The organism is Mesorhizobium yinganensis, assembly GCF_040081985.1.
Classification (GTDB): Bacteria; Pseudomonadota; Alphaproteobacteria; order Rhizobiales; family Rhizobiaceae; genus Kumtagia; species Kumtagia yinganensis.
Genome location: NZ_JBEBMH010000001.1, coordinates 168634 through 276866 on the forward strand (window position 1 = coordinate 168634; position 108233 = coordinate 276866).

Genomic DNA, 108233 nt, shown 5'->3' on the forward strand with positions numbered 1-108233 from the left:
GCGATGCCCGCGCGCTCGGCGACCTGTCCGACGGTGAGTTCGCGTGCCATGGGTTGTCTCTTGACCTCAATGTTAGTTGAGGTTTTATCAAGAAGTCCGTGCGGTGGCAAACCGGAGGATGGAGTATGGTCGCACCCCAAGAGCGTGCGGAAGAAAGTGCCAGGCGTCCGGCCGCGAACACCGAGTACAGTCTGCTGCGCGGAGGCGTCGCAGCGCTTCTAGGCTGGAGCAAAGAAGCAAACTATCCAACGCGCTTATCCCATCTGCCGCATCGCTTCCCCCGCCGCCATGGCGGCGGCGAGCGCCAGGTTGAGGCTGCGGCCGCCGCCGGGCATAGGGATCAGCAGCCTCGTGTCCGCAGCTTCGTGCACGTCGTCGGGAACACCGGCAGATTCGCGCCCGAACAACAGGATGTCGGAAGGTGCGAAGGCGAAACCGGTGTAGGGCAGGGCAGCTTTCGTCGAGAACAGGATGAGGCGGCGCTGTTCGGTGCGCCGCCAGGCGTCGAAGGCCGAAAAATCGAGGTGACGGGTGAGCGCGGCCATTTCGAGATAATCCATGCCGGCGCGCTTCAAGGCGCGGTCGGAGAGGTCGAAACCGGCCGGCTCGACGATGTCGACGGCGATGCCGAGGCAGGCGGCGAGGCGCAGGATCGTGCCGGTGTTGCCGGCGATGTCGGGCTGGTAGAGCGCGATGCGGAAAGTGGCCAAGGGCTTGCCGGGAGTACACGTTGCAGATGTGCCACAGCGTCGGCGCAAGCAAAGGTGCTTGAACTTAAGGGGTGGCTTTCCCTGCGGAATGCGGCTATAGCGCTCCCATTGTCAACTCGAACCAGCGGAGGCGGATATGGATTTCATGATGACCGTAGACATTCACCGCCCCATCCGACGGGCTTTCGCCTGACGGCGGAATCGGTTCGACGCTTTAGACATATTCTCCAAAAGCTGATCGCGATCTCCGCCGAAGACCATTCCTGGTTCTCGAAGGATTTTTGCGATGTTTTCCAAACCTGAACGCGGGCAGCGTCGCCCGCACGTACTGCTGATCCCTGTCCCTGAAGATCCGATCCGGCTGAATGAAGCGCGGATGGCGGCCTGGGCGCTGGCGCTCGGACAGGAGTCCGTTCACGGGCACCCGTCCCGTCGGCCGCACCGCGGCATGCTGCCTGACGTGGACTTTGCGCGCGCCGTGCCGGCTCCGCGCCGGCCCGGCCTGTTGAAGCGGCTGTTCCGGCTGATCGTCAGGCGCAAGCCCGATGCCGGCCCGAGCGCGAGCGCAGCTGAGTCAGGAGCCGACGACGGGGCTCTCGGCGAGGCCGAGCGAAAGCCCTATCTTAACCTCGCCGCCGGGGATTCGGACGCCGGCACGCCGCAGAAGCGGCCGAGTGTCAAATCCTGGAGCCGCGCCGCCTAGAGGGCGGTGCGGCCTCCATCGCTGATTTTGAAAGAGCATGCGCATGTTTGCCTGGTTCGAAAAAAGGCTCGATCCGTTCCCGGTGGCCGAACCGACGGAGCCGCCCAAGACGCTGGTTGCCTTCTGTCTGCACTACAGCAAGGGCGCATGGCCCTATATCATCGTATCGACGCTGCTGTCGGCGATCCTGGCCATCATCGAAGTGTGGCTGTTCGGCTTCATGGGCAGCATCGTCGACTGGTTGTCAAACGCCAATCGCGAAACCTTCCTCCAGACCGAGGGCTGGAAGCTGGCCGGCATGGCCCTGCTGATCCTGCTGATCTCGCCGGCACTCGATCTTGTCCGCCAGATGCTGACCCAACAGACGGTGATGGGAAACTATCCCATGCGCATCCGCTGGCAGGTGCACCGCTATCTGCTCAAACAATCCATGACCTTCTACCAGGACGAGTTCGCCGGGCGCATCGCCACGAAACTGATGCAGACGGCGCTGGCGGTGCGCGACTGCATCATAAAGCTGTTCGAGGTGCTGAACTATGTCAGCATCTATTTCGTCAGCGTGCTGGTGCTGGTGGGTTCGGCCGACTGGCGGCTGACGCTGCCGATGCTGGTCTGGCTGGTCGGCTATATCTTCCTGCTGCGCTATTTTATCCCGCGCCTCGGCAAGGTCGGGCAGGAGCAGGCCGACGCGCGCTCGACCATGACCGGCCGCATTGCCGACAGCTATTCCAATATCCAGACGGTGAAACTGTTTTCGCATGCCCGGCGCGAGGCGAGTTATGCGCGCGACGCGATGAGCGGCTTCATCGACACCGTCTATCGCTCGATGCGGCTCGTCACCGTGCTGTTCGTGCTGCTCGGCATGCTCAACGCCGCGCTGCTGGTGGCCGTGAGCGCGCTGTCGATCTGGCTCTGGGTGGGCGGCCTGGTCTCGGTCGGCGCGGTGGCCGTGGTCATCGGTCTCGTGCTCAGAATGTGGGGCATGTCGCACTGGGTGATGTGGGAAATGTCCGGCCTGTTCGAGAACATCGGCACGGTGCAGGACGGCATCGGCTCGATCTCGCTGCCGCGCCTTGTCGAGGACAAGCCCGGCGCCAGGGACATCGTCGTCACCAAGGGCGACATCGTCTTCGACCAGATCGGCTTCCACTATGGCAAGGGCAAGGGCGTCATCGACCATCTGTCGATCCATGTGCAGCCTGGCGAAAAGGTCGGCATCGTCGGTCGCTCGGGCGCCGGCAAGTCGACGCTGGTCAATCTGCTGCTGCGTTTCTACGACCTCGAAAGCGGCCGCATCCTGGTCGACGGGCAGGATATTTCGGAGGTGACGCAGGACACGTTGCGCGCGCAGATCGGCATGGTCACGCAGGACACGTCGCTGTTGCACCGCTCGGTACGCGACAACATCCTCTACGGCCGTCCGGACTCGGGCGAGGCGATGATGCTGGAGGCGGCGCGGCGGGCCGAAGCACTCGACTTCATCGCCGCGCTGAGCGATCCGAAGGGCCGAAAGGGTTTTGACGCGCATGTCGGCGAGCGCGGGGTGAAACTGTCCGGCGGCCAGCGTCAGCGCATCGCGATTGCCCGCGTCATGCTGAAGGACGCGCCGATCCTAATTCTTGACGAGGCGACATCTGCGCTGGATTCGGAAGTTGAGGCGGCGATCCAGGAGAACCTCTACCGGCTGATGGAAGGCAAGACGGTGATCGCCATCGCCCACCGGCTGTCGACCATCGCGGCCATGGACCGGCTGATCGTCATGGATAAGGGCGCTGTGATCGAACAGGGCAGCCACGACGAATTGCTGGCCCTCGACGGACTCTACGCGCAGCTCTGGCAGCGCCAGTCCGGCGGGTTCCTGCCGGACGACGAGGCGGGAGAGGTGGAGAGGGTAGCGGCGGAGTGACGCCGTTCTCGCGAGGAAGACAGACCAGGACACAGCCGGGGCGATGCCTGACGAAGGCAGAAGGCCCGCTTGCGCAATGAGATAACGATGTTCGACCGCATCTTCGCATGGTTCGAAAGCCGGTATTCGCCGGTGGCTCTTGCCGACAACCGACAGCCGCCGATGGGGCTGCTGAAGTTCTATGGCTATTTCATGGGCCAGTTTCGCTTCGGCTTCGCCCTGCGCATGGTCTTTGTGGCGGCGGGAGCGGTCGTTGACGCGATGCTGCCGATCTTCGTCGGCATGATCGTCGGCATGCTTGCCAGCGCCGACCCGGCCGGCTTCTTCGCCGAACATGGAACCACGCTTCTCGTCATGGCTTTCGTCGTGTTCCTGCGGCCGCTCACCATCCTTCTGGACGCGCTCGTTCGCAACCACGCCATCGCCCCAAACCTGATCGACCTTATCCGCTGGCAGAGCCACTGGCACGTGACGCGCCAGGACTGGACGTTTTTCCAGAACGACTTCGCCGGCCGTATCGGTACGAAAGTTCTGCAGGCCGGCGATTCGATGGAGCTCAGCATCAACCTCATCATCGATACGGTCTGGTATGCGGTGGTCTTCATCGTGGTCATGATCGTCGTCCTGGCCGGGCTCGATCCGATCCTGGTGGGCGTGATCCTGACTTGGGTCGTGCTCTATTGCCTGCTGCTGCGCCACTGCCTGCCGCTGATCACCCGTCGCTCGACGGAACTTTCGGAAGAATGGTCGGCGATGAGCGGCCGTATTGTCGACAGCTACACCAACATCCTGACGCTCAAGACGTTTTCTACAGGCGGGCATGAAGACGGATACATATCCCAGGCCGTGGTCCGCCACGCCAATGTCTTCTATCGCCTGATGCGGGTGTTCACCGGCATGTGGTCGACCGTCTTTTTCCTGAACGCCTGCCTGTTGGTCACGGTGAGTTGGCTGGCCCTCGCCGGCTGGAGCGCGGGCGAGATGAGCGCCGGGGCAGTCGCGACCGCCATACCCTTCGCTCTGCAGATTGCCGGCATCTCGTACCGGCTACTGGACGCAGGCGGAAACATCTTTCGGCAGATCGGCACCGCTGCGAATTCGATGGTCACAATCGCGCAGCCTATCAGGATGCACGACAGGCCCGATGCGCCGCCGCTCAGGATCGAGGCGGGCGCCATCGAGTTCGATCGCGTCAATTTCAATTATTGGCGCAAGGACGGCAAAGGCGGTGTGATCGAGAACCTTTCGCTGAAGATCGCCCCCGGCGAGAGGGTCGGTCTGGTCGGCCGCTCGGGTGCCGGCAAGTCGACCCTGGTGAACCTTCTGCTGCGCCTCTTCGATGTCCAGGACGGTCGCGTGATGATCGACGGGCAGGACGTCCGCGATGTCAGCCAGGAGAGCGTTCGCGCCGCGATCGGCTTTGTCAGCCAGGATACGTCGCTGCTGCACCGCTCGGTGCGGGAGAACCTGAAATGCGGGCGGCAGGATGCCGGCGAGGCGGAGATGCGGAGCGCCGCTGAGGCCGCCCACGTCGATCAGGTGATCGCCGGCCTGGTGGATCGCGAAGGCAGGTCGGGCTACGACGCGCATGTCGGCGAGCGTGGCGCAAAACTCTCCGGCGGTCAGCGGCAGCGCGTCGCCATTGCCCGCGTCATGCTGAAGGACGCGCCGATCCTGATTCTCGACGAGGCGACCTCGGCGCTGGACTCCGAGGTCGAGGCGGCGATCCAGGAAAACCTCTACCGGCTGATGGAAGGCAAGACCGTGATCGCCATTGCCCATCGGCTCTCGACAATCGCGGCGATGGACCGGCTGATCGTCATGGACAAGGGCGTGGTGATCGAAGAGGGCAGCCACGACGAACTGCTGGCGCGGGGCGGGGTCTATGCGCGGCTCTGGCAGCGCCAGTCGGGCGGATTCCTGTCCGACGACACGGCCGGCGACCCGGAAAAGGCGGCGGCCGAGTGAGGGCGGCATTGCGCTTCGGACAAGGCGTGCGAAGGCACGCCGCTCCGCGCACTGGCGGGGCGCGACTATCCGACCGGTCAGCGAGCGTTCTTGCGCTGACCGCGGATCGATCCCAAATGGTGCCGCATGGCTGAAACAGGCTCTCGCGAAAAACTCTGGCAGCGGGTCGAGAATTCGATCGACGCCTTCCAGGACACCGATCGCGAGGTGCTGCCGAAGGATGCGTGGCGCTTCATCCTCTATTTTGCCAACCAGGCGCGCTGGCCATTTGCGCTGCTGCTTGTCACGGGCTTCTGTGTCGGGGGTGTCGACGCCGCGCTGTACTGGGCGGTCGGCTGGCTGATCGATCTGCTCGACCATGCCAATCCAGCCACTTTGTTTGCCGACCACTGGCCCCAGCTCACGGGCTTGCTGGCGCTGCTGCTGGTTGTGCGCACGGCGGTGATGATTGCCTCGGCGGTGGTCGAGCAGCAGGTGGTGGTGCCGGGCTTCTTCTCGATGGTGCGATGGCAGGCGTTCCGGCGCGTGATCGAGCAGCCCTACGATTTCTACCAGAATGATTTCGCCGGACGCATCGCCACGAAAATCATGCAGGGCGGCGAGGCCGTCGGCGACTTCATCGTAAACGTGCTGCAGACCATGTGGTCGTTCGTGACTTTCGTCGTGCTGGCGATCACCATTCTTGTGTCGCTCGATCCGCTGATGGGGCTGGTGGTGGCGATCTGGTTCGTCGGTTATGGCGGGATCGTCTGGTTCCTGCTGCCGGAAATGCGCAGCGCCGGACGGGCGACCGCCGACGAACGCTCGATCTTCAACGGGCGTATGGTCGACGCGTTCACCAACATCATGGCAGTGAAACTGTTCGACAGCGGGCGGCGCGAACACGCCTATATGCGTGACGGTCTGGAGCGTTTCCTGCTGGCGGTGAAACGCCTGACACGGGCGGTGACCACCGTGCGCTCCTCCGTGGCGCTGCTCAACGGACTGATGATGAGCGCTATAGCCGCGCTGTGCATGGTCAGTTTTTCGCAGGGCGAAATCACCACCGGCGCGGTTGCGGCGGCGATGGGGCTGGTTTTCCGGCTCAATCAGATGTCGGGCTGGATGATGTTCAACATCAACGGGCTGATCCGCAACTACGCCACTGTGCAGGACGCGACCCGCACCATCTCCGTCGAACCGGCGATCCGTGACGCGGCCGATGCCGCCGTGCTGCCGCGCGCAAAGGGCGATATCCGCTTCGAGAACGTCTCCTTCCACTACGGCAAGGGGGCAGGGGTGATCGAAAACCTCAACCTGCACATCAGGCCAGGCGAGCGCGTCGCATTGGTCGGGCCTTCGGGAGCCGGCAAGACGACGATCGTCAATCTGGCGCTGCGCCTTTTCGACGTCGAGAAGGGTCGCGTGCTGATCGACGGACAGGACGTCCGCGATGTCACGCAGGCGTCGCTGCGCGCTCAGTTCGGTGTGGTCAGCCAGGAGGCGATGTTGATGCACCGCTCGATCCACGACAACATCGGCTATGCCAAAGCCGGTGCCAGCCAGTCCGAAATCGAGGACGCGGCGCGGCGGGCGGCGGCGCACGAGTTCATCGCCGGTGTCGCCGATCCGCGCGGGCGCAAGGGTTACGAGGCACATGTCGGCGAGCGTGGCGTGAAGCTTTCCGGCGGCCAGCGGCAGCGTATCGCCATTGCCCGCATGATGCTGAAGGATGCGCCGATCCTCATCCTCGACGAGGCGACCTCTGCGCTGGATTCGGAGGTCGAGGCGGCGATCCAGGACAATCTCTACCGGCTGATGGAAGGCAAGACGGTTATCGCCATCGCCCATCGGCTGTCGACCATCGCGGCGCTCGACCGGCTGATCGTGCTCGACCACGGCCGGATCGTGGAAGAGGGCACGCATGAGGCGCTGATCGCCAGGGGCGGGCTCTACGCACAGCTCTGGAAACGGCAATCCGGCGGCTTTTTGCCAGACCGGCTGGCGGCGGAATAGGCCGACCGAATTTCATCTGAATGGGACCTCGGCGGGTGGTTTTCCGTGCCCGCGATGCCCATCTACCTGCATGCTAATTTCATGGAGCGAAGCCATGCTGGCCCGCACGCCGCGCTATCAAATCAGGCGCCTGGATCCTAATCATGAGGCCTTCGCAGCGTTGGCGGAGGAGAGTCGCAAAGAAGGGTTCTGGATGCTTGTCACCCTCGCCAACAATTGGGAGGACGGCCGCAACCGATTCAACAAGCGGGGCGAGGCCCTGTTCGGGGCGTGGCTCGACGATGAACTCGCCGGCGTCTGCGGGCTCAATATCGACCCCTATGTCACGGGCCGCCGCGAGGGCCGCGTGCGGCATCTCTATGTCGGGGCGACGCACCGTTTGAATGGTGTCGGACGGCAACTCGTCTGGAGCGCCATCGACAAGGCGCGAAAGCATTTTCCAGTGCTCAACACGCGCTCGCCGGAGACCGCGTTCGGATTTTACGAGACGCTTGGCTTCGAACGTCTGGACGGAGATGAAGGCGCGACGCACAGGATGAAGCTGGCGCGGCCCACGGCATCGGCGCGTCCCAAGGAGTAGCTCGGCAAATGTCGCTTAAACTACCGGGAAGCAGCGACCTTGCCACACGCGGCAGGACCGGGCTCGACGTGCTCGACTACGAGATCGTCGCCGAGATGGCGACGTCGCTGGGCACGGCAGGGCGCAAGGTCGAGGCGATCATGGCGCGGCTGCGGGCGTATGAGGGCGACGCCGCCGACCGCGGCGCGCTTCTGAAGACCGCGGCCGAGGCGGTCTATGCCTATTTCGTGCAGCGGGAACTCTGCGGGCTGAAGCGCCATGACGACGTCATTCGCGAATATGGAATCCCGCGCGAGGTGTTGGTCAGGCTGGGCGCGAAGTAGGTCCATTGGGACGACCAGAGGCGTGCGGCACGGCGCTGAAATGATCTGCCGGAAAACACACCGAAATGCTGAGTCTATTCAAGCCATTCGGTGACGAAGCAGCCATTCTGGTGGATGTCGATTGTTTCCAGCGGACCGGGGCCGCGATTCTCGAATTTGTGCGGCCTGCCGGTCGGCGCGACCAGGATCGAGCCTTCCGCGGCCTCTATGGTCTTGTCGCCGATCGTGAACAGCGCAGTGCCGCGGCGGATGACGAAAATCTCCGGATAGGGATGTCTGTGCAGCTTCGGCCCGCCGCCAGGATATTCGATGAGGTTGGCGATGACGCAGATGCCGGCGCCGTGTGCCGCGCCCTGCCACTCGCCGTGGAAGCCCGCGAGATCGGCCAGCCAGTCCTCGGCTTTCGTGATCATGCTCACGCCTCCCACGGATTGAAGAGCTTTGCGCCCGTACCCTCGAAGTCGCGCGTGTTGCGGGTGACGATGGTGAGATCGTGGACGAGCCCGGTTGCAGCAATAAGGGCGTCAAGTTCAGGCCTGGGGTCTGGCACATGAAGAGCGGCGCAACAGAGTGCGATGGCTGGCGCTATGTCCAGAACGCGGCCGGAGAACCGTGCAATGAGGGTCTGGTGGAGCCAGCCTTGCAGTGCCTCGCCTTGGCGTCGATCACGGCGAGCAATGTGCAAGATGCCCCGCTCTATCTCCAGGATCGTCACGACTGAGATGAACATTTCATGGAGCGAAACCGATTCGGCCCAAGCCGCCACCCCGGGCTGGGCAGTTGAGGCTTTTCGCAACTCGGAAACGACGTTGGTATCGAGCAGGAACATCAGTCGAGGTCGATCCGTCGTGACGACTCCAGACGTCTTTCGGGGATAACGAGTTCTATCTCGTCGCCGTGAACGGGATCCACCAGCGCGTCACGAAGGCTTTTCGGTTCTACAGTCGAGTTTTGGTTCTCCAGCCTGTCGAATTCTTCCTTGGTGATCAGAACATGTGTGGCCTCGCCCCGGGTTGTGATGAAAACCGGTCCGTCCTTGGCCGCGCGTTTGGCGCGTGCGGTGTCCTGGTTGAATTCGCGACTCGTGAAGGTTGTGGATGTCTTTGCCCGGATGTTCATCGGAAGCCTCCGCACATCGATGTAGCAATATTGCTACTTTCGTTTCGCGGCGTCAAATTCAGCGCTTCCCGGCTATCCCCGCGACAATCTGCCGTCCCGCCTCGGCCCGTCTGGACAAGCGGTGGCTTCGCGCATAAACCAACCCCAAATGCCGGAGGATGTCGCCAGCCCGTTTCGCTACGCGAGGAGGGGCCGGTGTTATGAGCGGGACCAAGGCTCGCCGCCGGCAAGGGGTAAGGCGAAAGGATGCCAGTTCCGTGAGCGCTAACGAAACCATCGATCCCTCACGCCGTGATTTTCTCTATATTGCAACCGGCATGGCGGGCGTCGTCGGCGTTGGCGCTGCGGTATGGCCGTTCATCGACCAGATGCGGCCGGACGCTTCCACGCTGGCGCTCTCCAGCGTTGAGGTCGACGTCTCGTCGCTGACGCCGGGCATGTCGCTGACCGTCAAGTGGCGCGGCAAGCCGGTGTTCATCCGCAACCGCACGCCGGAAGAGATCGAATCTTCGCAGAAAGTCCCGCTCGACGAGCTCAAGGATCCGTTGGCGCGCAATGCCAACCTTGCCTCCGACGCGGCGGCGACCGACATCGACCGCTCGGCTGGCGCCGGCAAGGAAAACTGGCTGGTGATGGTCGGCGTCTGCACGCATCTCGGCTGCATCCCACTTGGCCAGCAGGGCGAGTATGGCGGCTGGTTCTGCCCATGCCACGGCTCGGTCTACGATACTTCAGGCCGAATCCGTAAAGGCCCGGCGCCGGAGAACATGGCCGTGCCGGTCTTCTCGTTCATTTCCGATACCAAGATCCGCGTCGGCTGACGGTCCAGGGGAAAACATCATGAGCGGTGGACACTCGACCTATACGCCGAAGTCAGGCATCGAAAAGTGGATCGATTCGCGCATGCCGCTGCCGCGGCTGATCTACGATTCCTTCGTCGCCTATCCGGTGCCGCGTAACCTGAACTACGCTTACACGTTCGGCGGCATCCTTTCGATCATGCTGGTGGCGCAGATTGTCACCGGCATTGTGCTGGCGATGCACTACGCCAACGACACCTCGCTTGCCTTTGATTCTGTCGAAAAGATCATGCGCGACGTGAATTCCGGCTGGCTGCTGCGCTACCTGCATTCCAACGGCGCTTCGTTCTTCTTCATCGCAGTCTATCTCCACATTGCGCGCGGCCTCTATTACGGCTCCTACAAGCAGCCTCGCGAACTGCTGTGGATTCTCGGCTGCATCATCTACCTGCTGATGATGGCGACCGGCTTCATGGGTTATGTGCTCCCCTGGGGCCAGATGAGCTTCTGGGGCGCCACCGTCATCACCGGCTTCTTCACCGCCATTCCGCTGGTCGGCAACTGGGTGCAGGAGCTGCTTCTCGGCGGCTTCGCGGTCGATAACCCGACGCTCAACCGCTTCTTCGCGCTGCATTACCTGCTGCCGTTCATGATCGCCGGCGTTGTCGTGCTGCATGTCTGGGCGCTGCATGTCGTCGGCCAGACCAACCCGACAGGCATCGAGGTCAAGTCGAAGACCGACACCGTGGCGTTCACGCCCTACGCGACCATCAAGGACGCGTTCGCGATGATCGTGTTCCTCGCGGTGTTTGCCTATTTCGTCTTCTACATCCCGAACTATCTCGGCCATCCCGACAACTACATCGAAGCCAACCCGCTGAAGACGCCGGCCCACATCGTGCCTGAATGGTATTACCTGCCGTTCTACGCGATCCTGCGCGCCATCACCTTCAACATCGGGCCGATCAACTCCAAGCTGGGCGGTGTGCTTGCCATGTTCGGCGCGATCGCGGTGCTGTTCGTCGTGCCGTGGCTGGATACGTCCAAGGTGCGCTCGGCTGTCTACCGGCCCTGGTACAAGCTGTTCTTCTGGCTGTTCGTCGCCAACGCCATCTTCCTCGGCTGGCTGGGCTCGCGGCCGGCGGAAGGCTCGTATGTGGCGATGGCCCAAGTGTCGACGCTCTACTACTTCGCTTTCTTCATCGTCATCATGCCGGTGCTCGGCCTGATCGAGACGCCGCGCCGCATGCCGAATTCGATCACCGAGGCGGTGCTGGCGAAGAACAAGGGCGGGTCGGGGCATCCGGCGGGCGCAACCGCTGCGCCGGATGCCAAGGGCTGAGCCAGAGAATCGCGAGAGGGATTTTTATGAAAACGATTCTCAAAGGCGTTGCCGCGCTCTCCTTCGCGATTGCCTGTTCGCTCGGCGCTGCCTATGCGCAGGAGGAAGGCCACAACGCGGCCGAGCCGACCCACTTCCCGATCCACAAGCCGGAGCAGATGGACTGGTCGTTCGCCGGGCCGTTCGGCAAATACGACAAGGCACAGTTGCAGCGCGGCTTCAAGGTCTACAAGGAAGTCTGCTCGGCCTGCCATTCGTTGAAGCTGGTCGCCTTCCGCACACTGCAAGAACTCGGCTATTCGGAGGCGCAAGTGAAGGCGCTCGCCGCCGAATACACGATCCAGGACGGGCCCAACGACGCCGGCGACATGTTCGAGCGGCCGGGCATCCCGTCCGATTACTTCCCGTCGCCGTTCCCCAACGAGCAGGCCGCGGCCGCCGCCAATGGGGGTGCTGCGCCGCCTGACATGTCGCTGCTCGCCAAGGCGCGCGGCGTCGAGCGCGGTTTTCCGACCTTCATCTTCGACATATTCACGCAGTACGCCCAGGGCGGCCCGGACTATATCCATGCGCTGATCACCGGCTACGGCCATGAGCCGCCGGCCGGCATGACCATCCCGGAAGGCACGCACTACAACCCCTTTTTCATCGCCGGTAAGTCGCTGGCCATGGCGCAGCCGATCACCGACGGTCAGGTGACCTACGACGACGGCGCGCCGCAGACGATCGACCAGTATTCGCGCGATGTCGCGGCGTTCCTGATGTGGGCGGCCGAGCCGCATCTGGCGGAGCGCAAGCAGACCGGCTTCGGCGTCATGGCGTTCCTCATCCTGTTCGCCGGGCTGATGTATCTGACAAAGCGCAAGGTGTGGGGCGCGGTTCCGCACTGAGCGTCAACACGACGAATCATGAAACCCGGCCAAACAACTGTTTGGCCGGGTTTTTCGTGCGCTGCGGGTCGAGGTCCTGCCTCGGCTGTGAAGGACCTTGAAACCGCCGGCGAACAGCGAGCCCTCCATGTTGATGCGCCTCAGGGACTGCCACAATTTCCACGATTTCCGCCGCATGGCGCAGCAGCGCCTGCCAGGCCCGATCTTCAACTATATCGACGGCGCCGCCGACGACGAGGTCACCTACCGGCGCAATACGGCGAGCTTCGAGGACTGCGACCTGGTGCCCAATGTGCTGCGCGGCATGGCCGAGGTCGACATGTCGGTCACGGTGATGGGCCAGAAGCTGGCGATGCCGGTCTACTGCTCGCCGACCGCCTTGCAACGGCTGTTCCATCACCAGGGCGAGCGCGCCGTCGCCGCGGCGGCCTCGAAATACGGAACGATGTTCGGTGTGTCCTCGCTCGGCACGGTCAGCCTGGAGGAGGTGCGCAAGATCAGCGGCAGCCCCCAGGTGTATCAGTTCTATTTCCACAAGGACCGCGGCCTCAACCGGGCAATGATGCAGCGCGCCAAGGGGGCCGGCGTCGAGGTGATGATGCTGACCGTCGACAGCATCGTGGGCGGGAACCGCGAACGCGACAAGCGCACCGGCTTTGCCATCCCCTTCAAGCTCAACCTCGCCGGCATGCTGCAGTTTGCCATAAAGCCGGCGTGGGCGCTGAACTATTTCAGCCACGAAAGCTTCAAGCTGCCGCAACTGGACGAGCATGTCGACATGGGTGGCGGCACCATGTCGATCAGCCGGTATTTCAACGAAATGCTCGACCCGTCGATGAACTGGGACGACGTCGCCGAGATGGTGCGGCTTTGGTCGGGACAGTTTTGTCTGAAGGGCATCATGTCGGTCGAGGATGCAAGGCGCGCCGTCGACATCGGCTGCACGGGCATCGTGCTCTCGAACCATGGCGGACGGCAGCTCGACGGTTCGCGCAGCGGTTTCGACCAACTGGCGGAAATCGTCGACGCCGTGGGCGACCGGATCGACGTCATGATGGATGGAGGCGTGCACCGCGGCAGCCATGTGCTTAAGGCGTTGTCGCTGGGCGCCAAGGCGGTCGGTGTCGGCCGCTACTATCTCTTCCCGCTGGCCGCCGCCGGGGAGCCTGGGGTGGAGCGCGCGCTTGGGCTGATGCGGATGGAGATCGAGCGCTGCATGAAGCTGATGGGGGCGAAGTCCATCAGCGAGCTTTCGCGCGCCAATCTGCGCTTCAGGTAAGATCGGCCGCCGCTATTTCCTTTTTCACGCCAACGGGCCACAAAAGCCGGGCATGGAGTGCAGATCATGAAACCTTCCCTGGAAGAAGCGCTGATCGCCTCGATCCGCACCATTCCCGACTATCCGAAGCCGGGCATCCTGTTTCGCGACATCACCACCCTGCTCGGCAATGCGCGCGCCTTCCGCCGCGCCATCGACGAGTTGGTGCATCCGTATGCCGGGACCAAGATCGAGAAGATCGCCGGCATCGAGGCGCGCGGCTTCATCCTCGGCGGTGCCATCGCCCACCAGCTCTCGGCAGGCTTCGTGCCGATCCGCAAGAAGGGCAAGCTGCCGCACGAAACGGTGCGCGTCGCCTACAGCCTCGAATACGGCATCGACGAGATGGAGATGCACAAGGACGGCGTGGCGGCGGGCGAGAAGGTCATCCTCGTCGACGACCTCATCGCCACCGGCGGCACGGCGGAGGGGGCGGTGAAGCTGCTGCGGCAGATCGGCGCCGACATCGTCGCCGCCTGCTTCGTCATCGACCTGCCCGACCTTGGCGGCCGCGTCAAACTGGAGGCGCTGGGCGTGCCGGTGAGGACGCTGATTGCGTTCGAGGGGCATTGAGGGTCGCGTCCGCGGCCTCTCGCGCATCTTCGCTCAGGGTGAATCATCTGGACCGCTTTCCCGCCGGGGAATTGCAACTGTCAAGCTGCTGCCATCTGCTAAGAAGTCGGGCGATCGACAGCTCCGCCATCAGGCATTGAGCGCTCTCTTGACCTCTAGTGCCCAAGCCGTCGTGTCGAAGCCCGGATCTCAACTGCTGCGCCCGCTTCGGTGTCCGTGCCGGACAAAGGAATGTGGGTGACCGTTTCAACCGTCAGATTGCCCGGCGCATCGGCGCTCATTATCTGAAGGTTCTCGCCAACGTGGGGAACCGTGGGAAACGTCACCGCATGGCCTTGCGAACTTCCGTCTACATAGACAATGCATTGCACGCTCATCGTGACATCCTTTTCGTCAGGTCCGTCTGCGGATGGGCAACGGCCCTGGTTCGAATTCAGTTCCCTCGCATTTTCAGTTCGCGATCGTCGACCGGGGCGGCGCGGGGCTTTGGCTACCGCTTTCGCAATGCAAAGCCCGTGCCCCACCGTTCGATGATGGCTTGACGATTGGTCCTCAAGGCAGGCCAACGATCTGCTTCGGACTGGCGCCCGGGCGGTGGCCAATATGACGCGCAGAACCTCGCTCGGCGGAGACGACATCCCGAAGACGGGACGTTCGCACCGGGCCACCAGATAACGGCCAGCGCTCCGATGGGAACCGAGCCGCCAAGATTACCTTTCGTTCTTTTGGTTCACGTCAAAGGTTTTCTCAAGCATACGTATTAAATTTGACACAGACATCTCGGGCAACCGTCTGCCATATTGAAGGTGGAATCGGCCAAAGGGGTTTTGGCAACGGCCGATCGGTTTGAAAAGGAAGGGGGGTCATCATGCCCATTGTTACGCAACGTGTTTCTGCCCGGAGCGAAAATCTTTCGGGAAGTCCTTACGCCCAGTTGACGCAGTCGATCATCGAATCGGACGATGCCGGAGGCGATTTCTCGTTTCAGTCGAGCAACGGCTTCATATTCGGGGACAGCACTCAGACCTCGCCCGGCGTCTTTTCGCTCAGTCCCCATTCCATCGTGGTTCAGGGCAGTAACATTGGATACGACCCGTTCATCGGCTTCTATCCCTATTCCGGGATCATCACCTCGCTCAGCGTCGTGCGCGCCGGCGCGACGTTCAACGGCACTTATCCGCCGCGCGGCAACACCGTGTTCGACGTGACGGGTCTCAATCTGAATCTCAACGATTCACAGGTGCGCAACGCTTTCCTGGATGTCTTCAACAACAACGACACGACTGCGCTCGAGAACCTCATCGCCAGTCTTCCGTACACCTATTTCGGGAGCACGGGTGCCGACGTGTTCGATGGCGGCAGCGCGATTGATGACATCCGCGGCGCCGCCGACAATGATCGTCTGTTCGGTTGGGGCGGAAACGACAAGATTTATGGACAGGACGGTGACGACACACTGTTTGGCGGTGTTGGAGCGGATTACCTGAGCGGTGGAACGGGCGTCGACACCGCCTCATACGCAGGGGGCGGGGGTGTGAAGGTGAACCTCGCGGACGCCACGCAGAACACCGGCGATGCGGCGGGCGACACCTTCAACTCCATCGAAAACCTGACCGGCAGCAGTTCGACCGACAGCCTGATCGGCAATGGCGGGTCGAACGTCCTGAACGGAGGTTCCGGCAACGATTCACTCTATGGCCAGGACGGCGCTGACACTCTCATCGGCGGCAAGGGCGCCGACCGGCTAAGCGGGGGGCTGGGCAGCGATACGGCGTCCTACGCCGGCGCTTCAGCGGGCGTGACCGTGAGCTTCGCAAATCCCGCGGTTAACAAGGGAGACGCGGCCGGTGACACCTTCACCTCGGTCGAGAACATCTTCGGCTCCGGCCATGCGGATGCGCTGAACGGCGACAACGGCGCGAACAGGATCGACGGCAGCGCCGGCAACGACACCATCAAGGGTTACGGCGGCAACGATCTTCTGACAGGTGGCTTGGGCGACGATCGCTTCGTCTTCAGTTCCGCGCTCAACGGCACAACCAATGTCGACCGCATCACGGACATGAACAAAAGCGGCAATGACACGATCTGGCTCGAAAACGCCATTTTCACCCAGCTCACCGGGGCGGAGATGACGACGCTGAGCGCTGCGCAGTTCACCGCCAACACCACCGGTTTGGCGACCGGCACAAGCCAGCGCATCATCTACGAGACCGATACGGGAGAACTCTATTACGACAGCAACGGCAGCGCGAGCGGCGGCACCTATGTGCTTTTCGCCAGGCTGGACGGCAATCCGACGCTAACCAACGCCGACTTCCTGATCATCTGAAACTTTGCCTGAAAGGCACGCCTGGCCGCGGAGACGTGGCCAGGCTGGCTCCCTCCCGTGGTTCGAACCACGTTCACCGCGTCAAAGGCCGATGTCCTGCCGTTAGACGAAGAGGGATCAGGATTGCTTCCGAAAACGAGGCAGGCCCTTGCGTTTTCAATCCACCTTAACCAGCACCGCGCTGTCGAACGCGATCACCTTGTCGCCAGCCGTGTCAAATCCTTCCGATCGCAGTGACACCAGGCGCCAGCCGGGGCGGCTCGCCATCGGGCGGTGGCTGAGCACGGTCCGGGTGTAGGAGACCGTTTCGCCGGCATAGACCGGCTTCAGCCACTTCATGTTGGAAAAGCCGGGGGAGGGGCCGAACTCCGGCGCGGGGCCTTCACCCTGCCACGGCCGGCCATTATTGACTGGCGTGGCGAGGTTGCATTTCATCCAGGCGGCGGCCGTCTGCCAGCCGGAGGCGCACAGGCGTCCGAACACCGAATGCTCGGCCTCGTTCTCGTCCATATGGAAGCGCTGCGGGTCGTATTTGGCGGCGAAGGCCTTTATCCGCTCGGCGGTGAAGCTGTAGCTGCCGATCGGCACGGTGACCCCGATCTGAAGATAGTCGTCGAGGGTCATGACGGCTCACTGCGCAGGAACATCGCGGTGTTCTGCAATTCGAACACGGCTTCGCCGTCCTGGTTGAACAATTCGTATCTGAAAGTGACGAAGCCGAGTTTCGGGCGCGACTGGGAGAGCCGCTTGGTGGTTATGGTGCTGTTGCCGCTCAGCGTGTCGCCCGCCAGCACCGGGCGGCGCCATTTCGCAAAGTCCACGCCGGGTGATCCTTGGCAGGTCGAATCCAGCAGGTAGGCGTCGCAGATCATGCGCATCAGCATCGCACAGCTATGCCAGCCGGACGCCGACAGACCGCCGAGGATGCTCGCCCTGCCGGCCTCTTCGTCGAGATGCATGGGTTGCGGGTCGAATTCGCTTGCGAACTCGACGATCTCATCGGCTGTCACCAGCTTGCTGCCGAGCGGAATCGAGGCGCCCACCTCGAAATCCTCATAGGCCCAACGCTTGTCCGTCATGCGGCGCCCTCTCGCGAACTGCGTGGCCGCACAGGGCCTGTTGAGATTCTGGTCAGGGCGAGGCGAAAATGGGGGGTTTCGAGAACCGGAGCGGAGCGTACTTAAAGTACGTGAGCACCGGAAGCGCAGAAAAACACCATTTGCAGCCCGCTCTGGCCTGAATCTCAACAGGCCCTAGCAGAGGAAGGCCGCGCTGGCCAGTGTCATAGCCAGCCGCGCCGCTTGAACCACCAGAAGGGCAGCACGGCTGCGAGCACCATGACGCCGACGGCGAGCGGATAGCCGTATTCCCATTTCAGTTCGGGCATGAGATCGAAATTCATGCCGTAGATGGAGGCGACCAGCGTCGGCGGCAGGAACACGACGGCGGCGACCGAGACGATCTTGATGATGGCGTTCTGCTCGATGTTGATCATGCCGAGCGTCGCGTCGAGCAGGAAGATGATCTTCTGGGACAGCGACTCGGCATGCGCCGTCAGTGAAAGGATGTCGCGCGATAGTGTCTTCACCCGCGCCCGCAGTTCCTTCTCATGGGGATCGGCAATGGTGATGTTGCCGAGGAAGCCGGTGACGCGCTGCAGGCTGACGAGGCTGTCCTGGATGTTGGAGATGAACAGTTCCTCCCGGCCGATCTGGCGCAGGATGATCTGGAAACCCTGATCGCGCTTCGACGCCTTCTTCTCGGTGGGATGGAAGATGCGGTGCGAAATGTCGATGACGTCGCTGCTGGCACGCTCCAAAAGGTCGGCCAGCCGGTCGACGATCGCCTCCAGAAGGGCAATCAGGATCGACTGGCCGTCCATGCAGTTCAGGTTTGCATTCTCGGCGCGCATCGGAAAGGTCTTGAAGGCGCGGGGCTCGTGGTAGCGCACGGTGATCAGCTTGCCCTTGGCCAGCACGAAAGTCACCGGGCCCATGACGTGGGTCTCGCCATCGGCATGGGCAGGCAGCGTCGCGGTCATGAAATAGGCGCCATCCTCGGAATAGAGGCGCGACGAGATCTCGATCTCTTCCATCTCCTCGCGCGTCGGCACGTCGACGCCGATCCATTTCTCGATCGCCGCCTCTTCTTCCTTGGTGGGCTGCATGAGATCGGCCCACACAATTTTCTCATGCATGTCGAACAGGTCGGGCACCTGACGCAGCCGGTCCTTGTCCGTGACGAAGGCTCTGATCATCGCCGGATTCCCTGATTTGAGCCGAGAGGATGCGCGACGCCGGGCCTGGCCGGGCGCACGGGCCGGATAAACCCGGGAACCTACGCCGTCAAGCCGGCCGTCATCCGTCCGGTCGATCAGCTGGACCGCCGGCAATCCGACCGAAAGTACGATTGCACAAAGATCAGGCATCGCAAAAAATGAGATTGCTTCGAGGGCACCGAATACCGAGTCGGCCTGCAACCTGGCATTGCCAACTTGCCGCCGGCTTCAAATACTTCGGGAGGAAGCGCATGCCACTACTGACTGCACTTGCAATAAGCATTGGTGTGCTGGGTGGGATCGCCACCTGGCTGTATGTGGGGCCGCTGGGGATGGCGGGCCTGCAGATATGGGCGGGCTTTATCGCCTGGGCCGCCTATTATCATTCGGGCGGCACGCAGGCCGCGCTCAGGACTAACATTCCGGCGCATATTTTTGGCGCCGTCGTCGCGTGGGTCGTGCTGATCCTGCTCGGTTCGCTGGCGCCGTCGCTCGGCGTCCCTATCGCCGCCGGCATACTGGTCGGGATCGGCGCAGCGGTCCTGGTGATCGGCGCGAATGTGCAGGCATTGGGTAGCATACCGTCTTCCGTCTACGGCTTCGCCTGCGTCGCCGGCTACACCCTGCTTGCCGGCAAGCTGGGAACGCTGCTGACGGTCTCGGTCGTCGACAACGCACTGATCAACATCGTCGTGTCGATGGTGATCGGGGCGCTGTTCGGCTTCGTCTCCGAAAAGGTCGGCGGCGCGCTCGCCGGCACGGCGAGCAAGGCGACCGCTTGACGTCATTTCTCCCGCGCCGACGGCATATCGCCGGCGCGGGAGAGGCTTGACTTGAATGGCAGGACACCGTCCTGAGCTGGGTTTGTTACGCCTCTTGCGCCGCCCGAAGCGCGGCCATCACATTGTTGCGATGGACGTCCTCATACGGAGCGAAATAGCGGATCCAGCCCGCTTCGAGTTGCGGCGCGACGAATTCCTTGAGCGCGAGCTTTCGCATGTCCGGCTCGCGCGCGGCGCGTTGTAGTGCCCTGATATACTGCTCGGTCGCCGCGATCAGCGTGTTGGCATAGCCGCCGCCCGCGATGATGTCGGAATCCCCATGGTTCGGCAGGATCGAAGCCGGGTCGAGCGCCGCCAGCCTTTGCAGGTCCGCGAGATGCCGGTCGAAATTCTCCGGCTCGCCGACATAGGTGACTGTGTCCTCCAGCGTATCGCCGGCAAGCAGCAGCCGCTGCTTCGGCAGCCAGAGCACGGTCGCGTCGTCGCTGTGGATGTTCAACTCGATCAGCTCGACCACGCGATTGCCGATCTTCAGCGACAGGTGGCCGTCGAACAATCGTGTCGGCAGGATCAGCGGATCGATCGCCGGAGGGCCTTCCAGCGTGCCGGCCTCGATGGCCGCCTTGCGGCTTGCCAGATGCGCGGCTGTGCGACCGTTTGCGATGATCTCGCAATCGGCGAAAGCGTCGGTGCCGGCGACGTGGTCGAGATGCCAGTGGCTGAGCACGACGGTGAATTTCGACACGCCCAGCGCTTCCAGCGTGGCGCGAATGGTGCGCGCGTGATCGATGGAGATGTGCGTGTCGTAGACCAGCGCTTCATCGCCATCGACGATTGCGTAGCTGGCGATGCCCAACGATAGGGCACCGTCATCCACCCAGTTCGACTCCGGCGCAAACCGGTAGCCGTCCACGCGGCCATCATAGAAGGCAAGGATGCCTTCGGTGGGGTGCAGGGTACGCAGGTGTTTTGTCATGGGGGCGACGTTGAATGCCGGGGACAGTTTTGCCCGGTCTATCTGACAACCCGAAATCGGTCCACACGAGGTCGGCGGTTGGAGAAGGGCACAGGGGACAGTTTACTTCATTCCGCACAGAGATGCTCCGCTTCAAGGCTGGCACGAGCGGGATTAAGTAAACTGTCCCAGGCACTTACGTGTTGAACTTGAACAGCAGCACGTCACCGTCCTGCACGACGTATTCCTTGCCTTCGTCGCGGGCTTTTCCCGCTTCCTTGGCCGCGACCTCGCCGCCGAGGCCGATGAAGTCGTCATAGGCGATGGTCTGGGCGCGGATGAAACCGCGCTCGAAATCGGTGTGGATGACGCCGGCGGCCTGCGGCGCCTTTGTGCCCTTCAAAATCGTCCAGGCGCGGGTCTCCTTCGGGCCGGCGGTAAAATAGGTGATCAGGTGCAGGAGGTCGTAGCCGGCACGGATCAGCTTGTCCAAGCCCGGCTCCTCAAGCCCCATCGAGGCCAGGAATTCGAGTTCCTCGTCGTCGGGAAGCTGGGCGACCTCGGCTTCGATCGCCGCCGAAATGACGACGGTGCGGGCGCCCTGCGCCTCGGCCATTTTTTCAACCGCCTTGGTGTGTTCGTTGCCGGTGGCGGCGTCGGCCTCGGCGACGTTGCAGACGTAAAGCACCGGATGCGCCGTCAGAAGATTCAGGCCCTGGAGCGTGCGCAGGTCCTCGGCGGCGATGCCGGAAAGCATAACCCGCGCCGGCTTGCCTTCCTGCAGCAGTTCCAGCGCCTTCTCCATGACCGGCAGCACCGTCAGCGCTTCCTTGTCCTTGCTCTGGGCGCGCTTGCGGAACTGAACGATGCGGCGCTCGAGGCTTTCCAGGTCGGCGAGCATGAGCTCGGTCTCGACGGTCTCGGCGTCGGCCACCGGATTGATGCGGCCCTCGACATGGGTGATGTCGTCGTCCTCGAAGCAGCGCAGCACATGCACGATGGCGTCGACCTCGCGGATGTTGGCGAGGAACTGGTTGCCCAATCCTTCGCCCTTCGATGCGCCGCGCACCAGGCCGGCAATGTCGACGAAGGAGATGCGGGTCGGAATGATCTCCTTCGATTTCGCCACCGCCGCGATCTTCTGCAGGCGCGGATCGGGCACCGCCACCTCGCCGGTGTTCGGCTCGATGGTGCAGAACGGATAGTTCGCGGCCTGCGCCGCGGCGGTGCGCGTCAGCGCGTTGAACAGCGTCGACTTGCCAACGTTGGGCAGCCCAACGATGCCGCATTTGAAACCCATAGTCTTGGTCCTACCGGGAGATCAGAATTTGATCAGGGCTATGGGCGAAAGGATCGACGATCGTCAAGCCTCGGATCGTCTGGCCGTCCTGCAAATCCTCCGACAGGAAGTGCGTGCAGCCGAGTTCCAGTGCAGAGGCGAGCAGCAGGCAATCCCACCAGGAGTAGCGGTGGGCGATGTGGAGCGCGCGTGCCGCCGCCACCTCGCGTTGCGTCAAGGGGCTGTCGCCCAGCTTCGAAAGTTGCCCGATCATCGAGAAGACGGTCTCGGGATCGGCAAGCCATTTCTTCCTGAGGAGCACGTCCGTCAACTCGTTGAGAACTTGCAGGTTCACGGCAGCCGCTTGGCCGATCGTAAGTTGCCGCAACCATTCCCGCGCCGTCTCCAGCTTCTTGGGATCCCTTTTGTCGTGCGAATAGAGCAAGACGTTCGTGTCGACGAAGACCTTAACGCCTGGCATTGCGCTCCTCGGCGGTCGGCATCCGGCCGTTTTCCGTCACATCCCACTTGGGACCTGCCCATATGCGTTCGAGCGCTTCAAGTTGTATATTGCGTCGCTGCGTCTCGGTTACGTCGTCGTCGGCTTTCATTTTTTCCCTCGCTGCTTCGGCGAGATATTTGGATACACTCTGGCCGGCTCGCGCGGCCGCAATGCGGGTAAGCCGTGCCAACTCGTCATCCATTGAAATGGTAACGTTCTTCATTTCACGATCTCACGAAAACACGAAGCTCGTGTAACATAACCGTTGGCGAACCGCTCCGCAAATGGCTTTGTGAAGGCGCGTCGGAACGAATCTTTCCACCTTCCGTTCGAGGGAATTGGGTCAGAACGGAAGAAGGCGATGGTTGCTCCGCGCGCGGTCTGGAAGGGTTTTTTGAAATTCGGTTCGGTCGCATGCGCGATCAAGCTGGTCGGTGCGACGTCTGAGTCCGAAAAAATCCATTTCCGCATCCTCAGCCGCAAAACCCGCGAACCGGTGAAAAGCGCCTACCTCGACGAGGGCACGGACAAGGTGGTGGAGACCGGCGACCAGGTGAAGGGTTTTGAACTCGACAATGGCGAGTTCCTGCTGTTGGAGCCAGACGAGATCAAGGCGCTGAAGCTGAGTTCCGAGCACACGCTGGAGGCGGAAAATTTCGTCGATCTCGACGCGGTCGACCAGCGTTATCTCGATAAGCCCTATCACGTCGTGCCGGCCGACCCGGCGGCGCGCGAGCCTTTCGCGGTGATCCGCGAGGCGCTGCGGCGGAAGAAGGCGGCGGCGCGATCCTGCATCGTGCTTTACCAGCGCGGGCGCGAGGTGCTGATCCAGCCCGAGGGCGACGCGCTGCTGATGACGACGCTGCGCAACCACAATGAGATGATCGAGGCCGGCAGCGTGTTCGACGGGCTGAAAAAGGTGAAGACCGACCCGGAGATGATCGAGATCGCCGAACTCCTGATCGACAAGAAGAAAACGAAGTTCGATCCGTCGAAATTCGAGGACACTTACGAGAACGCCCTGATCGAGATGATCAAGGCCAAGCAGCAGGGCAAGGCGCCGCCGAAACCTGCTCCGAAGCCGAAGGAGAACGTCGTCAACCTTGCCGACGTGCTGCGCAAGAGCCTGGAAAAGGAAGGGATTTCGCGCGGGAAGGGGGCGACAAAGAGGGGCAAGGCGGCGTAGCGCGCCTCACCCCTTATTGCCGAACAGCTTCTTCAACATCGCCGCCATCGGCCCGGATTCCGGCACCTGTACGGTCGGCTGTTGTGGCCGCGCCTGGCGGATGTGGCTCTGCGGCTTCGGCGCCTTGGGCGGCGGCCGGTCGTGCTCGCCGGTAGGCGGCAGCGCGTCGCGCAGCGCCAGCGTGACGCGGTTCATGAATTCGTTGTCGTTGCCCTTGGCCAGCAGTCCGGCATTGCCGGCAATCGCGTCCAGCAGCGGCTCGAGCCATTCGCCGTCGGCCTTGGAAAAATCGCCGAGCACATGGCCGTGCACGAGTTCCTTGACGCCGGGATGGCCGACGCCGATGCGCACGCGGCGAAAATCCTTGCCGACATGCTGGTCGAGCGAGCGGATGCCGTTGTGGCCGGCAGCGCCGCCGCCGGTCTTGACCCGCACCTTGCCGGCGGCGAGCTCGATCTCGTCATAAAGCACGGTGAGCGCCGAAGCCGGCAGCTTGTAGAAGCGCAGCGCCTCGCCGACCGACTGGCCGGACAGGTTCATAAAAGTCTGCGGCTTGATCAGCAGCACCTTCTCGCCGTCGACCGTGCCGTCGGCGATCAGGCCCTGGAATTTCTTCGACCAGGGCGAAAAACCATGGCGGCGGGCGATCGCGTCCGCCGCCATGAAGCCGACATTGTGCCGGTTGTTGGCATATTGCGCGCCCGGGTTGCCGAGGCCAGCGAAGACAAGCATGGCGTCGTTCCCGGGCGCGTGAGGCTTACTCCGTGGCGGCCGCCGCCGGGGCGGCCGGGGCAGCGGCGTCGGTTGCCTCGGTCTCGGGCTTCATCGCCGACGAGCCGGCGATGGTGGCGATGGTGAAGTCGCGCTCATGGATGACCGGGCGCACGCCTGCCGGCAGCTTCACCGACGAGATGTGGATGGAATCGCCAATGTCGGCACCGGTGAGATCGACGGTGATGAATTCCGGGATGGCGTTGGCCGGGCAGTGGAACTCGATCTCGTGGCGTACGATGTTGAGCACGCCGCCGCGCTTGATGCCGGGCGACTTGTCCTCGTTGACGAAGTGCACGGGCACCTCGACATTGACCTCGGTGTCCTTGCCGACCCGCAGGAAGTCGACATGCATCGGCGTGTCCTTGACCGGGTCAAGCTGGTAGTCCTTGGGGAGGACCTGGATCTTCTGGCCGCCGACGTCGATCGTGGCGACCGTGGTCAGAAAACCGCCGCCGTGGATCTTGTAGTAGACGTCCTTGTAGGAGAGAGCGATCGCCAGGGGAGGCTGCTTGTCTCCGTAGATGACTGCGGGCACTTTACCTTCGCGGCGAACTGCACGGGCGGACCCCTTACCGACCTGTTCGCGCGCGTCGGCCTTGAGCTCGTATGTTTCGCTCATGGCTTTTCCTTTCGCGTTATTGGAGCGCCTCCGGTTTCCCTGACGGGCTGTGCCGGAAACGTCGAAAGCCGCCTTCGGCGCAAGAAGTCCGTTCCGGAAGCCGGAGCAGGACCATGCGAAGACGGCGGCGATCGCCCGCGTTGCCTCCAAGGGTGTCTACGCGGGTGGCGGTCCTATAGCGGAGAGGGCGGGACAGCGCAAGGTCGGGGGAGATGGGGTTCGGTCGCGTTTCCGGTGGGTCGCAAGCGCACTTACGCAGTCGGAGCTTTCACTTCCCAAGGTGCTATCCAATCTCCAGCCACGCGAAGGTCGATGTTCGCGTCGTCCTCGATGATTTTACAGACCGTCATTTCGCCGGCACCCATCCCGTAGCGCGCTCCCGCCTCTTTGAAGCGATCGTGGGTGGCGCGGGTCAGTTCATTGCGGGTCCCTGTCTCCGTCATCAGTTCCTCGATCAGGCTCAAATCCTTCAGGCACAGTGCAATCGGGAATGAAGGATCATAGTGTCCCGCGAATATCGAGGGGACGTCATGCTGCATGACAAAGCTGTCCGCCGCTCCGCCCTTCATGACGTTCCACCATACGTCCGGTTCGAGCCCGGCGAGCTTCGCCGTGACCATCGCCTCGCCGATCGCTGCGGCATGGATTTTCCAAAGCTGGTTGTTCACGAGTTTGGCCACATAGCCATTGCCGTGTTTTCCAACCTTGCGCACCTCTCCCATCGCCTCGATGACGGGGCGGACGTGTTCAACGTCGGCATCATCCCCGCCGACAAACATAGGCATGTCGCCACGGATTGCAGCATCGACCGATCCCGTAACGGGTGCGTCTACCGGATGCCCGCCCTTGGCACGGAACTCCGCCCCAAGCGAGCGCATGAGGTTGGGGCTGCTGGTTGTGAGGTCAATCCAGTATTTTCCCTTTGCGTCAGCCGTGAGGAAGCCAGCGTCACCACGGACGACCGCTTCGATCTCCTTCGGGCCGAAAACCATCGTAACCACAACATCGACCCGTTCGAGCACGTCGGCGGGGCTGTTTCCTGCTTTTGCACCTTGCTCCACGAGCGGCTTCACGGCCTCCGGACGTACGTCGTAGACGACCATGTCAAAGCCCTTCCGGGCAACATTGATCGCAGCGTTGCGTCCCATCGTACCCAAGCCGATGAACCCGACCTTTATAGTCATGTCTCCCTTGTCAGAGCTTGGCCACTCTGAGCCGAGTCTCGGCGGAACAGAGGTCAGCGAGCGGCACAGCTTGTCAGGATTGCGGCTGACACCAATGTCCGCAATGGGGTCGGAAGGAGACATTCAAACCGCACCCTCCGGGAAGACAGCGGGCGCCCGCTTCGTTTGTCAAATGCCGATCAAGTTCATTTGACGCGGGTTCGGGCGCAATCCGTGCGAAGCTCATCTTCCTCCAGACGGAGATTGCCGAAATGCTCACGAAAAAGCTGTCGATCCGGCTGACGGTCACCATGGGATTGATCATGGCCGGAGTTTCCGCAAGCCTGGCGGCGGACAATGTCCGCATCCGCGGCACCGTCGCCGGCGTCGAGGGATCCGCGCTCACGGTGAAGACGCGCGAGGGCGACACGGCGGCGATCACGCTGGCGGACGGCTGGAAGATTTCCGGCGTCAAGGGCGCCTCGCTCAGTGACATCAAGACGGGCGATTTCCTCGGCATCGCCTCCGCGCCAAAGGCGGACGGAACCGCGGGCGCGCTGGAAGTGGTGATCTTTCCCGCCGCCATGAAGGGCGCCGGCGAGGGGAGCCGTCCCTGGGACCTGCAGCCCAACAGCAGCATGACCAATGGCACGGTCGACGAAGCCGTGTCGGATGTCGACGGCCGCACCGTGACGCTTTCCTATAGCGGCCAGCAGCGAAAAATCTCGATCCCGGCCAACGTGCCGATCGTCACCTTCGCGCCGGCGACGGAGGCCGACCTGAAACCGGGCGTCGCCGTGTTCGCCTTTGCCGAACGCGGCGCGGGCGGCGCACTGACGGCGAGCCGCGTGGTCGTCGGCAACAATGGCGTCGCGCCGCCGATGTGAATTTGAACGTTCGGCCGCCGCCGTCGCTGGATCGCCCTAAGGCCAAACGCGCGCGGCGTATTCCGCTCGGCACAGCGATCAAGGCGACGTGCCGGGATGGCGATGCTGATCGGCGCCGCGGCGCACGCCGGCCTGCCGGTTCTGCACGGGATTTTGCGTTGAACAAGGGCACGGCAAGAGCTATGCTTGCCTGATCGGGGGCATGGTGGACTCCCCGTGAGGCTTTTGCCCAAGTTCCGCCTTCGCAACCTATGCGGAGGAAATCCATGCCTCGCTATCTCTCGCCCTCTGACCTTATTCCGCTCGTCGGCACCAGCCGGTCGCCCTTGTTCGTCGATGTGCGAAGGCCGGCGGCCCTCGCCGCGTCCCCGCTTCGCATCGCCGGCGCCATCTGGCGCGACCACATGAAGGCCGGCGAATCCCCGCCTTTGTCACCGGATCGACAACCGATCGTGGTCTATTGCGCGCATGGTCACAATGTCAGCGAGATAGCGGTGGCGAATCTGATTGCCGCCGGCGTCGATGCGGCTGTGCTCGAAGGCGGGCTTGATGCCTGGATTGCGGCAAAAGGCCAGACCGCCGCGCGCGAGGCGCATGGCATCGATGCCAATCTTCCCGAACCGAGCGTCTGGGTGACGAGGGAGCGGCCGAAGATCGACCGTATCGCCTGCCCCTGGCTGATACGCCGGTTCATCGATCCGTTCGCGGTGTTCCATTTCGTCGCCGCCGAATGGGTGGCCGACATCGCCGGGGAGACCGGCTGGATACCGTTCGACGTCAAGGACGTGTTTTATTCGCATCGCGGCGACGACTGCACCTTCGACACGCTGATCGCCGAGTTCGGCCTTGCCGATCCGGCGCTCCTGCATCTGGCGAGGATCGTCCGCGGCGCCGACACCGCGCGCCTGGATCTCGAACCGCAGGCGGCGGGGCTGCTTGCCATCTCGCTCGGCCTGTCGGCCACGGAACCGGATGACCTCGCGCAACTGGAAAAAGGAATGGTCCTTTACGACGCCCTTTACGGCTGGTGCCGCCATGCCACCGGCGAGACGCACAACTGGCCGGCGAGGGCGGCGTAGATGGACCGCATGTCGGACGAACCGGAAACGACCTCGATTGCCTTGAACGCGCAGCCGAGCCTTGGCGAGGCGACGCGGGTTTTCGGCAAGATCGGCCTGCTGTCCTTTGGCGGCCCGGCCGGGCAGATCGCGCTGATGCATCGCATCCTGGTCGACGAAAAACGCTGGTTGGACGAACCGCGTTTCCTGCATGCGCTGAACTACTGCATGCTGCTGCCTGGCCCGGAAGCGATGCAGCTCGCCACCTATTCCGGCTGGCTGCTGCATGGCGTGCGCGGCGGGCTGATCGCCGGGCTGCTGTTCGTCTTGCCTGGCGCCGCGATCATCATCGCGCTGTCGGCGATCTACCTGCTCGTCGGCCATGTGACGCTCGTTCAGGGTTTCCTGTTCGGACTGAAGGCTGCGGTGCTGGCCGTGGTACTGGAGGCGCTGGTAAAAGTGTCGCGGCGGGCGCTGCTCGACCTGCCGGCGGTGCTTATCGCCATCGCTGCCTTCGTCGCCATCGCGTTCCTGAAGCTGCCGTTCCCGCTGATCATTCTCGTTGCGGCGGCTATTGGCGCGGTGCGGCACCTGCTCACAGGAGAGGCGAAGGGGACTTCGGCGGGGACCGCGCCGGACAACGGCGTGCCGGAATGGGCGCGGCCAAGCTGGCGGCGTTTTGCCTCCACACTCGCCATCTGGCTGGCGATCTGGCTGGTGCCGCTGGCGGCGCTTTATAGCGCTTTTGGCGGCAGCCACGTGTTCGCCGCCGAAGCCGGGTTCTTCTCGAAAATGGCGATGGTCACCTTCGGCGGCGCCTATGCGGTGCTGGCCTATGTCGCGCAGCAGGCCGTCGAGGTCTATGGCTGGCTGAAACCGGACGAAATGCTGACCGGGCTGGGGCTGGCCGAGACCACGCCCGGACCGCTGATCCTTGTGCTGGTCTTCGTCGCTTTCCTGGGGGGCGCCAGGCTTTCCGGGCTCGACCCGCTGTCGGGTGGGCTGGCGGGGGCGGCGGTGACCTTATGGTTCACCTTCGTGCCCTGCTTCCTGTGGATTTTCGTCGGTGCGCCCTATGTCGAGACGGTGCGCCGTGTGCGCTGGCTGGCGGCAGCCCTCGCCGCCGTGACGGCGGCGGTGGTCGGCATCATTGCCAATCTTGCAGTCTGGTTCGGCCTGCATGTGCTGTTCGGCAAGGTCGACGAAATCGCCGCCGGGCCATTTGCGGTGCCGCTGCCTGACTTTTCCAGCTTCGACTGGCTGGCCGCGCTGATTGCGCTCGCCGCCGCGGTCGCACTGCTGCGGCTGAAGGCCAACATGATCCTGGTGCTGGCATTGGCGGCGGTGGCGGGGATGCTGGGCGGCCTCTAAAGCCCGGCGCCGCCGGGCCGGGGTCGTTCGGACGTGGCTGTCGAAGCCCGCGATGACCGGCCTCAATCTTGAAGATTGCCGGAGGCCAATCCGCCCGCCTGCCCGACGAAGCCGCGCACATAGTCGTTGGCGCCTGCCAAACTGTCGGCGTCGCGGTGGACCACGGTGCTGCCTTGACCTTCGGCGGCAAGGCAAGGCCGAACGCCGGAAGCCTCATAGATGCGCCAAAGATCGGCGGCGGCGCAATAGGCGGGAAGGTTTTCGTGGCTCCGCTGAAAACGCCGCAGCACGATCGGCTCCGGCACGTCGTGCCCGCCTTCGGCGACACGGCGTGCGATGCGCTGCAGGCAGATATCGGGATCTCGGACGCTGAAATACAGCAAGGTCGGCGATAATCCCGCTGCCTTTGCCTCCCGCATCAAGGCCAGATGCGTTTGGCCGGACATCGTCGTCTCCACGGTGAAGACTTCCCGACGGCCGATGAAGTCCCGGGCACGGGCGAGTACGATCCGCGCGGCTTCGCGCTCCGCCTTGCGCGGTTCGAGCGGAGACAGGCCGCGGGCAATCTCGTCGAGATTGACGAAGTTGGTGGAGCCGCTGACGGCGGGCACGTTGCGGAAAGCATAGGTGGTCTTGCCGACACCATTCGGGCCTGCGATCAGCCAGAACCGTTTCGGCCCGTTTGTCATTTCAATCGAACAGGCTGGAGACGGATTCCTCCGTCGCGGTGCGTGAGATCGCCTCGCCGATCAGGTCGCCGATGGAAACGACGCGGATGTTGTGGGCGTCGCCGACGGCCTGCGTCGGCTGGATCGAATCGGTGATCACCAGTTCCTGCAGTTTCGAGCCGGTGATGCGCGCCACCGCGCCGCCCGACAGCACGCCATGGGTGATGTAGGCCGTCACGCTGCTGGCACCTTTTTCCAGCAGCGCGTCGGCGGCGTTGCACAGAGTGCCGCCGGAATCGACGATATCGTCGAACAGCAGGCAGTCCCTGCCTTTCACGTCGCCAATGATGTTCATGACTTCCGACTCGCCCGGCCGCTCGCGGCGCTTGTCGACGATGGCAAGCTGCGCGTCGACGCGCTTGGCGAGCGCGCGGGCGCGGACCACGCCGCCGACGTCGGGCGACACCACGACGACGTTGGCAAGCTGCTTGTATTTCGACTTCACGTCGCGGGCCATGACCGGCACCGAGAACAGGTTGTCCGTGGGGATGTCGAAGAAACCCTGAATCTGGCCGGCATGCAGGTCAAGCGTCAGCACGCGGTTAGCGCCGGCGCGCGCGATCATGTTGGCGACCAGCTTTGCCGAGATCGGCGTGCGGCCCGAGGCTCGGCGGTCCTGGCGCGCATAGCCGAAATAGGGGATGACCGCCGTGATGCGCCGCGCCGACGACCGCATGAAGGCGTCGATCATGATCAGCAGTTCCATCAGGTGATCGTTGGTCGGGAAAGACGTCGACTGCAGGATGAAGACGTCCTCGCCGCGCACGTTCTCCTGGATCTCGACAAAAATCTCCTGGTCGGCGAAGCGCCGGACCGTCGCCTTGCCGATCGGTATATTCAGGTAGCGGGCTACTCCCTCTGCCAGGGTCCTGTTGGAGTTGCCCGCAAAAAGTTTCATGTGCCGTTTCCGAAGGGATGGATCAGCGGGCTTTTAACCGCCCGCCGCGCCATTGCAAGCGCAACGCGGCAGGTTGTCCCGACAAATACGCTGTTTCGGGCCTCTGGCTCACCCGGAGCGGCTGCCGAGCCAGGTGGCGAGTTGTTCGATGGTGGCGTCGCCGATCGCCTGCATGGAGGCCGCGGGCACCGCCGCCCAGCCCGCGCCGCCCGCCGAGGCCGATTTCTGCTGGCCCGATATGCGGTGGACGCGGTTGCCGGTCGGATCGTAGACGTCCCACACATAGATGACGGTCGTTTCCTTGCCCTCGACCAGCGGCGTGAAGTAGCCCTTGAGCTGCAGGGTGGCGGCCGGGTCGGCGCTGCCCACCATGCGGATGCCGCGTTGCCGGGCCGCCGCCGCCAGGCGCTCGGACAGGGAGGTCGCGGCTTCGACCGAGGTGCCGACGATGGGAGCGATCTGGACGCGCGCGCTCGCAACGGCGGCCGTTTGCGCTGGAGTCGCCGCGGCCGCCCTTGGCGGAATGGCCGAAGGCTGGCCAGCCGCCGTCTGCGAGGGAGGCGCCGACGGGTCGGGTGTGGTGGAAGCGGTGGTCGGCGTTATCGCCGAAGGTTCCAGCACGTCCTGTGTACTGGAACAGGCCGCAAGAGAGGCTGCGGCGAGCAGCAGCGCCGCGGCCGGCATCATGCGCCTTTTGCCCTCAAGCCATGGTTTCAATACGAAAACCCTTTAGTCGACCGACGATTCACTTCACGATCAAGTCGAGATCATGGCGGGAGAGCGGCTTGGGCTGCGTTTCGGTGGTCAGGTATGTGCGGCCCAGCGTCATTGCCGTTTCGGTCTCGGAATCCATGATGATCATATGGGCGAACAGCGTCATGTTGGGGGCGATGGGTTCCGTGTTGCCCTGATAGAACATCGGCGTGTCCATCCACCTCGGCGTGAAGCGGGCGCCGACCGAATAGCCGCAGGCGTTCAGCCTGTGCCGGGTGAGACCGTGCGCCTCGATCGTGCGGGAATGGGCGTCGAACACGTCGCCGAACGTGTTGCCGGGCGCCATCGCCTTTTCCACCGCCGCCAGTGCGTCGCGGGCAGCCTCGAACAGTTCCTGATGCCGTTTCGATGCCTTGCCGGTCAGCACCGTGCGCATCATCGGCGCATGGTAGTGGTGGAACACGCCGGCCCATTCCAGGGTCAGCTGGTCGTTCTTGGTGAGTTTGCGCCGGCCGGCCTTGTAGCGGCAGAGCAGGGCGTCGGCGCCCGAGCCGATGATGAATTCGTTGGCGGGATAGTCGCCGCCGCCGGCAAAAATCGCGCCCTGCATGGCAGCCAGGATCGCGCCCTCGTCGCCGCCCTGGACAATGAGCGGCAGCGCCGCATCCAGGGCCTCGTCGGAAAGCGCTGCGGCGCGCTCGGCCTTCACGATCTCCGCCGGGCTCTTGAACTGGCGCAGCCGGGGGACAATGCCCGAGGCGTCGACAATCTGGCCGAAGGTCGAAAGCTGCTCGTCGAGCCGCCGGCCGTTATAGGCGGTGAGCCCATGCGTGTCGTATTCGACGCCGATGCGGGCGCCGAGCAGACCGAGGTCGTTGAGCAGATTGCGCAGGTCGAGCGCCGGATTGGCCTTCTCGCGGTCGAGCCAGACGACGACGTTGTCGATGGTCGAGGTGTGCTTGGCCTGCCTCAAATCGGCGGACCGGGTGAGCAGCACCATGGAGCCGTCGGCCTTCAGCACCAGGCATTGGAAGAAGCAGAAGCCGAATGTGTCGTAGCCGGTCAGCCAGTACATGCTTTCCTGCGCGAACAGCAGCATGGCGTCTATCTTCTTTTCCGCCATCTCGATGACCAGGCGGTCGCGCCGGGCGTCGAATTCGGAGCGCTCGAAATGCAGGGCCATCAGATTTCCTCCAAGACGATGGCCGAGATCAGCCGGCCGTAATCCGCTTCCTTGCGGTGCGTCGTGCGGCGATAGGAGAAGAACAGGTCTTCCTCGGCATAGGTGCAGCGGTTCAGCGCATCCGCCGTGACGCCGGTCTTGCGCAGCCGGTCGACGGTGTAGCGGTTGAGGTCGAACAAGGCATGGCCGGGTTTTTCGGACGGCACAAAATAGGCGGCGTTGCCGGCGTCGGCCTCCACGAAGCGGTCGACGAATTCCGGGCCGACCTCGTAATTCGCGGGACCGATCGACGGGCCAAGCACGGCCAGGATATTTTTTCGCGTCGCGCCTAGCTTCTCCATGGCCGCGACGGTGTTTTCCAAAACCCCCGTGAAGGCGCCTTTCCAGCCGGCATGGGCCGCGCCGATCACCCTTGCACCGGCGTCGGCGAAGAGGACGGGTCCGCAATCGGCGGAGGTCGCACCAAGCGCCAGACCGGGCCGGTCGGTCACGAGGGCGTCGGCCTGCGGTCGGGGAGAGGGAAGCGGGCCGGTCGCCACGATGACGTCGGGGGAGTGGACCTGGTAGGCCGAAAGCAGCGCATCCGGCGCCACGCCCATCCATTGCGCCACGCGGCGACGGTTTTCCGCGACCCTATGCGCGTCGTCGGCGGAACCGTTGCCGATGTTGAGGCCGCGATAGATGCCCTCGGAAACGCCGCCCTTGCGGGTGAAAAAGCCATGGCGGATGCCGCGTGGACGCGCTTCGTCGAGCAGGGGCGAGCGCAGCGGGTCGGGCTTGTGCTGGTCTGTCATCCGCCGCCTTGTCGTCCGTGAGCATGGGGACCGTCAAGGCGAAATTCTTTCGCGCCGATCCCTCGGCGCGGGAAGTTGGGCCACGCCACGCACCGAGTCAACCGGCGTTCCCGCTAGCGACTCGGCACGGGGCACGCGGATCAAAGGATTGTTAATAACCGACTGTATCATAGGTGGCGCTTTGCACTGTGTCGGCGGCATGTCGTTATCCGGGATCGGACATGAACAGATTTTTGGCCGTTGCCGCCGTGATGCTGCTGCCGTCCTTCGCCGGTGCAGCCAGTGCCGGTGCGGCAATGCCGTCCGCGCCGGGAATGCGCGGACCGGTCGTAGTGCAGGCTGGCGGTTGTCATGCCGATGTACGCCGCCACTACGTGCCCGAATACGGCCGGACGGTCACGCATTTTCACAAGCGCGACTGTGCGCCGATCCGCGCCGGCGGCGGCCCGGTCGTCCGCGACTGCCACCGCGACGTGCGCTTGCACCGCATCGGCGGCGTGCCGGTCTGGCACCGCCATGTCGGGCCTGACTGCGCGGTGCGTGTCGTCAGCCACAGCAACTGATTTGTCCGAGCGACAAGGCGCGGCGGGCATAGAACCCACCGCGCCGACGCGCTGGACGATCCGCACGTGAAGGTCAGCAGGGTTCGTCGCTGACGATCCGGTAGCGGGCGGATTCGGCCTCGCAGGCGTTGGGGAAGGTGCGGACATCGCCACCGCGCCGCGCGCACACCGGCTTGTATTCGCGCGTGCAGAAACGAGGCTCTTCACCGCCACCGCCACCGCCACCGCCACCGCCACCGCCACGACGGCATTCGCCGCGGTCGATCACGCGGTAGCCGGCGGCTTCGGCGACGCAGGCGTTGGAGAAGGTCTGGCGGTCGCCGCCGCGCCGCGCGCAGACCGGATCGTATTCGCGGGTGCAGGCGCGAGGCTGGTCGCGATCGTCGCTGCGGCGGCATTCGCCGCGCCGCACGATCCGGAAACCGGCATTGTCGGCGAGGCAGGCGTTGGCGAACGTCCGCTGGTCGCCGCCGCGCCGCCCGCAGACCGGGTCGAATTCGCGGGTGCAGAAGCCGCCGTCGGGGATCGGGCGGGGCCTTGGGCCGGAATCCTCGACCGCGACCGTACACGCCGCAAGGACGACAAGCGCCAGGGCGAGCACCGCGTCGCGCAGTTTGATCCTCGACAGCAAACGCATGCTCGTCCTCCCTCGGCTCCGACGCAGCCGGATGTGGCCGGGATGATCGGCATTTCGAGTGCGAATGCAATCCCCATACAGGCGGCGACGGTTGCATGGGGCCGTCTGGGCCGACCGAGACCATGGCCTTGCGGAGCCGACTAATGCGCAAAGCCTTGCAAAGACTGGCTTGCGGCTTGCGAAAGGCACATTTCCATGCGATACATTTCGTGTTCGGGCATTTGCTTACCCGGAGACTGGACCGTTTTTGGACGAAACCTTTCCCCGATACTGTGAATATCTGACGGCCCCTTGTTGGCGGGGGCGGATTGCATGGTCGCCAAGCTTACGCCGGTGTCGGGTCTCCGGGGCATCCCGTGATACGCGCCGGGACAACCGCAACGGGTGAAGGAGCTTTCCCCCATGTCCCAGACGGGAACCGTCAAGTTCTTCAACGCTACCAAAGGTTTCGGCTTCATCACGCCGGACGGCGGCGCCAAGGACGTCTTCGTGCATATCTCGGCGATCGAGAAGTCAGGCCTGCGCACGCTGGTCGACGGCCAGAAGGTTTCCTTCGACGTCGAGCCGGACCGCATGGGCAAGGGACCGAAGGCCGTCAACCTGCGCGCATCCTGAGACCGCGCCTGTCCTGAAGTGGCCCAACGACAAGCGCGGCGTGGCGGTTTGACCGCCGCGCCGATTTTGTATCTGAAACATCCCTGCGGTGCCTAAACCGGTTCCTCCGGCTTGTCAGACCGCTGCACCTTGGTTTTCCAGGCAACTTCGTCGCGCAACGGTGCGGGCGGGGAAGATTTTCGCTTGCCCCTTTCGCAAAAATGAAGGACTAATTTCGTTCTCGGGCATTTTGCAGGCCCGGAGACGGGAATGGCATGCGGCGGTTGCTTGCGGAAGCGCCGACGAAGCGCGGCAACAAAGAATAGAGGGCATCGGCCAGGCCCCCCAGCGCGACCAGGCAATTTCTTCTCCTTGCCGAATGACCGGGAGCCGTGTGGGCAGGAACCCCGCCGGGCTTCTTTCTATGGCGTTACAAGGAGTTACCCATGCCGCAGCACGGCACCGTCAAGTTCTTCAACCATGCAAAGGGCTTCGGTTTCATCACGCCCGACGATGGCGCCAAGGACGTATTCGTCCATATTTCTGCGGTCCAGGCTTCCGGCCTGCCAGGCCTCGAAGACGGCCAGAAGGTGAGCTTCGATACCGAACCGGACAAGCGCGGCAAGGGTCCCAAGGCGGTCAACCTGACCATCGGCTGACTCACGAGGCCCTGTCCGGTTCGACAGGCAGGCCAGTGTCGAAGTGTCCCGTCGCCGCGAAGGTGCGGCTCCGTTTCGTCGCGGCATGTGCCGTGCGGCAAATCACTGCCGATCACCGGTTGGTTACGGGTGGCCATCATTCCGCCCGACGGTTCGTTCAGCTTGCGTTCAGGTGCGCCGGTCCATTGCTCATCCGATATAGGGCGACGCTGGTTGCCGCCGCCGGTCGAAGGAGATCGAAATGAACCGTTTGCTCAAGTCGGCCGTGCTCGGCCTTGCTGTCTCGGCCGCCACCTTGTCCGCGCTGCCGGCCGCGCAAGCCGGCGACGGCTGGCGGCACAATCACTATAACCACTACAATTACAACTCGTCCGGCGACCTCGTCGCCGCCGGTGTGCTGGGACTGGCGGTCGGCGCGCTCGCCGCCGGCGTGGCGACTGCCCCGCGATATTACGAGCCGGAGCCGGTCTACGTCGAGCCGGCCTACCGCGAGCCTGTTCGCGTCTACCGGGAGCCGCGTCCTGCGCCCTATCGCGGATATTACGCCGACGAACCTGAGGTCGTTTACGCCACGGGCGGGCTCGAGCCGTGGTCGCCTGATTGGTACGACTATTGCGCGGGCCGCTACCGCTCGTTCAATCCGCGCACCGGCACCTTTACGGGTTATGACGGGCTCCAGCATTTCTGCCAGGCAAACTGATCGCCGGCTCGTCGAACTGGTCCGTCAAAAGGCGCCGCCGAGGGGCGGCGCCTTTTGCGTTGCTGCCTGGACCCGCCGGCCATGCGAGGCGGCCTCTTCCTGACGGCCTGATGTCCGGTGCAACGCGCGCGCTCCTACCCTGCCGCATCCGCTTCGGCTAAGCTCGGCTGATCTTCAACCCGGCGCGACAAATGATCGTTCAGGCCTGCATCAACGGCGCGCGCTCCGCCAGCTTCCATCCGGGACTGCCGCTGACGGCGGAAGCCATGGCGCGGGACGCCGCCGCCTGCGTCCTGGCGGGCGCGGCCGAGTTGCATATCCATCCCAGGGAACCGGGCGAGCGGGAAAGCCTTGCCGCCATCGACGCAACCATCCCGCTGGTGCGAAAGGCCTGTCCGGGCACGCTGGTCGGCGTGTCGACCGGCGCCTGGATCGAGGATGATGAAGCGCGGACGCGCGCGCTCATCGACGGCTGGCGCGAATTGCCGGATTATGCGTCCGTCAACCTCTCGGAGCCTGACGCGCCGGCGGTGATGGAGCGGCTGCGGGCGCGCGGCGTCGGCATCGAGGCGGGATTGGCGTCGGTGGCGGATGCCGAGCGTCTCATCGGGCTCGACAGCGGCGGCAGACTATTCCGCGTCCTCATCGAGATATCCGAACAGGATTTTGCCGAAGCCAGCGAGGTCGCCCATGGCATCCATGCTGTGCTGCAGCGGGCCTGCCTGCGCAAGCCGATCCTCCTGCATGGCCAGGACGCCACCGTCTGGCCCTTCGTGGAACGCGCCGCCGAACGGCACTGGTCGACGCGGGTCGGACTGGAGGACGGCAGCTACCTTCCCGACGGGAGTATCGCTTCAGGAAATGCGGCGCTGGTCGCTGCGGCGGTGGAGGTTTTTCGGTCGAGGAGGCAGTAAGGCAGTAAGGCAGTAAGGCAGTAAGACAGTAAGGCAGTAAGGCAGTAAGGCAGTAAGGCAGTAAGGCAGTAAGGCAGTAAGGCAGTAAGGCAGTAAGGCAGTAAGGCAGTAAGGCAGTAAGGCAGTAAGGCAGTAAGGCAGTAAGGCAGTAAGGCAGTAAGGCAGTAAGGATACCTCTTCCGGGTGGGGCATTCGAAATTCGCACAAAACAATTCAGCGGTCTATTGACCGCGTTGCGTACTCGCGTTTCCTTTCTACTGCCCTACTGCCCTACTGCCCTACTGCCCTACTGCCCTACTGCCCTACTGCCCTACTGCCCTACTGCCCTACTGCCCTACTGCCCTACTGCCCTACTGCCCTACTGCCCTACCAGAAACGGATTGCTCCGCCGTTCGTCGCCAAACCGGCCGCCCGGCCCGTGGCCGCAGATGAAGCCGATATCGTCGCCGAGCGGCAGGAGCTTGTCCTTGATCGAGGAAATCAGCATGGCATGGTTGCCGCCCGGCAGGTCGGTGCGGCCGACCGAACCGTGGAACAGCACGTCGCCGACATGCGCGAATTTCGCGGCGCGGTCGAAATAGACGACATGCCCCGGCGCGTGGCCCGGACAGTGCAGCACCTCGAAGACATGATCGCCGAAGGACACCGTTTCGCCCTCCGTGAGGTAGCGGTCGGGAACGCAGTTTCGCACATTGCCCGACAGGCCGAAGCGCACCGCCTGCTGCTCTAGATTGGAAAGCAGCGAGCGGTCTGCCTCATGCGGGCCGACGATCTCGACGCCCAGCGTGTCCTTCAGATCCATGGCGCCGCCCGCGTGGTCGATATGGCCATGGGTGATCCAGATCGCCTTGATGTCGAAGCCATTGTCGCGGATGGCCGCGAGGATGCGGTCGACGTCCCCGCCCGGATCGACGACCACGCCTTCCTTTGTTTCGTCATCGAAGAGGATCGTGCAGTTCTGCGCGAAAGGGGTGACGGGAACGATCCCGGCGTTCAGATTGCCCATGCTGCTCCTCGTGTGGCGAACCGATCTTGGTTCAACCGTTCCTATGCAACGGAGCGGGGCGAATGGGAAGCTTTGCGGAGAAGCCTGCTGGCGGAACCGCACAAGCTCCTGTTCGAAAACGAGGGTGCTCTGAAGCCGATGGCCTTGGTGCAAAATCTGTCGCGGAAGTGGGCAAGGCGCGGGCGCCTTGCCCTGGCAAGGGTTGTGACCTCAAGCCTTGTTCATCGACTTCATCACCATGCCGACGATGGCCGTCAGCACGCCGCCGCCGACGAGGCCGCCAACCCCATCGCCGAGCACGCCCGACATCGCGCCCTGCACTGCCGGATCGCTGAGCACATTGGTCAGGATCTGGCCGCCGGCCACGCCGCCGATGACGCCGGAGATGACCTTGGTCGCCGCGCTCATCGCAGCCTGCTTCATCGCCGCGCTGACACCGAGCCCGCCAATCGCACCGGCTACTGCCTGGATGATGATAGGGAGAAGTGCTTCCATGTCCAATTCCCTCCTCGGACCTCCGGCATGTGCCGGCGCCTAAAGAGAGACACTGGATTGACGTTGCGTCAATTCTATTCATGACAATACAAGGCGGACGGCGCCTGCCGTCCACCAGTTTTGTCGCAAAATGGTGCTGAAAAGCCGGTTCTGGGCCTGGAAAACTACTCTGCCGCGATTGCCCGCTTCGGCAGCACCGCGGCCGAATAGTCGTTCATCAGCGTCCTGGTGATCTCGCCCGGCTGGAAATTATAGGGGCCGATCTCGGCGACGGGGGTCACCTCGGCGGCCGAACCGGTCAGGAAGCACTGTTCGAAACCTTCGAGTTCTTCCGCCTTGATGATCCGCTCATTGACCTCGAAGCCGCGCTGGCGGGCCAGGTCGATGACGGTCTGGCGGGTGATGCCGTTCAGGAAGCAGTCGGGCACCGGCGTATGGATCTTGCCGTCCTTGACGAAGAAGATGTTGGCGCCGGTGGCCTCGGCGACATAGCCGCGGTAGTCGAACATCATGGCGTCGGCATACCCCTTGGCCTCGGCCGCGTGCTTGGACAGCGTGCAGATCATGTAGAGGCCGGCGGCCTTCGCCTTCGACGGGATGGTGCGCGGGTCGGGACGGCGCCATTCGGCAACGTCGAGGCGGATGCCCTTCATCTTCTGCGCCGGATCGAAATAGCTCGGCCACTGCCAGATGGCGACCGCGCAATTGATCTTGTTGTTCTGGGCCGAGACGCCCATCTGCTCGCTGCCGCGCCAGGCGATCGGCCGGACATAGGCGTCGGCGAAACCCTGCTTCTTCAGCAGTTCGCGGCAGGCGTCGTCGATCTCCGCGACGCTGTAGGGGATGGTGAAGCCCAGGATGCGCGCCGATTCATGCAGGCGCTCGGTATGCTGGGTCAGCTTGAAGATCTCGCCGCCATAGGCGCGCTCGCCTTCGAACACCGCGCTCGCATAATGCAGGCCGTGCGTGAGCACGTGGATCTTGGCGTCCGCCCATTTGACGAATTCGCCATTCATCCAGATAAAGCCTTCGAGTTGATCGAAAGGAACGGATGCCATTTCTGCCTCCCTCGGACCGGAGTCCGTGTTGTTTTTCGTCAGGATCGGCGCCTTCGCGGCGGTCGTCCTTGAATGGAAAGAATATGCCCATGGGTCTGCCGAGGCAAACTCACAAAACGTCGGATATTTCCGCGCCGGCTTTCCTTTTCGTTCGCAATCGACCGAAAAGCTTGGCAAAAATTACCAGCACGCGAAAAATATGTCAATAAGGCTGACATAAATTTCCGATCAAGTCAGGACACGTATGCCAGATCGAACCCAACCGGCCGCCAAACCGATCCGTACCCCGCTTTCCGGCGAGGACGGCATCGACCTCTCGATTATCGAGCTTTTCTTCTTCGCTTATCGCGACTTCACCTCCGATCCCGACCAAATCCTGGAGACCTATGGCTTCGGACGGGCGCACCACCGGGTGCTGCATTTCGTCAACCGCAAGCCGGGGCTTACGGTCGCGGAACTGCTCGACGTGCTGCAGATCACCAAGCAAAGCCTGGCGCGGGTGCTGAAGCAACTGATCGACGCCGGCTACATTATCCAGGTGCCGGGGCCGCGCGACCGCAGGCAGCGCGAACTCTATCCGACGCAAAAGGGCCGACAGCTCGCGCTGGACCTCGCACGGCCACAGTCGCGCCGCATCGATGCCGCATTGAAGGCGATAAGCGCGGGCGAGCGGCGGACCGTCGAGGGTTTCTTGAAGGCCATGGTCAACGCCGAGCTCAGGCCGCAGATCGATCAATTGGCCACACGGCGACAGGGCGACAACGAGGGCTGAGATGGCCGATATTTCTTCCGCACCGGACGACGACGCGCCGCACCTTCTGGTGATCGACGACGACACCCGTATCCGCAACCTGCTCAAGCAATACCTCACCGAGAACGGCTTCCGCATCACGGTGGCCGGCAATGCCGACGAGGCGCGGCGGCAGTTGAAGGGGCTCGACTTCGACCTGCTCATCCTCGACGTGATGATGCCCGGCGAGACCGGCGTCGACCTCACCAGGTCGCTGCGGGCGGAAAAGACCGTACCCATCCTCATGCTGACGGCGCTGTCGGAAACCGACAGCCGCATAGCCGGGCTGGAAGCCGGCGCCGACGACTATCTGCCGAAACCGTTCGACCCGCGCGAATTGATCCTGCGCATCAACAACATCCTGCGCCGCGGCGCTCCCGCCGCCACGCCCAAGCTCGAGCAACTGGTGTTCGGCCCTTACACGTTCCAGATCGCCCGGCGCGAACTCAAGAAGGGTGGCGAGCCACTGAAGCTCACCGACCGCGAGCAGGAGATCCTGGCGATCTTCGCCTCACGCGCCGGCGAGACCATCCCGCGCCATGAACTGGTGGCAGGCGAGGCCGATGTCAGCGAACGGACGATCGACGTGCAGATCAACCGCCTACGCCGCAAGATCGAGCGCGATCCGGCCAATCCGATCTGGCTGCAGACGGTGCGCGGCGTCGGCTACCGGCTGAGCGTCGAATAGGCTCGTCCGGTACGGCAAGCCGCGCCATTAAGCATTTGTTTGAACCCACCAATCAGTCTTGCGCCGCGGCCGGTCGTGATTCGCCGCGCGTAGGGGAGTGGGGATTTTTCATGCATGATCAATCGGCGCGGCTGCTCGGCTTTCCGATCGACCGGCGCGTGGCGCTGGTGCGCCGCACGGCGGCGGAGCTGTCGGGGCTGAACGGCGAGGCCGCGAACGGTTACTGGCGGACGAGGGCGCGCACACTGTTGCAGGACCTCGTCGAACAGGGACGCGACATGGAAACGGCGCGCCGCGAGGTGCTGCGTTTCTTCGAGGCGGTGCAGGGCGAATTGCGCAAGGAAACGGCCGAGCGGCGGTCGATCGTGACGGCGTGACTTCGACGATTCCGCCTGTTCGACGCAAGGCGGTTCCCTCCCATAGCCATCCGCACTAAAATAGAAGCAGGCCGGCAGTCAGCCGGCGCGCGGAAACGAGGCGATGGCGACTTCGGAGGCCGAACGGACGGTTCTTGCTGGCTGGCGCTTTCGCGCCGGGCGCCTCTATGGCCGCGTGCGCCATCATTGGGAATGCCTGGTGTGGCGGCCGATCTCGCGCTACCTGCCGAAGCGTCTCTATTCGCGTTCGCTGATCATCGTCATCGCGCCGATGATCATCTTGCAGTCGGTGGTCACGCTGGTGTTCATGGAACGCCACTGGCAGATGGTGACGCAGCGCCTGTCGACGGCGGTGGTGCGCGACATCGCCGCCATCATCGACCTGACCGAGACCTTGCCGCAATCCGGCGGCGACTATTCGCAGCTCTCCCGCATCGCGCAGGACCGGCTGGATATGAAGATCGACATATTGCCGCCCGAGCCGCTGCCGCCGCCCGGGCCGAAGCCGTTCTTCTCGATCCTCGACCAGGCGCTCTCGGAAGAGATCAAGGACCAGATCAACCGGCCGTTCTGGATCGACACCGTGGGCGATTCGAAGATCGTCGAGGTGCGCATCCAGCTTGACCACAACGTGCTGCGCGTCTTCGTGCGCCGCAACCAGGCCTATGCCTCCAACTCGCATATCTTCCTGGTCTGGATGGTCGGCACGTCGCTGCTTTTGCTCGGCATCGCCATTCCGTTCCTGCGCAACCAGGTCAAGCCGATCACCCAGCTCGCGGAGGCCGCCGAGAGTTTCGGCAAGGGACGGCCGATGCCGCCGGATTTCCGGCCGCGCGGCGCGGAAGAGGTGCGGCGCGCCGGCCACGCCTTCATCCAGATGCGCGAGCGCATTGAGCGGCAGATCGAGCAGCGCACGGCAATGCTCACCGGCGTCAGCCACGATCTCAGGACCATCCTCACGCGCTTCAAGCTGCAACTGGCGCTGAGCGGCCGCAAGGCGGACGTGGAGGCGCTGAACCAGGACGTCAACGACATGCAGGCGATGCTCGAAGGCTATCTGTCCTTCGCGCGCGGCGAGGCGCTGGAGGATCCCGGCCGCTTCGACCTCGCCGCCTATTTCGACAAACTCGGCGACGAGGCCAAACTGCGCAAGCGCAAGCTGACGACGACGCTGGCGGGAGCGACCGACATCCATGTCCGGCCCAACGCCTTCGGGCGGCTGCTCTCCAACCTGACCGGCAACGCCTTCCGCTACGCCAAGAACATCGACGTCAAGTCGACGCATACGCGCGGCATGCTGCGCGTGGTCATCGACGACGACGGCCCGGGCATACCCGCCGACAAGCGCGAGGAGGTGTTCAAGCCCTTCGTGCGGCTGGACAATGCCCGCAACCTCGATTCCAGCGGCACGGGGCTCGGCCTGTCGATCGCCCGCGACATCGCCCGCGGCCACGGCGGCGACATCTGGCTGGAAGACAGCCCGCTCGGAGGGCTGCGCGTCATCCTGCGGGTGCCGGCGTGAGGAGACGCTTTTCCGCGCCCTGACGGATGTGGGATTATTTCGTCAGAAGCAGCCTGAGCGTGGCGAAGGGCAGTACGAGCGAGAGTGGTGCATCATCGAGGCGGGTTGCCCCGTAGCGTTCATACCAGTGGGCAGCCCTCTCGTCCTTGGCGTCGATGAGGAGTGCGACGCCGCCTACTTCCACAGCGACGGCCATACAACGCTTTCCTGCGGCCAGCAGCAATCTGCCACCGAGACCGCGACCTTGCACCGAGCGGTCGACGGCCAGACGCCCCAGGCGGTAGACGGGAACCTCGTAGCGGCCGAGGCCACGCTTCGCTGTAGCCGGTGCGCGGTCGTAAGCAAGTGAGGCGGGACTAAGCGAATAGAAGCCCAGCACGTCTTTGGGAGCTTCGGCAGTCGCGGCAACAAATGTCTTCGCGCCGCCGCTTTCATGACTCTGACGGGCGTAGCGGGCAAGCCAGGAGTCGAGTTCATCGTCTCCGCAGTCGAAGCCCGCTCGATCATGCTCGCGGCTGATCGGACTCTCGTTCCATGCGATGGGCGTCACTTGAGTGTATTGCCGGCCTTGGCGGCGCGGATAAGGTGCTCCGTCGGGGCAGGCGGATTTTCCAGAAGATCAAGGACACGTAACATATCGCGTTCGGAAAGCACGACACGCTCGGCGCGCTCGACAACGGCCTGAGCTTCCGGCAACACGGTCCGCAAGATGAACCCTGTCAGGTCAAGATGTTCGAGCGCGGCAGCTCGGGCGATAATCGCCTTCTGCTCGGGTGGAATGCGTAGTTCGATACGGCTTGATGTATCGCTAAGGGCGCGGGTCATGCTAATTCTCCTGCCACAAACATAGCGTACGGATTATTTCCGTACAAGGGATATCGAGCATAGAGAGCTCTTACGGGAGAGCCTCAGTCGACGTCTCGGCCCGTCATCCGGCTGTCATCGAATCCGCACATATGGCCGGCATGCGATCGCCTGCTGTGCATGATGCCAATGCCGGGACGGAGCCGATGGAGGATATCGGTCCCGGCTACAGCCGCATCCTCATCGTCACCGACGCCTGGCATCCGCAGGTCAACGGCGTGGTGCGCACCTTGCAGCATCTCGGCGACAATCTCGTCGCGATGGGACAGACGGTGGAATTCCTCACCCCGCAGGAATTCCGCACCATCCCCATGCCGTCCTATCCCGACATCAGGCTGGCGCTTGCCATGCCTTGGCAGGTGGCGAAAAGGATCGAGGCGTTCCAGCCTGATCACGTCCATATCTCCACCGAGGGACCGCTCGGCCTGCTTGCCCGGCGCCATTGCCTGAAGCGCGGCTACGTCTTCACCACCAGCTATCACACGCGCTTCCCCGAATATGTCAGGGCGCGCGTGCCGATCCCGGAAAGCTGGATCTATCGGCGGCTGCGGCGTTTTCACAATTCGGGCGCGGGCACGCTCGTGGCGACGCCGTCGCTGGCTAGGGAGTTGACCGAGCGCGGTTTCGAGCACGTACGGCTGTGGACGCGCGGCGTCGACACGGATTTCTACCGGCCGGATCGCAAGCCGGTGCTCGACCTGCCGCGACCGATCTTCCTTTCCGTCGGGCGCGTCGCCGTGGAGAAGAACCTGCCGGCTTTCCTCGACCTCGACCTGCCGGGCAGCAAGGTCGTGGTCGGCGACGGGCCGGCGCTGGCTTCGCTGCGGGAGCGGTATCCGGAGGCGCATTTCCTCGGCATGCATACCGGCAAAGCGCTGGCCCACATCTATGCCTCGTGCGACGTGTTCGTCTTCCCCAGCCGCACCGATACATTCGGCATCGTGCTTCTGGAGGCGCTGGCCAGCGGCCTGCCGGTCGCGGCCTACGACGTCACCGGGCCGGCGGACGTCTTCGCCGACGGTGTCGGCGGCGCGCTGTCCCAGGATCTCCGCGAAGCGGCCATGGCGGCTCTGAACATCGACCGCGACGCCGCGCGCCAGAAGGCCACGACCTACAGCTGGGCGGCCTGCGCGGCGATGTTCATGCGGCATGTGCGCGCCGCCCATGTCGAGCAGCCGACCGCGCTGCCCGCCGGCGAGGCCGCGCCTTCCTACTGAGCCGCCGCGGGCGCCGGGGCAGGCGCCGGTCCCTTGGCTCTCCCCAGGCGCGACAGGAGATAGGCAACGCCGAACGCGATCGCGACCAGCACGATCGACAGCAGCGGCCGATACCAGAACCAGGCGACGGCGATCGTCGCGACGCCCACGAGCAGGGCAGCGACGAAGGCGAGCACGCCTGTGCCCAGCCGCACGATGCTGCCGAGGAACGGTATTACGTCGGCGATCACGCCCAGCGGTCCGAGCAGGAGCGCGAAGCCGATGAACATCACGACAAGGCCGACGGCGCGCGCGATCCAGGTCAGGATGGTGTTTTCCGTCACCGCCTCGGCGAACATTTTTTCGGCAGGCACCAGACCGGCATCGACCATCAGCAGGTCGCGGCCGGCCTTCGTCGCATAGGGTTCGAAGCGGCTGCCCACCTGCTTGCCGATGATGCTGAGGTCGCCGGCGGGTACGACGGTGTAACTGATGCGGTAGTCGCCGACCGCGGGCGAGGCGGGATTGCGGCCGAGATAGATGCGGCCGTCGACGATGCCGACCTTGGCCGTTCCCTGGAAGGCCGACTGGACGGCCGAAAGCTGGTCGGGCCTGAGCGTCAATCTCTCGTCGCCGCCGACGAGATCGAGCACCGGCCGATCGAGCGTGAAGGCGCCGAGCGTGGCTTGCGGCACCTGATAGCTGCGGTCGCGAATTTCCATCGACGGGTTCGAATGTCCGGAGGGCTGCTTGAAACCGGACGAATCGATCGGCCGGTCCGACCAGTCCTTGGCATAGGTATAGGTGGTGACCGTCTCTTCGCCGCCGCCCAGCTTGGTCTTGGTCTCGGACTTCGAATCCTGCTTCCATTGGTACATTTCGGCGGAACGCTCCAGCCGCAGGCCAGGCGCGGAAATGCCGAAGTCGGGATCGGCCGGCGTCGTGTCCGTCGCAACCTTGCCGCCGACATGCACGAGTTTTCCGTCATTGCCCCGATCGGCCGCATCGGGCTGGATCGAGACGACGAGGCCGGCACCCTCGGCCAAAGCCTTGGCCGTCGTCACCGCGCGGCCTTCGTTCCAGAACAGCAGGATGATCATCCCGATGACCAGCAACAAGCCGATCAGCACGCCGCCGATCGAGCGGCCGATGCGGCCGAACCACGAGGTGGACGTCACTTCCCGGAACGAATCGCTCATACTTGCCCCCAAGCGCGATTTTCAGCGCATATCGGGCATTTTTAGCCGGGAAGCAATGCGGATGCGCCGGCTGGTCCCTCGTTTGATACCAAGGGTCATTTGCCTTGACCGTCCGCGCCTCAAACGGTCAAGACACCGGTATGAATGGGTCGGCAGGGCAGGGTGCGGGCGGAGCCAAGCTATCCCGCCGCGAGCCAAGCCCGCACCATCGCCTCCTCCTCGTCCAGACCTTCCGGCACCTTGCGGCGGGAGCGGCGCGCTTGCGCCAGTTCTTCTGCCAGCCGCCCTTCCTCCCAACTCACCAGCACGCGGGGATGGATGTAGCAGGCGCGGCAGACGGCGCGTGTGTTGCCGAGCCGTGCCGCCACCACGTCGATCACGCTGTTCATGATGCGCTTGCGCGTCGCCTTTGCCTCCGGCACCGGCGTTTCGGAAAACAGCGAGGCGGCGTGGATGGTGCCGCCCCATGTGCGGAAATGTTTGGAGGTGAAATCCTGGCCGCAGGCCGCGCGGATATAGTCGTTGATGTCCTGCGAACCCAGCTTCCGGCGTTCGCCGTCGGCATCCACATACTGGAACAGTTGCTGGCCCGGCAGTTCCTGCACAAGCCTTATGATCTTCGCCATGCGGCGGTCGACCAACTGGATGCGCCATTCCTTGTTCGACTTGCCCTTGAACGCGAAGCGCAGCCGCGAGCCCTCCACCGCCACATGACGGTTCTTCAAGGTGGTCAGCCCGAAACTCTTGTTGTCGCGGGCATAGGCCGCGTTGCCGACCCGGATCATGGTGTTGTCGAGCAGCCAGACGATCGAGGCGATGACCTTTTCGCGCGGCAGGTTGTGACGGCGCAGATCCGCATCGACTTGGGCGCGCAGTTCCGGCAGCGCATCGGCGAAGGCGAAGAGGCTGGAGAATTTCGCCTCGTCGCGGCACAGCGACCAGCGCTCGTGGTAGCGGTATTGCTTGCGGCCCTTGGCGTCGCGCCCGGTCGCCTGGATGTGGCCTTTCCCGCTTGGAGCGATCCAGACATCGGTCCACGCAGGAGGGATCGCCAGATATTTGATGCGGTCGAGCGTTTTCGCGTCCGACACCGTCCCGCCCCTGGCATCCCGGTAGGAAAAGCCTTTTCCGGCACGCCGCCGCACTATGCCCGGTTGCTCGTCGCTTACATAGACCAGCGAGGCCTCTTTTGCCGCGTCCGCCGGCTCGGGCCACAAGCCTTCCTCCACCCGCTTCAACATGACTGCTCCCTGCATATCCTGGGTGGACAACAAATCGCCGTGCATGAAAGTTGTTCCGCGAGGCTGACCGCTGGCCGCGGCATTGGCCCATTCGGCACGCATCCGGCTTCCCGCGCCTTGCGTATATCGCCCGTGAAGGTTCGCGAGAAAGCTCATGCCCGACGCCGACGACGAAATCGACCTGGTCTGTCCGCAGGCGGTGGCCGACAATGCGGCGCGCGGCCTTGCCTACCGCGAGAAATTCGGCCGGGGCGGCACCGAGATCGGGGTCGGCCGGGCGCGCGAACTTGTCGCGCGGCGTGCCGTGGCGCCCTCGGTGATCCGCCGCATGGTCAGCTACTTCGCCCGCCACGAGGTCGACAAGCGGGCCAAGAATTTCGGCAACGACGCCAATCCATCCGCCGGCTACATCGCCTGGCTGCTATGGGGCGGCGATGAGGGCAGGGCGTGGGCGCTGGAGTTGAAAAAGAAGATCGGCAACGCGCCCGATATCTGAGTTTTCAGCCGGTACAGACAACCCAAAAGCTGCCCGCACAGTCTGCCGGCCCTCAGAAAAGCCGGCCGCCGTCCGGCACTTTTCGCTCGATGGCGCCGAGCACGACCGCGCCTTCCTCATCCGGAAAGCCCAGCGTCAGCACTTCCGACATGAACTTGCCGATCTGGCGCGGCGGAAAGTTCACCACCGCGAAGATCTGCCGGCCGACAAGCGTCTCGGGCGCATAATATTTGGTGATCTGCGCCGAGGAACGTTTCACCCCGATGCCGGGTCCAAAATCGATCTTCAGTTTGATCGCCGGTTTTCGCGCTTCCGGATAGGGTTCCGCTTCGACGATGGTGCCGGCGCGAATGTCGACCTTGTCGAAATCCGCGAAGGAAATCTCCGGCTTCACCGGTCCCAATTCATGCATGTCTCAGGCGTTGCCTTGCGTCTCGAACAGCACGCCGGCCAGCGCGTCCTTGGCCGAGGTTCCTGACCAGACGACGAACTGGAACGCCTGGAAATAACACTCGCAGGCTTCCAGCGCGCTGGAAAGCAGCACCTCGACCTGCTGGCTGGACGGCTCGACGCCGCCGGCGAGCAGCAGCGACTGGCGGAACATGATGGCGCCTTCCTGCTCCCACAGATCGAAATGGCCGAACAGAAGCTGCTCGTTGATCAGCGACAGCAGCCGCATGACCTCCAGCGTGCGCGCCTCCGGCACCTTGATGTCGAAGGCGCAGGCGAGATGCAGCGCCTCGAAATCCTCCATCCAGGAGAAGGAGACATGATAGTCGGTCCAGCTTCCGACGACCGAGATCGCGATCTCGTCGTCGCCGGTGCGCTCGAAGGCCCAGTCGTTGTTGTGCGCGACCTGCTCGATCACATCGACCGGGTGGATGTCGCGTGCGATGTCGAGTTCGACCAGTTCCATAAGGCCAATCCTGTCGTTCCCCGCGCGCCGGGAGTCCGGCAACGGCTGGATGCGGGCGATCTTCGTCCCTGAACAGTCCGGAATGATACGCCGGCGCAATTTGACCGACGCCGTGCCCTTTCTGCCGGCGCATGACCCCGTCCCGAATCATGCAGTAAATTCAGTGTATTGATCACGAGTCCCGTGACCAGTCCCTTTTTTGGAGGAGGGCGGGTAGCCTGTGGAAAGCGGCCGCGAAAAAGATTCACGCAATCCGCATAAGCGATTCAGGCGAAAGCGCTTTTTTGACGAGTCGGCTGTGGAAAATTTTAACGAATTATTTTTGGGGATCGGTCTTGGCGGAGCGTCTTGTCCGGCCCTTCGGTTCGTCCAGCGGCTCCTCGCCGGGGATTTTGCCGGCGTCGGCCTCCAAAATCGCAAGCCTCGCCTCCAGCGCGTCGATCCGGGCCGCCAGCTTCTTGTTTTCGGCGCGGGCCTTGACCGCCATATCGCGCGCCGCCTCGAACTCCTCGCGCTGCACCACGTCCATGGTGTTCAAGATCTTTTCCGCCTGGCCGCGGAAAGCCGTCTCGACCTCGCGGCGGACGCCTTGCGCGGCGCCAGCGGCGTCGGTCATCAGCTTGGCGAACTCGTCGAGGATGCGGTTCGGTCCGGTCGACATGGCGAAAAACCTCCGTTTCGTTCGACGTAATGATGCACAGGCACGAATGCAAGATTGCTACGGGAGACCGAGCGTTTCGGGTCTCACATCCAGTCGAGGTTGATGTTGGCGATGTTATTGGCCTGGATCCGGCTGCGGATCGCTTCGATGCGGCTGGCCAGTTCCGGTGAGAAGCGTTCATGCGTCTCGACGAAGATCTGGCCTATGCTTCGATGAATTCCGCTATCCAGCAGCGCTTCCAGAAGTTCGGCTTCGGCACCCTCGATGTCGACCTTGAGCAGCGCCACGGGTTCGCCGAGGTTCGCAATGAACGCGGGCAGGTCGACCACCTCCATCTCGGTCACAAGCCCGTCCGAGTGGGCCGGCTTTTTGACCAGGGACGAGCCCTCCGTTCTCCGGATGTCTCCGCCCGCGCCAGGCCGCTGGTAGAACTTCGCCTTTCGGTTGCTTGCCCCGACGGCCTTTTCGACGATCGTCACGCCTGGATCGCCGGCGAAGCGGTCCCTTAGTATCTTGATAGCAATGGAGTCAGGCTCGAAGGCGATGACGCGGAACCCTTTGCGCCGTATCAAATCGGTGGTGTCGCCGACATTCGCCCCGCAATCAATGCAAACCGACCCTTTGGGCAGTGTCCGGAGGTATTGGCGAAATTGGTAAATCGCGGCATGCCTCTTGGAGTGCTTTCGCTTTCTGTAGAAGTGCCATCGGAGCCAATTTTCCAGGTCGCTTTCCATACGCATTTCGCCATTATGGCATATCTCCCAAGCGATGCCACCGCCTGCCTTGACCGTGCCCCAACCCTGCATCATGGTCCGCGCCATTCCGAACCAGCCGCGAGACCATCTTGGCCGATTTCCTTCTCCTGCCGCTCGCGGCGCTGCCGTTTCCCAACATCGACCCGGTCATTGTCCGCCTCGGGCCGCTGGCGATTCACTGGTACGGCGTCGCCTACATCGTCGGCATCCTGTTCGGCTGGTGGTATTCGAAGCGGCTGGTTTCCGACGAGTGGCTGTGGGCCGGGGGCCAGCGCCCGATGCGTCCCGAGGACATCGACGATTTCCTCGTCTGGGCCGCCATCGGCATCGTGCTCGGCGGCCGCATCGGCTACGTGCTGTTCTACGATTTCGCCCGCTACCTGCAGAACCCGCTGGACGTATTTGCCGTCTGGCAGGGCGGCATGTCGTTCCACGGCGGTTTTGCCGGCACGACGCTGGCGATGATCCTGTTCGCGCGCTCGCGCGGCATCCGTGTCTGGACGATGTTCGACGTGATCGCCGCCGGCGTGCCGGTTGCGCTCGGCCTGGTGCGCGTCACCAATTTCATCAATTCGGAACTGTGGGGCAGGCCGACCGACGTGCCGTGGGCGATCGTCTTCCCGAACGGCGGTGCGGAACCACGCCATCCGAGCCAGCTCTACGAAGCCCTGCTGGAAGGGCTCGTGCTGTTCATCCTGCTGCGCATCCTCACGCATGTCTTCCTCAAGCTGAAAAGCCCAGGCTTCGTGGCCGGCGCCTTCGTGGCCTTCTATGGATGCGCCCGCATCTTCGTCGAGTTCTTCCGCGAGCCGGACGCCCAGCTCGGCTACCTCGTCGGCGGCTGGCTCACCATGGGCATGGTGCTTTCGGTGCCGATGGTGCTTGCCGGCGCCTGGGCGATGGCGACGGCGCGGCGGACCGATGCGCCGCAGCCGGCATGACGGCGCTGAAGGAGCGCATCGCCGGCCTCATCCGGACGCTTGGGCCGATCAGCGTCGCGGAATATTTTTCGCTCTGCCTCTCCGACCCGGCACACGGCTATTACATGACGCGCGACCCGTTCGGGCGCGACGGCGACTTCACCACCGCGCCGGAAATCAGCCAGATCTTCGGCGAGCTGATCGGCGTGTGGCTGGCGACGGCATGGCGGGCGCTCGGACGGCCGGACCACCCGATTGTCGCCGAGATCGGGCCGGGGCGCGGCACGCTCGCCAAGGACATCTTTCGCACGCTGGCCAAGCTTGAACCGGGCTTGTGTGACGCCGCCCGTTTCAATCTGGTCGAAACCAGCCCGAAACTCGTTGCGGTGCAAGAAAGAACGCTGGAAGGCGCCGGCAGCCGTTTCGGCTGGGTGAGGGGCGTCGAGCACCTGCCGGACGGGCCGCTGCTCATCGTCGGCAACGAACTCTTCGATGCCATACCCACGCGGCAATATGTCAGGGCCGGCGGCGCCTGGCGCGAGCGGATGATCGGGCTGGACATGGCCGATCGGCTCGAATTCGTGGCCGGCGCCGGTTCGCTCGACCCGTCGCTGCTGCCCCCAGGCGCCGGCGCGGCCGGGGACGGCACGATCTTCGAGGCCGCGCCGGCGCGCACGGCCCTGATGCATATCGTCGCCGAGCGCATCGCCGAAAACGGCGGGGCGGGACTGTTCATCGACTACGGCCATCTTTCGCCGGGCCTTGGCGATACGCTGCAGGCGGTCCGCAAACACCGGCCGGAGGACGTGCTGGAAAATCCGGGCGAGGCGGACCTCACCTCGCATGTGGACTTTTCCGCGCTTGCCGAGACCGCCCGGGTCGCGGGGCTGGACGCGCATCTGACGACGCAAGGCGCGTTCCTGCTCGCCCTCGGCCTGCTCGAACGGGCAGGGGCGCTGGGTGCCAATGCCGGCGAAGCGGAACGCGACGAGATCCGCGCCGCTGTGGAGCGCCTTGCCGGCCCGGACCAGATGGGCGACCTGTTCAAGGTTTTGGCGATCCTGCCGCGTGGCGTTTCCGTGCGACCGTTCGGGCATGAATAGCCGTTCCCGGAAAAGGGGATGAAACCGCGCTTAATTTTTTACAATCCGATTCCGGATTTCCTATCAAGTCATTGAAATATATATACTTTGTGAGAAGAGGCCATTTTCCGTTCGCTTTTCCTCCTGCAATCTCATCCCCGCTCGTTCCGGCTCCTGCATAATGCGGTCATCGTCCTTGCGGGAACCGGGTCTAGAACCGGAGGCACGGGAGGGCGGCGGTGCCTTGGCGGTTGGGTGTGGTAGCCCGGCGGCCTTGGGCGCCCGGCAGGCCGGAGTTCCGGGGCGAACGCGAATGTTCGGCCTGGATGCGGAAAACCGCGCGGACAGCTCTGAGGCGAACAGCAGGTCTTACCATCGGGACCCGACTCACTGCGAGACCGTATGACCGGCCGAAAGCGGCGCAGAAACCGGCGGGGCGCGAGACAACCGCGCCACGTAGTTCCATTTTATTCCAGAGGCTCGGCCTCGCGCCCCGCTTCCCGACTCTCTTCAATGGCCAGGGCCGAAAGGCAGCGTGGCGCCGATGAGGTTTGGCCCGGCTTGCCGTACCGCCTTGTGCCGCCAAGCTCCCGCATTCGTGAGGGACCCCTCCACAAATGGCTGCGAAAATTCCGGCAATCGCGCTATAGTATCCATCATAGGTCGCGTTCGATGTGGCCGACCGACCTCTGCACGGCCCGCCGTGACGCGACCGATCCGAACCTGACAGGAGGAACGGTCATGGCGAGTTTTCATGTCATCGCGGGCGCGGACGACAGGATCGTCCGTCCCGGCATCCGGAAAATCGGCTTTGCCGACCTCACCGACGCGCTGCGGCGCGGCTTCGACGATTTCATGGCGAAGCCGTCGCATATCATGTTCATCTGCATCGTCTATCCGCTGGTCGGTGTCGTGCTGGCGGCGTGGACCTCGGGTGGCGGCGCGCTGCAGATGCTGTTCCCGCTGATGTCAGGCTTCGCGCTCATCGGCCCGTTCGCCGGAATCGGTCTCTACGAGATCAGCCGGCGCCGGGAGGCCGGGCTCGACACGTCATGGCATCATGCCTTCGACGTGCGCCTCTCGCCCGCCGTGCCGGCCATTATTGCCGTCGGCTTCTTCCTGTTCGCCGTATTCATCGCCTGGCTGCTGGCGGCGCGCGCCATCTATATCTCGATCTATGGCGACGTGGCGCCGGCCTCGCTGACGACATTCGTCTCCGATGTGCTGACGACGTCGCAAGGCTGGCAGCTCATAATTTTCGGCGGTCTGGTCGGCTTCGTGTTCGCGGTCGTGGTGCTGTGCACCACGGTCATCGCCTTCCCCCTGCTGCTCGACCGTGACGTCGGTGCCTATGAGGCGATGGCAACCTCGGTCAGGGCAGTCGCCGCCAATCCGGTCGCCATGGCCGGCTGGGGCCTGATCGTCGCCGTGCTGCTCGCCATCGGCTCGATACCGGTCTTCGCCGGTCTGATCATCGTCATCCCGGTGCTCGCCCACGCGACCTGGCATCTCTACAGAAAGGTGGTCGAGCCGCCGCTTGGGTGACGCGCCCTTACCCTCCCCCTTGCGGGGTCCGAAGGACGGCGAAACCCGTGGCTCGCCCCGAGCGAACGGTGGGAGCGAAAGGGAAACCGCGAGACGGGAGAGATACTCTCAGGATGGAGCACTGCCGCACTGACTCCACCCCGCCGAGCAACCCGCTCGTGCCGAGCGGGTTGCTCGGCGAGCCTCCCCGCAAGGGGGAGGGTTAAACGCCAATCATTCCATCGCCAAAATCATGTTCCGCACCACCGGATAGATCTCGCGTTCCCAGCGTTTGCCGCTGAACACGCCGTAGTGGCCGACATTGGCCTGCAAGTGATGGCGTTTGAGATGCGGGCGCAACGTTCGGCAGAGATCATGTGCCGCCGAGGTCTGGCCGAGCGCGCATATGTCGTCCCGGCCGCCCTCGACCGTCAACAGCGCGGTATGACGGATCGCACCCGGATCGACCTTGCGGCCGCGATAGGTGAAATCGCCCGTCGCGAGTTCGGCCTTGTGGAAGATGCGGTCGATGGTCTCGATGTAGAATTCTTCGGTGAGGTCCAGCACCGCGAAATATTCGTCGTAGAAGGTTTTGATTTTCTCGGCCTCTGCCGTCTCGCCCTTCGTTAAGTGCTCGAAAAGCTTCTTGTGCGCGGTGCGGTGGCGGTCGAGATTCATCGCCACGAAGGCTGTGAGCTGCAGGAAACCCGGATAGACGCGGCGTCCGCCGCCGGCATAACGCGCCGGCACGCGGGCGATCACCGAGCGCTGGAACCAGGCGAGCGATTTCGCCACCGCGAATTCGTTGACTTCCGTCGGGCTCTCGCGCGGGTCGATCGGCCCGGCCATGAGAGTCATCGACAGCGGCGTCGCCGGATGCTTGTCCTGCGACATGATCGCCACGGCAGCCAGCGCCTGCACGCAAGGCTGACACACCGCAAGGATATGGGCGCCGGGGCCGATGTGTTCGAGGAAACGGACAATGTAGTCGATATAATCCTCGACGCCGAAACTGCCGGCCTCGACCGGCACGTCGCGGGCGTTGGCCCAGTCGGTGATATAGACGTCGTGGTCGCGCAGCAGCGTCTCCACGGTGCCGCGCAGCAGCGTGGCGAAGTGGCCGGAAAGCGGTGCCACCACCAGCACGCGCGGTTGCGGTGTATCGATATCCTTGGAAAAATGCAGCAGCTTGCCGAAGGGCAGGTCGAGCGCCGTCTCGATCCTGACCGGCACGTCGCGGTTGCCGACCCGCACCGTGGCAATGGCGAAATCCGGCCTGATATGCGTCAGCTGGTATCGGGAAATCATCTCCAGCGCTGCCGCGAACCGGGCGCCGAGGCAATCGCCAAGACCCCAGAAGCCCGGGCCAGCCAAGGAACGCATGGTGTTGGCCAGCGACCGGATCGGCGCGATCAGGTCGTCCTGCATCTGGTAGGTCTGGTAGAGCATTTTCCGCCCCTCCCTGCAGAAGGTTCTATTGCAGTGCAAAAAAGCTAGTGCAAATTTTGCTGCATTGCGAGAGGATTGTGGAACGCATCCACCGACCGCATCGGCAGGCAAGTCATGACAGAAGCGACGCTCACCATCTCGTCGAAAAACTATTCCTCCTGGTCGCTGCGCGGCTGGCTGCTGTGCCGCATGGCAGGCCTCGATTTCGAGGAGCAGCGGGTCGATCTCGACGATCTCGAAGCGCGTCAGGAATTGCTGCTGCTGTCGCCCTCGGTGCTGGTGCCGCGTTTGACGCATGGCGACGTGACGGTGTGGGACACTTTGGCGATCGCCGAATATCTGGCCGAGATCGCGCCCGACGCAGGATTGCTGCCGGCCGACCGCGTGGCTCGCGCGCATTGCCGCGCCGTCTCGGGCGAGATGCATTCGGGTTTCCACAATCTGCGCTCGGCCCTGCCGATGAATTTGAAAGCCCGGCACAAGGCGTTCAAGATCTTTTCCGGTGCGCGTCCGGACGTCGAGCGGATCAAGGCGATCTGGAGCGAGTGCCTTTCCGCCTATGGCGGCCCTTATCTATTCGGCGCGCTGTCGGTGGCGGACGCCATGTATGCGCCGGTCTGCACCCGTTTCCGCACCTATGCCGTCGACCTCGACCCGGCGCTTTCCGCCTATTGCGAGCAGATTTTCGAGTGGCCGCTCCTGCGTGAATGGACAGAGGGCGCGCTTGCCGAACCCGATGAGATCGTGGAACTCGAAGTGGAGTTCTAAGAGTTTCCTCTGATTGGTGTCTCTAACGTTCGAGGTGCTCCTCCCCTTGACCTCAGAGACCCCAATCAGAGAGGACTCTGAGCGGCGGACAACCCTTCCGTGCCTTTTGCTATCAGAAACTGCATTGTAACAAAAAGTGATTTTAAAGGCCTTCCTGAATCCCGAATCACAGGGTTCCCTATGGGGAAGGCGGGCAATCACAGCCGCCGGGAGGAAACGCGACGCCGAACAAGCGGAAGGAGGCTCGGCCATGATCCGTTATCCGACTACACCGAAGAGCCTCGACGCCGATTCGATCGAGCGGGACATGGTGCTCGACCCGACGGAGCGCGCGGAAATCGAACGCGCCATCGAAGCCGTTTGCTGGGAACTCGGCTTTGACGCGATCCGCGACGAACGCCGGGCACGCATCGCCTCCGGCATAACCTCGACCTGGCGCAACGGGCGGCGGCTGCCGCTGAACCTCGTCAGTGCCGGATTGGACGCGGTAGGGGCATAGGTCTGCATCTGCCGATACGCGCGCGAATGTTGCTGGTCATCGTGACGAAGTGACCTGCCCGGCGTCGTCAATGCCCCGGCCGGCCGCTCTTCTTCGACCGTATTCCGCGCGCGCGTTCTTCCGCCGGGTCTTCATATGATCCTATCCCGATCTTCTCGCGCTTGACCGGCTTGACGCCTTCGACCGGCTTTTCCGTCCGGCGCACCGTCATTTCGTCCAGCGTGTTCTTGCGGAACAGCGATTTGCCGCCGTCGTCGGGAGTGCCGTAGTCGGCGCCATGCGCCTCGCTCGCGCTCTGCTTCTTGAACAGAGACCGCGAGACGGCGCCGGCAGGCGTCGGCATGTCGGTGCCCGGCCCCATGTCGTCGATCGACGGCTTTGCGAACAGCGACTTGCCCTTGGCCGGCGTGGCGTAGTCGCCGGCGCGGCCCATCTCGTCGAGGTCCGGCTTGCGGAACAGGTTGGGACGCGCGGCCTTTTCCGCAGCCTCGGCGGCGCGTGCCGCATCGAGTTTTCGGAACCGTTCCTGCTCCTCCGCTGTGCGGTGTTTGGCGACGCCCTTGTTGTGCTTGCCTTTCTGGCGCCCCGAGACAGGGCTGAGACCCTCGGCCTCGCGCGCCAGCGGGTCGTCGGCGATGGCGAGTTCGGTCTCGCGCAGGCGCTTGATCTCGTCGCGCAGGCGGGCGGCGCGCTCGAAATCGAGATCGGCCGCGGCGTTGCGCATCTCCTTCTCCAGATGTTCGAGATGCGCCTGCAGATTGTTGCCCATCATCGCGCCGCTGTCGGCGAAGCCGGAGATGTCGGGGCGCACGTGATCCTTCTCGTAGACCGAGTCCAGAATGTCCGAGATGCGCGACTTGACGCTCTCCGGCGTGATGCCGTTGGCCTCGTTCCAGGCCATCTGCTTCTCGCGGCGGCGGTTGGTCTCGGCCATCGCCCGCTCCATCGAGCCGGTGACATTGTCGGCGTAGAGGATCACCTTGCCGTCGACGTTGCGCGCCGCGCGGCCGATCGTCTGGATCAGCGATGTCTCCGAGCGCAGAAACCCTTCCTTGTCGGCATCGAGGATGGCGACGAAGCCGCATTCGGGAATGTCCAGACCCTCGCGCAGCAGGTTGATGCCGACCAGCACGTCAAAGGCGCCGAGGCGCAAGTCGCGCAGAATCTCGATGCGCTCCAGCGTGTCGATGTCGGAGTGCATGTAGCGGACGCGCACCCCGCGCTCATGCAGATATTCGGTCAGGTCCTCGGCCATGCGCTTGGTCAGCACGGTGACCAGGGTGCGATAGCCCTTGGCCGTTGTCTCCTGAATCTCGCCGACCACGTCGTCGACCTGGGTCTTGGCCGGGCGCACCTCGACCGGCGGGTCGATCAGGCCGGTCGGGCGGATGACCTGCTCGGCGAAGACGCCGCCGGATTGTTCCATCTCCCAGCCGCCCGGGGTCGCCGAGACGGCGACGGAGAGCGGACGCATGGCGTCCCATTCCTCGAAGCGCAGCGGCCGGTTGTCCATGCAGGAGGGCAGGCGGAACCCGTACTCCGCCAGTGTCGCCTTGCGGCGGAAGTCGCCGCGATACATGCCGCCGATCTGCGGCACGGTGACGTGGCTCTCGTCGATGAAGATCAGCGCGTTGTCGGGCACATATTCGAACAGGGTCGGCGGCGGATCGCCGGGCATCCGGCCGGTGAGATAGCGCGAATAGTTCTCGATGCCGGCGCAGGAACCGGTCGCCTCCAGCATTTCCAGGTCGAAGCGGCAGCGCTGCTCCAGCCGTTGCGCCTCCAGCAGGCGTCCAGCCTTTTCAAGCTCTTGCAGCCGGTGCTGCAATTCTTCCTTGATCGACTTGATGGCTTGATTCAACGTCGGGCGCGGCGTGACGTAGTGCGAGTTGGCGTAGATCTTCACGCTCTTCAGATCGCCCGTCTTGCCGCCGGTCAGCGGGTCGAACTCGGTGATCGACTCGATCTCGTCGCCGAACAAAGTGACACGCCAGGCGCGGTCCTCGAGGTGGGCGGGGAACAGTTCGATCGTGTCGCCGCGCACCCGGAACGAGCCGCGCACGAAATTGATGTCCTGGCGCTTGTATTGCTGGGCAACGAGGTCGGCGAGCAATTGCCGCTGGTCGATGCGGTCGCCGACCGTCATCTGGAACGTCATCGCCGTATAGGTCTCGACCGAGCCGATACCGTAGATGCAGGACACCGAGGCGACGATGATGACGTCGTCTCGCTCCAGCAGCGAGCGCGTGGCCGAGTGGCGCATGCGGTCGATCTGCTCGTTGATCGACGATTCCTTCTCGATATAGGTGTCGGTGCGCGGGACGTAGGCCTCCGGCTGATAATAGTCGTAGTAGGAGACGAAATACTCGACCGCGTTGTCGGGGAAGAATTTCTTGAACTCGGAGTAAAGCTGTGCCGCCAGCGTCTTGTTGGGCGCCAGAATCAGGGCGGGGCGCTGAGTCTCCTCGATCACCTTGGCCATGGTGAACGTCTTGCCGGAGCCGGTGACGCCGAGCAGCACCTGCGTGCGGTCGGCATTGTCGACGCCTTCGACCAGATCCTTGATCGCCGTCGGCTGGTCGCCGGCCGGCTCGAAGTCCGACACCATCTTGATGGCGATGCCGCCTTCCGACTTGTCGGGGCGGGCAGGGCGGTGCGGTGTCCAGATCTGGCCGTTCTTGTGCAACGGGTTGCCGCTCTCGATCAGAGCCGACAACGCTTCCACCGTGGCGGTCACGCCGGACTTCGGCAGCGCCTCGGCGTCTTCCAGGCTGATGTCGAGGCCGGGAATGGGATTGAGGCCGGCCGCCGCGCGCTCGCGGGCGCTCGCCGCGCCGCCCATCGACGTGCCGCGCGCGGTCTTGGTGGGCGCCGAGGAGCGTTCTGGGATTTTCTTAGCGCCTCCCTTTCCTTCCCCCCTTGAGGGGGAGGTGCCGCCGAAGGCGGCGGTGGAGGTCGCCTCGGCAGTGCTCGACGCCGCCTGCCTTCCGTCCCGCTCCGCCTCTCTCGAAATCTGCTCGGCCCATTCGGAAACCGAGCCGCTCAGCGGGGCGCCGGAAAACTCCGCCTGCGGCGCTTCCTCGAAGCCGCCGCGATGCAGGGGCTCGGATGCGTCGTGATAATCGGTCAGCGGGTTGCCACGCTTGCGGTAACCGTCGTCCTTCGCCGCCGGCGGCTTCTTGTCAGGTGATCTGGCCATGGGCCTAAATATGGGCGGAGTCCGTGTGAATGGGAAGAGCAGGCGTCGCCCCAACGCTTACCGAACCCGTGTTCCTGACAGTAGGGTGTCAGCATTTCGGGCAGCGGCGCGCGTTGTCGCGGCCGTCCGACCCGCTTGCAAAGCCCGCCGTGATCGCCAAAAGATGCCGGCCAGCGACGGAGCGCAATCATGGACGCACAGGAATTCCTGCCGGACGAGAAGGTCATCGCCTCGATCAGGCAGGACATCGCCGGTTACGAACGGGAGAGGGTATCGGCCCGCCGCAAGGTGCTTTGGCGGGTGCCGCTCTACCTCGCGCTGCTGGCCGCCGCTGTCCTGCTTCTCGCCTGGCTGTTCAACCGGTTCGCCGATCCGTTCGAGCAATGGACGTCGACCCCGCATGTCTTCCTTTACGTCGTCGGCGTCATCCTCGCCTTCGTCCTCTATTGGCGGGCGCGCAAGCCGGCCGCGGACCTGCAGCAATCGTTCCGCGCGAAGCTGCTGCCGATGGTCTTCGGCTTCATCGACAATCTGCGCTACGGCAAGGGGACAAGGCCGGAATCGTTCGACCGGCTGCCGCCGGAGACCGTGGGCGATTTCGATCGACAGACATTCGACGACGTGGTCGCCGGCACCTATCGCGGCTTCAGTTTCGAACTCTACGAGGCGACGCTGAAGGACAAGGTCGGCAAGGCCGAAACCACGCTGTTTCACGGCGTGGTCATGGCCTTCGAAATGGAGCAGCCGTTTCCGGGCCTGCTGGTGGCGACGCGCAAGGAGAACCATGTCGTCTCCTTCTTCCGCGGTCTCTTCGGCGCATCCGTCGATCAGATCGAGAGCGGCATTCCGGCCATCGACGAGAAATATGATTTTCGCACTGACAATGCCGAGGCGGCGCAGCCGCTGGTGAAGGGGCGGCTGGCGCAGGCGCTGCAATGGCTAGGAGAGGCCTGGCCAGGCGAGCCGGCGCGCGTGGCGTTGCGCGGCAATGACGGTTTTCTGCTGCTGCCGACGCCGAAGAATTTCTTCGAACTGCCACCCGCGTCGGTGGCGCTCGACTACAAGACGCATATCGAGCCGATCATCGCCGACATGGCCTCGCTGATCGCCACGGCGGCGCTGGTGCGAAAAGTCGGCAGCGCCGACGAGCAGGCGGCGCCCGACGCCTGAAGCTTCGGGGCCGACCGGTCAGAAAATTCTATGCGGGCACAGCCCGCCCAGCGGCCGTCATGCCCGCCCGGCCTGTTTCATCTGGGCGAAGTCCGGAACTGCCTTGCCGCTTTCGACGGGGAAGCCGCCAGTCGCCTCGGCCTTGCCCTTCCGCGCCTTGGTCGCCGCGTACAGGCTCTCATATTGCTTCAGTTGCGCAACGGTGTCCTGCAGTTCGGCTATCTGGTTGCGCATATAGTCCGCCTCGCTGCTGGCCTGCTCCACATCGGTGGTTTCTTCAGCAACCTCCACCTCGGATTGGGTCCCGCGCTGGTCGTCGAACTCGCCGCTCAATCCCGCGAGCCGCTTCTCCAGCACGTGACGGTCGGCCTCCATGTCGTTCAGCTTGGCGCGCAGCGTCGTCATGGTCGAAACAGCGTCGCGGTATTCGTTGGCACCACTCTGCAGGCGGACGTTGAGAGTCTGGATTTCGCCGCGCAATGCCTGGTTCTCGCTCTGAAAACGCTTGTCGCGTTCGGCCAGCTCGGCGGCGAAGCGCGACGTGTTCTCGTTCGCCTCGATCAGCTTTGCTTCGAGCGCATCATTGAGTTTCTGCAGCCGCGTGCCATCCGCTTCCTCGGCGACAAGCCGGGACATGATCTCCGCGAGCCGCGCGGAATCGCTGGCGTGCATGCCCGACAGTTCCTCGACCCGGCGGCGGAATTCGGCCTGCCGCTTCTGCGCGAGGTCCAGTTCGACGGAAAGACCGACATTCTTCTCGCGCAGCATCTCGGACTCGCGCATGTAGCGCTCCGCCTCGTTGGTGCGCGCGGCGTGCGTGGTCTGGAGTTCGCCGTAAAGCGATTCACAGCGCACGATGGCGTTGCGCGCCTCGACCACGTCGAGCCGCAGGCCGCCGATGGTCTCCCGCATCGCCTCGGCCTCGCCGAGCAGTTTTGCTTCCCGGCGCTTCAGCACCTCGACCAACTGGTCGTAGCGGGCGCGCAGCCGCTCCAACTTGTCGACGCGCTCCAGCAGGCGACGATTCTCCGTGGCGTAGGCGGCATTGCCGTTCTCGAGATCGTTGCCGCGATGGATGTCGGCGTAGACATCGTTGACGAAGTCGCGGCTCATGTGCTGCGCCGCGAGGATGCTCGCCAAGGCTTCGGCGATGCGGTTGAGATCGTCCTGCGTGCGGGCCCGCGCCTCCTCGAAAGCGGAGTACCCGGCGAGCCGGCCCTGTGTGTGGGCGCTGATCCGGTCGCTGTGTTCGATCACAGGTTGTTCCACCGCAGGCAGATTCACCTGTTCTTCCGTAACCGGTTCAAGACTTTCGACAAGCTCTTGCCTGGGCGCATCATCCGCTTCGTCGATCGGCAGCAGGAATTCCTCGTTGAGCACGTTGGACATGCCGTCTTCGAGCGTCACGAACGCTCGCTTCAAAGGATCCCGCCGGGTCAGGATGTTTGCGAGATTCATGGCTACTACCCCCTGATACTTCGATACGCGAACGCACTGCGATCATTTACATATTGTTAAGAAAGCATAGCGCGTTTGAGGGTCATGGGAATAGCCCCTTTGGGAGGAGTTTTCGTATAGTAAACGGCCATTTGCGGGGCGTTTGAGGGCCAAGGCCGAGTGCTTGTCTCAACAGAATATCCAGCTGAATATTTTCGCGGAATTCGTGATAATTCTTGCCGTATACCTTCCCGTCAAGAAATGGCTGCCGGTGGGGCCGGAGTGAAAAACAGCCATCCTCTACCCCGTTGATGGGATTGGACAATCCCGCGGCATCGAGCGACGCGGGTTCGGACGCCGGGTCGATGGTCCGTCGGGAGGCTCAGGGAAAGAGGGCTTCCTGGGTCATTTCGAGGTGCAGCAGAGCGCCGTCATAAGGATGCGCGTCGCACACCGCCTCGTCCAGTTCGACACCGATGCCGGGCTCCTTCGACGGAATGACGCGGCCGTCCTGCCATTCGATCTTCTTCTTCAGCAGCGTCTCGTGGAAACCGTCCCACTGCTTCAGGGATTCGAGGATGAGGAAGTTGGGCAGGGTCACTGCCAACTGGATGTTGGCGGCGCCGACCACCGGCCCGCAATAGCAGTGCGGTGCGATCTGGATGTGATAGGCCTCAGCCATGGCGGCGATCTTCTTGGTCTCCAATATGCCGCCGGAACGGCCGAGGTCGGGCTGCAGGATCGTCGCGGCGCGCTGTTCGATGACGCGGGCGAATTCGAATTTCGTGGTCAGCCGCTCCCCCGTGGCAATCGGGATCTTTGTGCCGCACGCCACTTCGGCCATGACTTCCGGCATGTCGGGCGGCACCGGTTCCTCGAACCACAGCGGGTCGTAGGGCTCGATTGCCGCGGCCATGCGCAGTGCGCCGGACGCGGTGAACTGGCCGTGCGTGCCGAACAGAATGTCGGCCTTCGTACCCACCGCTTCCCGGATGGCCTTCATCATGCGGGCCGACAGGTCGATGTCGCAGAGGCGCGGCTGGTGACCGTCATAGACCGTATAGGGTCCGGCGGGATCGAGTTTCACCGCATTGAAACCCTGGCGCACATATTCCAGCGCGCAGGCCGCGGCGAGGTCGGGATCGTTGTAGACATTGACCGGCCCGGCCTCGACCGGCACGACGCTGCCCGAATTCGGATAAAGATAGGTATAGCTGCGCAGCGTCTCGTGCACCTGTCCGCCGAGCAGCTTGTAGACCGGCTTGCCCGCCTCCTTGCCGATGATGTCCCAGCAGGCGATCTCCAGCGCCGAGACGCAGCCCATCACCGAAATATCCGGCCGCTGCGAGAAGCCGGACGAATAGGCGCGGCGGAAAAAGGTCTCGATGTCGTGCGGGTCGCGTCCGACGAGGTAGCGGCCGGCCAGATCCTCGATCATGCGGGCGGTGACATGCGGGCCGAAGGTGGCGCTGTAGGCCTCGCCGTATCCAACGACATTGGAGTCGGTGGTCAACTTGACGAAGATGAAATAGCGGCCGCCAATGCCGGGCGGCGGATTACCGACGACCCAGGTTTTTACGTCGGTGATTTTCATATCCTGACCTCTGTTTGTGCCCCCTCCGGCCCTTCGGGCCACCTCCCCCGTAAACGGGGGAGGATCAACGTCGCTGCCGGCCGCAACCTTGGACCCTCGCCTGCGAAGCGGGGGAGGGGGACCACGCGAAGCGTGGTGGAGGGGGCGAGCCTGACAGCCCTCATCTCCAATCCTCCAGCACCAGTTCCGCGCCCTTCCAGCCGGTCATGATCGACGGGGCGTTGGTGTTGCCGGAAATGTTGTCGGGGAAGATCGAGGCGTCGATGACGCGCAGACCCTCCAGCCCATGCACCTTCAGCCGCGGATCGACCACCGCTTTCGCCGGATCGGGACCCATGCGGCAAGTGGAAACGGGATGGTAGACCGTGCCGGAGCGTTTTCGGAAATCCAGAATCATATCCTCGTCGGAAGTGATCGACGGACCGGGCAAGACTTCCTCGACGATCACTTCGGCCATGGCCGGCTGCGCCGCGATCTTGCGGACGAATTTCACCGCGGCCAGCATTTCGGCGACGTCCTCCTCGGTCGAATAGGCGTTGGCGACAATCTTTGGATAATCGCGCGGGTTTTTCGAGCGGATCATGATCTCGCCGCGGCTGGTCGGCCGGCAGTTGGAAAGGCCGATTGAAAAGCCCGGCCAGTCGTCCGGCGTCAGGATCGGCCGCTCGCCCACCTTCGGCTTCACCGTGGAAAAGGCCTGGAAATAGAGCTGCATGTTGGGGCGGGGCAACGTCGGGTCCGTGCGAAAGAAGCCGCCGGCGGCATTCATCGACAGCGACAGCGGCCCGGTGCGCAGCAGCAGGTATTGCATGCCGACCAGGAGCTTGCCCCACCACGGCCGCAATATCTGGTTGAGCGTCGCCTCACGGCCTCGGTAAGTGTAGTTGATGCCGACATGGTCTTCGAGATTGCGGCCGACATTCTCGTTGGCGTGCACAATTGCGATGCCGAGGCTTTTCAGATGGTCGGCCGGGCCGACACCCGACAATTGCAGAAGCTGCGGCGAGTTGATCGAACCGGCCGACAGGATCACTTCGCGGCCGGCGCGGACCGTGTGCTTTGCGCCGTTCCGTTCATACTCGATGCCGACGGCCCGTTTGCCCTCGAAAATGATCCTGGTCGCCAGAGCATTGGTCTCGACGCGGACATTCCTGCGCTTCATCGCCGGCCGCAAAAAAGCGCGCGCCGCCGACATCCGACGTCCGTCTTGCGTTGTGATCTGGTAGATGCCGGCGCCTTCCTGGATATCGCCGTTGAAATCGGGATTTCGCGGAAGCCCGGCCTGTTCGGCGGCCTTGAGATAGCGCTGGGTGAGCGGGTGGACCAGCTTCGCGCAGTCGGTGACGTGGACTGGCCCGCCCTTGCCGCGCAGGCGGCTGGCGCCCGCCTCGTTGTCCTCGATCGCCTTGAAGGCCGGCAGCAGGTCGTCGAAACCCCAGCCCGGATTGCCCTGGTCACGCCAGGAATCGTAGTCGGCCTGATCGCCGCGAATCCAGACCATGGCGTTGATCGAGCTCGACCCCCCCAAAACCTTGCCGCGCGGCCAATGGTCGGCGTTGCCGGCCAGCCCCGGATCGGGTTCGGTCTTGTAGTTCCAGTTGACCGCGGGATCGTAGAAGGTCTTGCCGTAGCCCAGCGGCATCTGCACGAAAAAGCGCCGGTCGGTGCCGCCGGCCTCCAGCACCAGCACGGAAAAGCGGCCGCTCGCTGACAGCCGCTCGGCCAGCACGCATCCGGCGGAGCCGGAGCCGACGATGACGAAGTCGTAGGTCTGCATGAAGGCGCGAAAATCCCGGTGGGCGGCTACATCGGCAGCTTAACGGGACGCCAGGCGGCCGGCAGGCGGGGCTTCCGGCATCGGTTGTGAGAAAAGCGACCGGGGTGGCAGCGCAGGACCGCGTTGACCGTTTTCCTCGCCACGGTTAGGGCAGGCGGAGGGTGAGAGGAGAGTAAACGCGATGGTTCACTACGCGAACGGGCAGGAACCCACCGGGGAACTTACGTTGCGCACGCTGGCCATGCCATCCGACGCCAATGCGGCGATGGACATTTTTGGCGGCTGGGTAATGGCGCAGATGGACCTTGCCTGCGGCATCCGCGCCGCCGAGCGCGCCAAGGGCCGCGTGGTGACCGCCGCGGTCAAGGAGATGTCCTTCGCCAAGCCAATGAAGATCGGCGACACGCTGTGCATCTATACGCATATCACGCGGGTCGGCCGCACCTCGATGATCCTGAAGGTCGAGGCCTGGGCGCAACGCTATCTCACCGATCTGATGGAGAAGGTCACCGACGCGGATTTCATCATGGTGGCGCTGGACGGCGAGGGCAAACCGAAGCCGGTGCCGGCGGAGTAGGGCAGTAGGGCAGTAGGGATATTCGTTCCCGGCATCTTCCCTGAAGCCGGCGCAAAAATAGAACGCGGCAGCCGCAGCCATATTGACCGCCTCGCGTATTCGCGTTTCCTTCCTACTGCCCTACTGCCCTACTGCCCTACTGCCCTACTGCCCTACTGCCCTACTGCCCTACTGCCCTACTGCCCTACTGCCCTCCGATTCCTCATCCATTTCCCACGAACTGTTGCCCGCGATCCTGTCGAATCGCTCTCGGGCACGGGCTACCCGCTCGCCGTTCCTGCGCGCCCATTCGGCCAGCGCCGTAACCGGCTCCAGCAACTCGCGGCCGAGATCGGTCAGCTCGTATTCGACGCGCGGCGGGATGGTCGGGAACTGTTCGCGCACGACGAAGCCGTCGCGCTCCAATCCGCGCAGGGTCGCAGTCAGCATCTTCTGCGATATGCCGCCGACTGCCTCGCGCAATTCGCTGAAGCGCATGCGTCCGGGACCGAGCTTGGTCACCACCAGCACGGTCCACTTGTCGCCGACGCGATTCAGGACGCCGCTGACGGCGCGGCAATCCTCGCTGAGGTGCAAGTGCCTTGGTTTCAAAAAAGTGCCTCCTTGCGGCAGTCCTTGTCAGTATCCTAAATAGTGTCGGTATCCTCCAGATACCAGCTTTCAAGAGGTCACTTCCAATGTCTAAACCTAAAATCGCCCTTGTGATAGGCTCCACGCGCGCCAACCGCTTCGCCGACAAGCCCGCCGAATGGTTCGCCAAGCTCGCCAAGGAAAATTCCGACATCGAAATCGAGGTCGTCGACCTGCGCGACTTCCCGCTGCCCTTCTTCGATGAGGTCTCTTCGTCGCTCTACGTGCCTTCCAAGAGCGAGGTCGCGCAGCGCTGGCAGAAGAAGGTCGCGAGTTTCGACGGCTTCATCTTCACCGCCGCCGAATACAGCCGCGGCCCAACCGGCGTGCTGAAGAACGCGCTCGATTACGCCTACAGCGAATGGAACAAGAAGCCGGTCGGTTTCGTCGGTTACGGCGGCGTCGGCGGTGCGCGCGCGATCGAGCAGCTTCGCCTGCACGCGGTGGAACTGCAGATGGCACCGGTGCGAAATGCCGTCCACATCGTCTGGGCGGACATGGCGCAGGTCATGAACGGCAGCAAGAAGCTGGAAGAGTTCGAGCACCTGAACCAGGCGGCCAAGGGTCTGCTGAACGACATGTCGTGGTGGTCGAAGGCCCTGAAGACGGCCCGCGATGCCGATGCCCGGGCCGAGGAAGCCAGGGCGGCCTGATCCGCCTGTACTTTTCCGGATACGCAGGGCGGCCTTCGGGTCGCCCTTGTTTTTGGGCGTCACCACAGGCCATCAAACGAAAAACCCGTCGACCCTCGCGGGACGACGGGCTGTTGCCTGGGTGCCGAAGCACCACGGTACTCAATACATGACCGCAGGCTGCCGACAATGGTGCCCTATGGTGAAAATTGGCTTAATTGGCGGCTGTTTGTGCCAAAGTCGCAGTTACCCAAGGGAAGATCCCAGGGGGCAACCGGCCATCGGGGCGGGACAGCACGCAACAAAAAAGCGGGCCGAAAAGCCCGCTTCCCTCGTTTCCGAGACTTGAGACGCCGCCGGTACATTCATGGTCGGCGAATCGTCGATCGGATCAATTCAGCCGCCCTGCCGAGGAACCTTGACCTCGTATCCCGAAGAACATTCGACCCGGATGAGGCAGCCGATGACCTTAGTTAGGGATGGACTGCGTTCAAATCAAGGCGGCAAATCAAGACACGTGATCCGTCCCATCTTTCGTGCGTCGAATGGAGAGAGCGCCATGTTCGCGCGGTGGATGAAGCCGCTGACATTCCGATTCAACATGCCGCCGGCTTGAATCATCGGCCAAGCGCAAGCCGTTGGTTTCAGACTCTCTTGGGACTTAGCCCGCTTGGCGATGCACGCCGGGGAGCTTGGAGGCGATGACCTTGTCGATGCGGCGGCCGTCGAGGTCGACGACCTCGAAGCGCCAGCCATTCGCATTAACGCACTCGCCGGTGGCGGGCAGGTGATGCAGTTGCGACAGGATGTAGCCGGCGACGGTCTCGTAGTCGCGGTTCTCGGGGATGTCTATGCCTAGGTGATCGCGCATCTCGTCGGCGGGCATATAGCCGGCGAGCAGCCAGGAGCCGTCCTCGCGCTGCACCGCCGACGGTTCCTCCTCGGCTTGCAGGTCGGAACGGAACACACCGGTGATCGCCTCAAGAATGTCGGCGGGGGTGACGATGCCCTCGAAGTGGCCGTACTCGTCGTGGACGAGCGCCACCGGCACCTCCGATTCCTTCAGCGTCGCCAGCACGTCTAGAGCATCCGCCTGGTCGTGGACGATCGGCGCGGTGCGGATGTGACGTTGCATGTCGAGCCTGTTGCCGGCCAGCAATGAGGCAAGGACCTCGCGTGTCTGGACGACGCCGACCATGGTGTCGACCGAGCCTTCGGCCACCGGCAGGCGCGAATGTTCGGTCTCGGTGATCGCCTTGCGGATGGCCGCCTCGTCCCAGGCGAGGTTGATCCAGTCGACGTCGGTGCGCGGCGTCATCACGGCGCGCACGGCGCGGTCGCCAAGCCGCATCACGCCGGCGATCATGCGCCGCTCGTCCGATTCGATGGTGCCGTGATGCTCGGCCTCGGCGACCAGCATCTTGATCTCCTCGTCCGTGACCTTCTCCTCCGATTCGCCCTTCTGGCCGAGCAGCCACAGGACGGCGCGACCGGAAATATCCAGCAGGAACACCAGCGGCGCTGCAATGATCGCCAGCAGCGACATGGCCGGAGCGACACGCGCCGCGATGCTTTCCGGATTGCGCAACGCGATCTGTTTCGGCACCAGTTCGCCGATGATCAGCGATGCGTAGGTGATGACGGCGACGACAATGCCGACACCCAGCCACGCGGCCATACGGTCCGGGACCCCGGCGGCTTCGAGGGCGTCCGACAGGCGTTCACCCAGCGTCGCTCCCGAAAACGCGCCGGAGAGAACGCCGACCAGCGTGATGCCGATCTGCACCGACGATAGGAACTTGCCGGGGTTGGCGCCGAGCTTCAGCGCGCGGGCGGCGCCTGTGACATTGCGGTCGACCATTGCTTTCAGCCGAGCCGGGCGCGAGGAGACGACGGCAAGCTCGGACATTGCCAGCAGGCCGTTCACACAGATGAGGACGACCACGATACCGATTTCAACGTATAGCATGGACGCTGCTTAGCATCCGTCAGGCGTTCTCGAAAAGGCTCAGTTGGGGGATGCGCTGTTTTGGACAGGCTTGGGCGGGCTTTCGGATTCCGGAACCAGCACGCCGATCTTGATCATGCCGTCCGTGAAATAAGGGTCGCCCCCGCCATTGTGGCCGTCGGTGGTCTTGCCGATGCCGACTGCCTCGTCGACGGAGGAAATCACATGCGCTTCCAGCAAGCTGTCGATCACATTGTTGCGCTCGGCGTCGATGTCAGGTGCGATGTGATGCGTGATCTGGCCGGTGTCGTGGCTGAAACCGACGCCGCGGTCGAAGCTCGCGGAACCCAGCCAGAGCGGCCGGCCGTCATCGTCGAGCACCGAGGTCTTCCAGAAGCGGACGTGATGGCGTCTATCGGCGCTTTCGCCGGCCAGCTTTTCGAAAGCTAAATCCTGCCGCCTGCCCTCGTAGAGCAGGGTGCTGACCGGCGCGTCGTCATCAGGCCGGTCGAGCGCGACGCTAAGCCCGATGTCGATCGAACTGCGCAAGGTAATGGGATCGGCGGCACTCCATCCTGCCTTGTGGAAGCCGCGCAGCATTTCTTCCTTCGTGCCGATGAGGCCGACATTGATGGGGTCGCCCGGAATGCCTTGCGGCGTCGTCGTCAGGAAATTGCTGATCCGGTCGGCGAGGTGTCGGTCATGCACCGTCCAGAATTCGGGCAGCGCGAAATAGGCAACCGCGCCATAGGCTATGCCAATCACGAGCAGCGCTGAAAGCGCCGCTGAAATCTTCTTCCGCCGCATTGTTCCCGTCCCCTCATGCGCGAAGCAGAATAGCGAGGAGATGCGATGTTCGGAAGCCGGCTCACAACCGTTCGGCCGGAAAGGGGGTTTTCCTCAAGTCTCTACTCCCGCCCGTTTCAGCCCCTCCACCCAGCGGTCGATCTGACGCGGATCGCGGTAGGGCAGGGCGCTCCTGAGGTGTTCGACGGAAAAACCGGGATTGACCTCCAGCAGCTCGCTCCAGTAGCGCCGCGCCTCGTCGTACCGTCCCGTCAAGCCATGGAGGCAGGCGAGATAGAAGCGCGTCATGTCGGAGCGCGGCGCCAGCAGCAGGCGGCGCTTGAAGGCTATCTCGGCTTCGCCGTAGCGTCCGAGCGCCAGCAGTGCACGGCCCAGGAAATTCAGCGCCATGTCGAATTGCGGATCGAGCCGGTGGGCGCGTGTATAGAGCGCCACGGCGTCCTCGAAGCGGCCCTGGAAATCGCGAATATTGCCGAGGCCGGTATAGGCGTCGGCGAGATTGGGGCTGAGCGCGATGGCGCGTTCGGCCGCGGGTTCGGCCTCGTCGAGCCGCTTCATCCAGGACAATGCCAGCGCCAGCGCGATATGGCCCTGCGGCTCGCTCTCGTCGGTTTCGATTGCCTTGCGCGCCAGTTCCAGCGCGCGGTCCAGGTTAGCCGGTGTGGCCCCGTTCCACTGGTTGGCGTAGTCGGCGAAGGCGATCATCGACAGCCGAGCATAAGCGAGCGCCAGGCCGGGATTGATCTCCAGCGCATGCTCGAGCATGGCGCGCGCCTCAACGGCCGTCTTGGGCGAGAGTTGCATCACCACCTGCCGGGAGCGCACGAGCAGGTCATAGGCTTCCGGCTCGATCTTGGCACGGCTTTCGCGCCGCGCCTCCTCGCCATCGGTCAGCTTCACCTTCAAGGCGGTGACGATGGTGCGCGTCACCTCGTCCTGCACCTCGAAGATGTCCTCGACCTGGCGGTCGAAGCGGTCGGCCCACACATGGCCGCCTGTGGTGCCGTCGATCATCTGGGCGTTGATGCGGATGCGGTTGGCGGCGCGCCGCACGCTGCCTTCCAGCACATAGCGGACGCCGAGTTCGCGGCTGACCCGGCGTACATCCGGGCTCTGGCCCTTGTAGGCGAAGGACGAATTGCGGGCGATGACGAACAGGCCCGAGACCTTCGACAGATCGGTGATGATGTCCTCGGTGATGCCGTCGGCGAAATAGCCCTGCTCCGGGTCGCCGGACATGTTGTCGAAGGGCAGCACGGCGATCGACGGCCGGTCGGGCATTGCCGGAGGCGGCTCCGGCGAAGGTGAGGGAGCGGCCACCACGGCTCCGTCCGGCGACCAGCTCCAGATATGCACCGGCCGCTCGATGTTCTTGACCTCGTGATGGCCGCTGTCGGCGAAATCGACACCGACCCGACCATGCACATATTGGTGGACATTGTCCGAGATGGCGACGCCGCCGGGCGTGGCCAAGGTCTCGATCCGGGCCGCGAGGTTGACGCCGTCGCCGAACAGGTCGCTGCCCTCGACCAGCACGTCGCCGAGATTGACGCCGACGCGCAGCACGATCGCGCGGCCCTCCGGCGCACCCTCATTCGCGGAGGCCATGGCGCGCTGCAAGGCGGCGGCGCATTCGACCGCGTTGACGGCGCTGCCGAACTCGATGAAGACACCGTCGCCGGTGCGCTTGAAGATGCGGCCCAGATGTTTTTCGACAAGGGGATCCAGCACCTCACGCCAGCGTGCAGTGAGCTGCGTGTGCGTGGCGGTCTCGTCGCGCTCCATCAGCCGGCTGTAGCCGACGACATCGGCGGCCAGGATTGCGGCGAGCCGGCGTTGGATTTGTTTGTCTGCCATTCGCGCGAGCGCCTTGCGGGACTGCTTTGTAAATCGTCCGGCGCTCGCCTCCAAGCCCATTCCATGCCGGCTGCTGCCAACCGGCATCGTCACGCGGATCGGACTGGCCTATCTGCAGGCGACGTAGCCGTTCCGGCGCTGCATGATGTCGAAGTGAAAATGGTCGGCGTGGTCGGCATTGTAGCCGGGGCCGAGCACGGTGGTGAAATAATCGCAGCCGTCCTGCCGCACCGTGTTCAAAAAACCGCGCTGACGGAAGGCGAACCAGCCGGGCTTGCGCACGTCGATATCCCGGCCGTTGTTCAGCTCGATGCGCATCACGTCCAGCGCGTTGCCGCGCGAATGCTGCGAGGGCGTGCCGCGCGAGCCGCGAATGTTGCGGCAGGAATAGCTCGATCCCTGGTGGATCGCCTTGACGCCGGACAGGTAGCGCCAGCGCGCGGCCGGAACGAGTTCCTTCCTGGTCCAGCGGGAGAAGGTTGCGGCCATCGCGCAGCTCAGCGTGGCGGCTGGCTTCATCTCGACGCTGCCGATCGCCGAGACCTGCACCGGCCAGTCTATGCCGCAGCCGCCCTCATGAATGGGGTCGAGGTCCCGGAATTCCACGCCGAGCCGCTTGAGATCACGGCGGCAGGCGACCTCGTCGGACGGCATGACTTCGACCGGTTCGGCGGGCATTTCGAAATGCGGATAGGCGGTGAGTGACGGATCGGCTGGAGCCGGGCTCGGATCGGCCGGAGTTTGCGCCGTTTCATCTGTTGGAACGGAAACTATCGGATCGGCCGGCACCGGGGTTATCGGGATTGCCGCCGGCACCCCGGCGGTGCGGGTTCCGACATCGACATCGGGCCGAAGCGACATCACGCTTTCGGTGGAGCAGGCGGTGGCGAGCGCCGCAAGGAGGCCCGCCACGCAGGCACGCCGAAGCGTGGGCGAGGCAAGAATGCGCATCGATGAAGTCCCTGGTCCCTCGAGGCCGAACTCTAAGGGCCAAGCGTAAAGGAAAGGTCAGCGATGGCGTTCAGGCCTGCGGCGCGATTGTGGCCGAGGGGCGGGAACAGCCTCATGAACTGATTCACGATGCCGCCGCATCCGTCTGTCTCGAAACGGATTTATGGATACCTCACGATTTCCAGCCGGACACCTATTCGCATACTGTCCCGCCGTGCTTGCGGGGCGCCAGGTCGAGATGGAAATGCCTCTCATGGTCGGCATCGCTGCCCGGCCCGAGCACCGTTTTGAACGGGCCGCAGGCTGCATTGCGCAGCGTCTGGAGAAAGCGTGCCTCGCGCTCTTCGGGATTTGGAACGACCTCCACGGCCTTGCCGTCCGACAGGTTGAAGCGGGCGATATCGAGCGCGTTGCCGAATGCGTGTTCGGACAGCTTCGTCGTGCCGTTGCGCGGCCGGCAGACATAGGCCGAGGCCTGCGAGATCGATTTGAGGTCTGCGCCGAATTCGCGCTTCGCGGCGGGCGCGACAATCTCAGCCACGAAGCGGGCTGCCGCCTCCGTCATGGCGCAGTTCATCACCGCCTCGGGCTCCAGCGCAACGTCCTTGCCGAGACTTTTGACCGCGATCGGATAGGGTACGGAGCATCCTGCCTCGTCCTTCTCGGCGGAGCGGGCTTCGAAGTCGACACCCAGGGTCCGCAGGCGCTGGCGGCATGTGGTTTCGGCGGGCGGCATGAGTGGCGACGGCGTTTCGGCCGAGCGGGGATCGGGTGGAACTTCTCGATTCGGCGCAGGCGGGGATACCTCAGGCACCGGAGCCGTGGCCGGCGTCGCCGGTTCCGGCGGCGTTTTGCTGTGCTCGTCAACAGAGGTTTCCGGCGCTGCTGTCTTTCCGGTCGCGCCGCCCGAGGCCTGTTCATCCGGGCGCGGCTCCGGCACTGGGGTATCGCCAAGATGTTTGGGAGGGATGTTGCCCGCGGGAGGAGGATGGACTTCGGGCGCCGGCACCTTCTCCGGAAGCCTTGGCGTTTGCGCCGACGCGCCGGCCAGAAGCGCGACGGTCAAGCCGGAGGCGGCCAGGGATAGGAGGCAGGCGCAAAAATCCATCGCCGCTCAACGGCGATGCGCCGGTTTGGTTGCCGCGACGAGGGGCTCGATGCTCAGGCGCCGATGGCCTCCAGCCCTTCCTCCAGCCAGTCGCCAAGCATCGGCATGCCCATCAGATATTTCGCCGTGCGCCTGTTGCCGCGCTCCCGCGCCGCGGTCACCGCTTCGGACCATTCGGCGGCCTCGTAGTCGCCACGCCCGATCCAGGCCAGCGCCACCAGCTCGGCGGCCTCGTCCACATTGAGATCGTTGATCAGTTCGCGCAGTTCCTCCTCGATCAGGTTTTCGGTCTCTTCCTCCGCCAGCCCGTCATGATGATGGTTGTCCCGGACATCGCCGTCGAACTCGACCTCATGGTCCTGGCCGTCGGCATAGTCTTCGTTCACGCCGGCGCTGATCGCCTTGGCCTTCTCGATGAAAATGCGAACGGTGTCCGGACCGATGGTCAGGTCCCAGTCCTTTTCGAGTTTTCGCTGCACCGGTGATCTCCGTGGTAACGCGTGGACGATGATACAGAAATTGTGCGCAAGGTCACGTCCGGTGAGACGTTGGCGCCGCGGGCGGCATTGACAGGGGCGGGCGTTGTCCCGAAATGGCGCGTCTCCCGCAACCACGGTATCCCTGATGAGCATGCTTCTGTCGCCGAAGGTCCTGCCGATCCTGATGCTTCTTGCCTCGAACGTGTTCATGACGTTCGCCTGGTATGGGCACCTGAAATACAAGACCTCACCGCTCTACGCGGCCGTGCTGTTCTCGTGGGGGATCGCCTTCTTCGAATACTGGCTGGCCGTGCCGGCCAACCGCTGGGGCAGCGCCGCCTATTCCGCGGCCGAGCTGAAGACGATCCAGGAGGTCATCACGCTCGTTGTCTTCATGGTGTTTTCGGTGTTGTATCTCGGCCAAAGCATCACTTGGAACCATGTGATCGGCTTTGCGATGATCTGCGGCGGCGCGGCCTTCATCTTCCGCGCGTGACCGCAGGTTCGACCGAAACGCCGGGAAGAACCCGGACCCCGGCAGCGTTGACGCGCGTATAGGTTCAACAATCGTTTCGAGGAGAAGGCAGATGCAATTCCGTTATGCGCTGATCGTCGCTTCCGCGCTTTTTCTGGCCCCGCTTGCCGTCGGTCCGTCGCTGGGGGCGGGCGGTGGCGGTGGAGACAGCAGTGGTGGCAGCGGCGGAGGCAGCGGCGGTGGGGGAAACACGCCGCAATGCGCCAAGGGCAAGATCTACGACAAGAAGACGAAAAAATGCGTCACCCAGAAGAGCGGCGCCGTCGACGACGACACCATCTACTGGACTGGACGGCAACTTGCGCAGAAGGGCAGCTATGACGAGGCCATCAAGGTTCTCAGCCTCGCCCAGAACAAGAACGACCCGCGCATCCTGAACTATCTCGGTTATTCGCACCGCAAGGCTGGCCGGGTGCTGGTCGGCCTCGGCTATTACGAGGAAGCGCTGCGGGCCGATCCGAACTACTACGTCGTCTACGAGTATTTGGGCGAGGCTCATCTGCAGCTCGGCGATGTCGCAGCGGCCAAGAAGCAGCTTGCCGAGATCGAGAAGCGCTGCGGCGCCACCTGCGTGGAGTACAACGAACTCGCCGTGCAGATCGACGCCTACAAGGGATAGGTTAGGCTCCGGGGACAGTTTACTTGTTTCGGCAGAGCGCTGCCGTTTCAAGGCTGGCTCGGGCCGAAAAAAGTAAACTGTCCCCTGCGCCTAGTCTGCCCGCGACAGGCGGACTATCGCCCCTTGACGCTGATCGGTCAGCAGCCAGATTGAACCGTCCGGCGCGACATTGACGTCGCGGATGCGGCCGAATTCGTCCTCGACCAGCCGCGTCTCCTCGCCGATCCCGCCGGAAGCGTCGCGGTCGAGATGAGCGAGATAGGCGAATTTCAGCGAGCCGATCAGAAGGTCGCCCTTCCATTCCGAGAACATGCCGCCATCATAGACCGCCATGCCGGACGGTGCGATCGAGGGGTCCCAGTAATGCAGGGGCTGCTCGTAGCCCGGCGCCTCGGTGCCGACGCCGATCTTGTCGCCGGAATAGTCCATGCCATACGAAATCACCGGCCAGCCGTAGTTCTTGCCGGCTTCAGGCCGGTTGATCTCGTCGCCGCCCTTGGCGCCGTGCTCGACCGTCAGCAGCGTGCCGGTCGCGGGATCGATCGCCGCGCCCTGGATGTTGCGATGGCCCTTCGACCAGAGTTCGGGCAGCCAGCCTTCGGGTTTGGGATTGTCGGCGGGAACGGTGCCGTCCGTGTTGATGCGGATCACCGCGCCGGCATGGTCCCGCATGTTCTGCGCGCGCTTGCCGTCGCCGCGGTCGCCGGTGGTGATGAACAGCGTGCCATCGGGCGAAAACACCAGGCGCGAGCCGAAATGGCGGGTGGTGCCGGTCTTGCGGTTCATCGAGAAGATGGTTGTCACATCCTCCAACCGTGCGTCGCCGCCGTCGCGAACGAGTTTTGCGCGAGCCACCGCGGTGCCCGCGCCTCCGGAGCCAGGCTCGGAGAAGCTGAAGAAAACCAGGCTGTCTTCGGTGAAGCGAGGCGAAATGGCGATGTCGAGCAAACCGCCCTGGCCGCGCGCGGCGACTTTCGGGACACCGTTGATTGGGTCCGAAAGCCTGCCGTCGACGAGCAGCCTCATCTGTCCCGGCCGCTCGGTGACGACGGCGCCACCATCCGGCAGGAAATCGAGGCCCCAGGGATTCCGCAGGCCGTCGGCTATCACGTCGGCATCGACATCCTGCGCACGTGCCGGAATTGCACCGGCAACAGCCATGATGAGGGAAAAGGCAGCGATGAATAGCTTTTTAGAGGTCTGCATACATCCGACTTAGGCGCACACCGCCGCCGCTCAAGGCTGCCCTCGGGGAATACTTCGTCGGTGCGGTCACGACTCGGTGAATGCGGCCGTCCGACAAATCCCGGCCCTGTGAGGTCAGGCATTTTTTGTCGTGAAAATCCCCCGAACATTGTTATATATTGGCCCGAATGAGCTGAGAACGGTTCGATGCCAAGGCTTGCGGACCGTTTTCTTTTTTTGCCTGTACCCTTGTCCGCCGCGTCTGGCGGAGGGGCAGGTACTAGACCGGGGACGGAAAGGCCGTGTTGAAATGATCAAGGTTCCGATGACTGCGGGTGGGTTCACGTCGCTCAAGGAAGAGCTGCGTTGGCGTCAGCAGGAGGAACGGCAGCGCATCATCGAGGCGATCTCGGAGGCGCGCGCCCATGGCGACCTGTCGGAGAATGCCGAATATCATTCGGCGAAGGAGGCGCAGAGCCTCAACGAGGGCCGCATCAACGAGCTCGAGGATCTGGTGGCCCGCGCCGAAGTGATCGACATCTCGAAGCTGTCGGGCTCCAAGATCAAGTTCGGCGCAACTGTGCAACTGGTCGACGAGGACACCGAGGAGACCAAGACCTACCAGATCGTGGGCGACCAGGAAGCCGACGTTAAGTCCGGCCGCATCTCCATTTCGTCGCCGATCGCCCGCGCCCTCATCGGCAAGGAAGTCGGCGATTCGGTCGAGGTCAACGCGCCGGGTGGCCCGCGCGGCTACGAGATCGTCAAACTCTCCTTCGTCTGACCGCCGGCTCGCGGCCTTTCTGAATGACCGGTCCCATGCAGCCGTTCCCGGACGGAACGGCGGCGCCTGACCTGTCACGGGTCGAGGTGATCGCGCCGAACTTCAAGCAGCGGCTTTCGGGCGTGACCAGCACCATCGTGCAATTGGTGCCGCTGCAGGCCAGGACCGTCGGCATCGCTACGCTTGGCCCCGGCTTGCCGGACAGCCTGCCGAAACTGCGCTGGTGGCAGCTTGCGGACCTGTGGCGGCGGCCGGCTTCGGGCCGAAAGCGCATCTGGCATGCGCGCCGCAACGTCGAGATGATCGGCGGCATTGTGTTGAAGAGCGTGCTGCGCATGCCGTTGCATCTGGTCTTCACATCGGCCGCGCAGCGGGACCATCGCCCGTTCACCAAATGGCTGATCCGGCGCATGGAGGCGGTGATCGCCACCAGCGCGCGCTCCGGTTCTTTCCTCGAAGTTCCGCATACCGTGATCATGCACGGCGTCGATCTCGACGCCTTCCATCCCGCACGGACCGCGGACGACGGTTTTGCCGCCTCCGGCCTGCCCGGCAAATATGCCGTCGGTTGCTTCGGACGGGTGCGGGCGCAGAAGGGCACCGATCTCTTTATCGACGCCATGATCGCGCTTCTGCCCGATCGTCCGGACTGGACCGCGGTGATCACCGGCCGCGTCACCGCCGAGCACCGGGGTTTTGCCGAGGAATTGAAGCGCCGCATCGCCACCGCCGGGCTGCAAAAACGCATCCTCTTCCTCGGCGAGGTTCCCGAGATAAAAGCTTGGTACCGCCGCGTTTCGCTCTATGTGGCGCCATCGCGCAACGAGGGTTTTGGGTTGACGCCGCTGGAGGCGATGGCGTCCGCCACGCCGGTGGTGGCGAGCGACGCCGGGGCGTATGCCGAGATGATCGTGGAGGGCGAGACCGGATCGGTCGTGCCGGCCGGCGACGGTTCGGCACTGACCGCGGCGATCCGTTCCTATCTCGACGATCCGGAAATGGCCAAGGCCCATGGCGAGAATGGGCTGGCGCATGCGAGGACACGGTTTCCCCTGTCCCGCGAAGCGCACGAGATCGCGCAGGTCTACAACCAGGTCTGGTCACGGGGCGGATGAAAGCCGAAGCGTTCATCATCCATCTCGGGCGCGCCGAGGCGCGGAAGGTCCAGGTCGACAGGCTGACGGCCACACTGCCGCTGCCGGTCAATGTCGTCGATGCCGTCGACGGGCTGGCGCTGGGGGACGATGAAATTGAAGCGGCCTATCGCCGCCATCTCCATGGCCCGCGCTATCCGTTCGCGCTCCGCAAGGCCGAGATCGGCTGTTTCCTGTCGCATCGCAAGGCCTGGCAGGCGATCGTCGACGGAGGGCTCGACGCCGGGCTGATCGTCGAGGACGATGTCGAACCCATCGAAGGATCGTTCGGGCCGGCGCTGGCGCTGGCTCTGAGCACGATCCGGGCCGGCGACTACATCCGGTTTCCCTATCGCAGTCATACCGACAGCGGCACCGAGGTCGCCAAAGCCGGCGAGGTGGCGCTGGTCGAGCCGGCGCATGTCGGGCTAGGGATGCAGATGCAGCTTGTCGGGCGGCAGGCGGCGGCCGAACTTCTGAAACTGACCGCGACATTCGACCGGCCGGTCGATACGACCATCCAGATGCGCTGGCTGGTGAACATCCGCATCCTGGCCGCGCGGCCGCCGGCGGTCCGGCAGATCGGGCACCTGCTTGGCGGCACCATCGTACAGAAGAAGGCAAAGCCGCTCAGCGAGGTGCTGTCACGTGAGATCAAGCGGGCGTGGTACCGGTTGGCGTTGCGCTTGGCCGTATTCCGAAAGCGCTGACAGCCGGCGCCAAATGCCGGGACCGTTTTTCCGGCGTTTCGATCCGTCGCCGTTGTTGAGCCGACAGAGATTCGGTTTGCGGTCGAACGGCACAATGTTTTAGACAGCGCAACCGCCCGGCAAGCGGCAAGCGCCTGGAGAGCCCGATGGCTAGGAAGAAACTGTTCATCGTTGGCAACGGCGTTTTGCTTGAGGACATGTCGGAACGGGTCGATGCCTGCGACGCCGTCATGCGTTTCAACGAGCCGAAAGCCTCGATCGGAATGAGCGGGACGAAGACCACATGGCTTTTCGTCTGCAATACGGGCAAGCCGATGAAGCGCCGGCTGGATAATCCCGATTACCCCACGTCGCCGATCGTGCAGGCGGCAGGCCTGGTCATTCTCGCTTTCCACCCGATCTCAATCGAGAAATACGCCCCGAAGGTCAGCCTCTGGGCGCAAATGAAGGGCAGGAGGACCGAGTGGACCTGGGCGTCGATCAACCTGTTCGGCGGCGCCGGCAAGATGGTGGCGATATTGCCGGTCACCGACTATGAGGCGGGGTGCCGGGAACTGGGGCTCGAGCCGTCGACGCTGGTCGAACGGCGCACTTATCCAAGTACCGGATATTTCGGCATCCGCTACGCGCTGGAGCAATGCCCGGCGGATCAGTGGGACGTCGAGATAGCCGGTTTTAGCTGGCAGGGCTGGCAAAAGCATGCCTGGGCCGACGAACGGTCATGGCTCGAGCGCAAGGTCGCGGAACGCAATATCCATGTCTGGCCGGCCGGCGACGACCAGAAGCCCAAATACAAGCGCAAACAGGCCGCGAAGGATTAGCACCTTGGAAAACAGATTCGACATCTACATCGGTTGGGATTCCCGCGAGCCGATCGCCTATGACGTCGCGGAAAAGACGCTGCTTGAACGGGCGAGCATCCCCGTCGCGGTTCACGCCATCAAGCTCCAGGACCTGGTGGCGAAGGGCGCCTATACGCGCGAGGTTGACCCTCTGGCCTCCACCGAATTTACCTATTCGCGCTTCTTCACCCCGTGGCTTGCAGGCTACAAGGGTTGGGCGCTGTTCTGCGACTGCGATTTCCTGTTCCTCGACGACATCGCCAAGCTCTCCGAATATCTGGACCCGTCTAAGGCTGTCTTGTGCGTGAAGCACGACTACACGCCTAAGGCGACGGTCAAGATGGACGGCAAGGTGCAGACCAACTATCCGCGCAAGAACTGGTCGTCCTTCATGCTGTTCAACTGCGAGCATCCGTCCGTGAAGACGCTGACGCCGGAGGTGATCAACAGTCAGACGGGCGCCTACCTGCATCGCATGCAGTGGGCCGCGGACGACGAAATCGGAGCCCTGCCGGAACGATGGAACTGGCTGGAGGGCTGGAACGAGAAGCCGGCCACCGGTACGCCGGCCGCCGTTCATTTCACCAATGGCGGCCCTTGGTTCAAGGACTGGCAGAACGTCGACTATGGCGATCTCTGGCGAGCCGAAGCGTCCAAGGTCGATCCCAACTGGAAGCCGATCTGAGGGGTCGCACGCCACGAAACGCGGCCGTGCAAACGGCGGCGGCGTGGCCGACGGCAGCCTCTGTTTCGCAAAGACCGCTGGATGAAGCTGTTTGTCATCAATCTCGATCGGCAGCCGGAGCGCCTCAAACGCATGGAATCGCTGTTCGACGGCCTCGGGCTGCGGTTCAGCCGCGTCGATGCCGTGGACGGACAGAAACTGTCGGTTGAGGAGATTCGGCGCCTGCAAAGCACGGACGCCAGTTCGCGGGAACTGCGCGCCGGCGAGACGGCGTGTTTCCTCAGTCATCGGGAATGCTGGCGGCGCATTGTCGATGAGGATCTTCCTTACGCCGCGATATTCGAGGATGACCTTCACGTCGGAGGCGACGCGGCGCGCCTTCTGCGCGACGGCGCCTGGGTTCCCGAAGAGGCCGATGTCGTCAAGATCGAGACCAAGCTTCAATACGCGCGTGTCGACAAGGCAGCCGCAGGGGCGGTCGACGGGCGGGCGCTGCATCGGCTCAGAAGCAAGCACGCCGGCGCGGGCGGCTATGTCGTGACGCGCAAGGGCGCGGAAAAACTGCTTGAGATGAGCGGGACGTTCCCCAGTCCGGCCGACCAGTTCGTCTTCAACCTGGACCAGCCCTCGGCCGCGTCGCTCGCCATCTACCAGTTGCTGCCGGCGGTCTGCGTCCAGGATTTCGTCGTCAAGGAGCCGTCGATGATCATCGGGCTTGGAAGCGATTTGCACGACGAGCGGACGGGGGAAAAACTCAAGGGGCTGGGCAAGCTATGGCGCGAGATCAAGCGCCCGTTCCTTCAGATCGGCGGCCACGTCGCCCGCTTCCTTTCCAACATATCGTCGGACAAGAAGTGGGTGTTCGTCCGCTTCACCTGAAATCGATCTTGCGCCGTTCCAGGCGGCCCGCGACGATGGACAGCTTTTCGATCAGCCGGGATAGCTTGCGCGTCGCGTATTTCCGGAATGTATACCGGGCTTTCCTGGGCTTCTTGTTGGGATCGTTGCTGCTTTTCATATAGGCGGCATTTTCGTCCAGGCCGAGATGGGAGCCCTGGATGCAGGGCGCCGGGTCGAGTTGGTAAAGCGTCAGCCGGGGAAAATGCAGCGATTGGGCGTTGAAGAGGAACTCGTCGACCGGGTCCGCGAAATCCTCTGACAGCGCCAGCAGGCGTTCCGCCGCTTTGCGCGAGATGATGTAGGCGCTTGAGCCGAGATGCCGGCCATGGAGCCGGACGATCCTGCGTTCCGCGAAAATGCGAGCCGGTTTCGCGCCGATTGTGGTCCGGCCGAAGGTTTCGAGCTTCACGACATCGCAGTCCCGCGGAATCCATTCGGCGGTCGCCAGAAATTCCGATAACGCCGCCGAGCAGACGACATCATCCTCGAAGACGGCGGCATGGCTGTCACCCGAATCGGCGATCAGCTTCCAGGCTTTCCGGTGGCTTTCGAAACAACCGATGGCGCCGGCGGAGATGACGAATCCGAGGAGTCCGGGCCGCAAGCGCGCGGCACGCGAAGCAATCTCCTGGTCAAGCTTGTCGGCGGCCGAAATCCGGGTCCAGTCGATCCCGAACTGCTTTCCCTGCCGCTCCATATGCGCCATGCGCTCCCGGTCGCGGTCGAGATTGATGACGTAAGCCCTCATGACGCAATGGCCACCAGCCCCTCATCCTTCACCTGGCGGATGGTGAGCGCGGTGCGCACCGTGTCGACATTGGGCGAGGAGGTCAGTTCCTCGATTACGAAGGTCTGGAAGGCGGCGAGGTCGCTCGCCACGCAATGCAGCATGAAGTCGGACTCGCCCGACACCATCCAGGCGTCGCGCACGATCGGCCAGGCGCGTGTCTTTTCCGCGAAAGCCTTGAGGTCGCTGTCCGACTGATGTTTCAGGCCGACAAGGCAAAAGGCGACGACGTCCATGCCCAGCGCCGGGCCGTTGAGCAGCGCCCGGTAGCCGCGGATCACGCCGGCATCTTCCAGCCGCTTGACGCGGCGCAGGCAGGGCGGCGCCGAAATGCCCACCCGCCGCGACAATTCGACATTGGTCATGCGGCCGTCGTTCTGCAGTTCCCGGAGGATTTTCCAGTCGATCGCGTCGAGTTCCGCCCTGATTGGCATGAAATGTCCCGAATGAGGCAGTGATCTGCGTGCATAGACCAAAGTGGCCCGCCGCGTCAGGCCCTTCCGGCCTATTTCGGCGGGAATCGCAGTTTGTCCGTGTTTCGCAAGCTTTCCGGGGACGAGCAGGACCGCCGCCTTGCTGCACCGCCCGGCAACACCTAGATTACGTGCGTCTTTTCACCGCGCTTCATACGAATGCCATAGGGGCGGTACAGGGGTTCTCGAAAGAAGGCAGTTCATGACCGCGAAACACGCGCCCGTTCTCATTATCGGCTCCGGCCCGGCCGGCTACACCGCCGCAATCTATGCGGCGCGCGCCATGCTGAGGCCGGTGCTTATCGCCGGCCTGCAGCAGGGCGGGCAACTCACCATCACCACCGACGTGGAAAACTATCCCGGCTTCGCCGAGCCGATCCAGGGTCCCTGGCTGATGGGCGAGATGCTGAAGCAGGCGGAGCATGTCGGCACCGATATCGTCAACGACATCGTCACCCATGTCGATCTCGACGTGCGCCCGTTCCGGGTCAAGACCGACGCGGGCCTCACCTTCACGTGCGACGCGCTGATCATTGCCACTGGCGCGCAGGCGAAATGGCTGGGGATCCCGACCGAGGACACCTACAAGGGGTTCGGCGTCTCCGCATGCGCCACCTGCGACGGCTTTTTCTACCGGGGCAAGGACGTGGCTGTGATCGGCGGCGGCAACTCGGCGGTCGAGGAAGCGCTCTATCTTTCGCATCTGGCAAAGTCGGTGACGGTCATTCATCGCCGCAACGATTTCCGCGCCGAGCGCATCCTGCGCGAACGGCTGGCGAAGAAGGAAAATGTCCGCGTCATCTGGGATACGGTGGTCGATGAGATCACCGGCCGGCCCGGCAAGGCGCCGCTGCCGCCCACCGCCGACGGTCTCAAGCTGCGCAACGTCGTCAGCGGCCAGGTGTCGCACCTGCCGATCGACGGCATTTTCGTAGCGATCGGCCATGCGCCGGCGACGGAACTGTTCGTCGGCAAGCTCAAGCAGAAGCCGAACGGCTATCTGTGGACGGCGCCGGGTACCACCAACACCGATGTGCCGGGCGTGTTCGCGGCGGGCGACGTCGCCGACGACGTCTATCGCCAGGCTGTGACGGCGGCCGGGCTCGGCTGCATGGCGGCGCTGGACGCCGAAAAATACATCGCCAGCCTCGAGGAACATCGCGAGGCGGCTGAATAGGCGCCGGCCGCCGCGGCCGGAAGGCCACGGCCGGACGATGGCTTGAAGAACCGTTCGCGGTGCGCGGGCATAGAGCGCCGGAAGCGCCGAAGGCCTGTTGCCGGGCCGCGCCGGCGTGGATACTGATTGATTTCAGACCGGCAGTCCAATGCCGGCGGAGCAGGGGAATACGATGTCATTGGATTGGGACAAGCTGCGCGTGTTCCATGCGGCCGCGGAGGCTGGGTCATTCACCCACGCGGCCGAGACGCTGCGGCTATCGCAATCGGCCATCTCGCGGCAGGTCAGCGCCCTGGAACACGATGTCGGCGTGCCGCTGTTCCACCGCCATGCGCGCGGGCTTGTGCTGACCGAGCAGGGCGAGTTGCTCTACCGCACCGCGCACGATGTGTTGATGAAGCTGGAAAGCGTGCGGACGCGCCTGACCGAGGCCAAGGACCGGCCGTCGGGTGTGTTGCGTGTGACGACGACCGTCGGCCTCGGCGCGGGCTGGCTGACCGAGCGCGTCCCGGAATTCCTCGATCTCTATCCGGACATCCAGTTGCAGCTCATCCTCGCCAATGAGGAACTCGATCTCACCATGCGGCAGGCCGACTGCGCCATCCGGCTCCGCCAGCCGCAGCAGCCCGACCTGATCCAGCGGCGGCTGTTCACCGTGCATTTCCACCTGTTCGCCTCGCCCGCCTACGTCAACAAGCATGGCAAGCCGAACTCCATCGCCGATCTCAAGAACCACCGCATCGTCACCTTCGGCTTGCCGGTGCCGACCCATCTCAGCGAACTCAACTGGCTGGAGACGGTCGGCGACTTCGAGGGCGGCCAGCGCATCGCCACCCTGCAGATTAACGACATCATCTCGATCAAGCGCGCCGTGCAGCGCGGCGCGGGCATCGCCATGCTGCCCGACTATCTCATCGACAAGGAGTCCGGCCTTGTGCAGTTGCTGCCAGAGACCGAGGTGCCGTCCTTCGACACCTATTTCTGCTATCCCGATGCGATGAAGAACCAGGCCAAGCTGCACGTGTTTCGCGATTTCGTCATATCGAAAGCCCGCAACTGGTCGTTCTGAGGGCTGTCTTGGAGACAGCCTCCCGGTGTCGTTACAACGGCCGCCATGGCGTCAAGCGCGGAAGCCAGCCGGGCACGGCACGGCGGTAGGCTTGGTATTCGGCACCGTAGCGGCGGGCAAGCACGGGCTCCTCGTAAAAGCGCACGAAAGATACGAAGGCAGCCGCGACCGCGGCCCCGTAGATCGCCACCGAGGTCGCGCCGAACAGCAACGACTGGCCGACGATGATCGAGAGAACCGCGAGATACATCGGATTGCGGACATGGCGGTAGATGCCACCAACCACGAGCCGAGCAGTCGGGGCTACCGGGGCAGGTGTGCCCAGCCCTTCGAGCGCGAAACGCGCGAAGGCGTGCATCAGCACGGCAAGTCCGGGGGCGATAAGGATGCTCGCGGCGAAGACAACCATGAGATGAGGCGAGACTGGCATACGATAGCGGTCGGTCAGGAGGAACGGCACCAGCCCGGCGACGACGCAGGGGACGAAGAGGAAGAACAGCACACTTCCCAACACCGCCGAGCTTTTTCGCAATGTCAAGGTCTCCGAAATCCACCGTGCCAGGAGTAAGTTTCCGGCCTGCCGTAACGTCAATCTGTACTATTCGACGCTGCGGGAAAATTGGACCACAGACGGCTCGTTTTTGCATGGGTGCCTTGCAAACACCATGCTTGTTTCTTGGGCAAGGGAGGCTCATATATTCATCATCTTGAGGGCGCGTTCCTCCTCCCATTAGCGCCCTTGAGTGTTCCCCTCTGGAGGTTCAGCCTTTTTAGGCACTTCCAATCAACTCAGCCGGGTCTTTGCAGATCCGGCTTTTTTGTTTTTCGGGCCTTTGAATCCTCGCGTTTCCGCTGCGCTGCAGCATTTGATGGCCGCCCTCGTTAGAGCGTCGGGGCGGTTGCGGCAGGTTATCGCTGAACATTCCTTGGGCGCTTCCCTGATTTGCCCAACCGTCGAGCAATCTTGCTCGCTGAGGGCAGTCGCTTTGGCCGGCGCTCGACGCGCTGCTCAAATGGGCAGCGTCGCGCGGTGAGTTCGAGGATCACCTGGAGGTAAGCGACGCCTGAGTGTCGGACGCGCCGGCCTGCGCCGGCGCATCCGATCCTTCGTCCGTTATGCCGCCTTGCCGCGCGCCGAGTTCATCACATCGTCGGCCAGCCGTCCGGTAAGCTCCGCCATGTGGTCGAAGCTTGCCTGGTAGCTGGCGACGCCGGCGGTCGCCGAGCGCAATTCGATGATCAGGTTACCGATCTCCGACTGCGGCATGGTCGCCTCGACCACGTCCCAGCCCTTCCAGCCCGGCCTGGCGTCATACCCCAGAATCTGACCGCGCCGTTGCGGCACGATGCCGGTGATCTTCGCGGTAGCGTCGGACGGCGTAAAAATCTGCACCTTCATGATCGGTTCGAGCAGAACCGGCGAGCAGGCGACCAAGCCTTCCTTCATCGCGAGCTTCGCCGCCATCTGGAACGCCATGTCGGAAGAATCCACCGAATGGTAGGAGCCGTCCGACAGGTTCACAGCCACGTCGACCACCGGGAAACCGAGCGGCCCGGTCTTCAGAAAATCGCGGACACCGGTCTCGACCGACTGGATGTAGGTCTTCGGCACGACGCCACCGGTGATCGTGTCGGTGAACTGGAACCCCGAGCCGCGCGGCAGCGGCTTGATCTCGATCACCACGTCGCCGAACTGCCCATGGCCGCCCGACTGCTTCTTGTGGCGACCGCGCTGCTGCGCGGCCTTGCGGATGGTCTCGCGGTAGGGAACGGCGGGCGTTCCCTGCTCCACCGGAATCTGGTTCTTGCCGTCGAGCCGCTCGACGGTGACGCGCAGATGCATCTCGCCATGGCCGGACAGGATGGTCTCGCCCGTGTCCTGATGCGCCACCGCCAGCGACGGGTCTTCTTCCGCCAGGCGCTGGATTGCCGCCGACATTTTTACGTCGTCCTTGCGCTCTCGCGGACGAAGCGCGATGGCGAAGACCGGCTGCGACGGCGTCGCTTCCACAAGTTGTGTGGCGGCGTTCTTGCCGGAACCCAGCGTCTGGCCGGTCCGCGCCCCTTCCAGCTTGCCCAGCGCCACCGTGTCGCCGGCCTTGGCCGAGGAAAGCTTGGCCTGGTCCTTGCCGAGCAGCCGGTAGATGCCGGAGACGCGCGCCGTCCCGCCATCCGGCAGCGTCAGTTCGTTGCCGTCATTGACCGCCCCCGACAGGATGCGGGCGACGGAGAGCTTTCCGCCATGCGCGGTGTGGATGGTCTTCATGACCTGGGCGATCGTGCCGGCGCTTTCCGTGACGCCCAGCCGCTTGCGGGTGGCCTCCACGTCGGCGACGTCGTGGCGGATGGTCTTCAGCAGGCGCAGCACCCCATTGCCCTTCTCGGCCGTGCCGATCAGTACCGGCGTGACATTGCCGTCGCGCAGGTCGGCGGCGAGGTCGTCGAACACCTCGTCCTGCGCCGGCGCGACCTCCTCCAGCAACTGCTCCATCAGATGGTCGTCATGATCGGCAAGGGTCTCCAGCATGGAGAAGCGCGCCTCGACCTCGCGGCCTTTCTCGTCATCGGGAATCTCGGTCACTTCGCTCGGGGCGTGCTCGCGCCAGACATAGGCGCGCTCCAGCGCGAGATCGATCGCACCGACCACGATGCCGTCGCGTCGCAGCGGAATCTGGCGCAGCAGCAGCGGCGTCTCGCTGACCGGCTGCAGCAGCTTCAGCGTGTCGCGCACGCCGGCGGCCGACCTGTCGATCTTGTTGAGGAAGAGGATGCGCGGCAGACCGAGATCGTCCAGCTTGCGCATGATGAGCTGCAGGGCGGGAATCTTCTTCTCGTCGTTCTCGGTGACGACGATCGCTGCGTCGCAGGCGGCAAGTATCGGCTGCGCCTCGAAGGAGAACTCGACCGACCCGGGGCAGTCGACGAAGGTGATCTGCTCGCCCATGAAGTCGACGGTCGCGACGGTGGCCTCGACGCTCATGGCGTGGGCACGCGCCTCCGCCGAACTGTCGCCGACGGTATTTCCGGAGCCTACAACGTTCTGGCGCGGGATCGCGCCGGCGCGCGCGACAATGGCCTCAAGAAGGGTCGTCTTTCCGCTGGCGAAGGGACCGACAATGGCGACGCATTTCGGTCCCGTACGCCTGCCTCCGGCGCGTGTACCCATGGCTGACCTCCACTCAAGCGTTTCCTTGAAGCGGCGGCCGGCCTTGCGACCGTCGCGGGCGGGGCATTTTTCGTTAGCCACCTGCCTGAAACCATCGTCACACCGATTTGATGGGAGGGCAAGGAAAAACCCCCGCTTGCGCCGGCAAAGCAATGCTCCTACTTTGTATGATCTCCGACGTGTTGATCACGACAGCCCTCAACGCGTATGAACGGCATGGTCTGAATCTTTCAGGGAATCAGGACGAAGCGGCCCAAGGTCGATGACAGGTAGCGGCAAGCAACCCACCGAGCGCTTTCTGATCGCCCTCTACAGGACGATGCTCTGGCTTGTCGCCGTCATCGCTCTTGGCGAGGCGCCATCGTCATCCGAGTTCGCCAACCGCTCGACCTACAAATACGTGGCGGAGCAGACGCTTTCGGCAAGCGGCTCCGATCCGTTCCACGGTGCGATTGCCTACCAGGCCTGCGTCTCGGCGCCGGATGATCCGGACGGTCCGACGCCCGGCAACGACCTTGCCGAGGCAAGCGACCATTTCGGCCTGCCTCCAACCTTTTATTCGAATGGCATTTCCACGCGCCTTGCCCTTGGCATGGCGCCCGCATCGGCAACCTCGGAACGAGCCGAGACAGCCGGTACGCAAGCCCGCGCGCCCCCGTTCCGGCTCGTTTGAAGGCAGCCTGCCGGCGTTTCGCCTTGGCGTTCGCCGGATCATTTCAAGCAAATATTCATGACCACGGCCAGGCGAACCATCTCCAATCGGAGCTTCGCGAGCCGTGAAACTTAAAGGAACGACACATGGCCAAGACCCATCCCCTCGGCTTCAGGATCGAGCAGGAAATCAAGCAGGCGTTGACCGCGGCGGCGAAGGAGGATCACCGTTCGGTCTCCTCGCTCGTCGAACTCATCATCGCCAAGTGGCTGCGCGAAAACGGTTATCTCGCCGGCAAGCCGGAGCGGGCGCTGCGCGCGATGCTGGACGCCTGAGCCTATTCGATCCGGGCCGGCGCAAGCCGTCGGCCCGGATCCACGCCGACGCCGTTCAAGGAGCAGACCTTACGGGGGTAAGTTTGCTGCAATAAACTCGGCCCGAGCGCGCTTTCTGTGCTGCGCCGACTGAGACCAAAGTCGTAATCCCATAGTCATAATCCTAAAGACGCGCTCATTTTCGGGGGCGTCTTCTGTCATTTTTCCTCCCGCAGGCTGCGGCGACTCGCTGTCTGCTTCGGCGCATCGCCAATGGGAGGACAACGATGTCAGTGGCAGCAACAGCCGGCGGCCGGTCGCGCGGCATGACGCGGGAGGAGAAGAAAGTCATCTTCGCCTCGTCGCTGGGTACCGTCTTCGAGTGGTACGATTTCTATCTCTACGGTTCGCTTGCCGCCTTCATCGGCGCGACCTTCTTCTCAAGCTATCCGGAAGCGACGCGTAACATCTTCGCCCTGCTCGCCTTCGCCGCCGGCTTTCTCGTGCGCCCCTTCGGCGCGCTGGTGTTCGGCCGCATCGGCGACCTCGTCGGCCGCAAATATACCTTCCTCGTCACCATCCTGATCATGGGCCTGTCGACCTTCCTAGTCGGCCTGCTGCCCGGTTCGGCCTCCTGGGGCATCGCGGCGCCGATCATCCTGATTGCCCTGCGCATGCTGCAGGGCCTTGCGCTGGGCGGCGAATATGGCGGCGCGGCCACTTATGTGGCGGAGCACGCCCCGGACGACCGCCGCGGCTACTACACCTCGTGGATCCAGACCACGGCGACGCTCGGCCTGTTCCTGTCGCTGGTGGTGATCCTCATCATCCAGGGATCGATGTCGAAGGAAACATTCGCCGCTTGGGGCTGGCGCATCCCGTTCCTGCTGTCGTTCATCCTGCTAGGCATTTCGGTCTGGATCCGGCTTTCGCTCAACGAGTCGCCGACATTCCAGCGCATGAAGGAGGAGGGCAAGGGCTCCAAGGCGCCGTTGACCGAGGCCTTTGGCCAGTGGAAGAACGCCCGCATCGCGCTGCTCGCACTGCTCGGTCTGACCGCCGGCCAGGCCGTGGTGTGGTATTCCGGCCAGTTCTACGCACTGTTCTTCCTGCAGAACGTGCTCAAGGTCGACGCGGTGTCGGTCAACATCATGATCGCCATCGCCTTGGCGCTCGGCACCATCTTCTTCGTGGTGTTCGGCTGGCTCTCCGACAAGGTGGGCCGCAAGCCGATCATCATGGCCGGCCTGGCGCTCGCCATCGTCACTTACTTCCCGCTGTTCAAGGCATTGACTTGGGCCGCCAATCCGGCTCTGGCCACGGCGCAGCAGAACACACGGGCGACGGTGACAGCCGCTCCGGGCGACTGCAGGTTCCAATTCAACCCGGTCGGCACCGCGAAGTTCACCACGTCCTGCGATATCGCCACGTCGTTCCTCACCCGCAACTCGGTGCCCTATGACGTGGTCGCGGGTCCCGCCGGGTCGCCGGCCACGGTGAAGATCGGCAACGAAACCATCGAATCGTTCGATGCGGTGGCGGCGGGCGATCAGGCGGCAGCCAAGACGGCGGCCTTCAACAAGGCCGTCAACATCGCTTTGCACGACGGCGGCTACCCGCTCGTTCGCGGTGCGGCGACCGTTGCCGACCAGAAGCTCGACGCCTTCGTCGCCGCCAATCCGGAACTGACGCTGGACGCCGCGGCAATCCGCGCCGGTGAGAAGAAGACGGTGCCGGTGGAGCAGGCGATCAAGGACAAACTGGTGACCGCCGAGGAGGCTGCAGGTGCGACCGAGATCACCGCCTTCAGCATTCCCGGCGCCGGCGCCTTCACCATGGTGGCGGCAGCGGATCAGGTGAACTGGCCGATGGTGATCGGCATCCTGTTCATCCTGGTGCTGTACGTGACCATGGTCTACGGGCCGATCGCGGCGATCCTGGTGGAGATGTTCCCGACCCGCATCCGCTACACCGGCATGTCGTTGCCCTATCACATCGGCAACGGCTGGTTCGGCGGGCTGCTGCCGGCCACCGTCTTCGCCATGAGCGCGGCACGTGGCGATATCTATTTCGGCCTCTGGTATCCGATTGCCATCGCGGCCATGTCGCTGGTCATAGGCATGCTCTTTGTCAGGGATACGCTCGGAACCGATCTGCACGCCAAGGAATAGGGTTTGCGGCGACCTGTGGCGAACCGGCGGGCGGCGACGCCCGCCGGTTTTCTTTTGGTCCCAAGGACGCCCAAATGTTCGCGGGCTTGGCTTCTCAGCGCAGAGAAGGAATCTTCGGCAATGACGGCGGCTTGTTGTTCGCCCATTCCTTTGCCTGTTTCGAGAGATCCTTGCCGAGTTTCTTGGCGTCGTCGATATGCTTCTTGAGTTCGGCCTTCTTCGCCTCGAACTCGGCCTTCTTGGCCTCGTATTTCGCTTTCGCTTCCTCGACCTTGGCCTTGGCGGCTTCGTATTTCTCGCGGGCTTCCTGAAGCTTCTTCTCGGCCTGGGCTCTCGCCTCTTTGATGCGGTCCTCCAGCTTCTTCTTTTCGGCCAGCAGCTCGTTGTAGCGCTGTTTCAGCTCGTCGACCTTCTGCTGCGCCTTGGCGGCCAGGTCTGCTACCTTCGCCGCAGCCTCGTCATAAGCCTTCTGGGCTTCGGCCAGGCCCTGCTTGACCTCGTCAAGCGCCGAGAGCACCGCGGGCGGCACCAGTCCGGGCGGCAGGCCGGCCAGGGCGGTGTCCAGCGCATTCAGTGCGGGCACGGCGTAGTCGGCAAAGGGCGACGCCGGCAGGTCCTTGATCTTCTCGATCGCCTGCGCCGCCGCGGGAACGGCCTTGGCGACGGCCTCCATGACCACGGGCAGGTCCGGCGGCTCGGGTATCGCCGGCAAGGGGAGATCGGGGGCGCCCGGGATGTCGGGCACGGCAGGCAGCGACGGTGCAAGATCGAGCGCGGCCTTGGCCATTGTGTTGAGCAGGCCGGCTTCCGGCGCGGGGATTGCGGGCATTTCCGGCGGGGCGGGCATGGCCGGCATCGCCGGTATATCCGGCATGGCAATCGCGGGGAGGGCCGGCATGCTGGGCAGGGAGGGCGTGACCACGCCGATCTCGCCGATGATGACCGTCGGCCATCCCTGGACGATGACCCCGCCATGCGCGGTGTTGTCGCCGATGCGCGCCGCGTTCAGCCCCAATATGTACACGCCGGCGGAACCGCGCACGATCACGTCGGGCGGTCCGACGCAGATGCACATGTCGGTGATGCGGGCGGCCGGCAGGTTGCCGATCAGCACGGTCGGCGCTCCGGGAGAAACGATAGGGCCGCCGACATGCGGGATCGGCACCACGGCGGGTGTCTGCATCGGGCAGACATGCATGTCTGTGAGACGGGCAGCAGGAGGCATGGGTCAAATCCCACATTGATCGGATCGCGACTCTTGCCCCGTCCAACCCTCATTGCCCCATGAGGCGGACGTCCCATAATCGCTTTTCGCCGCGAAATTGTCCAGCATGGCGTTCTCCGGCGCTTTTCTGTAGGCTGCCGCTCGGTCTTGTGATCGTCAGAGATGGGCAGGTTTCGATGAAGATCATTCCTTGCGGCGGCGCCGCCACCATCCATGCGCCGGAGAGTTATTTTACCGGGCGCGTGTTGCAGACACCGATCATCGAGGCGGAGCAGCCGGCGCGTCTGCGCGCCCTGTCCGTGGCCTTCGAGCCCGGCGCGCGCACGGCGTGGCACACGCATCCGCTTGGACAGACGCTGTACGTCGTCTCCGGCTCGGGCCGCGTCCAGGTCTGGGGCGAGCCGATTCACGAGATCAGGGCCGGCGATACGGTGTTCATCGCGCCGGGCGAAAAACACTGGCACGGCGCCGGGCCGAAAAGCGCGATGACGCATATCGCCATGCAGGAAGCGCTCGACGGCAAGTCGGTTGATTGGCTGGAACACGTTTCGGACGAGCAATACGGCGCGTAGGGACGGGCAGGGAGTGGCCGGCAGGGCGAGCATGTGGAGCTGAATGCAGCTTTGCATGACGTCAACCACCGGCGAGCCTTTCGGCAATCAAGGTTGCGAAAAGCGCCGACTCCTCGTTGACCGCCCGGATCGTTCCCGACTTACGTTTGGTGCCGAAATCGAGGCCCGCGAAAAACAGGCCCGGAACGGCACCGACGCCGTCGACATGAACGGGCTGGCCTTTTTCATCGAGCGCGCCGGCAACGCCGAGATAGCTGTAGTCGCCACGGAAGCCGGTGCACCAGACGATGCAGCCAAGGCCAGACACGTCGAGTTCAAGGATTGGCGGATCGGGCAGGCGTGGCGCAACGGTTTCAGCCGGGTCGTCTTCGGCCGGAGGCGCGTCTATGCCGGACCGGTCGATATAGGAATCGATCCAGTCCTTAACGCGGGCCGATGCCTCGTTGCCGAGCAGAAGGTTGGCGACGACGTCGTCGCTAAAGGTCAGCATCCGGTTGTCGGAGAATCCGGTCAGCCGGCCGGTCAACCGCACACCCTCTGCCGACAGGAATTGGAGAGACAGCGTGCGGGTCGCGCCGATCACCCCCCGGGCCGGCAGCCGGCCGTCCGGCGCGGCGGCGATCAGGTCGGCCCGTTTCACATCCATGAAGCCGCTGTCGTCGAGCCAGCGCAGCGTATCCTTTCCCCGATAGCGGCGCAGGAGACGGCCAACCCTGCCGGTCGACAGGTAGACGGGTCGGCCAGCAATAGCCAGGTCATAGGCGATCTGGGCTCCGGATTGACCGGAGCCGACGACCAGGACAGGTCCGGCCGGCAAGCCATCCGCGCTTCGGTAGTCGCATCCGTCCACCTGCGGCACCGGTAGGGAGGCCGCCCATGCCGGGCGCGGCAAGGGGCGGTTCAGGCTGCCGCTGGCGATCACGACGTTGCGGGCGCGCACCGCCTCGCCGGCGACCTCGACGACAAAGCCATTCTCTTGGCCGGCCGACAATGCCGTGACCGTGCGATCCTCCTCCACAGGCAGATTGTGCCGGCGCACATAATCCTCCAGCAAGGCGATGAACTCGCCATGCGTCAGCGCCCCGTCCGGGTCGGGACCGGTGTAACGCTCGCCAGGCATCAGCGTGTCGGCGGTGGTCGTGTTCAGCCGGAAACTGTCCCACCGTTGCGTCCGCCATGTCTGGCCGATGCGTGCGCGCTCGAAAACGCGATGGCGGATACCGCGCTGCGCCAGTTCATAGCTGACGCCGAGACCGGCCCACCCCGCACCGATCACCACAGTATCCATCCCGAGCCGCCAATCTTGGTTGAGGCTTGATTAGATGACAGGCATGTTCGCATCGTATCACTATCCGCAGGCGCAGGGCAGATGGCTCGAAGTGCCCGTAGTGGGCCGCTTTGTAGATCGGAGCCGAACGGATAGGGCCAGTTCCGCAGCGGACGAGCGCACGGGGTGCTTTCCGACGGCACAAATCCCCGCCCAGGCTGCGGAAAAATCCGCGCCGGCCGTTGGTCCTTGGATTTGTGGTGTCCGGCAAGGGCGTAGCCGTCATGACGTGTCGGGGCGATCCAGGGCGTAGACGGCCAGCGCATGCGCGTGAGCAAGGATCTCGTCGACCTCGCGGATTTTTCCCGGATGGGTCGCGACGGGATCGTAGCGCGACAGCCGGCCGCCGGGCGGACGTCCGCGCCGCAGCGGCGAGAGGCGCCGGAGCCGACTGGTGCCGGAACTGCCCTGCGCGAGCGCTGCGTCGCGCCGTGCCTGCCAGCGGGCGAAGCGTTTTGCCTGTCCCGGCAGGTCGTCGAGTGCGGCGGTGAGCGCGGCAAGGCGCTGGCCGAGACGGACGGCATCGATCGGATCGTCGGAAGATGGCGGTGGCGGCAGCGGGCGATACGGCGCGTTGAAATCGAGGCCCAGGATGCGCGGGGCGGCGTGGGCGGGCACAGGGCGGCGGCGGACGCGGAACGGACGCCGTAGTGGGTCGAGCAGCGACAGCGAGCGGATGCGCGGGGCGGGCTTGGGACGTTTCTTCGGCCCCTTTGGCATGAAGGCCCGGGGACCCCGCAGCATCTCGGGCTTCGGTTTGCGCGGGCGTAGCGGCGGAAGCTTTACCACGATCCCGCGCGCCGCCGCGATGATCAGCCGCCGCGCGGCGGCTTCGGCCGGACGCAACAGCCGCAGGATGGCGAGATAGAGAGCGCGGGGAAGGGTAAGTGCCGGGTTAAGTGCCGGGGACAGTTTACTTTTTTCCGCCAGCACCTGCCTTGAAGCGGCTGCGCCTTTCCGCGGAAAGAAAAAAAACTGTCCCCCAGCGCCAAGGCTTCCAGCGCCAAGGCTCCCAGCGCCCGGCATTCCAGCGCCTAGCTTCTCAACACCCATCCCGGCCATGGCGACAAGCATGACGAGGATACGCTTCAGCGCCTCCAGGTTTCGCTCGATTGCCGCTGTCCCGTCCATCGCCGCTGCCTTTCGTCACCGCCATGATCGGTGTTTGCGGGAAAACCGATGGCAAGTATGAGGCGGGTCTTTGGGCAGGGGACCATAATCGCTTGCGACGGCAGTTCGAACGCAGGGAGAAAGACAACAGGTCAAGCAAAAACAAAGGCCTGGCAGCCTTGCAGCTCGCCATCCGGGAAAATTTTCCGCTTCGCGGGGATTTTTGATCCCCGTTTTGGTGCTGGAAATCGGGGGGGCGGTTGCCCGAATTCGGCTCTTGGACAGCGATTTGAGGTCGACCGGCCTGAGCTTGCCCGATCCACCGCTTCCGAAGTCCGGTTCGGGTTGCGGGACTGAAGTTGGTCCTCAGCGTCGTTTGCCCCACTCCGCCCGGCGGAAGATAGTCAATCGCATAGGCCGGATCGGTCGGCTCAAGCGGCTTAGCGGCCGCTTGAACCGGATTCGTCGGCGCGACCCTTGTTCAGTCCCTTGGCGCGCAGTCTGTCGAGTTTGCCAAACTCCGTCATGATGCTGACCAGCACGCTTCCGGTCCAGCCGAATGTGAACAGGCCCGACATTGCGATGATCGGCCCGATCAGACGCCATCGTTCGGGAAGGGTCACGGTGCCTTCGCCGAGCGTCGTGTAACTCTGCAGAACGTAGTAATAGCTGTCGCGCATGGAGGGGATCAGGCCAAACGCGGAAACGGGAATTGCCCAGAGCAGGGTTTCGGTGAAATGCAGGGTTGCAAGAGCGCCGATCGTGAAAGCAAGAAGCAGGTTGAGCCGCCAATGCGGGGTGGCGGGGTTCATCCGAATCCAGGACTTGCTGAACCTTTGGTTGATCGTGCGAATGCCCGCGCCATGCACGAAGATGATGACAATCAGGGTGAGGGTGCCGAGAACTGTTTCCAGAACCGGGATCGGAACCGAAAGTCCGTCCATAGCCAACCTAGCTCCTTCTGACCCGCGGCGTTTGTACGGCAACCCAAGCCGTATCCGATGCGGCTAGCAAATATCAGCATCCCAAAACGAAAAGACCCGGCGCGGCGGCCGGGTCCGTCCGTTGCGTCCGTGTCGGCGGCTCAGCTCAGGCTGGCCGTGAACCGCTGGATGCGCACGCAGGCTTGCTCCAGCAGCGTCTCGGACGTGGCGTAGGAGATGCGGAAGTTCGGGCCGAGGCCGAATGCCGTGCCGAACACCACGGCCACGCCCTCGGCTTCCAGAAGCTCGGCGCAAAAATCCTCGTCATTGGCGATGACCTTTCCCGACGGAGCCTTCTTGCCGATCAGCGCGTCGCAGGACGGGTAGACATAGAAGGCGCCTTCCGGCGACGGGCAGACGATGCCGCGCGCCTGGTTCAGCATCGACACGACGAGATCGCGGCGGCCCTGGAAGATCGCCTTGTTCTTCGCGATGAAATCCTGCGGGCCGTTCAGCGCCTCCACCGAAGCCCATTGCGCGATGGTGCAGGCGCCGGAGGTCTGCTGGCCCTGGATCATGTCCATGGCCTTCAGAAGCTGGACCGGACCCGCCGCGTAGCCGATGCGCCAGCCGGTCATGGCATAGGCTTTCGACACGCCGTTCATGGTCAGCGTGCGGTCGTAGAGGTTCGGTTCGACCTCCGCGATGGTCTTGAAGACGAAATCGCCATAGGTCAGGTGCTCGTACATGTCGTCGGTAAGCACCCAGACCTGCGGGTGCTTCAACAGCACATCGGCCAGCGCGCGAAGTTCCGCCTCGGTATAGGCGGCGCCGGACGGGTTCGACGGCGAGTTCAGAACCAGCCACTTCGACTTCGGGGTGATCGCCTTCTCCAGTGCCTCCGCCGTCAGCTTGAAGCCGTTGGCCGAGGTCGTCGCCGCGAAGGTCGGCGTGCCGCCGCACAGCAGCACCATCTCCGGATAGCTCACCCAGTAGGGCGTCGGGATGACCACCTCGTCGCCGGGGTTCAGCGTCGCCATGAAGGCGTTGAACAGGATCTGCTTGCCGCCGGTGCCGACGATGGTCTGCTCGGGCTTGTAGTCCAGATTGTTCTCGCGCTTGAATTTCTTGGCGATCGCCTCGCGCAGCGGCGCGATGCCGGAGACCGGCGGATATTTCGTCTCGCCGCGGCGGATCGCCTCGATCGCCGCGTTCTTGATATTGTCCGGCGTATCGAAATCCGGTTCGCCAGCGCCCAGACCGATGACGTCGCGGCCTTTCGCCTTGAGCTCGCGCGCTTTCTGGGTGACCGCGATCGTGGCAGAGGGCTTCACGCGGGAAAGGGCGTCGGCAAGGAATGCCATGACTGGATGTCTCCAAGAGGTTCGGACCGGCGCAGCGCCGTGGTTGAGTGCCCGCGCGACATCGACCGTTCGGACGACGTCCGGCCGCGGGCGAGGCTCTAATGTCCGATCGTGGGGCGATGTGCAAGCACCGCATCGTTACCGGGACAATTCTCGTTTGGTGAACAGCGTCGTTAACGCCCGATAAAAGCTTGCCTGCCTATGGTCGCTGCCTATCCGCAGCAGAGGCAGACGTGTCGCGCAGTTCAGTTCTCGCCCACATCGTCAAGGACGATGACGGCACGTCGAAGGGCGTGTGGGGTCCGTTCGTCCTGAAAAGCGCGTTCCAGCCGATCTTCGCCTTCCATGACGGCAAGCTTTCCGTCGCCGCTTTCGAAGGGCTGATCCGGCCCTTCCGCGACGACGATGTATCGGTTCCTCCCGGTTCGTTCTTCGCCGCTTTGCCGGCGATGGACCGTTTCCACGTCGAGACCCTGACCCGGACGCTGCACCTTCTCAACGCGGCCGCCTGCCTGCCCAGGGAAACCGCCATCTTCGTGAATTTCGACCCTTCCGTCTTCATCGACCGCATCATCGCCGACACGGCGCTGTCCGACATGCGCGTCACGCTGAACGAGGTCGGCATCGACCCGCACCGTGTCGTCTGCGAGGTGACGGAGCAGAAGTCGGGATCGCAGGAGGCGCTGTATGATTTCGTGCAGGCGCTGCGCGCCAATGGCTTCAAGATCGCCGTCGACGACTATGGCGCCGAGGATTCCGACATCGAGCGCATCAAGGCGCTGCGGCCTGAGATCGTCAAGTTCGACGCGCACTGGATCACCCATCTGATGGAGACGGGACCAGGCTTCGGCCTGCTCAGCGCCATGGTCGAGATCTTTGCCGGGCGTGGCATCGTCACGGTTTTCGAAGGCATCGAGGAGAACTGGCAGCTCGATCTTGCCGAGAGATCGGGCGCTTCGATGGTGCAGGGTTACGTGCTCGCCCGGCCCGAACTCGCACCCATCAGTTTCGCGTCGTTCCGGACAGTTGCGCTGCCCATGCCGGCCACGGCCCCGCAACCCGTCGTTCGCGTCGCCAAGCAACGGCCGGGCGTGCCGCTCGTCCGGCCGTCCGCCAGGACATTCGGCCGCAAAGTCGTTCAATGAGTTCGCGTGAAGAGACATTTCCGATCGCGCGGGCGATCGCTGTCGACGAGATCGGCCTGTCTTTCGGCATTCTCGGCGCCGTCCGGCTGAAGAGCGTCTACCAGCCGATCTTTGCCCGGCTGGGCGAGACGCTGGTGCCGGTCGCGATGTCGGCGGCGGTCAGGATCGAGAGCGGCGGCAAGCCTGCCCCGGACGATGTGTTATCGACGTTGACGCCGGAGGAACGGGCGCTGCTGCCGCGCATCGGGCGCCGGCTCGCGGTGCGCAATCTCGCCCATATCGGTTGCGAGGAGCCGGATTTCGACCTGATTCTGGGTCTTTCCGGCGATGCCGAAGCATTGCGCGCGGAAGCCGATGCCCTGCTCGGGGAGGCGGCTTCGGCGGGGCTTGGCAAGGGCCGCATCTGCTTCGATCTCAGCGGTCTGGCCGAGGCGGACGCCTTCGGCCCGCTGGCCGCTGAACTGGAGCGCATGGGAGCGTCCTATGCGCTCGACCTGGAAACGGCGGGCAAGCTCGGCGGCGGATCGGGCGTCGGGACCGCGCCGTCGGTGGTGCGCATCCCGGCGGCCTGGACGCGCCGCATCGTCGGCGAGGCGGATCTGCTGCGCGTGTTGCGGTTGCTGGTCGCCACGCTGAAGGGGCGTGGCGCGGCCGCGCAGATCGAGGGCCTGGAAGATGCGGCGCAATTGCGGGCCGCGATTGCCGCCGGCGCCGACCGGATGCAGGGAGATTTTCTGGCTCCGCCGGCGCTGGCCGGCACCGACTTCGACGATTCTCCGCGCGCCCTGGCGAAACTGATCGGCGGGCCGGCGAATGTGGTGCCGCTTACGGCCTGAGCGATGGCGGCGGCGCTCGATCCAAGAATGCCGGGAGCCAAGGTCCCTGTTCTCAACGGCGCGCGGCCGGATACACCGGCAGCCATCGTCCCACAATGAAAAAGGCGGGAAAAATCCCGCCTTTTTCATTTTCTGCGAAGTGCGGTCGATCAGACCTTGGCCAGCTTGCCGGCGGCGGACTTGCCGGTGCGGCGGTCCTGCTCGATCTCGAAGCTGATCTTCTGGCCCTCGACGAGGCTCGTCATGCCGGCGCGCTCAACCGCCGAGATATGAACGAACACGTCCGCACCACCGGCGTCCGGCTGAATGAAGCCATAACCCTTGGTGGTGTTGAACCATTTGACGGTACCGGTAGCCATCTTGTCTCCTGAAGTCGCTACGTTGTCTGACCGGGCTAAGGCGCCCGGCGGGCCCTATCGAAATTTGCAGATGAACGTCAGCGGACGCGAGGCTGTCGCGAGCTACCGATCGACCGAAAATTCAATTGCTCGCGTATAAAATGCTTCTCCTTTCGAGACAAGGGGTGATCGGGCTGGCGGCTCACGGCGTCGTGATGCAAAGTGACATATCGACGCTGTACCGGATGCGGAAATCCTCCGTATCTCCATCAAGCGGTGAAGCCGGCGAAAGCGCCGGCCCCGTCCAACCGGCGGAGTTTTGTGATGAAAACCGTCCTACTGGGTCTCGCGCTCGCGATGGTCGCGGGCGACGCCTATGCGATCTCGCGCTACAATTCGATGGGCATGAGCTGCGGCCAGGTGCAGGCACATATCGAAAACGAGGGCGCCGTGCTCATGCGCTACCGCTCGCGCAGCGGTGCGCCGCTCTACGGCCGCTATGTCGCCGACATCCGCTTCTGTCCGACCAGCACGCGGCCGGAATGGCGCTACATCCCGGCTGCCGACACCGGCCAGTGCCCGGTGCTGGAATGCGAGTACTACGACCTCGACGACGATCCGTTCCTGTTTGGACGGTGAGGGTCGCACGTCTTTTTTGAATTGAATTTTCGCCGTGCGGGAAAGCCATTGGCTTGGCTTTCCCCACAATGACGGCCCATGCCATCCGTCGCATGACGAAGCGATTGCCCGATACGTTAAAGTTTTGTAAAGCGGCAGGAGGGGACAACAGGAAGCAGCGGTCGAATTGCCCGAGATTTCGAGATTCCTTCTGCTGATCGCAGCGCTGGCGCCCGTCGGGCTCGCCGGCTGCGCATCGACCGGTACAGAGACCTCCGCGAGTTTCAACCTCGCGCCGACCGACCACGTGCTGCCGGAAACCGTCGCGGTGCTGCCGAGCCCATCGGGCGAGGTTTCGGTCGCCAATTACGTCCAGCCGGCATCGGTCAGCGGAGCGGCGAGTGCCGCGCAGGCGGCCGCGGCGACGAAGCCGATTGAAACCTCGACCGCCGCCGCCGTTGCCAAACCCGCCGAAGTGGCCCACGCTTCGACTGCCGCCAAGCCAGCCGAGGTTGCAACCGCCCCGGCCTCGGCGCCGGCGCCAAAACCGGCGGAGCGCGAAAAGGCGCCGGTTGTGGCCGCCGCCGCGAAGCCGGCCGCGCCGCGCGCCAAGACAGCCGCGCTGACCGCCTTCCCCGAGGCTCCCGCGCCGGTCGCCTATGCTTCCGCAGGCGACGCCGCCGTCCCGGTGACGCTCGCCTCCTACCTGAAACCCAACAGCCCGACGCCGCTCGACACACTGATCGCCAAATATGCCGCGCTTTACGAGGTGCCGGTCGACCTCGTCCGCCGGGTGGTCAAGCGCGAGAGCAATTTTAATCCGGCCGCCTTCAATCGCGGCCACTACGGCCTCATGCAGATCAAGCACGCCACGGCGCGCGGCATGGGCTACCAGGGTCCGGCGAAAGGCCTGTTCGACGCCGAGACCAACCTCAAATACGCGGTCAAATACCTGCGCGGCGCCTATATGGTCGCCGACGGCGACCACAACCGCGCCGACCGGCTTTATCAATCCGGCTATTATTACCACGCCAAGCGAAAAGGCCTGCTCGACGAGACCGGGCTCGGCGAGGACCGCGTAAGGCGCCGCGCCGGCGCCTCGATGTAGATGGTCGTCGCGCGGCCGGCCGGCCGGTAGACTGCTACGGTGTTCGCCCGGCTCAAGGAGCGCGGCCTTTATCCGCCGGCTTTGTTTCCAGCACGCCGCGGCAGCGTATCCCAGCCCCTCGCACGCCGCCCCTTCACACCCCACATGATCGGAAAACATTCCTTTCCGAAAGGGGGTGCCCCATGGGCTATCATGACAAGGATCTCGGCGCCGATGCCGTGCTGCTCGACGCCTATTCCGAAACCGTCGCCGGCGCGGTCGACCGTGTCGGACCGGCGGTGGCGCGGATCGAGCGGGTGGGCGGGCAGGGCGGCCATGGCTCGGGTTTCGTCATCTCGCCGGACGGGCTGATCGTCACCAACAACCATGTCGTCGAGGACTCGCGAGCCGTGCGCGTGACCCTGCCGGACGGGGTTTCCGGCGAGGGCAGGGTACTCGGGCGCGACCCCGACACCGACATCGCGCTGGTGCGGGCCGACCTCAGCCCGCCGGTCTTTGCGCCGCTGGGCGACAGCAAGCGGCTGAGGCGCGGGCAGATCGCGATTGCCATCGGCAACCCGCTCGGCTTCGAATGGACGGTGACGGCGGGCGTCGTCTCGGCGCTCGGGCGCTCGATGCGCGCCGCCACCGGCCGGCTGATCGACGACGTCATCCAGACGGACGCCTCGCTCAATCCCGGCAATTCCGGCGGGCCACTGGTGTCGTCGGCGGGCGAGGTCGTCGGCGTCAACACCGCCGTCATCCATGGCGCGCAAGGCATCGCCTTCGCGGTCGCCTCCAACACGGCGAATTTCGTGATCTCGGAGATCCTGCGCTTCGGCCGGGTGCGGCGCGCTTTCATCGGCGTGTCGGCCGACACCATCACGCTGCCGCGCCGCACCGCGCTGCGGGCCGGGCTGGCGCGCGACACGGCGGTGCGCCTGCGCACCGTGGAGAAGGACGGGCCGGCCGGGCGGGCCGGTCTTCGCGAGGGCGACGTGATCCTGTCGATCGACGGGCGTTCCGTCACCGGCGTCGACGATCTCATCCGCCTGCTCGACGGCGACAGGATCGGCCGCGAGGCCGCTTTCGCGGTGCTGTCGCCGCGCGGGCTGGAGACGAAGACGGTGATGCCGACGGCGCGCGGCTGATGCGCTGGGTTCGCCGCCTTTACAGGGGCCGGTCTTGAGCCCTATTCTAGAATGGCTGGAGATTTATAGAATGGGCCTGTCGATCAAGAACGACGAAGTGGAACGGCTGGCGCGCGATCTCGCCAGCCGCCGCAAGATCTCCATCACCGAGGCGATCCGCCAAAGCCTCGAACGCGAGGTCGCGCGCGAAAAGCTTCTGCCGCGCCCTGAAAAGAGCGAGCGTCTGGCGCGGATGCTGGAGATTGCCGAACGTGCCGCGGCGCTCCCGCGGATTTCCGACCTGAGCGACGACGAGATACTCGGCTATGACGAACATGGCGCGCCGACCCGATGATCGTCGATTCATCGGCTCTCGTGGCGATCCTGCTGGGCGAGCCTGACGGCCAGGCGTTCGCGGCGGCCATCGACCAGTCGGCAAGCGCCGGTATCGCAGCGCCGAACGTTGTCGAGGCTGCCATGGTTCTGGTCGGGCGGGTGGGACCTGCTGCGAATACGATGCTCGACGAGTTTCTGACGGTGGCGGAAATTCGCACTGTGCCCTTCACCGCGGACCATGCGGCGGTCGCCCGGCAGGCGTTCCTGCGCTACGGCAAGGGCCGGCACGCTGCCGGCCTCAATTTTGGCGACTGCATCGCCTACGCCACCGCGAAGCTTGAACAGATGCCGCTGCTCTTCAAGGGTGACGATTTTCGCAGGACCGATGTCGAGCCGGCCCTGCCATCCTGATCATCAGGGCGCCGGCCACTACGAACCCGCTACGCCTTCGGCGTATTGTGCGACAAACTCCCCGCTTGGCGGGATCGGCTTGATCACGTCGATCATGACGCCGTTCGGGTCGGCGGTGATGAAGTGCCGCTGGCCAAACTCCTCGTCGCGCAGCGTCCGCAGGATGGGCAGGCCCGCCGCCTGGACCCGCGCATAGATGGCGTCGGGGTCGCGCACCTCGAAATTGATCAGCAGCCCTTGCGTCTTGGCCCGGCCCGCCGGCGGCACCGATTCGTGATCCCACTGGACGATGCCCAAGTTGACGCGCTTGTCCTCGGCGGATTGCAGATGCACGTACCACTCGTTTTCGAAGAGGGGCTGGAAGCTGAAATGCTTGATGTAGAAGGCAGCCGTGCCGGTAACGTCGTCGGTCATCAGGACGGGATAGTAGCTGGTCGTTTTCATGGCTTCCCTTTCTAGGCATTAAAACATACAGTCTGCATGTTTCTGTGAATTAACATACAGGCTGCATGTATGCAAGATAAAAACGAACGCCGCACGAACCGCGAGCGCAGCGAGACGACGCGCGCCGTTCTGATCGACGCGGCGCGAAAACTGTTCATCGAAAGGGGTTATGCCGAAACCGCGACGCCCGACATCGTCGCGGCGGCCGGCGTGACGCGCGGCGCGCTCTATCACCATTTCGAGGACAAGAAGGCGCTGTTCGCGGCAGTCGCCGAGGCGGAAGCCGAGGCGGTGGCGGCCGAGACCGAGGGCGCGGTTCTGGACGGCATGCGGCCGCGAGAGGCCCTGATCAAGGGCGGCGAAGCCTATCTCGCCGCGCTGGCGCAGCCGGGGCGCACACGGCTGCTGCTGCTCGATGGGCCGGCGGTTCTCGGGCGGGCGGGCATGGACGAGATCGACAACCGCCACGGCACCCGCTCGCTGCGCGGCGGAATCGTGTTCGTCGTGCAGGCAGGCGGGTTGCCGCGTGATCTGCCGATCGAGGCGATGACGCAATTGCTTGCCTCTGCCTATGACCGTGCGGCGCTCGCCATCGAGACTGGCGGCGATGCCGACGCCTATCGGGCGGCGCTGGCCATGTTGATCGACGGGCTGGCGGCGCTTTGCGGTTGAACGGTCTGCCGCAGGGGCTACACCCGCCGCAGGACGAGAGCCTAGCGCCGGTTCAGGACAGCAGATCCCGTCTCATCCGGTCGACCACACTTTCCGATTTGCCGAGCGGCGAGGCGAAGGGTTGTCGCTTGTTGATCAGTGCCCTCATCATCGCATGGAAACCCAGCGCACGGTAAGCCTCCATCTGCTCTTCGGAGAAGAATTGGTCGCCGGTGGATTCGTGTGGGAACATCGGGTAGCGGCGTTCGTAGTCGAGGATGTAGTCCGGCTCGTCGCCGGTAACGGTCGCCTTGACGTAAACGAGCACGCCTTCGACGGTCTCTGAGCCGTCCTTTTCATAAAGGATGCGGCCTATGGCGAAATGCTGGTTGTGTGCATCGGCGTCCTTGGGGACCTGCTTGGTCTTGTCCCTTTGCCGCTCGATCGCCGCATCGCGCACTGGCCACCAGTCGAGTGAAATGCGTACGCCCTCGTCGATGCGGGCGAAGCGCTGGACGTCGCAAAAGGCGCCGAAATTCATCGCCGGATCGGCTTCCGCGTCGACGATGACGATGAATTTGCAGCGCCGCTTCAGCAACTGATAGAGCCCGATATTGTCGATGTGGCCGCCGTCGGTGACATAGATGCGCGCGCTCTGCGCATCCAGGCGCCCGAAGGCTTCGTTGAAAAGGTAGAGGCGCAGCAGCTCATGCCAGCGGCGTTTTTCGCGCAGCGGCGAAAGATTGCGCGGATTGACGAGCCAGAAGCCGAGCCTCAGATTGAGCAAAGCCAGCGTTGGGCCAAGCAGGCCGATGCCGATCCGACCCATGCTGGACGATACGGCCGCACCCGAGATCGCGGCAGCCGTCGCCAGGTCGAGTTGCGGCTCGAATTTTCCCAGGAGCCTCGATCCTGCATACCCGGTAGCGTCGCTGCCGACATAGTCGCGTGAAAACAGGAAGAACTCAGCGTTGCGGCCGCGCTTGGCTGGGTCCGGCCTCGGCGTCGCCCCGGGTCCGATGGCAGCCTCCGAAACTGGCATGGCGCGGCCGTCCGGTGTGCGTTTCTTCGTCTCGTCGAGCCCGCGCCGTACGTTCAGCGCCGCGTTGACCAGCAGGTAGGGCGCGCTGTCGTTGATCTCGTGGAGGCGCAGCGGCTCCTCGTTGTCGACCTTGCCCATCCTGAACGCAACGCTCAGCCGGTCGCGATAGAGCCGGTGCAGACCGTTCGCATTTTCGGTGAAATTGTAGCTGACGGTGATAACAAGCGCCGACAGCGCCAAATAATTGAACAGCACCGTCCAATGCGCGGAGTCGATTGGCTCGCCTTTGCGCGTGGCGATGGCCGCGTATACCAGGAATGTCGTGAGTACGCCGATCGCGACGATCACGCCTAGGATTCTCAGCCACGTCCGCCAGCCCCCCAGGCCCGCGACGACCGCCATCCCGCCCCGAAGAAGGGCGAGCATTCGGCCGGCGCGCACCACCGCGACGGTGCGCACGGCCACGAAAAGGGCCAGTATTCCCAGTTCGATCGCTAGGAACCGGCTATCGGCCGAGACGAAGAATTGCGGCGCGTACAGATAGCCGTGCGGCATGCCCGGCAGGGATACGATGTCCAGGCCCCAGACAACCACCAGCAAGAGGACGCTGTAGAGAAGGATGGGCAAGGCCAGACCGAGCGCGAGGAACGCGGTCCGCGCCAGCGCCGCCTGAACGCGCGCGCCGAAAGTCGCCGAGCCGAGCGCTTTCTGGATCAGGCTGATCAGCCGATCCCGGAAGGCGGCCGTCGCTGCGACAACGGCGGCCGCGGCCGTCCCCAGCGCCTGCAGGCTGCTATAGTTGGCGCTGTCGCGTGTCGCGAACTCGATGATCTTGCCGATGATGACCGGTTGCGCCTCCAGCACCAGGGAAACGACAAGCGCAAAGGCGAGGGCGAAGCCGAAACGGGTCCCCTTGCTGCCGGGCTCGAATATCCGCTGCGAATAGCGCCGTTTATATGCCTCGACGTACGAGCGCCACAGAGCCCAACCGGTCAGCCACAAG

116 protein-coding genes (2 of these 116 only partly in view) are annotated in these 108233 nt (G+C 63.9%); 58 read left to right on the top strand and 58 right to left on the bottom strand.

The genetic code is table 11. The features are described from left to right. Both soxR and ABMA59_RS00795 read right to left on the bottom strand, forming a co-directional pair. A protein-coding gene (gene soxR, locus ABMA59_RS00790) for a redox-sensitive transcriptional activator SoxR (protein ID WP_349003386.1) crosses the window boundary here: on the bottom strand, window positions 1–50 show its 5' end (the start). Its footprint begins 397 nt before the window's first position; the window shows 50 of its 447 coding nt (coding positions 1–50); the start codon lies at window positions 48–50; its stop codon lies off the left edge, out of view. 204 nt (window positions 51–254) lie between these two features. After that, the gene (locus tag ABMA59_RS00795; RefSeq protein ID WP_349003387.1) at window positions 255–710 is read right to left on the bottom strand and encodes a tRNA (cytidine(34)-2'-O)-methyltransferase; all 456 of its coding nucleotides are present in this window, start codon (window positions 708–710) and stop codon (window positions 255–257) included. A 286-nt stretch (window positions 711–996) separates the two neighbouring features. Here ABMA59_RS00795 and ABMA59_RS00800 point away from each other — a divergent pair, with 286 nt between their 5' ends. From ABMA59_RS00800 to ABMA59_RS00825, 6 genes are all read left to right on the top strand, one after another. Further along, window positions 997–1413 (top strand): hypothetical protein, encoded by a 417-nt coding sequence (locus tag ABMA59_RS00800; RefSeq protein WP_349003388.1) that lies wholly within the window; start codon window positions 997–999, stop codon window positions 1411–1413. Between the two features lie 37 nt (window positions 1414–1450). After that, the gene (locus tag ABMA59_RS00805; protein ID WP_349003389.1) at window positions 1451–3319 is read left to right on the top strand and encodes an ABC transporter ATP-binding protein; all 1869 of its coding nucleotides are present in this window, start codon (window positions 1451–1453) and stop codon (window positions 3317–3319) included. A gap of 87 nt (window positions 3320–3406) precedes the next feature. Further along, window positions 3407–5287, top strand: coding sequence for an ABC transporter ATP-binding protein (locus tag ABMA59_RS00810; protein WP_349003390.1), 1881 nt, complete (start codon window positions 3407–3409; stop codon window positions 5285–5287). Between the two features lie 126 nt (window positions 5288–5413). Then, window positions 5414–7282 (top strand): ABC transporter ATP-binding protein, encoded by a 1869-nt coding sequence (locus tag ABMA59_RS00815; protein ID WP_349003391.1) that lies wholly within the window; start codon window positions 5414–5416, stop codon window positions 7280–7282. A 193-nt stretch (window positions 7283–7475) separates the two neighbouring features. Continuing rightward, window positions 7476–7862: a GNAT family N-acetyltransferase gene (locus tag ABMA59_RS00820; RefSeq protein WP_349003392.1), complete on the top strand. Its 387-nt coding sequence runs from the start codon at window positions 7476–7478 to the stop codon at window positions 7860–7862. An 8-nt stretch (window positions 7863–7870) separates the two neighbouring features. Further along, entirely contained in the window at window positions 7871–8185 is a 315-nt protein-coding gene (locus tag ABMA59_RS00825) for a DUF6665 family protein (RefSeq protein ID WP_349003393.1), read from the top strand. Between the two features lie 74 nt (window positions 8186–8259). On the opposite strand, the gene ABMA59_RS00830 is transcribed toward ABMA59_RS00825, so the two are convergent. From ABMA59_RS00830 to ABMA59_RS00840, 3 genes are read right to left on the bottom strand one after another with little or no spacing between them, the layout of a single operon-like run. After that, window positions 8260–8598, bottom strand: coding sequence for a cupin domain-containing protein (locus tag ABMA59_RS00830; protein WP_349003394.1), 339 nt, complete (start codon window positions 8596–8598; stop codon window positions 8260–8262). 2 nt (window positions 8599–8600) lie between these two features. Beyond that, window positions 8601–9014: a type II toxin-antitoxin system VapC family toxin gene (locus ABMA59_RS00835; protein WP_349003395.1), complete on the bottom strand. Its 414-nt coding sequence runs from the start codon at window positions 9012–9014 to the stop codon at window positions 8601–8603. Continuing rightward, the gene (locus tag ABMA59_RS00840; RefSeq protein ID WP_349003396.1) at window positions 9014–9304 is read right to left on the bottom strand and encodes a type II toxin-antitoxin system prevent-host-death family antitoxin; all 291 of its coding nucleotides are present in this window, start codon (window positions 9302–9304) and stop codon (window positions 9014–9016) included. The genes ABMA59_RS00835 and ABMA59_RS00840 overlap by 1 nt, the downstream gene beginning before the upstream one ends. A 200-nt stretch (window positions 9305–9504) precedes the next feature. On the opposite strand from ABMA59_RS00840, the gene petA reads away from it, so the two are divergent. From petA to ABMA59_RS00865, 5 genes are all read left to right on the top strand, one after another. Continuing rightward, entirely contained in the window at window positions 9505–10125 is a 621-nt protein-coding gene (gene petA / locus ABMA59_RS00845) for a ubiquinol-cytochrome c reductase iron-sulfur subunit (RefSeq protein ID WP_349003397.1), read from the top strand. A 19-nt stretch (window positions 10126–10144) separates the two neighbouring features. Beyond that, on the top strand, window positions 10145–11446 hold the full coding sequence (locus ABMA59_RS00850; protein ID WP_349003398.1) for a cytochrome b: 1302 nt from the start codon (window positions 10145–10147) through the stop codon (window positions 11444–11446). A 26-nt stretch (window positions 11447–11472) separates the two neighbouring features. Then, a complete protein-coding gene (locus tag ABMA59_RS00855) occupies window positions 11473–12336 on the top strand; it encodes a cytochrome c1 (RefSeq protein ID WP_349003399.1) in 864 nt (287 codons plus the stop codon). 133 nt (window positions 12337–12469) lie between these two features. Further along, on the top strand, window positions 12470–13615 hold the full coding sequence (locus tag ABMA59_RS00860) for an alpha-hydroxy acid oxidase (RefSeq protein WP_349003915.1): 1146 nt from the start codon (window positions 12470–12472) through the stop codon (window positions 13613–13615). 66 nt (window positions 13616–13681) lie between these two features. After that, window positions 13682–14227, top strand: a complete 546-nt coding sequence (locus tag ABMA59_RS00865; RefSeq protein WP_349003400.1) for an adenine phosphoribosyltransferase — start codon at window positions 13682–13684, stop codon at window positions 14225–14227. 155 nt (window positions 14228–14382) lie between these two features. Here the strand turns inward: ABMA59_RS00865 and ABMA59_RS00870 are convergent, their stop codons facing one another. After that, complete coding sequence (locus ABMA59_RS00870; protein WP_349003401.1) at window positions 14383–14604, bottom strand: hypothetical protein; 222 nt, start codon at window positions 14602–14604, stop codon at window positions 14383–14385. A 491-nt stretch (window positions 14605–15095) separates the two neighbouring features. Between ABMA59_RS00870 and ABMA59_RS00875 the strand changes: the two genes are divergently transcribed. Further along, entirely contained in the window at window positions 15096–16559 is a 1464-nt protein-coding gene (locus tag ABMA59_RS00875; protein WP_349003402.1) for a calcium-binding protein, read from the top strand. 156 nt (window positions 16560–16715) lie between these two features. Here the strand turns inward: ABMA59_RS00875 and ABMA59_RS00880 are convergent, their stop codons facing one another. From ABMA59_RS00880 to corA, 3 genes are all read right to left on the bottom strand, one after another. Further along, window positions 16716–17183 (bottom strand): MaoC family dehydratase, encoded by a 468-nt coding sequence (locus ABMA59_RS00880; RefSeq protein ID WP_349003403.1) that lies wholly within the window; start codon window positions 17181–17183, stop codon window positions 16716–16718. After that, on the bottom strand, window positions 17180–17638 hold the full coding sequence (locus ABMA59_RS00885) for a MaoC family dehydratase (protein ID WP_349003404.1): 459 nt from the start codon (window positions 17636–17638) through the stop codon (window positions 17180–17182). Before ABMA59_RS00885 ends, ABMA59_RS00880 begins: the two co-directional genes overlap by 4 nt. Before the next feature lie 203 nt (window positions 17639–17841). Beyond that, window positions 17842–18816 carry a magnesium/cobalt transporter CorA gene (gene corA, locus ABMA59_RS00890; RefSeq protein WP_349003405.1) on the bottom strand — a complete coding sequence of 325 codons (975 nt, stop codon included), beginning with the start codon at window positions 18814–18816 and terminating at the stop codon, window positions 17842–17844. 272 nt (window positions 18817–19088) lie between these two features. On the opposite strand from corA, the gene ABMA59_RS00895 reads away from it, so the two are divergent. After that, on the top strand, window positions 19089–19619 hold the full coding sequence (locus ABMA59_RS00895) for a DUF1097 domain-containing protein (protein WP_349003406.1): 531 nt from the start codon (window positions 19089–19091) through the stop codon (window positions 19617–19619). 85 nt (window positions 19620–19704) lie between these two features. On the opposite strand, the gene ABMA59_RS00900 is transcribed toward ABMA59_RS00895, so the two are convergent. From ABMA59_RS00900 to ABMA59_RS00915, 4 genes are all read right to left on the bottom strand, one after another. Next, a complete protein-coding gene (locus tag ABMA59_RS00900) occupies window positions 19705–20595 on the bottom strand; it encodes an MBL fold metallo-hydrolase (RefSeq protein ID WP_349003407.1) in 891 nt (296 codons plus the stop codon). A 175-nt stretch (window positions 20596–20770) separates the two neighbouring features. Then, window positions 20771–21874, bottom strand: coding sequence for a redox-regulated ATPase YchF (gene ychF / locus ABMA59_RS00905; protein WP_349003408.1), 1104 nt, complete (start codon window positions 21872–21874; stop codon window positions 20771–20773). Between the two features lie 10 nt (window positions 21875–21884). Beyond that, complete coding sequence (locus ABMA59_RS00910) at window positions 21885–22334, bottom strand: PIN domain-containing protein (protein WP_349003409.1); 450 nt, start codon at window positions 22332–22334, stop codon at window positions 21885–21887. Beyond that, on the bottom strand, window positions 22321–22578 hold the full coding sequence (locus tag ABMA59_RS00915) for a hypothetical protein (protein ID WP_349003410.1): 258 nt from the start codon (window positions 22576–22578) through the stop codon (window positions 22321–22323). The genes ABMA59_RS00910 and ABMA59_RS00915 overlap by 14 nt, the downstream gene beginning before the upstream one ends. A gap of 138 nt (window positions 22579–22716) precedes the next feature. Between ABMA59_RS00915 and ku the strand changes: the two genes are divergently transcribed. Continuing rightward, entirely contained in the window at window positions 22717–23541 is an 825-nt protein-coding gene (ku, locus tag ABMA59_RS00920; RefSeq protein ID WP_349003411.1) for a non-homologous end joining protein Ku, read from the top strand. Window positions 23542–23547: 6 nt separating this feature from the next. On the opposite strand, the gene pth is transcribed toward ku, so the two are convergent. The 3 genes from pth to ABMA59_RS00935 form a co-directional block, all read right to left on the bottom strand. Then, a complete protein-coding gene (pth, locus tag ABMA59_RS00925) occupies window positions 23548–24273 on the bottom strand; it encodes an aminoacyl-tRNA hydrolase (protein ID WP_349003412.1) in 726 nt (241 codons plus the stop codon). Between the two features lie 25 nt (window positions 24274–24298). Then, the gene (locus tag ABMA59_RS00930) at window positions 24299–24934 is read right to left on the bottom strand and encodes a 50S ribosomal protein L25/general stress protein Ctc (RefSeq protein WP_349003413.1); all 636 of its coding nucleotides are present in this window, start codon (window positions 24932–24934) and stop codon (window positions 24299–24301) included. Between the two features lie 251 nt (window positions 24935–25185). Continuing rightward, on the bottom strand, window positions 25186–26241 hold the full coding sequence (locus ABMA59_RS00935; RefSeq protein WP_349003414.1) for an NAD(P)-dependent oxidoreductase: 1056 nt from the start codon (window positions 26239–26241) through the stop codon (window positions 25186–25188). Between the two features lie 128 nt (window positions 26242–26369). On the opposite strand from ABMA59_RS00935, the gene ABMA59_RS00940 reads away from it, so the two are divergent. The 3 genes from ABMA59_RS00940 to chrA all read left to right on the top strand — a co-directional run bounded on the left by ABMA59_RS00940 (window position 26370) and on the right by chrA (window position 29413). Further along, a complete protein-coding gene (locus tag ABMA59_RS00940; RefSeq protein ID WP_349003415.1) occupies window positions 26370–26984 on the top strand; it encodes a hypothetical protein in 615 nt (204 codons plus the stop codon). Between the two features lie 266 nt (window positions 26985–27250). Next, window positions 27251–28063, top strand: coding sequence for a chromate resistance protein ChrB domain-containing protein (locus ABMA59_RS00945; RefSeq protein WP_349003416.1), 813 nt, complete (start codon window positions 27251–27253; stop codon window positions 28061–28063). After that, on the top strand, window positions 28064–29413 hold the full coding sequence (gene chrA, locus ABMA59_RS00950) for a chromate efflux transporter (RefSeq protein WP_425475853.1): 1350 nt from the start codon (window positions 28064–28066) through the stop codon (window positions 29411–29413). A gap of 62 nt (window positions 29414–29475) precedes the next feature. Here the strand turns inward: chrA and ABMA59_RS00955 are convergent, their stop codons facing one another. The 5 genes from ABMA59_RS00955 to pgeF all read right to left on the bottom strand — a co-directional run bounded on the left by ABMA59_RS00955 (window position 29476) and on the right by pgeF (window position 33730). Then, complete coding sequence (locus ABMA59_RS00955; protein WP_349003417.1) at window positions 29476–30102, bottom strand: ATPase; 627 nt, start codon at window positions 30100–30102, stop codon at window positions 29476–29478. A gap of 1 nt (window position 30103) precedes the next feature. Continuing rightward, window positions 30104–31039 carry a ribose-phosphate pyrophosphokinase gene (locus tag ABMA59_RS00960; protein WP_349003418.1) on the bottom strand — a complete coding sequence of 312 codons (936 nt, stop codon included), beginning with the start codon at window positions 31037–31039 and terminating at the stop codon, window positions 30104–30106. A 108-nt stretch (window positions 31040–31147) separates the two neighbouring features. Then, entirely contained in the window at window positions 31148–31723 is a 576-nt protein-coding gene (locus ABMA59_RS00965; RefSeq protein ID WP_425475860.1) for a hypothetical protein, read from the bottom strand. A 61-nt stretch (window positions 31724–31784) separates the two neighbouring features. Further along, window positions 31785–32936, bottom strand: coding sequence for a M24 family metallopeptidase (locus ABMA59_RS00970; RefSeq protein ID WP_349003420.1), 1152 nt, complete (start codon window positions 32934–32936; stop codon window positions 31785–31787). Then, window positions 32936–33730 carry a peptidoglycan editing factor PgeF gene (gene pgeF, locus ABMA59_RS00975; RefSeq protein WP_349003421.1) on the bottom strand — a complete coding sequence of 265 codons (795 nt, stop codon included), beginning with the start codon at window positions 33728–33730 and terminating at the stop codon, window positions 32936–32938. Before pgeF ends, ABMA59_RS00970 begins: the two co-directional genes overlap by 1 nt. 221 nt (window positions 33731–33951) lie before the next feature. Here pgeF and ABMA59_RS00980 point away from each other — a divergent pair, with 221 nt between their 5' ends. Then, on the top strand, window positions 33952–34293 hold the full coding sequence (locus ABMA59_RS00980; RefSeq protein ID WP_349003422.1) for a hypothetical protein: 342 nt from the start codon (window positions 33952–33954) through the stop codon (window positions 34291–34293). Between the two features lie 73 nt (window positions 34294–34366). Here the strand turns inward: ABMA59_RS00980 and ABMA59_RS00985 are convergent, their stop codons facing one another. Beyond that, window positions 34367–34930, bottom strand: coding sequence for a Kazal-type serine protease inhibitor domain-containing protein (locus ABMA59_RS00985; protein ID WP_349003423.1), 564 nt, complete (start codon window positions 34928–34930; stop codon window positions 34367–34369). Between the two features lie 402 nt (window positions 34931–35332). Between ABMA59_RS00985 and ABMA59_RS00990 the strand changes: the two genes are divergently transcribed. From ABMA59_RS00990 to ABMA59_RS01005, 4 genes are all read left to right on the top strand, one after another. Continuing rightward, the gene (locus ABMA59_RS00990) at window positions 35333–35545 is read left to right on the top strand and encodes a cold-shock protein (RefSeq protein ID WP_308059115.1); all 213 of its coding nucleotides are present in this window, start codon (window positions 35333–35335) and stop codon (window positions 35543–35545) included. 425 nt (window positions 35546–35970) lie between these two features. Next, window positions 35971–36183, top strand: coding sequence for a cold-shock protein (locus ABMA59_RS00995; protein WP_349003424.1), 213 nt, complete (start codon window positions 35971–35973; stop codon window positions 36181–36183). A gap of 241 nt (window positions 36184–36424) precedes the next feature. Next, window positions 36425–36883 (top strand): BA14K family protein, encoded by a 459-nt coding sequence (locus ABMA59_RS01000; RefSeq protein WP_349003425.1) that lies wholly within the window; start codon window positions 36425–36427, stop codon window positions 36881–36883. Window positions 36884–37074: 191 nt separating this feature from the next. Beyond that, window positions 37075–37797 carry a 3-keto-5-aminohexanoate cleavage protein gene (locus ABMA59_RS01005; protein ID WP_349003426.1) on the top strand — a complete coding sequence of 241 codons (723 nt, stop codon included), beginning with the start codon at window positions 37075–37077 and terminating at the stop codon, window positions 37795–37797. A 358-nt stretch (window positions 37798–38155) separates the two neighbouring features. Here ABMA59_RS01005 and ABMA59_RS01010 read toward each other — a convergent pair whose 3' ends face one another. The 3 genes from ABMA59_RS01010 to ABMA59_RS01020 form a co-directional block, all read right to left on the bottom strand. Further along, window positions 38156–38803, bottom strand: a complete 648-nt coding sequence (locus tag ABMA59_RS01010; protein ID WP_349003427.1) for an MBL fold metallo-hydrolase — start codon at window positions 38801–38803, stop codon at window positions 38156–38158. A 210-nt stretch (window positions 38804–39013) separates the two neighbouring features. Next, window positions 39014–39298: a hypothetical protein gene (locus ABMA59_RS01015; protein WP_349003428.1), complete on the bottom strand. Its 285-nt coding sequence runs from the start codon at window positions 39296–39298 to the stop codon at window positions 39014–39016. A gap of 164 nt (window positions 39299–39462) precedes the next feature. Continuing rightward, entirely contained in the window at window positions 39463–40356 is an 894-nt protein-coding gene (locus tag ABMA59_RS01020) for a branched-chain amino acid aminotransferase (protein ID WP_349003429.1), read from the bottom strand. A gap of 244 nt (window positions 40357–40600) precedes the next feature. On the opposite strand from ABMA59_RS01020, the gene ABMA59_RS01025 reads away from it, so the two are divergent. The 4 genes from ABMA59_RS01025 to ABMA59_RS01040 all read left to right on the top strand — a co-directional run bounded on the left by ABMA59_RS01025 (window position 40601) and on the right by ABMA59_RS01040 (window position 43733). Next, on the top strand, window positions 40601–41128 hold the full coding sequence (locus ABMA59_RS01025) for a MarR family winged helix-turn-helix transcriptional regulator (RefSeq protein WP_349003430.1): 528 nt from the start codon (window positions 40601–40603) through the stop codon (window positions 41126–41128). A 1-nt stretch (window position 41129) separates the two neighbouring features. After that, window positions 41130–41834 (top strand): response regulator, encoded by a 705-nt coding sequence (locus tag ABMA59_RS01030; protein WP_349003431.1) that lies wholly within the window; start codon window positions 41130–41132, stop codon window positions 41832–41834. Between the two features lie 110 nt (window positions 41835–41944). Next, window positions 41945–42211, top strand: a complete 267-nt coding sequence (locus ABMA59_RS01035) for a DUF6074 family protein (protein ID WP_349003432.1) — start codon at window positions 41945–41947, stop codon at window positions 42209–42211. A 103-nt stretch (window positions 42212–42314) separates the two neighbouring features. After that, complete coding sequence (locus ABMA59_RS01040; protein ID WP_349003433.1) at window positions 42315–43733, top strand: ATP-binding protein; 1419 nt, start codon at window positions 42315–42317, stop codon at window positions 43731–43733. A gap of 34 nt (window positions 43734–43767) precedes the next feature. On the opposite strand, the gene ABMA59_RS01045 is transcribed toward ABMA59_RS01040, so the two are convergent. Next, entirely contained in the window at window positions 43768–44283 is a 516-nt protein-coding gene (locus ABMA59_RS01045; protein ID WP_349003434.1) for a GNAT family N-acetyltransferase, read from the bottom strand. After that, the gene (locus ABMA59_RS01050; RefSeq protein ID WP_349003435.1) at window positions 44280–44558 is read right to left on the bottom strand and encodes a type II toxin-antitoxin system TacA family antitoxin; all 279 of its coding nucleotides are present in this window, start codon (window positions 44556–44558) and stop codon (window positions 44280–44282) included. The genes ABMA59_RS01045 and ABMA59_RS01050 overlap by 4 nt, the downstream gene beginning before the upstream one ends. Window positions 44559–44743: 185 nt before the next feature. On the opposite strand from ABMA59_RS01050, the gene ABMA59_RS01055 reads away from it, so the two are divergent. Further along, window positions 44744–45814, top strand: coding sequence for a glycosyltransferase family 4 protein (locus ABMA59_RS01055; protein WP_349003917.1), 1071 nt, complete (start codon window positions 44744–44746; stop codon window positions 45812–45814). On the opposite strand, the gene ABMA59_RS01060 is transcribed toward ABMA59_RS01055, so the two are convergent. Together ABMA59_RS01060 and ABMA59_RS01065 are read right to left on the bottom strand one after the other, a co-directional pair. Beyond that, window positions 45808–46992 carry a TMEM43 family protein gene (locus ABMA59_RS01060; RefSeq protein ID WP_349003436.1) on the bottom strand — a complete coding sequence of 395 codons (1185 nt, stop codon included), beginning with the start codon at window positions 46990–46992 and terminating at the stop codon, window positions 45808–45810. The two genes, ABMA59_RS01055 and ABMA59_RS01060, sit on opposite strands and share 7 nt — an antisense overlap. A gap of 179 nt (window positions 46993–47171) precedes the next feature. Beyond that, window positions 47172–48233, bottom strand: coding sequence for a DNA topoisomerase IB (locus tag ABMA59_RS01065; RefSeq protein ID WP_349003437.1), 1062 nt, complete (start codon window positions 48231–48233; stop codon window positions 47172–47174). 154 nt (window positions 48234–48387) lie between these two features. Between ABMA59_RS01065 and ABMA59_RS01070 the strand changes: the two genes are divergently transcribed. Then, window positions 48388–48729: a hypothetical protein gene (locus ABMA59_RS01070; protein ID WP_349003438.1), complete on the top strand. Its 342-nt coding sequence runs from the start codon at window positions 48388–48390 to the stop codon at window positions 48727–48729. Between the two features lie 52 nt (window positions 48730–48781). Here the strand turns inward: ABMA59_RS01070 and ABMA59_RS01075 are convergent, their stop codons facing one another. The 4 genes from ABMA59_RS01075 to ABMA59_RS01090 form a co-directional block, all read right to left on the bottom strand. Further along, window positions 48782–49141, bottom strand: a complete 360-nt coding sequence (locus ABMA59_RS01075; protein WP_349003439.1) for a tRNA-binding protein — start codon at window positions 49139–49141, stop codon at window positions 48782–48784. A gap of 3 nt (window positions 49142–49144) precedes the next feature. Continuing rightward, window positions 49145–49645, bottom strand: a complete 501-nt coding sequence (locus tag ABMA59_RS01080) for a type III secretion system chaperone family protein (RefSeq protein ID WP_349003440.1) — start codon at window positions 49643–49645, stop codon at window positions 49145–49147. A 316-nt stretch (window positions 49646–49961) separates the two neighbouring features. Then, window positions 49962–50306 carry an accessory factor UbiK family protein gene (locus ABMA59_RS01085; protein WP_349003441.1) on the bottom strand — a complete coding sequence of 115 codons (345 nt, stop codon included), beginning with the start codon at window positions 50304–50306 and terminating at the stop codon, window positions 49962–49964. Between the two features lie 83 nt (window positions 50307–50389). After that, window positions 50390–51127: an FkbM family methyltransferase gene (locus ABMA59_RS01090; RefSeq protein ID WP_349003442.1), complete on the bottom strand. Its 738-nt coding sequence runs from the start codon at window positions 51125–51127 to the stop codon at window positions 50390–50392. Window positions 51128–51150: 23 nt separating this feature from the next. On the opposite strand from ABMA59_RS01090, the gene lgt reads away from it, so the two are divergent. From lgt to ABMA59_RS01105, 3 genes are all read left to right on the top strand, one after another. After that, window positions 51151–52002, top strand: a complete 852-nt coding sequence (lgt, locus tag ABMA59_RS01095; protein ID WP_349003443.1) for a prolipoprotein diacylglyceryl transferase — start codon at window positions 51151–51153, stop codon at window positions 52000–52002. Further along, the gene (locus tag ABMA59_RS01100) at window positions 51999–53084 is read left to right on the top strand and encodes a class I SAM-dependent methyltransferase (protein WP_349003444.1); all 1086 of its coding nucleotides are present in this window, start codon (window positions 51999–52001) and stop codon (window positions 53082–53084) included. The genes lgt and ABMA59_RS01100 overlap by 4 nt, the downstream gene beginning before the upstream one ends. A gap of 720 nt (window positions 53085–53804) precedes the next feature. Next, on the top strand, window positions 53805–54608 hold the full coding sequence (locus ABMA59_RS01105; RefSeq protein WP_349003445.1) for a DUF2189 domain-containing protein: 804 nt from the start codon (window positions 53805–53807) through the stop codon (window positions 54606–54608). Between the two features lie 213 nt (window positions 54609–54821). Here the strand turns inward: ABMA59_RS01105 and ABMA59_RS01110 are convergent, their stop codons facing one another. Continuing rightward, entirely contained in the window at window positions 54822–56036 is a 1215-nt protein-coding gene (locus tag ABMA59_RS01110; protein WP_349003446.1) for a polyhydroxyalkanoate depolymerase, read from the bottom strand. Window positions 56037–56150: 114 nt separating this feature from the next. On the opposite strand from ABMA59_RS01110, the gene ABMA59_RS01115 reads away from it, so the two are divergent. Together ABMA59_RS01115 and ABMA59_RS01120 are read left to right on the top strand one after the other, a co-directional pair. Continuing rightward, a complete protein-coding gene (locus tag ABMA59_RS01115) occupies window positions 56151–56804 on the top strand; it encodes a glutathione S-transferase (protein ID WP_349003447.1) in 654 nt (217 codons plus the stop codon). A gap of 250 nt (window positions 56805–57054) precedes the next feature. After that, the gene (locus ABMA59_RS01120; RefSeq protein ID WP_349003448.1) at window positions 57055–57303 is read left to right on the top strand and encodes a hypothetical protein; all 249 of its coding nucleotides are present in this window, start codon (window positions 57055–57057) and stop codon (window positions 57301–57303) included. A 67-nt stretch (window positions 57304–57370) separates the two neighbouring features. Here ABMA59_RS01120 and uvrB read toward each other — a convergent pair whose 3' ends face one another. Beyond that, complete coding sequence (gene uvrB / locus ABMA59_RS01125) at window positions 57371–60502, bottom strand: excinuclease ABC subunit UvrB (RefSeq protein ID WP_349003449.1); 3132 nt, start codon at window positions 60500–60502, stop codon at window positions 57371–57373. Window positions 60503–60691: 189 nt separating this feature from the next. Between uvrB and ABMA59_RS01130 the strand changes: the two genes are divergently transcribed. Then, window positions 60692–61672, top strand: coding sequence for a DUF3137 domain-containing protein (locus ABMA59_RS01130; RefSeq protein ID WP_349003450.1), 981 nt, complete (start codon window positions 60692–60694; stop codon window positions 61670–61672). 57 nt (window positions 61673–61729) lie between these two features. On the opposite strand, the gene ABMA59_RS01135 is transcribed toward ABMA59_RS01130, so the two are convergent. The 3 genes from ABMA59_RS01135 to ABMA59_RS01145 form a co-directional block, all read right to left on the bottom strand. Next, complete coding sequence (locus ABMA59_RS01135) at window positions 61730–63130, bottom strand: coiled-coil domain-containing protein (RefSeq protein WP_349003451.1); 1401 nt, start codon at window positions 63128–63130, stop codon at window positions 61730–61732. Window positions 63131–63491: 361 nt separating this feature from the next. After that, complete coding sequence (locus ABMA59_RS01140; RefSeq protein ID WP_349003452.1) at window positions 63492–64703, bottom strand: mandelate racemase/muconate lactonizing enzyme family protein; 1212 nt, start codon at window positions 64701–64703, stop codon at window positions 63492–63494. 160 nt (window positions 64704–64863) lie between these two features. Next, a complete protein-coding gene (locus ABMA59_RS01145; protein WP_349003453.1) occupies window positions 64864–66480 on the bottom strand; it encodes a GMC family oxidoreductase in 1617 nt (538 codons plus the stop codon). Window positions 66481–66661: 181 nt separating this feature from the next. On the opposite strand from ABMA59_RS01145, the gene ABMA59_RS01150 reads away from it, so the two are divergent. Next, window positions 66662–67057: an acyl-CoA thioesterase gene (locus tag ABMA59_RS01150; RefSeq protein ID WP_349003454.1), complete on the top strand. Its 396-nt coding sequence runs from the start codon at window positions 66662–66664 to the stop codon at window positions 67055–67057. A gap of 168 nt (window positions 67058–67225) precedes the next feature. Here ABMA59_RS01150 and ABMA59_RS01155 read toward each other — a convergent pair whose 3' ends face one another. Further along, complete coding sequence (locus ABMA59_RS01155; RefSeq protein ID WP_349003455.1) at window positions 67226–67648, bottom strand: winged helix-turn-helix transcriptional regulator; 423 nt, start codon at window positions 67646–67648, stop codon at window positions 67226–67228. A gap of 86 nt (window positions 67649–67734) precedes the next feature. Between ABMA59_RS01155 and ABMA59_RS01160 the strand changes: the two genes are divergently transcribed. Beyond that, the gene (locus ABMA59_RS01160) at window positions 67735–68340 is read left to right on the top strand and encodes an NADPH-dependent FMN reductase (RefSeq protein WP_349003456.1); all 606 of its coding nucleotides are present in this window, start codon (window positions 67735–67737) and stop codon (window positions 68338–68340) included. 640 nt (window positions 68341–68980) lie between these two features. Here the strand turns inward: ABMA59_RS01160 and ABMA59_RS01165 are convergent. The 6 genes from ABMA59_RS01165 to ABMA59_RS01190 form a co-directional block, all read right to left on the bottom strand. After that, window positions 68981–70288 carry a hemolysin family protein gene (locus ABMA59_RS01165; protein ID WP_349003457.1) on the bottom strand — a complete coding sequence of 436 codons (1308 nt, stop codon included), beginning with the start codon at window positions 70286–70288 and terminating at the stop codon, window positions 68981–68983. A 39-nt stretch (window positions 70289–70327) separates the two neighbouring features. Further along, window positions 70328–71074 carry an LssY C-terminal domain-containing protein gene (locus tag ABMA59_RS01170; protein ID WP_349003458.1) on the bottom strand — a complete coding sequence of 249 codons (747 nt, stop codon included), beginning with the start codon at window positions 71072–71074 and terminating at the stop codon, window positions 70328–70330. A 93-nt stretch (window positions 71075–71167) separates the two neighbouring features. After that, complete coding sequence (locus ABMA59_RS01175) at window positions 71168–72931, bottom strand: adenylate/guanylate cyclase domain-containing protein (RefSeq protein ID WP_349003459.1); 1764 nt, start codon at window positions 72929–72931, stop codon at window positions 71168–71170. A gap of 108 nt (window positions 72932–73039) precedes the next feature. Further along, entirely contained in the window at window positions 73040–73882 is an 843-nt protein-coding gene (locus ABMA59_RS01180; protein ID WP_349003460.1) for an extensin-like domain-containing protein, read from the bottom strand. Between the two features lie 193 nt (window positions 73883–74075). After that, window positions 74076–74618 (bottom strand): extensin-like domain-containing protein, encoded by a 543-nt coding sequence (locus ABMA59_RS01185; protein WP_349003461.1) that lies wholly within the window; start codon window positions 74616–74618, stop codon window positions 74076–74078. Between the two features lie 425 nt (window positions 74619–75043). Beyond that, the gene (locus ABMA59_RS01190; RefSeq protein WP_349003462.1) at window positions 75044–75469 is read right to left on the bottom strand and encodes a DUF3775 domain-containing protein; all 426 of its coding nucleotides are present in this window, start codon (window positions 75467–75469) and stop codon (window positions 75044–75046) included. Between the two features lie 145 nt (window positions 75470–75614). On the opposite strand from ABMA59_RS01190, the gene ABMA59_RS01195 reads away from it, so the two are divergent. Continuing rightward, window positions 75615–75965, top strand: a complete 351-nt coding sequence (locus ABMA59_RS01195) for a DMT family protein (protein WP_349003463.1) — start codon at window positions 75615–75617, stop codon at window positions 75963–75965. A 91-nt stretch (window positions 75966–76056) separates the two neighbouring features. Then, window positions 76057–76623 carry a tetratricopeptide repeat protein gene (locus ABMA59_RS01200; protein WP_349003464.1) on the top strand — a complete coding sequence of 189 codons (567 nt, stop codon included), beginning with the start codon at window positions 76057–76059 and terminating at the stop codon, window positions 76621–76623. Window positions 76624–76713: 90 nt separating this feature from the next. Here ABMA59_RS01200 and ABMA59_RS01205 read toward each other — a convergent pair whose 3' ends face one another. After that, window positions 76714–77829 (bottom strand): PQQ-dependent sugar dehydrogenase, encoded by a 1116-nt coding sequence (locus ABMA59_RS01205; RefSeq protein WP_349003465.1) that lies wholly within the window; start codon window positions 77827–77829, stop codon window positions 76714–76716. Window positions 77830–78118: 289 nt separating this feature from the next. Here ABMA59_RS01205 and greA point away from each other — a divergent pair, with 289 nt between their 5' ends. The 6 genes from greA to ABMA59_RS01235 all read left to right on the top strand — a co-directional run bounded on the left by greA (window position 78119) and on the right by ABMA59_RS01235 (window position 82841). After that, on the top strand, window positions 78119–78592 hold the full coding sequence (greA, locus tag ABMA59_RS01210) for a transcription elongation factor GreA (RefSeq protein ID WP_349003466.1): 474 nt from the start codon (window positions 78119–78121) through the stop codon (window positions 78590–78592). Between the two features lie 23 nt (window positions 78593–78615). Then, on the top strand, window positions 78616–79707 hold the full coding sequence (locus ABMA59_RS01215) for a glycosyltransferase family 4 protein (protein WP_349003467.1): 1092 nt from the start codon (window positions 78616–78618) through the stop codon (window positions 79705–79707). Further along, a complete protein-coding gene (locus ABMA59_RS01220; protein ID WP_349003468.1) occupies window positions 79704–80435 on the top strand; it encodes a glycosyltransferase family 25 protein in 732 nt (243 codons plus the stop codon). Before ABMA59_RS01215 ends, ABMA59_RS01220 begins: the two co-directional genes overlap by 4 nt. A gap of 146 nt (window positions 80436–80581) precedes the next feature. After that, the gene (locus ABMA59_RS01225) at window positions 80582–81256 is read left to right on the top strand and encodes a glycosyltransferase family 29 protein (protein ID WP_349003469.1); all 675 of its coding nucleotides are present in this window, start codon (window positions 80582–80584) and stop codon (window positions 81254–81256) included. A 4-nt stretch (window positions 81257–81260) separates the two neighbouring features. Then, entirely contained in the window at window positions 81261–81962 is a 702-nt protein-coding gene (locus ABMA59_RS01230) for a glycosyltransferase (protein WP_349003470.1), read from the top strand. A gap of 81 nt (window positions 81963–82043) precedes the next feature. After that, window positions 82044–82841 carry a glycosyltransferase family 25 protein gene (locus ABMA59_RS01235; protein WP_349003471.1) on the top strand — a complete coding sequence of 266 codons (798 nt, stop codon included), beginning with the start codon at window positions 82044–82046 and terminating at the stop codon, window positions 82839–82841. Here the strand turns inward: ABMA59_RS01235 and ABMA59_RS01240 are convergent. Both ABMA59_RS01240 and ABMA59_RS01245 read right to left on the bottom strand, forming a co-directional pair. After that, window positions 82834–83610, bottom strand: coding sequence for a glycosyltransferase family 25 protein (locus tag ABMA59_RS01240; protein WP_349003472.1), 777 nt, complete (start codon window positions 83608–83610; stop codon window positions 82834–82836). The genes ABMA59_RS01235 and ABMA59_RS01240 overlap by 8 nt on opposite strands. Next, window positions 83607–84083, bottom strand: coding sequence for an Lrp/AsnC family transcriptional regulator (locus tag ABMA59_RS01245; RefSeq protein ID WP_349003473.1), 477 nt, complete (start codon window positions 84081–84083; stop codon window positions 83607–83609). The genes ABMA59_RS01240 and ABMA59_RS01245 overlap by 4 nt, the downstream gene beginning before the upstream one ends. Window positions 84084–84324: 241 nt before the next feature. On the opposite strand from ABMA59_RS01245, the gene trxB reads away from it, so the two are divergent. Both trxB and ABMA59_RS01255 read left to right on the top strand, forming a co-directional pair. Next, window positions 84325–85299, top strand: a complete 975-nt coding sequence (gene trxB, locus ABMA59_RS01250; protein WP_349003474.1) for a thioredoxin-disulfide reductase — start codon at window positions 84325–84327, stop codon at window positions 85297–85299. Between the two features lie 172 nt (window positions 85300–85471). Beyond that, entirely contained in the window at window positions 85472–86368 is an 897-nt protein-coding gene (locus ABMA59_RS01255; RefSeq protein ID WP_349003475.1) for a LysR family transcriptional regulator, read from the top strand. A 31-nt stretch (window positions 86369–86399) separates the two neighbouring features. Here ABMA59_RS01255 and ABMA59_RS01260 read toward each other — a convergent pair whose 3' ends face one another. Beyond that, window positions 86400–86900 carry a methyltransferase family protein gene (locus ABMA59_RS01260; RefSeq protein WP_349003476.1) on the bottom strand — a complete coding sequence of 167 codons (501 nt, stop codon included), beginning with the start codon at window positions 86898–86900 and terminating at the stop codon, window positions 86400–86402. A gap of 582 nt (window positions 86901–87482) precedes the next feature. Further along, a complete protein-coding gene (locus ABMA59_RS01265) occupies window positions 87483–89534 on the bottom strand; it encodes an elongation factor G (protein ID WP_349003477.1) in 2052 nt (683 codons plus the stop codon). 262 nt (window positions 89535–89796) lie between these two features. Here ABMA59_RS01265 and ABMA59_RS01270 point away from each other — a divergent pair, with 262 nt between their 5' ends. The 3 genes from ABMA59_RS01270 to ABMA59_RS01280 all read left to right on the top strand — a co-directional run bounded on the left by ABMA59_RS01270 (window position 89797) and on the right by ABMA59_RS01280 (window position 92671). Continuing rightward, window positions 89797–90207: a hypothetical protein gene (locus ABMA59_RS01270; protein ID WP_349003478.1), complete on the top strand. Its 411-nt coding sequence runs from the start codon at window positions 89797–89799 to the stop codon at window positions 90205–90207. Window positions 90208–90332: 125 nt separating this feature from the next. Then, window positions 90333–90521 carry a hypothetical protein gene (locus ABMA59_RS01275; RefSeq protein WP_349003479.1) on the top strand — a complete coding sequence of 63 codons (189 nt, stop codon included), beginning with the start codon at window positions 90333–90335 and terminating at the stop codon, window positions 90519–90521. Window positions 90522–90787: 266 nt separating this feature from the next. Further along, window positions 90788–92671: an MFS transporter gene (locus ABMA59_RS01280; RefSeq protein WP_349003480.1), complete on the top strand. Its 1884-nt coding sequence runs from the start codon at window positions 90788–90790 to the stop codon at window positions 92669–92671. 94 nt (window positions 92672–92765) lie between these two features. Here the strand turns inward: ABMA59_RS01280 and ABMA59_RS01285 are convergent, their stop codons facing one another. Next, a complete protein-coding gene (locus tag ABMA59_RS01285) occupies window positions 92766–93896 on the bottom strand; it encodes a PAAR domain-containing protein (RefSeq protein WP_349003481.1) in 1131 nt (376 codons plus the stop codon). A gap of 176 nt (window positions 93897–94072) precedes the next feature. On the opposite strand from ABMA59_RS01285, the gene ABMA59_RS01290 reads away from it, so the two are divergent. Then, entirely contained in the window at window positions 94073–94468 is a 396-nt protein-coding gene (locus ABMA59_RS01290; RefSeq protein ID WP_349003482.1) for a (R)-mandelonitrile lyase, read from the top strand. Window positions 94469–94529: 61 nt separating this feature from the next. Here ABMA59_RS01290 and ABMA59_RS01295 read toward each other — a convergent pair whose 3' ends face one another. From ABMA59_RS01295 to ABMA59_RS01310, 4 genes are all read right to left on the bottom strand, one after another. Continuing rightward, a complete protein-coding gene (locus ABMA59_RS01295) occupies window positions 94530–95756 on the bottom strand; it encodes a flavin-containing monooxygenase (RefSeq protein ID WP_349003483.1) in 1227 nt (408 codons plus the stop codon). 261 nt (window positions 95757–96017) lie between these two features. Further along, entirely contained in the window at window positions 96018–96926 is a 909-nt protein-coding gene (locus tag ABMA59_RS01300) for a hypothetical protein (protein WP_349003484.1), read from the bottom strand. Window positions 96927–97345: 419 nt separating this feature from the next. Next, window positions 97346–97849, bottom strand: coding sequence for an ion channel (locus tag ABMA59_RS01305; protein WP_349003485.1), 504 nt, complete (start codon window positions 97847–97849; stop codon window positions 97346–97348). A 140-nt stretch (window positions 97850–97989) separates the two neighbouring features. Further along, on the bottom strand, window positions 97990–99192 hold the full coding sequence (locus ABMA59_RS01310) for a pyridoxal phosphate-dependent aminotransferase (protein WP_349003486.1): 1203 nt from the start codon (window positions 99190–99192) through the stop codon (window positions 97990–97992). A gap of 233 nt (window positions 99193–99425) precedes the next feature. Here ABMA59_RS01310 and ABMA59_RS01315 point away from each other — a divergent pair, with 233 nt between their 5' ends. Together ABMA59_RS01315 and ABMA59_RS01320 are read left to right on the top strand one after the other, a co-directional pair. Next, window positions 99426–100337, top strand: a complete 912-nt coding sequence (locus tag ABMA59_RS01315; RefSeq protein WP_349003487.1) for an EAL domain-containing protein — start codon at window positions 99426–99428, stop codon at window positions 100335–100337. After that, complete coding sequence (locus ABMA59_RS01320) at window positions 100334–101173, top strand: EAL domain-containing protein (protein WP_349003488.1); 840 nt, start codon at window positions 100334–100336, stop codon at window positions 101171–101173. Before ABMA59_RS01315 ends, ABMA59_RS01320 begins: the two co-directional genes overlap by 4 nt. Before the next feature lie 149 nt (window positions 101174–101322). Here the strand turns inward: ABMA59_RS01320 and ABMA59_RS01325 are convergent, their stop codons facing one another. Continuing rightward, on the bottom strand, window positions 101323–101532 hold the full coding sequence (locus ABMA59_RS01325; RefSeq protein WP_349003489.1) for a cold-shock protein: 210 nt from the start codon (window positions 101530–101532) through the stop codon (window positions 101323–101325). 303 nt (window positions 101533–101835) lie between these two features. Between ABMA59_RS01325 and ABMA59_RS01330 the strand changes: the two genes are divergently transcribed. The 5 genes from ABMA59_RS01330 to ABMA59_RS01350 all read left to right on the top strand — a co-directional run bounded on the left by ABMA59_RS01330 (window position 101836) and on the right by ABMA59_RS01350 (window position 105093). Then, window positions 101836–102150 (top strand): hypothetical protein, encoded by a 315-nt coding sequence (locus ABMA59_RS01330; protein ID WP_349003490.1) that lies wholly within the window; start codon window positions 101836–101838, stop codon window positions 102148–102150. A gap of 166 nt (window positions 102151–102316) precedes the next feature. Then, on the top strand, window positions 102317–103237 hold the full coding sequence (locus tag ABMA59_RS01335) for a transglycosylase SLT domain-containing protein (protein ID WP_349003491.1): 921 nt from the start codon (window positions 102317–102319) through the stop codon (window positions 103235–103237). Window positions 103238–103419: 182 nt separating this feature from the next. Then, entirely contained in the window at window positions 103420–104367 is a 948-nt protein-coding gene (locus ABMA59_RS01340) for a S1C family serine protease (RefSeq protein WP_349003492.1), read from the top strand. A gap of 70 nt (window positions 104368–104437) precedes the next feature. Continuing rightward, the gene (locus ABMA59_RS01345; protein WP_349003493.1) at window positions 104438–104701 is read left to right on the top strand and encodes a type II toxin-antitoxin system VapB family antitoxin; all 264 of its coding nucleotides are present in this window, start codon (window positions 104438–104440) and stop codon (window positions 104699–104701) included. Next, window positions 104698–105093, top strand: a complete 396-nt coding sequence (locus tag ABMA59_RS01350; protein WP_349003494.1) for a type II toxin-antitoxin system VapC family toxin — start codon at window positions 104698–104700, stop codon at window positions 105091–105093. The genes ABMA59_RS01345 and ABMA59_RS01350 overlap by 4 nt, the downstream gene beginning before the upstream one ends. A gap of 18 nt (window positions 105094–105111) precedes the next feature. Here the strand turns inward: ABMA59_RS01350 and ABMA59_RS01355 are convergent, their stop codons facing one another. Beyond that, complete coding sequence (locus tag ABMA59_RS01355; protein WP_349003495.1) at window positions 105112–105537, bottom strand: VOC family protein; 426 nt, start codon at window positions 105535–105537, stop codon at window positions 105112–105114. Between the two features lie 69 nt (window positions 105538–105606). On the opposite strand from ABMA59_RS01355, the gene ABMA59_RS01360 reads away from it, so the two are divergent. Next, on the top strand, window positions 105607–106209 hold the full coding sequence (locus tag ABMA59_RS01360; protein WP_349003496.1) for a TetR/AcrR family transcriptional regulator: 603 nt from the start codon (window positions 105607–105609) through the stop codon (window positions 106207–106209). Window positions 106210–106261: 52 nt separating this feature from the next. Here ABMA59_RS01360 and ABMA59_RS01365 read toward each other — a convergent pair whose 3' ends face one another. After that, window positions 106262–108233 carry the 3' portion of a patatin-like phospholipase family protein gene (locus tag ABMA59_RS01365; protein ID WP_349003497.1) on the bottom strand. The gene runs 692 nt beyond the window's last position, so only the last 1972 of its 2664 coding nucleotides appear in the window; its start codon lies beyond the right edge, outside the window — the gene reads right to left on this strand; it ends in the stop codon at window positions 106262–106264.

Coding starts and splice junctions, on each gene's coding strand:
- ku (WP_349003411.1), top strand. CDS start 22,717: ATGGTTGCTCCGCGCGCGGTCTGGAAGGGTTTTTTGAAATTCGGTTCG.
- ABMA59_RS01275 (WP_349003479.1), top strand. CDS start 90,333: ATGGCCAAGACCCATCCCCTCGGCTTCAGGATCGAGCAGGAAATCAAG.
- pgeF (WP_349003421.1), bottom strand. CDS start 33,730: ATGACAGACCAGCACAAGCCCGACCCGCTGCGCTCGCCCCTGCTCGAC.
- ABMA59_RS01355 (WP_349003495.1), bottom strand. CDS start 105,537: ATGAAAACGACCAGCTACTATCCCGTCCTGATGACCGACGACGTTACC.
- ABMA59_RS01000 (WP_349003425.1), top strand. CDS start 36,425: ATGAACCGTTTGCTCAAGTCGGCCGTGCTCGGCCTTGCTGTCTCGGCC.
- ABMA59_RS01200 (WP_349003464.1), top strand. CDS start 76,057: ATGCAATTCCGTTATGCGCTGATCGTCGCTTCCGCGCTTTTTCTGGCC.
- ABMA59_RS00960 (WP_349003418.1), bottom strand. CDS start 31,039: ATGAAACTTTTTGCGGGCAACTCCAACAGGACCCTGGCAGAGGGAGTA.
- ABMA59_RS01165 (WP_349003457.1), bottom strand. CDS start 70,288: ATGCTATACGTTGAAATCGGTATCGTGGTCGTCCTCATCTGTGTGAAC.
- ABMA59_RS01150 (WP_349003454.1), top strand. CDS start 66,662: ATGGTTCACTACGCGAACGGGCAGGAACCCACCGGGGAACTTACGTTG.
- ABMA59_RS01080 (WP_349003440.1), bottom strand. CDS start 49,645: ATGGAACTGGTCGAACTCGACATCGCACGCGACATCCACCCGGTCGAT.
- ABMA59_RS01035 (WP_349003432.1), top strand. CDS start 41,945: ATGCATGATCAATCGGCGCGGCTGCTCGGCTTTCCGATCGACCGGCGC.
- ABMA59_RS01135 (WP_349003451.1), bottom strand. CDS start 63,130: ATGAATCTCGCAAACATCCTGACCCGGCGGGATCCTTTGAAGCGAGCG.
- ABMA59_RS01350 (WP_349003494.1), top strand. CDS start 104,698: ATGATCGTCGATTCATCGGCTCTCGTGGCGATCCTGCTGGGCGAGCCT.
- ABMA59_RS01175 (WP_349003459.1), bottom strand. CDS start 72,931: ATGGCAGACAAACAAATCCAACGCCGGCTCGCCGCAATCCTGGCCGCC.
- ABMA59_RS01025 (WP_349003430.1), top strand. CDS start 40,601: ATGCCAGATCGAACCCAACCGGCCGCCAAACCGATCCGTACCCCGCTT.
- ABMA59_RS00830 (WP_349003394.1), bottom strand. CDS start 8,598: ATGATCACGAAAGCCGAGGACTGGCTGGCCGATCTCGCGGGCTTCCAC.
- ABMA59_RS01235 (WP_349003471.1), top strand. CDS start 82,044: ATGAAGCTGTTTGTCATCAATCTCGATCGGCAGCCGGAGCGCCTCAAA.
- ABMA59_RS00935 (WP_349003414.1), bottom strand. CDS start 26,241: ATGTCTCCTTCCGACCCCATTGCGGACATTGGTGTCAGCCGCAATCCT.
- petA (WP_349003397.1), top strand. CDS start 9,505: ATGAGCGGGACCAAGGCTCGCCGCCGGCAAGGGGTAAGGCGAAAGGAT.
- ABMA59_RS00820 (WP_349003392.1), top strand. CDS start 7,476: ATGCTTGTCACCCTCGCCAACAATTGGGAGGACGGCCGCAACCGATTC.
- pth (WP_349003412.1), bottom strand. CDS start 24,273: ATGCTTGTCTTCGCTGGCCTCGGCAACCCGGGCGCGCAATATGCCAAC.
- ABMA59_RS00885 (WP_349003404.1), bottom strand. CDS start 17,638: ATGACGGACAAGCGTTGGGCCTATGAGGATTTCGAGGTGGGCGCCTCG.
- ABMA59_RS01090 (WP_349003442.1), bottom strand. CDS start 51,127: ATGGCGCGGACCATGATGCAGGGTTGGGGCACGGTCAAGGCAGGCGGT.
- corA (WP_349003405.1), bottom strand. CDS start 18,816: ATGATCAGAGCCTTCGTCACGGACAAGGACCGGCTGCGTCAGGTGCCC.
- ABMA59_RS00870 (WP_349003401.1), bottom strand. CDS start 14,604: ATGAGCGTGCAATGCATTGTCTATGTAGACGGAAGTTCGCAAGGCCAT.
- ABMA59_RS00915 (WP_349003410.1), bottom strand. CDS start 22,578: ATGAAGAACGTTACCATTTCAATGGATGACGAGTTGGCACGGCTTACC.
- ABMA59_RS00875 (WP_349003402.1), top strand. CDS start 15,096: ATGCCCATTGTTACGCAACGTGTTTCTGCCCGGAGCGAAAATCTTTCG.
- ABMA59_RS01105 (WP_349003445.1), top strand. CDS start 53,805: ATGGCGAGTTTTCATGTCATCGCGGGCGCGGACGACAGGATCGTCCGT.
- ychF (WP_349003408.1), bottom strand. CDS start 21,874: ATGGGTTTCAAATGCGGCATCGTTGGGCTGCCCAACGTTGGCAAGTCG.
- ABMA59_RS00940 (WP_349003415.1), top strand. CDS start 26,370: ATGCTCACGAAAAAGCTGTCGATCCGGCTGACGGTCACCATGGGATTG.
- ABMA59_RS00825 (WP_349003393.1), top strand. CDS start 7,871: ATGTCGCTTAAACTACCGGGAAGCAGCGACCTTGCCACACGCGGCAGG.
- ABMA59_RS01115 (WP_349003447.1), top strand. CDS start 56,151: ATGACAGAAGCGACGCTCACCATCTCGTCGAAAAACTATTCCTCCTGG.
- ABMA59_RS00965 (WP_425475860.1), bottom strand. CDS start 31,723: ATGCCGGCCGCGGCGCTGCTGCTCGCCGCAGCCTCTCTTGCGGCCTGT.
- ABMA59_RS01320 (WP_349003488.1), top strand. CDS start 100,334: ATGAGTTCGCGTGAAGAGACATTTCCGATCGCGCGGGCGATCGCTGTC.
- ABMA59_RS01110 (WP_349003446.1), bottom strand. CDS start 56,036: ATGCTCTACCAGACCTACCAGATGCAGGACGACCTGATCGCGCCGATC.
- ABMA59_RS01285 (WP_349003481.1), bottom strand. CDS start 93,896: ATGCCTCCTGCTGCCCGTCTCACAGACATGCATGTCTGCCCGATGCAG.
- ABMA59_RS01055 (WP_349003917.1), top strand. CDS start 44,744: ATGGAGGATATCGGTCCCGGCTACAGCCGCATCCTCATCGTCACCGAC.
- ABMA59_RS00860 (WP_349003915.1), top strand. CDS start 12,470: ATGCGCCTCAGGGACTGCCACAATTTCCACGATTTCCGCCGCATGGCG.
- ABMA59_RS01145 (WP_349003453.1), bottom strand. CDS start 66,480: ATGCAGACCTACGACTTCGTCATCGTCGGCTCCGGCTCCGCCGGATGC.
- ABMA59_RS01020 (WP_349003429.1), bottom strand. CDS start 40,356: ATGGCATCCGTTCCTTTCGATCAACTCGAAGGCTTTATCTGGATGAAT.
- ABMA59_RS00865 (WP_349003400.1), top strand. CDS start 13,682: ATGAAACCTTCCCTGGAAGAAGCGCTGATCGCCTCGATCCGCACCATT.
- ABMA59_RS01050 (WP_349003435.1), bottom strand. CDS start 44,558: ATGACCCGCGCCCTTAGCGATACATCAAGCCGTATCGAACTACGCATT.
- ABMA59_RS01140 (WP_349003452.1), bottom strand. CDS start 64,703: ATGAAAATCACCGACGTAAAAACCTGGGTCGTCGGTAATCCGCCGCCC.
- greA (WP_349003466.1), top strand. CDS start 78,119: ATGATCAAGGTTCCGATGACTGCGGGTGGGTTCACGTCGCTCAAGGAA.
- ABMA59_RS01205 (WP_349003465.1), bottom strand. CDS start 77,829: ATGCAGACCTCTAAAAAGCTATTCATCGCTGCCTTTTCCCTCATCATG.
- ABMA59_RS01100 (WP_349003444.1), top strand. CDS start 51,999: ATGACGGCGCTGAAGGAGCGCATCGCCGGCCTCATCCGGACGCTTGGG.
- ABMA59_RS01195 (WP_349003463.1), top strand. CDS start 75,615: ATGAGCATGCTTCTGTCGCCGAAGGTCCTGCCGATCCTGATGCTTCTT.
- ABMA59_RS01130 (WP_349003450.1), top strand. CDS start 60,692: ATGGACGCACAGGAATTCCTGCCGGACGAGAAGGTCATCGCCTCGATC.
- ABMA59_RS01300 (WP_349003484.1), bottom strand. CDS start 96,926: ATGGACGGGACAGCGGCAATCGAGCGAAACCTGGAGGCGCTGAAGCGT.
- ABMA59_RS01345 (WP_349003493.1), top strand. CDS start 104,438: ATGGGCCTGTCGATCAAGAACGACGAAGTGGAACGGCTGGCGCGCGAT.
- ABMA59_RS00855 (WP_349003399.1), top strand. CDS start 11,473: ATGAAAACGATTCTCAAAGGCGTTGCCGCGCTCTCCTTCGCGATTGCC.
- ABMA59_RS00805 (WP_349003389.1), top strand. CDS start 1,451: ATGCGCATGTTTGCCTGGTTCGAAAAAAGGCTCGATCCGTTCCCGGTG.
- ABMA59_RS00980 (WP_349003422.1), top strand. CDS start 33,952: ATGAACAGATTTTTGGCCGTTGCCGCCGTGATGCTGCTGCCGTCCTTC.
- ABMA59_RS00990 (WP_308059115.1), top strand. CDS start 35,333: ATGTCCCAGACGGGAACCGTCAAGTTCTTCAACGCTACCAAAGGTTTC.
- ABMA59_RS00895 (WP_349003406.1), top strand. CDS start 19,089: ATGCCACTACTGACTGCACTTGCAATAAGCATTGGTGTGCTGGGTGGG.
- ABMA59_RS01330 (WP_349003490.1), top strand. CDS start 101,836: ATGAAAACCGTCCTACTGGGTCTCGCGCTCGCGATGGTCGCGGGCGAC.
- ABMA59_RS01075 (WP_349003439.1), bottom strand. CDS start 49,141: ATGCATGAATTGGGACCGGTGAAGCCGGAGATTTCCTTCGCGGATTTC.
- ABMA59_RS00985 (WP_349003423.1), bottom strand. CDS start 34,930: ATGCGTTTGCTGTCGAGGATCAAACTGCGCGACGCGGTGCTCGCCCTG.
- ABMA59_RS00840 (WP_349003396.1), bottom strand. CDS start 9,304: ATGAACATCCGGGCAAAGACATCCACAACCTTCACGAGTCGCGAATTC.
- ABMA59_RS01255 (WP_349003475.1), top strand. CDS start 85,472: ATGTCATTGGATTGGGACAAGCTGCGCGTGTTCCATGCGGCCGCGGAG.
- ABMA59_RS01225 (WP_349003469.1), top strand. CDS start 80,582: ATGGCTAGGAAGAAACTGTTCATCGTTGGCAACGGCGTTTTGCTTGAG.
- ABMA59_RS00930 (WP_349003413.1), bottom strand. CDS start 24,934: ATGAGCGAAACATACGAGCTCAAGGCCGACGCGCGCGAACAGGTCGGT.
- ABMA59_RS01265 (WP_349003477.1), bottom strand. CDS start 89,534: ATGGGTACACGCGCCGGAGGCAGGCGTACGGGACCGAAATGCGTCGCC.
- ABMA59_RS01040 (WP_349003433.1), top strand. CDS start 42,315: ATGGCGACTTCGGAGGCCGAACGGACGGTTCTTGCTGGCTGGCGCTTT.
- ABMA59_RS00800 (WP_349003388.1), top strand. CDS start 997: ATGTTTTCCAAACCTGAACGCGGGCAGCGTCGCCCGCACGTACTGCTG.
- ABMA59_RS01010 (WP_349003427.1), bottom strand. CDS start 38,803: ATGGGCAATCTGAACGCCGGGATCGTTCCCGTCACCCCTTTCGCGCAG.
- ABMA59_RS01185 (WP_349003461.1), bottom strand. CDS start 74,618: ATGCCGCCCGCCGAAACCACATGCCGCCAGCGCCTGCGGACCCTGGGT.
- ABMA59_RS01340 (WP_349003492.1), top strand. CDS start 103,420: ATGGGCTATCATGACAAGGATCTCGGCGCCGATGCCGTGCTGCTCGAC.
- ABMA59_RS01030 (WP_349003431.1), top strand. CDS start 41,130: ATGGCCGATATTTCTTCCGCACCGGACGACGACGCGCCGCACCTTCTG.
- chrA (WP_425475853.1), top strand. CDS start 28,064: ATGGACCGCATGTCGGACGAACCGGAAACGACCTCGATTGCCTTGAAC.
- ABMA59_RS00850 (WP_349003398.1), top strand. CDS start 10,145: ATGAGCGGTGGACACTCGACCTATACGCCGAAGTCAGGCATCGAAAAG.
- ABMA59_RS01360 (WP_349003496.1), top strand. CDS start 105,607: ATGCAAGATAAAAACGAACGCCGCACGAACCGCGAGCGCAGCGAGACG.
- ABMA59_RS01215 (WP_349003467.1), top strand. CDS start 78,616: ATGACCGGTCCCATGCAGCCGTTCCCGGACGGAACGGCGGCGCCTGAC.
- ABMA59_RS00970 (WP_349003420.1), bottom strand. CDS start 32,936: ATGGCCCTGCATTTCGAGCGCTCCGAATTCGACGCCCGGCGCGACCGC.
- ABMA59_RS01270 (WP_349003478.1), top strand. CDS start 89,797: ATGACAGGTAGCGGCAAGCAACCCACCGAGCGCTTTCTGATCGCCCTC.
- ABMA59_RS01310 (WP_349003486.1), bottom strand. CDS start 99,192: ATGGCATTCCTTGCCGACGCCCTTTCCCGCGTGAAGCCCTCTGCCACG.
- uvrB (WP_349003449.1), bottom strand. CDS start 60,502: ATGGCCAGATCACCTGACAAGAAGCCGCCGGCGGCGAAGGACGACGGT.
- ABMA59_RS01290 (WP_349003482.1), top strand. CDS start 94,073: ATGAAGATCATTCCTTGCGGCGGCGCCGCCACCATCCATGCGCCGGAG.
- ABMA59_RS00900 (WP_349003407.1), bottom strand. CDS start 20,595: ATGACAAAACACCTGCGTACCCTGCACCCCACCGAAGGCATCCTTGCC.
- ABMA59_RS01015 (WP_349003428.1), bottom strand. CDS start 39,298: ATGGAAGCACTTCTCCCTATCATCATCCAGGCAGTAGCCGGTGCGATT.
- ABMA59_RS01120 (WP_349003448.1), top strand. CDS start 57,055: ATGATCCGTTATCCGACTACACCGAAGAGCCTCGACGCCGATTCGATC.
- ABMA59_RS01160 (WP_349003456.1), top strand. CDS start 67,735: ATGTCTAAACCTAAAATCGCCCTTGTGATAGGCTCCACGCGCGCCAAC.
- ABMA59_RS00995 (WP_349003424.1), top strand. CDS start 35,971: ATGCCGCAGCACGGCACCGTCAAGTTCTTCAACCATGCAAAGGGCTTC.
- ABMA59_RS00910 (WP_349003409.1), bottom strand. CDS start 22,334: ATGCCAGGCGTTAAGGTCTTCGTCGACACGAACGTCTTGCTCTATTCG.
- ABMA59_RS01240 (WP_349003472.1), bottom strand. CDS start 83,610: ATGAGGGCTTACGTCATCAATCTCGACCGCGACCGGGAGCGCATGGCG.
- ABMA59_RS01060 (WP_349003436.1), bottom strand. CDS start 46,992: ATGAGCGATTCGTTCCGGGAAGTGACGTCCACCTCGTGGTTCGGCCGC.
- trxB (WP_349003474.1), top strand. CDS start 84,325: ATGACCGCGAAACACGCGCCCGTTCTCATTATCGGCTCCGGCCCGGCC.
- ABMA59_RS01295 (WP_349003483.1), bottom strand. CDS start 95,756: ATGGATACTGTGGTGATCGGTGCGGGGTGGGCCGGTCTCGGCGTCAGC.
- ABMA59_RS01180 (WP_349003460.1), bottom strand. CDS start 73,882: ATGCGCATTCTTGCCTCGCCCACGCTTCGGCGTGCCTGCGTGGCGGGC.
- ABMA59_RS01305 (WP_349003485.1), bottom strand. CDS start 97,849: ATGGACGGACTTTCGGTTCCGATCCCGGTTCTGGAAACAGTTCTCGGC.
- ABMA59_RS01280 (WP_349003480.1), top strand. CDS start 90,788: ATGTCAGTGGCAGCAACAGCCGGCGGCCGGTCGCGCGGCATGACGCGG.
- ABMA59_RS00815 (WP_349003391.1), top strand. CDS start 5,414: ATGGCTGAAACAGGCTCTCGCGAAAAACTCTGGCAGCGGGTCGAGAAT.
- ABMA59_RS01005 (WP_349003426.1), top strand. CDS start 37,075: ATGATCGTTCAGGCCTGCATCAACGGCGCGCGCTCCGCCAGCTTCCAT.
- ABMA59_RS00880 (WP_349003403.1), bottom strand. CDS start 17,183: ATGACCCTCGACGACTATCTTCAGATCGGGGTCACCGTGCCGATCGGC.
- ABMA59_RS01325 (WP_349003489.1), bottom strand. CDS start 101,532: ATGGCTACCGGTACCGTCAAATGGTTCAACACCACCAAGGGTTATGGC.
- ABMA59_RS01070 (WP_349003438.1), top strand. CDS start 48,388: ATGCCCGACGCCGACGACGAAATCGACCTGGTCTGTCCGCAGGCGGTG.
- ABMA59_RS00835 (WP_349003395.1), bottom strand. CDS start 9,014: ATGTTCCTGCTCGATACCAACGTCGTTTCCGAGTTGCGAAAAGCCTCA.
- ABMA59_RS01065 (WP_349003437.1), bottom strand. CDS start 48,233: ATGTTGAAGCGGGTGGAGGAAGGCTTGTGGCCCGAGCCGGCGGACGCG.
- ABMA59_RS00945 (WP_349003416.1), top strand. CDS start 27,251: ATGCCTCGCTATCTCTCGCCCTCTGACCTTATTCCGCTCGTCGGCACC.
- ABMA59_RS01220 (WP_349003468.1), top strand. CDS start 79,704: ATGAAAGCCGAAGCGTTCATCATCCATCTCGGGCGCGCCGAGGCGCGG.
- ABMA59_RS01245 (WP_349003473.1), bottom strand. CDS start 84,083: ATGCCAATCAGGGCGGAACTCGACGCGATCGACTGGAAAATCCTCCGG.
- ABMA59_RS00810 (WP_349003390.1), top strand. CDS start 3,407: ATGTTCGACCGCATCTTCGCATGGTTCGAAAGCCGGTATTCGCCGGTG.
- ABMA59_RS01170 (WP_349003458.1), bottom strand. CDS start 71,074: ATGCGGCGGAAGAAGATTTCAGCGGCGCTTTCAGCGCTGCTCGTGATT.
- ABMA59_RS00955 (WP_349003417.1), bottom strand. CDS start 30,102: ATGACAAACGGGCCGAAACGGTTCTGGCTGATCGCAGGCCCGAATGGT.
- ABMA59_RS01085 (WP_349003441.1), bottom strand. CDS start 50,306: ATGTCGACCGGACCGAACCGCATCCTCGACGAGTTCGCCAAGCTGATG.